This is a genomic window from Chryseobacterium indologenes (genome assembly GCF_001295265.1).
GTDB classification, from domain to species: Bacteria; Bacteroidota; Bacteroidia; order Flavobacteriales; family Weeksellaceae; genus Chryseobacterium; species Chryseobacterium indologenes_A.
In genome coordinates this window covers 1-104,740 of the sequence record NZ_LJOD01000018.1, presented here as the reverse complement: position 1 = coordinate 104,740, position 104,740 = coordinate 1, and the positions used below count along the sequence as shown (strand labels likewise).

The 104,740-nt window shown below is 37.6% G+C and carries 83 protein-coding genes and 6 tRNA genes; 26 read left to right on the top strand and 63 right to left on the bottom strand.

Translation table 11 applies throughout. The features are described from left to right. Window positions 1-15 precede the first annotated feature (15 nt). The 18 genes from AOB46_RS20130 to AOB46_RS20045 all read right to left on the bottom strand — a co-directional run bounded on the left by AOB46_RS20130 (window position 16) and on the right by AOB46_RS20045 (window position 15,721). Window positions 16-89 (bottom strand) — tRNA-Asp (locus AOB46_RS20130). 134 nt (window positions 90-223) lie between these two features. After that, window positions 224-541, bottom strand: coding sequence for a thioredoxin (gene trxA, locus AOB46_RS20125; RefSeq protein WP_040995543.1), 318 nt, complete (start codon window positions 539-541; stop codon window positions 224-226). Window positions 542-627: 86 nt separating this feature from the next. Then, on the bottom strand, window positions 628-1,803 hold the full coding sequence (locus tag AOB46_RS20120) for a cysteine desulfurase family protein (protein WP_062702751.1): 1,176 nt from the start codon (window positions 1,801-1,803) through the stop codon (window positions 628-630). 2 nt (window positions 1,804-1,805) lie between these two features. Beyond that, on the bottom strand, window positions 1,806-2,276 hold the full coding sequence (locus AOB46_RS20115; protein WP_062702767.1) for a hypothetical protein: 471 nt from the start codon (window positions 2,274-2,276) through the stop codon (window positions 1,806-1,808). 23 nt (window positions 2,277-2,299) lie between these two features. Further along, window positions 2,300-2,887, bottom strand: coding sequence for an HAD-IB family hydrolase (locus AOB46_RS20110; protein WP_062702749.1), 588 nt, complete (start codon window positions 2,885-2,887; stop codon window positions 2,300-2,302). Window positions 2,888-2,891: 4 nt separating this feature from the next. Then, window positions 2,892-3,617, bottom strand: coding sequence for an SDR family NAD(P)-dependent oxidoreductase (locus tag AOB46_RS20105; RefSeq protein ID WP_062702747.1), 726 nt, complete (start codon window positions 3,615-3,617; stop codon window positions 2,892-2,894). Further along, entirely contained in the window at window positions 3,618-4,937 is a 1,320-nt protein-coding gene (locus AOB46_RS20100) for an FAD-binding oxidoreductase (RefSeq protein ID WP_062702745.1), read from the bottom strand. Then, window positions 4,934-5,821 carry a decaprenyl-phosphate phosphoribosyltransferase gene (locus AOB46_RS20095; RefSeq protein WP_062702744.1) on the bottom strand — a complete coding sequence of 296 codons (888 nt, stop codon included), beginning with the start codon at window positions 5,819-5,821 and terminating at the stop codon, window positions 4,934-4,936. Before AOB46_RS20095 ends, AOB46_RS20100 begins: the two co-directional genes overlap by 4 nt. A gap of 107 nt (window positions 5,822-5,928) precedes the next feature. Then, window positions 5,929-6,618, bottom strand: coding sequence for an OmpA family protein (locus AOB46_RS20090; protein WP_062702742.1), 690 nt, complete (start codon window positions 6,616-6,618; stop codon window positions 5,929-5,931). A gap of 25 nt (window positions 6,619-6,643) precedes the next feature. Beyond that, window positions 6,644-7,135 (bottom strand): lipocalin family protein, encoded by a 492-nt coding sequence (locus AOB46_RS20085; protein ID WP_062702739.1) that lies wholly within the window; start codon window positions 7,133-7,135, stop codon window positions 6,644-6,646. 124 nt (window positions 7,136-7,259) lie between these two features. Beyond that, complete coding sequence (locus AOB46_RS20080; RefSeq protein ID WP_062702737.1) at window positions 7,260-8,936, bottom strand: S8 family serine peptidase; 1,677 nt, start codon at window positions 8,934-8,936, stop codon at window positions 7,260-7,262. Between the two features lie 63 nt (window positions 8,937-8,999). Beyond that, window positions 9,000-9,614 (bottom strand): WbqC family protein, encoded by a 615-nt coding sequence (locus AOB46_RS20075; protein ID WP_185113895.1) that lies wholly within the window; start codon window positions 9,612-9,614, stop codon window positions 9,000-9,002. A 56-nt stretch (window positions 9,615-9,670) separates the two neighbouring features. Beyond that, window positions 9,671-11,413 carry a signal peptidase I gene (gene lepB / locus AOB46_RS20070; protein ID WP_062702735.1) on the bottom strand — a complete coding sequence of 581 codons (1,743 nt, stop codon included), beginning with the start codon at window positions 11,411-11,413 and terminating at the stop codon, window positions 9,671-9,673. Between the two features lie 131 nt (window positions 11,414-11,544). After that, window positions 11,545-12,246, bottom strand: coding sequence for a 4-hydroxy-tetrahydrodipicolinate reductase (gene dapB, locus AOB46_RS20065; protein ID WP_062702733.1), 702 nt, complete (start codon window positions 12,244-12,246; stop codon window positions 11,545-11,547). A 68-nt stretch (window positions 12,247-12,314) separates the two neighbouring features. Further along, on the bottom strand, window positions 12,315-12,962 hold the full coding sequence (locus AOB46_RS20060; protein ID WP_062702731.1) for a DUF5683 domain-containing protein: 648 nt from the start codon (window positions 12,960-12,962) through the stop codon (window positions 12,315-12,317). Further along, entirely contained in the window at window positions 12,962-13,852 is an 891-nt protein-coding gene (locus tag AOB46_RS20055; protein ID WP_062702729.1) for a ParB/RepB/Spo0J family partition protein, read from the bottom strand. The genes AOB46_RS20060 and AOB46_RS20055 overlap by 1 nt, the downstream gene beginning before the upstream one ends. 69 nt (window positions 13,853-13,921) lie before the next feature. Then, window positions 13,922-14,695 (bottom strand): ParA family protein, encoded by a 774-nt coding sequence (locus AOB46_RS20050; RefSeq protein WP_062702727.1) that lies wholly within the window; start codon window positions 14,693-14,695, stop codon window positions 13,922-13,924. A gap of 168 nt (window positions 14,696-14,863) precedes the next feature. Continuing rightward, window positions 14,864-15,721 (bottom strand): hypothetical protein, encoded by an 858-nt coding sequence (locus AOB46_RS20045; RefSeq protein ID WP_062702725.1) that lies wholly within the window; start codon window positions 15,719-15,721, stop codon window positions 14,864-14,866. Between the two features lie 431 nt (window positions 15,722-16,152). Between AOB46_RS20045 and AOB46_RS20040 the strand changes: the two genes are divergently transcribed. Beyond that, window positions 16,153-16,947, top strand: coding sequence for an FkbM family methyltransferase (locus tag AOB46_RS20040; RefSeq protein ID WP_062702723.1), 795 nt, complete (start codon window positions 16,153-16,155; stop codon window positions 16,945-16,947). Window positions 16,948-16,956: 9 nt separating this feature from the next. Further along, window positions 16,957-18,456 (top strand): lipopolysaccharide biosynthesis protein, encoded by a 1,500-nt coding sequence (locus tag AOB46_RS20035; protein WP_062702721.1) that lies wholly within the window; start codon window positions 16,957-16,959, stop codon window positions 18,454-18,456. Here AOB46_RS20035 and AOB46_RS20030 read toward each other — a convergent pair. The 4 genes from AOB46_RS20030 to AOB46_RS20015 form a co-directional block, all read right to left on the bottom strand. Next, window positions 18,449-19,489 (bottom strand): hypothetical protein, encoded by a 1,041-nt coding sequence (locus AOB46_RS20030; protein WP_062702719.1) that lies wholly within the window; start codon window positions 19,487-19,489, stop codon window positions 18,449-18,451. The genes AOB46_RS20035 and AOB46_RS20030 overlap by 8 nt on opposite strands. 113 nt (window positions 19,490-19,602) lie before the next feature. Continuing rightward, complete coding sequence (locus AOB46_RS20025; RefSeq protein ID WP_062702717.1) at window positions 19,603-20,457, bottom strand: glycosyltransferase family 2 protein; 855 nt, start codon at window positions 20,455-20,457, stop codon at window positions 19,603-19,605. A 77-nt stretch (window positions 20,458-20,534) separates the two neighbouring features. Further along, on the bottom strand, window positions 20,535-21,935 hold the full coding sequence (gene aspA / locus AOB46_RS20020) for an aspartate ammonia-lyase (RefSeq protein WP_062702715.1): 1,401 nt from the start codon (window positions 21,933-21,935) through the stop codon (window positions 20,535-20,537). Between the two features lie 70 nt (window positions 21,936-22,005). Further along, window positions 22,006-23,031: an N-acetylmuramoyl-L-alanine amidase gene (locus AOB46_RS20015; RefSeq protein ID WP_062702713.1), complete on the bottom strand. Its 1,026-nt coding sequence runs from the start codon at window positions 23,029-23,031 to the stop codon at window positions 22,006-22,008. 135 nt (window positions 23,032-23,166) lie between these two features. On the opposite strand from AOB46_RS20015, the gene AOB46_RS20010 reads away from it, so the two are divergent. The 3 genes from AOB46_RS20010 (at window position 23,167) to AOB46_RS20000 (ending at window position 23,454) form a co-directional block, all read left to right on the top strand. Continuing rightward, window positions 23,167-23,251, top strand: a tRNA-Ser gene (locus AOB46_RS20010). Between the two features lie 14 nt (window positions 23,252-23,265). Then, window positions 23,266-23,340: transfer RNA gene (locus AOB46_RS20005), tRNA-Pro, on the top strand. Window positions 23,341-23,380: 40 nt separating this feature from the next. Continuing rightward, a tRNA-Arg gene (locus AOB46_RS20000) sits at window positions 23,381-23,454 on the top strand. 333 nt (window positions 23,455-23,787) lie between these two features. Here the strand turns inward: AOB46_RS20000 and AOB46_RS19995 are convergent. The 10 genes from AOB46_RS19995 to AOB46_RS19950 form a co-directional block, all read right to left on the bottom strand. Continuing rightward, window positions 23,788-24,483, bottom strand: coding sequence for a hypothetical protein (locus tag AOB46_RS19995; protein ID WP_062702711.1), 696 nt, complete (start codon window positions 24,481-24,483; stop codon window positions 23,788-23,790). A 147-nt stretch (window positions 24,484-24,630) separates the two neighbouring features. After that, window positions 24,631-28,542, bottom strand: a complete 3,912-nt coding sequence (locus tag AOB46_RS19990) for a response regulator (RefSeq protein ID WP_062702709.1) — start codon at window positions 28,540-28,542, stop codon at window positions 24,631-24,633. 569 nt (window positions 28,543-29,111) lie between these two features. Then, the gene (locus AOB46_RS19985; RefSeq protein WP_062702707.1) at window positions 29,112-30,224 is read right to left on the bottom strand and encodes an aspartyl protease family protein; all 1,113 of its coding nucleotides are present in this window, start codon (window positions 30,222-30,224) and stop codon (window positions 29,112-29,114) included. Window positions 30,225-30,302: 78 nt separating this feature from the next. After that, window positions 30,303-30,689 carry a hypothetical protein gene (locus AOB46_RS19980; protein ID WP_062702705.1) on the bottom strand — a complete coding sequence of 129 codons (387 nt, stop codon included), beginning with the start codon at window positions 30,687-30,689 and terminating at the stop codon, window positions 30,303-30,305. Window positions 30,690-31,070: 381 nt separating this feature from the next. Then, window positions 31,071-32,081, bottom strand: coding sequence for a trypsin-like serine peptidase (locus tag AOB46_RS19975; RefSeq protein WP_062702703.1), 1,011 nt, complete (start codon window positions 32,079-32,081; stop codon window positions 31,071-31,073). 67 nt (window positions 32,082-32,148) lie between these two features. Next, window positions 32,149-32,994 carry a caspase domain-containing protein gene (locus AOB46_RS19970; RefSeq protein ID WP_062702701.1) on the bottom strand — a complete coding sequence of 282 codons (846 nt, stop codon included), beginning with the start codon at window positions 32,992-32,994 and terminating at the stop codon, window positions 32,149-32,151. 374 nt (window positions 32,995-33,368) lie between these two features. Further along, window positions 33,369-34,013 carry a response regulator transcription factor gene (locus AOB46_RS19965; RefSeq protein ID WP_062702699.1) on the bottom strand — a complete coding sequence of 215 codons (645 nt, stop codon included), beginning with the start codon at window positions 34,011-34,013 and terminating at the stop codon, window positions 33,369-33,371. Continuing rightward, window positions 34,010-34,780, bottom strand: a complete 771-nt coding sequence (locus tag AOB46_RS19960; protein ID WP_062702697.1) for a sensor histidine kinase — start codon at window positions 34,778-34,780, stop codon at window positions 34,010-34,012. Before AOB46_RS19960 ends, AOB46_RS19965 begins: the two co-directional genes overlap by 4 nt. Window positions 34,781-34,789: 9 nt before the next feature. Beyond that, entirely contained in the window at window positions 34,790-35,440 is a 651-nt protein-coding gene (locus AOB46_RS19955) for a hypothetical protein (RefSeq protein WP_062702695.1), read from the bottom strand. 10 nt (window positions 35,441-35,450) lie between these two features. Beyond that, complete coding sequence (locus tag AOB46_RS19950) at window positions 35,451-35,987, bottom strand: hypothetical protein (RefSeq protein ID WP_062702693.1); 537 nt, start codon at window positions 35,985-35,987, stop codon at window positions 35,451-35,453. A 318-nt stretch (window positions 35,988-36,305) separates the two neighbouring features. On the opposite strand from AOB46_RS19950, the gene AOB46_RS19940 reads away from it, so the two are divergent. The 3 genes from AOB46_RS19940 to AOB46_RS19930 are packed head-to-tail and all read left to right on the top strand — an operon-like array spanning window position 36,306 to window position 39,257. Next, window positions 36,306-37,583 (top strand): erythromycin esterase family protein, encoded by a 1,278-nt coding sequence (locus tag AOB46_RS19940; RefSeq protein ID WP_062702689.1) that lies wholly within the window; start codon window positions 36,306-36,308, stop codon window positions 37,581-37,583. Continuing rightward, window positions 37,583-38,488, top strand: coding sequence for an ABC transporter ATP-binding protein (locus AOB46_RS19935; RefSeq protein ID WP_062702687.1), 906 nt, complete (start codon window positions 37,583-37,585; stop codon window positions 38,486-38,488). Before AOB46_RS19940 ends, AOB46_RS19935 begins: the two co-directional genes overlap by 1 nt. After that, window positions 38,481-39,257, top strand: coding sequence for an ABC transporter permease (locus AOB46_RS19930; protein ID WP_062702685.1), 777 nt, complete (start codon window positions 38,481-38,483; stop codon window positions 39,255-39,257). Before AOB46_RS19935 ends, AOB46_RS19930 begins: the two co-directional genes overlap by 8 nt. Window positions 39,258-39,337: 80 nt before the next feature. Here the strand turns inward: AOB46_RS19930 and AOB46_RS19925 are convergent, their stop codons facing one another. After that, window positions 39,338-39,823: a hypothetical protein gene (locus AOB46_RS19925; RefSeq protein WP_062702683.1), complete on the bottom strand. Its 486-nt coding sequence runs from the start codon at window positions 39,821-39,823 to the stop codon at window positions 39,338-39,340. A 77-nt stretch (window positions 39,824-39,900) separates the two neighbouring features. Here AOB46_RS19925 and AOB46_RS19920 point away from each other — a divergent pair, with 77 nt between their 5' ends. The 3 genes from AOB46_RS19920 (at window position 39,901) to AOB46_RS19910 (ending at window position 42,423) form a co-directional block, all read left to right on the top strand. Beyond that, window positions 39,901-41,937, top strand: coding sequence for a M43 family zinc metalloprotease (locus tag AOB46_RS19920; RefSeq protein WP_062702681.1), 2,037 nt, complete (start codon window positions 39,901-39,903; stop codon window positions 41,935-41,937). Window positions 41,938-42,257: 320 nt separating this feature from the next. Further along, window positions 42,258-42,332: transfer RNA gene (locus tag AOB46_RS19915), tRNA-Pro, on the top strand. Window positions 42,333-42,349: 17 nt separating this feature from the next. Then, window positions 42,350-42,423: transfer RNA gene (locus tag AOB46_RS19910), tRNA-Arg, on the top strand. Between the two features lie 41 nt (window positions 42,424-42,464). Here the strand turns inward: AOB46_RS19910 and AOB46_RS19905 are convergent. Further along, on the bottom strand, window positions 42,465-44,219 hold the full coding sequence (locus tag AOB46_RS19905) for a helix-turn-helix domain-containing protein (protein WP_062702680.1): 1,755 nt from the start codon (window positions 44,217-44,219) through the stop codon (window positions 42,465-42,467). Window positions 44,220-44,475: 256 nt separating this feature from the next. Here AOB46_RS19905 and AOB46_RS19900 point away from each other — a divergent pair, with 256 nt between their 5' ends. From AOB46_RS19900 to AOB46_RS19880, 6 genes are all read left to right on the top strand, one after another. After that, a complete protein-coding gene (locus tag AOB46_RS19900) occupies window positions 44,476-44,712 on the top strand; it encodes a hypothetical protein (protein WP_062702678.1) in 237 nt (78 codons plus the stop codon). A gap of 34 nt (window positions 44,713-44,746) precedes the next feature. Next, the gene (locus tag AOB46_RS19895) at window positions 44,747-47,194 is read left to right on the top strand and encodes a TonB-dependent receptor domain-containing protein (protein ID WP_117590594.1); all 2,448 of its coding nucleotides are present in this window, start codon (window positions 44,747-44,749) and stop codon (window positions 47,192-47,194) included. 139 nt (window positions 47,195-47,333) lie between these two features. Then, window positions 47,334-47,504 carry a hypothetical protein gene (locus AOB46_RS23485; RefSeq protein WP_157845088.1) on the top strand — a complete coding sequence of 57 codons (171 nt, stop codon included), beginning with the start codon at window positions 47,334-47,336 and terminating at the stop codon, window positions 47,502-47,504. A gap of 41 nt (window positions 47,505-47,545) precedes the next feature. Further along, window positions 47,546-48,757 carry a radical SAM protein gene (locus tag AOB46_RS19890; RefSeq protein WP_062702676.1) on the top strand — a complete coding sequence of 404 codons (1,212 nt, stop codon included), beginning with the start codon at window positions 47,546-47,548 and terminating at the stop codon, window positions 48,755-48,757. Between the two features lie 11 nt (window positions 48,758-48,768). Then, window positions 48,769-49,833 carry a hypothetical protein gene (locus AOB46_RS19885; protein ID WP_062702674.1) on the top strand — a complete coding sequence of 355 codons (1,065 nt, stop codon included), beginning with the start codon at window positions 48,769-48,771 and terminating at the stop codon, window positions 49,831-49,833. Next, the gene (locus AOB46_RS19880) at window positions 49,806-51,989 is read left to right on the top strand and encodes a peptidase domain-containing ABC transporter (RefSeq protein ID WP_062702672.1); all 2,184 of its coding nucleotides are present in this window, start codon (window positions 49,806-49,808) and stop codon (window positions 51,987-51,989) included. Before AOB46_RS19885 ends, AOB46_RS19880 begins: the two co-directional genes overlap by 28 nt. Window positions 51,990-52,316: 327 nt before the next feature. Here AOB46_RS19880 and AOB46_RS19875 read toward each other — a convergent pair whose 3' ends face one another. The 8 genes from AOB46_RS19875 to AOB46_RS19835 all read right to left on the bottom strand — a co-directional run bounded on the left by AOB46_RS19875 (window position 52,317) and on the right by AOB46_RS19835 (window position 65,618). Beyond that, a complete protein-coding gene (locus AOB46_RS19875; RefSeq protein ID WP_241489243.1) occupies window positions 52,317-53,162 on the bottom strand; it encodes an SH3 domain-containing protein in 846 nt (281 codons plus the stop codon). Between the two features lie 9 nt (window positions 53,163-53,171). Then, on the bottom strand, window positions 53,172-53,999 hold the full coding sequence (gene prmA, locus AOB46_RS19870; protein ID WP_062702670.1) for a 50S ribosomal protein L11 methyltransferase: 828 nt from the start codon (window positions 53,997-53,999) through the stop codon (window positions 53,172-53,174). 327 nt (window positions 54,000-54,326) lie between these two features. After that, the gene (locus AOB46_RS19865; RefSeq protein ID WP_062702758.1) at window positions 54,327-55,040 is read right to left on the bottom strand and encodes a 3-ketoacyl-ACP reductase; all 714 of its coding nucleotides are present in this window, start codon (window positions 55,038-55,040) and stop codon (window positions 54,327-54,329) included. Between the two features lie 247 nt (window positions 55,041-55,287). Next, complete coding sequence (locus tag AOB46_RS19860; RefSeq protein ID WP_410470277.1) at window positions 55,288-56,877, bottom strand: calcineurin-like phosphoesterase C-terminal domain-containing protein; 1,590 nt, start codon at window positions 56,875-56,877, stop codon at window positions 55,288-55,290. A 14-nt stretch (window positions 56,878-56,891) separates the two neighbouring features. Further along, the gene (locus AOB46_RS19855; protein WP_062702668.1) at window positions 56,892-58,340 is read right to left on the bottom strand and encodes a SusD/RagB family nutrient-binding outer membrane lipoprotein; all 1,449 of its coding nucleotides are present in this window, start codon (window positions 58,338-58,340) and stop codon (window positions 56,892-56,894) included. Between the two features lie 10 nt (window positions 58,341-58,350). Beyond that, window positions 58,351-61,308, bottom strand: coding sequence for a SusC/RagA family TonB-linked outer membrane protein (locus AOB46_RS19850; RefSeq protein ID WP_062702666.1), 2,958 nt, complete (start codon window positions 61,306-61,308; stop codon window positions 58,351-58,353). A 403-nt stretch (window positions 61,309-61,711) separates the two neighbouring features. After that, window positions 61,712-62,458: a glycerophosphodiester phosphodiesterase gene (locus tag AOB46_RS19840; RefSeq protein ID WP_062702662.1), complete on the bottom strand. Its 747-nt coding sequence runs from the start codon at window positions 62,456-62,458 to the stop codon at window positions 61,712-61,714. Window positions 62,459-62,519: 61 nt separating this feature from the next. After that, window positions 62,520-65,618, bottom strand: coding sequence for a TonB-dependent receptor (locus tag AOB46_RS19835; protein WP_062702660.1), 3,099 nt, complete (start codon window positions 65,616-65,618; stop codon window positions 62,520-62,522). A gap of 239 nt (window positions 65,619-65,857) precedes the next feature. Between AOB46_RS19835 and ligA the strand changes: the two genes are divergently transcribed. Beyond that, window positions 65,858-67,864, top strand: a complete 2,007-nt coding sequence (gene ligA / locus AOB46_RS19830) for an NAD-dependent DNA ligase LigA (protein WP_062702658.1) — start codon at window positions 65,858-65,860, stop codon at window positions 67,862-67,864. Window positions 67,865-67,965: 101 nt separating this feature from the next. Here the strand turns inward: ligA and AOB46_RS19825 are convergent, their stop codons facing one another. The 8 genes from AOB46_RS19825 to AOB46_RS19785 form a co-directional block, all read right to left on the bottom strand. Beyond that, entirely contained in the window at window positions 67,966-68,439 is a 474-nt protein-coding gene (locus tag AOB46_RS19825; protein ID WP_062702656.1) for a hypothetical protein, read from the bottom strand. A gap of 72 nt (window positions 68,440-68,511) precedes the next feature. Continuing rightward, the gene (locus AOB46_RS19820) at window positions 68,512-70,227 is read right to left on the bottom strand and encodes an ATP-binding protein (protein ID WP_062702654.1); all 1,716 of its coding nucleotides are present in this window, start codon (window positions 70,225-70,227) and stop codon (window positions 68,512-68,514) included. 5 nt (window positions 70,228-70,232) lie between these two features. Then, window positions 70,233-71,342, bottom strand: a complete 1,110-nt coding sequence (locus AOB46_RS19815) for a histidine kinase (protein WP_062702652.1) — start codon at window positions 71,340-71,342, stop codon at window positions 70,233-70,235. 169 nt (window positions 71,343-71,511) lie between these two features. Continuing rightward, entirely contained in the window at window positions 71,512-72,597 is a 1,086-nt protein-coding gene (locus AOB46_RS19810) for a porin (protein ID WP_082377301.1), read from the bottom strand. Window positions 72,598-72,608: 11 nt separating this feature from the next. Continuing rightward, complete coding sequence (gene kdpC, locus AOB46_RS19805) at window positions 72,609-73,166, bottom strand: potassium-transporting ATPase subunit KdpC (protein ID WP_062702650.1); 558 nt, start codon at window positions 73,164-73,166, stop codon at window positions 72,609-72,611. A gap of 12 nt (window positions 73,167-73,178) precedes the next feature. Continuing rightward, on the bottom strand, window positions 73,179-75,218 hold the full coding sequence (gene kdpB / locus AOB46_RS19800; protein WP_062702648.1) for a potassium-transporting ATPase subunit KdpB: 2,040 nt from the start codon (window positions 75,216-75,218) through the stop codon (window positions 73,179-73,181). Window positions 75,219-75,362: 144 nt separating this feature from the next. Further along, window positions 75,363-77,057 (bottom strand): potassium-transporting ATPase subunit KdpA, encoded by a 1,695-nt coding sequence (gene kdpA, locus AOB46_RS19795; protein WP_062702647.1) that lies wholly within the window; start codon window positions 77,055-77,057, stop codon window positions 75,363-75,365. 522 nt (window positions 77,058-77,579) lie between these two features. Continuing rightward, entirely contained in the window at window positions 77,580-78,905 is a 1,326-nt protein-coding gene (locus AOB46_RS19785) for a sigma-54-dependent transcriptional regulator (protein WP_062702637.1), read from the bottom strand. 384 nt (window positions 78,906-79,289) lie between these two features. Between AOB46_RS19785 and AOB46_RS19780 the strand changes: the two genes are divergently transcribed. Next, window positions 79,290-82,157 carry a M16 family metallopeptidase gene (locus AOB46_RS19780; RefSeq protein ID WP_062702635.1) on the top strand — a complete coding sequence of 956 codons (2,868 nt, stop codon included), beginning with the start codon at window positions 79,290-79,292 and terminating at the stop codon, window positions 82,155-82,157. Window positions 82,158-82,226: 69 nt separating this feature from the next. Here the strand turns inward: AOB46_RS19780 and AOB46_RS19775 are convergent, their stop codons facing one another. The 3 genes from AOB46_RS19775 to AOB46_RS19765 all read right to left on the bottom strand — a co-directional run bounded on the left by AOB46_RS19775 (window position 82,227) and on the right by AOB46_RS19765 (window position 86,507). Then, window positions 82,227-83,303, bottom strand: coding sequence for a GNAT family N-acetyltransferase (locus AOB46_RS19775; protein ID WP_062702633.1), 1,077 nt, complete (start codon window positions 83,301-83,303; stop codon window positions 82,227-82,229). After that, entirely contained in the window at window positions 83,300-84,298 is a 999-nt protein-coding gene (locus AOB46_RS19770; protein WP_062702631.1) for a polysaccharide deacetylase family protein, read from the bottom strand. Before AOB46_RS19770 ends, AOB46_RS19775 begins: the two co-directional genes overlap by 4 nt. Before the next feature lie 70 nt (window positions 84,299-84,368). Then, a complete protein-coding gene (locus AOB46_RS19765; protein WP_082377295.1) occupies window positions 84,369-86,507 on the bottom strand; it encodes a S46 family peptidase in 2,139 nt (712 codons plus the stop codon). Between the two features lie 273 nt (window positions 86,508-86,780). Between AOB46_RS19765 and AOB46_RS19760 the strand changes: the two genes are divergently transcribed. After that, the gene (locus AOB46_RS19760; protein ID WP_062702629.1) at window positions 86,781-87,266 is read left to right on the top strand and encodes a copper resistance protein NlpE; all 486 of its coding nucleotides are present in this window, start codon (window positions 86,781-86,783) and stop codon (window positions 87,264-87,266) included. A gap of 30 nt (window positions 87,267-87,296) precedes the next feature. Here the strand turns inward: AOB46_RS19760 and AOB46_RS19755 are convergent, their stop codons facing one another. After that, window positions 87,297-87,941: an MgtC/SapB family protein gene (locus AOB46_RS19755; protein ID WP_062702627.1), complete on the bottom strand. Its 645-nt coding sequence runs from the start codon at window positions 87,939-87,941 to the stop codon at window positions 87,297-87,299. Between the two features lie 240 nt (window positions 87,942-88,181). Here AOB46_RS19755 and AOB46_RS19750 point away from each other — a divergent pair, with 240 nt between their 5' ends. The 6 genes from AOB46_RS19750 (at window position 88,182) to AOB46_RS19725 (ending at window position 91,868) form a co-directional block, all read left to right on the top strand. After that, window positions 88,182-88,580, top strand: coding sequence for an immunity 22 family protein (locus AOB46_RS19750; RefSeq protein WP_062702625.1), 399 nt, complete (start codon window positions 88,182-88,184; stop codon window positions 88,578-88,580). Between the two features lie 5 nt (window positions 88,581-88,585). After that, window positions 88,586-89,146 (top strand): hypothetical protein, encoded by a 561-nt coding sequence (locus AOB46_RS19745; RefSeq protein ID WP_062702623.1) that lies wholly within the window; start codon window positions 88,586-88,588, stop codon window positions 89,144-89,146. A 222-nt stretch (window positions 89,147-89,368) separates the two neighbouring features. Further along, entirely contained in the window at window positions 89,369-90,004 is a 636-nt protein-coding gene (locus AOB46_RS19740; protein ID WP_062702621.1) for a hypothetical protein, read from the top strand. A gap of 18 nt (window positions 90,005-90,022) precedes the next feature. Further along, complete coding sequence (locus AOB46_RS19735) at window positions 90,023-90,334, top strand: hypothetical protein (RefSeq protein WP_062702619.1); 312 nt, start codon at window positions 90,023-90,025, stop codon at window positions 90,332-90,334. 19 nt (window positions 90,335-90,353) lie between these two features. Further along, the gene (locus tag AOB46_RS19730; protein WP_062702617.1) at window positions 90,354-91,085 is read left to right on the top strand and encodes a protein phosphatase 2C domain-containing protein; all 732 of its coding nucleotides are present in this window, start codon (window positions 90,354-90,356) and stop codon (window positions 91,083-91,085) included. Window positions 91,086-91,133: 48 nt separating this feature from the next. Beyond that, window positions 91,134-91,868 carry a hypothetical protein gene (locus AOB46_RS19725; protein WP_062702614.1) on the top strand — a complete coding sequence of 245 codons (735 nt, stop codon included), beginning with the start codon at window positions 91,134-91,136 and terminating at the stop codon, window positions 91,866-91,868. A gap of 434 nt (window positions 91,869-92,302) precedes the next feature. Here AOB46_RS19725 and polA read toward each other — a convergent pair whose 3' ends face one another. The 9 genes from polA to tssD (AOB46_RS19680) form a co-directional block, all read right to left on the bottom strand. After that, complete coding sequence (gene polA, locus AOB46_RS19720) at window positions 92,303-95,137, bottom strand: DNA polymerase I (protein WP_062702612.1); 2,835 nt, start codon at window positions 95,135-95,137, stop codon at window positions 92,303-92,305. Between the two features lie 227 nt (window positions 95,138-95,364). Then, the gene (locus AOB46_RS19715) at window positions 95,365-97,128 is read right to left on the bottom strand and encodes a hypothetical protein (protein ID WP_062702610.1); all 1,764 of its coding nucleotides are present in this window, start codon (window positions 97,126-97,128) and stop codon (window positions 95,365-95,367) included. 115 nt (window positions 97,129-97,243) lie between these two features. After that, entirely contained in the window at window positions 97,244-97,648 is a 405-nt protein-coding gene (gene tssD / locus AOB46_RS19710) for a type VI secretion system tube protein TssD (RefSeq protein ID WP_185113894.1), read from the bottom strand. 280 nt (window positions 97,649-97,928) lie between these two features. After that, window positions 97,929-98,360: a tetratricopeptide repeat protein gene (locus tag AOB46_RS19705; RefSeq protein WP_062702606.1), complete on the bottom strand. Its 432-nt coding sequence runs from the start codon at window positions 98,358-98,360 to the stop codon at window positions 97,929-97,931. 385 nt (window positions 98,361-98,745) lie between these two features. Next, window positions 98,746-100,062 (bottom strand): hypothetical protein, encoded by a 1,317-nt coding sequence (locus AOB46_RS19700; RefSeq protein ID WP_062702604.1) that lies wholly within the window; start codon window positions 100,060-100,062, stop codon window positions 98,746-98,748. 15 nt (window positions 100,063-100,077) lie between these two features. Beyond that, window positions 100,078-100,761, bottom strand: a complete 684-nt coding sequence (locus tag AOB46_RS19695; RefSeq protein WP_062702602.1) for a hypothetical protein — start codon at window positions 100,759-100,761, stop codon at window positions 100,078-100,080. A 4-nt stretch (window positions 100,762-100,765) separates the two neighbouring features. Next, window positions 100,766-101,830, bottom strand: a complete 1,065-nt coding sequence (locus tag AOB46_RS19690; RefSeq protein WP_062702600.1) for a LysM peptidoglycan-binding domain-containing protein — start codon at window positions 101,828-101,830, stop codon at window positions 100,766-100,768. A 2-nt stretch (window positions 101,831-101,832) separates the two neighbouring features. After that, entirely contained in the window at window positions 101,833-104,016 is a 2,184-nt protein-coding gene (locus tag AOB46_RS19685; protein WP_062702598.1) for a type VI secretion system Vgr family protein, read from the bottom strand. Window positions 104,017-104,223: 207 nt separating this feature from the next. Beyond that, window positions 104,224-104,637, bottom strand: a complete 414-nt coding sequence (tssD, locus tag AOB46_RS19680; protein WP_062702596.1) for a type VI secretion system tube protein TssD — start codon at window positions 104,635-104,637, stop codon at window positions 104,224-104,226. Window positions 104,638-104,740 lie beyond the last annotated feature (103 nt).

The following is a 104,740-nucleotide window of genomic DNA, read 5'->3' as shown; positions in this document are numbered from 1 at the left end:
TTTTAAAATTAGCTGCGATCCGGACGGGACTCGAACCCGCGACCTCCGCCGTGACAGGGCGGCATTCTAACCAGCTGAACTACCGGATCATTTTCTGTTGTGATAAAGAACGTTGTTTCTTTTTTGTGATTGCAAAATTACACCTTTTTTCATTACCTGCAAATTATTTTGAAAAAAAAAGCCTTCCAAAAACGGAAGGCATTCATTATCAAACTTATTTTTTTTATAAGTGTGCGCTTAATTTTTCAGCGATCACCTCTTTTGGAGCCACACCAACTAATTTATCAACCACTTCACCATTCTTAAAAATAAGAACTGTAGGGATATTTCTGATACCATACTGCATAGAAATTTCCTGGTTGTTGTCTACATCCACTTTTCCAACTACTGCTTTTCCTTCAAAATCTGATGCTACTTCTTCGATGATTGGTCCTAACGTTCTGCATGGTCCGCACCATACCGCCCAAAAGTCTACCAATACCGGCTTATCTGATTTTAAAACCGTTTCCTGAAATGAGCTGTCCGTAATTTCTAAAGCCATTTTTGTTTCTTGTATTTAAATTAATATTATTTTCTGTTCTAAATCCTTAATTGGATATCCAAAATTACACTTTTTGAGCAATAAGACTATCTATGCTCAACATTTGTTTTTTCTATAGTGTAGTCTTTTGAAATTTCTTTTAACGCCTCAACAAGCGCATCAATTTCTTCTTTGGTTGTCATATGACTGAAAGAGATCCTAAGCGGCGTGCAGTGGTCCATTTCATCCTCAGAAAGCACCATCATCATCACCATGGAAGGTTTGGATGCTCCGGAAGAACAGGCACTGCCCTGGGAAACTGCAATTCCTTTCATATCAAGCTGAAGGCCAATCAGGGGGTTTTTATAAGGTAATAACGCGCTTAAAACCGTATAAAGGCTGTTTTCCTTCTCAGCACTTCTTCCGTTGAATTTAATCCCCGGAATAGCGGCAGAAAGGCTTTCTTTCGCATAATCCTTGATTTCCTGCATATGAGCGGTGTATTCCTCCATATGGTTAAGAGAAAGCTCCAGCGCTTTTCCAAGCCCTACGATACCGCATACATTCTCAGTTCCGGCTCTTAAGCTTCTTTCCTGAGGTCCTCCGGTAATGATTCCTTTTAACCCGGATGACTTTCTGATAAAGGCAAAACCAACTCCTTTCGGGCCATGGAATTTATGGGCACTGCATGAAGCGAAATCCACCATGACATCGGAAAAATCAAGATTCATATGAGCCATAGTCTGAACCGTATCTGAATGGAATAACGCATTATTCTCTTTACACAGCTGTGCAATCTTTTTAATATCAGCAATATTTCCGATCTCATTATTGGCATGCATTAAACTTACCAGTGTTTTTTTATCGGATGCTTTTAGCAACTCTTCTAATTTATTAAGATCAATATCTCCCTTTTCATTAGGACGGATATAGTTTACCTCTACTCCTTTTCTGCTCTTCATATCCAGAATACTCTCTGAAACACATTTATGCTCCAATGGAGAACTGATGATTCTCTGCACTCCAAGATGTTCCACACTTGATTTGATAATCATGTTGTTAGATTCTGTTCCGCAAGAGGTAAATATGATCTCTGCAGGGGTTACATGAAGATAGTCTGCCACCTGTCTTCTCACGTTTTCAATCAGAATTTTGGCTTCCTGTCCGAAACTGTGAGTAGAAGAAGGGTTTCCGAAATTTATTTTCATGGTACCCACCATTGCATCGATTACTTCTTCTGAAAGAGGAGTCGTAGCAGCATTATCCAGATATATTTTATTCATTTTTATTTTGAGTATTTTAATTCTACGGAAGTAAACTGATAGTCTGAAGGTACAGCAAAGATAAACCACGGATTGGAAAGCACCTGAATTTCCATTCCTCCGGTCTCCTGATAAGGAACCTCAACATACAGAATGTTGTCTTTTACAGAAACACTTTTAATTGCTGTTACCGTACGATTTCCTGATCTGAAACTCCCCAGATTGTACAGGATCACTTTCTTATTTTTCGGAAATGCAGGATAGTTCGCAGACGGCTCTTTCCCTGATTCTACAACAACAAGGCCAGAATTTCCCTTGATGGCTTTCTGGTATTCCTGTTCGTTTTTAATCACCGAAAATCCCGGCCGGTCTGCACCACCCTGAGATTCGGAAACAAGCAATTCTCCGCTTTTCTGCATATCTGAAGATTTTTGAAATGATGTTCCTGCACAGCTCATCAGGATTGCGGTACATACAACAAGCAGTCTTTTCATTTTTACATTTTTACCCTTCAAAATTAATGAAAAAATTGGTAATGACCTTCATTTGCCCATTTTAGCATCTGGCGGTCTCCGGAAGTATCTCCGAAAGCGATTATTTTATCGTATTTAGAATCGTTTATTTCAGCTTTTATCCTCACCAGCTTTTCATTTCCGTTGCAGTTTTTGCCAATGAAATTTCCTGTAAAAACCCCATTTTTAAACTCTGCACGCGTAGAAACGAGCTGCATTTTAAGTTCTTCGGCAAAAGGCTTTACCCAGATGTCCAGCGAAGCGGTTACCAATAAACTCTGTGTATTATTTCTATCGATATTTTTAATAAAGTCAAGAGCATTTTCCCTTACAATTTTAGGATAATGCTGTTCAAAGAACTGCTTAGACTTCATTTCGATTTTTTCTTTGGTCTGACCTTTAAGAATGGAACCAATAAAGCTTTTCTTTACTTTTTCAGTTTCTGCCAGCTTCAGTTTCAGCAGAATAAAAAGCGGGACATGTCTTAAAAACTGTATGCGGAATTTGGTAGAATCATAGAATTTAAGATACATAAACATAGTATCTTTATACGTAAGGGTTCCGTCAAAATCAAAACAATACAATTTTCTCATGTCGCTAAAGCTTTAATTTTTTGAATATAAATTCAGGAATATTCCTGATAATCATCATAATAATACTCCAAACCGGCAAAACATAGGCTACATTTTTCTGTTTTTTAAAGGCTTTATAAATGCATGCAGCAGCCTGTTTGGGGGTTGCAGTAAGTTTAGGGTTCAGTGGCAGCCCTTCTGTCATTTTGGTCGCCATAAACCCGGGTTTTATGGTCAGAACATGTACTTTTTTATCAAACAGATAGTTTCTAAGCCCGCTTAAATAAGCTGTAAAAGCAGCCTTTGCACTTCCGTAGATAAAGTTACTCTGTCTACCGCGGTCTCCGGCTACGGATGAAAGCCCAATAATGGTTCCGGATCTCCTGCTCTCAAACTTATGGGCAAAATAGTTCATCACCGGAACCAGCCTTGCATAATTAATATCAATAATGCGTTCCGTATTTCTGTTATCATAAAGACCTTCCTCTGTTCCTTCTCCCAAATATCCTACGGCACAAAATAATACATTTGAATTGATATAATCAAATTTATTGTAATCGATTTCTTTCATCAGGTCAAGTTCCACAACTTCAGACTGCTGAAGAAATTTCACATCGATATGTCTTGCAAATCTCTCCGTAGTTTCTCTGCTTGAAGTGAAAAGATAGATCTTTTCAAATTTTTCTCCTTCCTGGAGGGCCTTTTCAACAAACGCCTGTGCTACTTCAGACGTACTTCCCAGAACTATCATTTATGAATTATTGTTTATGATTCTTTTGTGCTGTAAAGACACAAATTTAGGATTTTGAATATTTTTAAGGTAATTTGTCAATGACGAACGGCTCATGCTGTCTTTGGTCAGATAAATTCTTCCTCCAAACTCCTGAACAATGTCATCCAGCTTTTCTACCAGTTTTTTCAGTTTTGAATTCACCTTAAAGTCAAGAGCCAGCGTATAGCCTTCAAAAGGAAACGAGTTATAAGCCTCCGGATTATTCTTTCCGAACAGCTTTAAAACAGCCAGAAAAGAACCGTTTCCGCTTGCGGCTATCGTTTCAAGAATCTTCTTCATCCCTTCTTTACCGGCTTCTTTCGGAATGACCATCTGATACTGGATAAAGCCGGATTTTCCATAGATTTTGTTCCAGTCATTAATGGCATCCAACGGATAGAAGAACGTTTCGTAATCGATAAAGTTTTTAACTTCTTTCTTCGTCTGTTTTTTATAATACAAAAGATTAAAGATCTTCACGGTAAGAGCATTCAGAACAAATCCGGGGAAATAGAACGGAACGGTAGGCTGCAGCTTTGCTTTCAGTCTTAACGGTTTTTTTGCCAGATTTTGAGGAAGTTCGTGCTGAAAGGCATGCTCTCCTCTCATCAGAATACTTCTGCCTAAGTTTTTCCCTTTCTGCAGACAGTCTATCCAGGCTACTGTATACGTCCAGTTTTCGCTTTCCTCAAAAAGCCTGAAGATCTCATCCAGATTCTCTGCTTTAATACTTTCCTGGCGTATATAAGCTGATTCTATATTTTTAAGTTTGAATTTTGCAGTAAGAATAATCCCGGTAAGGCCCATTCCTCCGATTGTAGCCCAGAATTTATCCGGGTTTTCCTCTCTGGAGCAGGTAATGATCTCTCCGTTTTCCGTCATCAGTTTAAATTCAATAACATATTCAGAGAAACATCCTTCTGCATGATGGTTCTTGCCATGAACATCGGAAGCAATTGCTCCGCCCACAGATACAAACTTCGTTCCCGGGGTTACATATAAAAAATAGCCCTGTGGAACAGCGATCTCAAGTACATCCGAAAGCAGTACACCGGATTCACATTCTATAATCCCATTAAGGCGGTCAAAACTAATAAATTTATTGAGCTTTTTGGTTGAAAATATATTTTCCCCCAATGAAGCATCTCCGTAGCATCTTCCGTTTCCTCTTGCAATCACTTCATTATGTCCCAATACAAAATCTTTGATTTTCCGGAAGCTGTCTTCAGATCTCATTTCCTTTTCTACCACCGGGAAATTGCCCCAGTTTGTAACTTTCTGTGTGAAATTCGGCTTCATTTTTTAAAGTAGATTTGAATTAGAAATGCGGCTACCCAAAGCACTAAAGTAATTTGTATATAGCGGTCCCGGTAAACAATTTTTGTAGGAGACTCTGTTCTGTTATATACCAAAGTCTGCTGCAGATACCTCAGGAAAGCAAAAACAACAAATATTACAGTATAGAAAACCCTTTGATGAAACCTCCCCTGGACTTCAGGTGACAATGTAAACATCAGATAGCATACAATAGCCAGCGTTACAGAAATGGAAAGTGCAATATCAGCAAACTGTACATTATATCCATCCAGAGCCCGTCTTGTTTTTCCTGAAACCTGGGCATTAATGAGCTCTCCCCTCCTTTTTCCGATCGCCAGAACCAATGCCAGTACAAAAGTCAGCAGAGTAGCCCACTTCGAGATATTAATTTCTGTAATATAACCGCCTGCTAATACCCTGAATACAAAGCCCAGAGCAATAATAAAAATATCTATGATCGGAACATGCTTCAGCCTGAAGGTATAAGCCAGATTCATCACAAAATAACATGCAATAATAGCACTGAATTTCCATAAGGGTTCATGAAAGTAAAGCTGGGCCACAACGACCAGAACAATATCGATGATAATAAGTGCCGCGAGAATTCCCAGCGCTTTTGACTTTGAAATGATACCGCTTGCAAGGGGTCTCCTCCTTTTTTCCGGATGTTTACGATCTGCTTCAATGTCATTATAATCGTTCAGAATATACACTACACTCGCTGCGAACGAAAAAATGATGAACGCAAAAATACTTTTGCTTAGCAGATCTATATTGGTAATGTTTCCTGAAAAGAACAGAGGGACAAAAACAAACAGGTTTTTCACCCATTGCTCCACTCGGAGCAGCTTAAGGTATTTCTTCATTTATGCTATTTCAGATACAAAAATAATAAATTCAAAATTCATAGCATAAAAATACAAAAAAAACCGCCGAAGCGGTTTCTTACGAAAATATTTATATATTAAATTAATTATTGCCCTTGTTTGGCATCATTAATCATTTTTTCGTTAGCAGTGATAGCAAACTCCACTCTTCTGTTTTTAGCTCTTCCTTCATCTGTATCATTGCTTGCCACCGGCATTGCCTCTCCTTCTCCTTTAGTAAACATTCTGCTTGATGCAATTCCTTTTCCTGATAAATAAGCTTTTACAGCATCTGCTCTTCTCTGAGAAAGGGCTAAGTTGTAAGAATCAGATCCTTTGCTGTCTGTGTGCCCGTAGATATTGATGTTGGTATCCGGGTTATCAGCAAGAACTTTTGCTAATTTATCAAGGTTTCCCTGAGCAACAGAAGTAAGGTTTGAAGAATCAAAAGCGAAGTTCACGATGCTTTCATTCATCGTTACTTTAATACCATCTCCTACTCTTTCTACTTCAGCTCCCGGTAAAGTTTCCTTGATATCTTTAGCCTGCTTATCCATTTTATTACCGATTACGTTACCTGCAACGCCACCGATAATACCTCCTAATACTGCTCCTAAAGCACCATTTTTACCTTTTCCTACGTTATTTCCAAGGATACCCCCGATTACAGCCCCAGATGCAGCTCCTACGGCAGTACCTCTTTGCTGATGGTTAGAATTCTGAACTGCTTCACAACTTGTTAATAACAAAGCTGATGATAAGAAAAGTGCTCCTATATATGTTTTAGTAAATTTCATTTTTTTGATCTTTTATGTTTATAAATTATTTCATTCCTGTTCTCTGGAAGTTGTAGACAACTTTTACGGTATTTCCGTCAAAAGGAACATCCTGTACTAGAGAGAACTGATCTGCAGCCTGATTTGTGATGGTTAAAGAATATCCTGCAGTATTTTGCTTAGCTTTTGTTCCTGCAGCGATTTTTTTAAACATGAAAGTATCACCGTTTTTAACTTCAAATTTGATAGGTTGTGTCACTGCCGGGCATGCACCTCCTCCGTTTAAAGTATAAGCACCGCTGTAATTATTCGGGATCAGTCTCCAATGACTGCCTACAAAACACTGAGCATCCGCTCCTTCGTCAAAAGGCTTGATTTTGTATCCCTTTTCATAATCAACGCTTACAATCTGCCAGTCACCTTTCAACTTAAGGTATTCAGATCTTTGGTTTTGTGATGTTTCTGCTTTTTTCACTGAGGAACAAGACACTGCAAAAAGTGATGTTCCCAACATCCCTGCAAGTAGTAACTTTTTCATTTTGTTGTTTATTATTTTGTTAGTATAAAGTTACAAAAAACCGTGCCAAAATTGAAAAATAAAAATAAAAAAGTCCGAAAATTCCGGACTTTTTACGTTTTAACCTTATATACAGGCAGATATACTATTTTTTAACACCCTTTTTTACGGATTTCGCAGGCTTGCTGCCGGTTAATTTTTTTCCGTTGTAGAAGTTGGTATATGCATATTCTGCAGCTTTCTTTACATCAATTACGCCACCAGCCTGCGAATAGTCAGAAAACTGCCCTGCACTGTGGTTGCTGCTTTTCACCAATGACTCTATAATCTGGTAAGGTTTAAGATCGGGCATGTAAGCCAATAATACCGCTGCTGCCCCTGCTGCTACCGGGGATGCCATAGAAGTTCCCTGAAGGTATTTGTATTCATTCTTAGGAACTGTAGAATATATTTCTTCCCCCGGAGCAAAGACATTTACCATTTTCTTATTGTAATTGGAGAAGCTTGCTCTTAAAGCATCATTTTTATTAGTGCTTGCTCCTACTACCATTACATTGTTAACAAATGGTTTTTCATCTGTTACATTTTTAAAGTTGGTAGGGTATGCCAGATGTTCAGCAACATCTTCGTTTTCATTTCCAGCTGCCTTTACTAAAAGAACTCCTTTATCTTCAGCATATTTGAAAGCATCCCAGACTACATTTTTCCCTGGAGAAACAGGCTTTCCGAAGCTCATGTTCAGAATTTTAGCTCCGTTATCCACCGCATATCGTATTGCATTGGCAACATCTTTATCTCTTTCATCACCGTTTGGAACGGTTCTTACTGTCATGATTTTTGCTACTTTTGAAGCTATTCCGTACTGAATTACCTTACCCTGCGGAAGTCCTGCGATAATTCCCGCCACGTGTGTTCCGTGTTCTGCATCCGGTCCTTCATAGTGATTATTTCCGTAGCTTTTCTCGGAGTAATCATCATAATTATCTCCTACAATCTCTTTTCTGGGATCATAGCTTAAGTCGTATTGCTGGGCTTTTGGAGTATATTCATCTAGTGCTTCTTTCATCTGCTCTTTCATCAGCTTTTCAAATTCTGCTGAAGATTTCCCGTTGAAATCAGGACTTTGAGAAACCTGACCTAAAACCTGAAGCGCAATAGCATCTTTCTGGTCTGCCGGCTTAATAGCACTGATCGTTGCAGGCGTTACAGATTTACCCCCTAATAATCTTACCATATTAGGAATAAGATCATTGATCATGGTATACGTCTGGAAGTTTTGTCTGGCCTCAATGCTGTTTTTATTGAAAAGCTCTTTAGATTTCATATACAGTGCAAACTCTTCCGGCATTTTCGCCTGATTGGCTTTATTTTTAGAGGAATCGTTGCCTTCAAAAACAGGCTTATATTTAGCAACTACTCTTGTTACCTCCATATTGTCAATACCGATGTCTGCGTTTTTTCCACCGATGAAATTCCATCCGTGAACATCATCGATATAACCGTTTCCGTCATCATCTTTTCCGTTTCCGGGAACTTCATTGGGGTTTGTCCAGATATTTTTAACCAATCCCGGGTGGTCTACCTGAACTCCGCTGTCCAGAACTCCTACAACAACCGTTTTAGGCTTCAGCCCTTTCGATTCTAAATATTTGTATGCATTTTCAGTATTTACCCCGTATACTTTTGAAGAAGAAAAATCTTTATGATACCAGGTCATCAGATCTTTATCTTCATTGGGATCGATGTTTGCCGCTTTGGCTTCCTGTGCATAAGAATAACTGAATCCTGTTAAAAAAACAGCCGCTAATAATACCTTTTTCATATGTTGATATTTATTTTATTGAGGTCACAGGCAGTCGCTTTCTCTCTTACGACAACCCGCGAATTATTTGATATTTTTAATATACATTAATGATTCCGGGCCTTTGTTGCAGATAAGGTCCAGAACCGAAAGATCTTCTAAAAATCCGTATTTTTCGGAAAAAGTCTGATAATATTCTTCCATTCCGAATTCTGAAGGATGTTTTGCAGAGAATCTGTCTCTGAAATTCATCTCTTCCGGATTTTTGATATATTCTTTATTCAAAGAGTGTGCCTTTTCTGTTTTCAGTATCTGTTGGATGACTTCCAGGCCTTTAAGGTTAAAGTCAAAAAGAAATTTTTCTTTCATATCAAAGATCTTTCTGAATTTATCTTCATAATATTCGAAGTAAGGAGAACTCTGATAAGCTGTTTTAATAGATTTCCAATGAAGGTTTCTCCAGTCTTCCCTATAAGAGATCTCCATATCTTTAAATGCTCTGTTCCCGTTGTGGTTGATTGGGATAATGAGTGAAAGTTTTCCATTAGCCCCGTAGATATTGGCTCTGTTTCTATAGGTCTGCTTAGGAAAGTTTTCAAACTGTTCAAATATAATTTCGTTTTCAGGGTTTAAAAACACTGAGAACCATGAGATCGGAGGCATATAAAATACCGGGAGTAATACATTCGTCATATTCATAATGCAAAAATGAAGTATTTTTTCAAATACTTCATTCTATTTTGGGTTTAATTTAATTATAATTCGTCTTCTGTTTTTTTCTTTTTGAACAGCTTTACAAAATACTCCCATCCGAAGAATAAGATCAGGATCATGGCTGCAATCCACCAATACGAAGTTTTGTTGGCTTCTCCGGTGTTGGTTGCTTTAAACATTCTTTCCCAACGGATCTTAAACGGAGCCTGATAAGAAGAACTACCGTCTTTGAAAACTCCCTGAAGACTCATCCATGTAAACATTGGTTTTCCTACGATATTTTCTTCCGGAACGAAACCAAAGAATCTTGCATCCAATGAAGCATCTCTGTTATCCCCTACCATCATATAATAATCCTGTTTGATGGTATAGCTGGCTTCCGGCTTTCCGTTGATCAGAATCTGATCCCCATTTACAGATACGCTGTTATGTTCATATTCAGAAATGATCCATCGGTACATTGGAAGGGTTTCTTTGTTGATGGTTACCACATCACCTTTTTTAGGAATTCTCACCGGACCATACCAGTCCTGATTCCAAGGTTTATTGACAGGGAAGATAGACTGGGTAGTATCTATTTTTGTTCTTGCTTCATTTTTGTAGGCAATGGATGCTTCTCCTTTTGGCATTACATTCTCCTTCATATCAATCACCTGCGGAAGTTCTTTAATCTCTTTGGCAATTTTATCTGTCAGTCCCTGGAAACCATATACAAACCCAGTTTGTGTCTGCTGCTCCTGTACGGGAAGAAAACCGTAGGTATTATACAATGCAGGAATATCAAGCTGGCTTCCTGTAGTTACCAGGTAACCGTGCTGTACTTCCTGATCTCCAAGAACAGTTTCCGGCTTTCCATTGACAAAAAGTCTTCCGGCTCTCATTTCGAAGGTATCTCCTGCTGTAGCCACACATCTTTTAACGTAAGGATCTTTTCTGTCGATGGCTGTATGTACAGAATCCTGCGGGTAGTTAAATACTACCACATCATTTTTCTGAGGTTTGCTGAACTGTAAAATTCTGGTATAAGGAAGCTTTACGGCATCTACATAAGATTTTGGATCATCTTTCGGGTTATTTGGCTGCCCTGTATCCATAATGGTTCCCTGAAGGAAAGGAATAGCAACTGGACGCATCGGCATTCTGTATCCATAGCTCCATTTGTTGACGAACAGGAAGTCTCCTACTAAAAGGGTTCTTTCCATGGATCCGGTAGGAATCCCGAATGGCTGTGTTACGAAAACATGGATAATGGTTGCGAAAACTACGGCAAAGGTAACAGACCCAAGGAATGTATCTTTCTTTTTCCCTTCTTCTTCTTCTGAAGAAAAGTTAGGAACTCTTGAGGATACATTTGTTACAAATAAGTCAAAAATCTGCGCAGTTACATTCAGTATTTTCTCATGTTTTTCTTTACGGTTCTTCTGCTCTTCTGTCAAATATAGTTCATCTTCTATTTCAGTATCCTTAGAGTAATTTACTATTGCCATATACACAAAAGGAAGAAGGACAGTAAGAAGTTTATTCTGAATAAGATTTTTTCCAAATTTATCCATTAAATATAAATGGAATACTGTCATCATAATAGGACCTACAATTGGCAAGTATGATAAAACTACCCACCATTTTGGATGATCCGTTTCCTTTAGAATAACTAAATAGTTACAGAAAGGTATAAAAGCTAATAAAGGACTATACCCCATTTTTTTGAACAGCTTCCAGGTGGAAATCCCCATTAATACGGATAAAATGAGAACATATACTGTATAAGTCAGAAAATAATTCATAATTTTTTTGTGCCTATTCTGATAATATATAATTAATGATGAATAATAAATGATAACAGCTGTTGTGCTATTGACAATTCATTATTCATCATTTCTGTTATTGGTCTGCAATTTAAAGAATTTGTTACAAATTAAAGCCCCAAAACGTCTTTCATGGCAAAGTTTCCTTTCTTGTCTTTGATCCATTCTGCGGCAACTACAGCTCCCAATGCAAAGCCATTCCTGTTGAAAGCCGTATGTTTTATTTCAATTTCGTCTACTTCACTTCTGTAAAACACACTGTGAGTACCGGGAACTTCGTCTTCACGAACGGCAAAAATTCCCAATTCTTTGCCTTGGGTTTCTTCAAGTTTCCAAGCATCAAATTTCGGATTATTCCGGATAATTCCTTCAGCAATAGAGATTGCAGTTCCGCTTGGTGCATCTTTTTTATGAATGTGATGGATTTCTTCCAGCTGGCAGGAATACTCATCCACGTTTTTCATCAGATCAGCCAATTTTTCGTTCAGGGCAAAAAATAAATTTACTCCTAAACTAAAGTTGGATCCGTATAAGAATGCCGTATCGTTGTCTACTGCTAACTTTTCAATTTCGGCTTTTTTCTCAAGCCACCCTGTTGTTCCGCAGATAACCGGAATTTTATTTTCAAGGCAGGCTTTGATGTTATCGTATGCTGCTTCCGGCAGTGAAAATTCAATAACCACATCAGGATTATTCAGATTTTCAGTGGTTGGAGTTTCTTTCAGACGGGCTACTACTTCATGACCTCTTTTCTGAGCGATCTCATCAATAATTTTACCCATTTTACCGTATCCAACTAATGCTATTCTCATATGAAATTCTTTATTTGTAAGCCTTCCGAAACTTTTCAGTCTGAACAGGCTTTATTAAAATCTGGTTGTTAAAATCTGTAACTTAAAGTCAATCCTGTTTTAGGAGGTGAGAACCCATACTGATCCTGAATCACTGTAGGATTGAACGTAAGATCCGGATCATGACGGCTTTCGTAAAGGTGTGCATCTACTACGGCATCCATGATATTCAGAATATAGATCAGGCCGGTAATGGCTATGGCATAATCCCTCTGTCTTTTGGATCTGTCCTGAGCATTCGCCAGTGCTCTTTTATCCAATCCGGGATTGCTGTCTACGAATTCGTTTGGCGTTCCGTTAAGTTTTGCAATATAGTATTCTCTGTATTTTTTATACTGATTATCATTCCATATGGCAATTCCTACTCCGGCTCCTACCGCTCCCCAAACAACAGGAATTTTCCAATATTTCTTATTGTAATACTGCCCTAATCCCGGGAGCACAGCGGAGTAAAGTCCTGCTCTTGTCGGATTAAGTTTTATTGTTTTTTTGGTTGGGCCATTCGCCTGTTCCAGATCTGCTATTATTTTAGCTTCGGTTTTTGACGGCTTAACAGGTTTCACCGATATGATACTGTCTTTCGGGCGTTCCTGCATCCGGACCGTATCTATGGGAGCTACCTGTGCATAGGCCAGTGCTGTGATGCACAGAAAAAATGTGAAAAATATTTTCTTCATTATCTAATATGGGATAAAATATATTCCAGTTCTTCTTCGTTTTTGAAGTCCAGGACAATTTTACCTTTTTTACCGTTTCCTGTGGTTTTGATCTCCACTTTTACATCTAAAATATCAGCGATGGTTTTCTGAGCTTTTTTATAGTTATTGGAAAGCTCGGCACTTGCCTTTTTCGCTGCGGGTGATTTAGGGTTTTTCAGTGCCGTTGCAGCCTGTTCAGCCTGACGGACATTCAGTTTTTCCTTAATGATCAGATCAAATAAGACCTGCTGATGTTCTTCGCTTTCAAGACTGATGATTGCCCGTCCGTGTCCGGCAGAAATCTCACCGCTTCTGATGGCGTTCTGAATATCGGGATTCAGTCTCAGAAGCCTGATAGAATTGGTAATGGTACTTCTGTCTTTCCCTACTCTCTGGCTCAGGTTTTCCTGGGTAAGTCCTATCTCGTCCAAAAGCCTCTGATAAGTCAAAGCAATTTCAATAGCATCAAGATCTTCTCTCTGGATATTCTCCACAAGGGCCATTTCCAGAAGTTCCTGATCGTTTACCAGACGGATATAAGCAGGAATTGTGGGAAGCCCGGCAATTTTACTGGCGCGGTAACGTCTTTCCCCGGATATAATCTCGAATTTCTCGCCGTCTTTTCTTAAGGTAACCGGTTGAATTACGCCTAAGTTTTTAATGGACTGGGCAAGTTCGTTTAATGCTTTTTCGTCAAAATAAGTTCTCGGCTGGGTCGGATTCGGGTAGATATCTTCAAGGGCTACTTCTACAATATTCCCTACAAACTTATCTGCACCTTCATCGGTCGCAGAGTTGATCGTTGCTTTGGATTCGGCACTTAAAATAGCGCCCAAACCGCGTCCCATAGCTCTTTTTTTGTCCTTCATAGATATTCTTGATAAATGATGATTGATAAGTGGCAGTTAAATCCACCTGATGTTCATTTATTGATTAATTTAATTTTTTACTAAATTTTCGTTCTTCAGCAATACTTCTTCAGCAAGCTGAATATATTGTACTGCTCCTTTGCTTTCAGCATCATAGTTCAGGATACTTTCTCCGAAACTTGGAGCCTCGCTCAATCTCACGTTTCTGCTGATAATGGTTTCAAATACCATTTCCGGGAAGTGGGCATTTACTTCTTCCACTACCTGATTGGACAATCTTAAACGACTGTCATACATGGTTAAAAGAAGTCCTTCGATACCAAGGTCTTTATTGTGAATTTTCTGTACATTTTTAACGGTATTCAACAATTTCCCCAATCCTTCCAATGCAAAATATTCGCACTGGATCGGTATGATTACGGAATCTGCAGCGGTAAGCGCATTAACCGTAATAAGTCCTAAGCTTGGAGCACAATCGATGATAATATAATCGTAATCAGCTTTTACTTCTGCCAACGCTTTTTTCAGCATGTACTCACGGTCTTCCTTGTCAACCAGTTCAATTTCAGCTGCTACCAGGTCAATGTGAGACGGGATGATATCCAGATTCGGGGTTGCTGTTCTTTTGATGCATGATCTTGTATCTGCACTGTGTTCTAACAAGTTGTATGTAGAATACTGAACATCCTCCACACCAAGGCCTGAGGTTGCATTGGCCTGCGGATCTGCATCAATGATTAAGATTTTTTTTTCCAATACCCCTAATGCTGCGGCTAAATTTACAGCTGTTGTTGTTTTTCCAACTCCTCCTTTTTGATTAGCGATACCTATGATTTTTGCCATTATTCGAACTTTAGGTTTCAAAAATACACTTTTTTCTTTGCTCCCGATAAACGGTGAAATTTAAAATTGAGTTAAAATATTGTTAATAAGCAATTTAGCAATAAAAAAAATTATCCACAAAAAAAATTCTTTGTGGATAACTTTTTAATATCTGTTTATTCTGTCCTTTTACTCAAATTTCATTGAGATCGGGAACTTGAAATAACTTCTTACGGCCTCACCGTTTTTATTCAATCCGGGATTCCATTTTCCTTTGATACTTTTTATCGTTCTCAAAGCTTCTCTGTTGAAATCTGCATCTCCTCCTTCTGCTTTAATTCCGGAGATTGTTCCATTGGTCTCTACTACAAAGGTAACAACAGTTCTCATGGTCTCCCCGCTTCCATCAAATGAAGATCCATCAAAATTGCTGGTTACTTTATTTCTGAAAGCGTTAATCCCACCTTCAAATGTTGCTTCGGAGGCTAGCTCAGGACCTGTAACAATACGATTATCCGGACCTTTCGGAGCTGGCGGCCCTTGCGGAACATAAGGTAAAACGGGTCCTTTTCCTGTTCCTTCAAGGTTAATTGGCTCTGCTCCTCTTTTAATAGGTTCTGCTGTAAAGTCGTTTTTAAAACCTGCTACCGCATCATCCGGAATAGGTTCTTTTTTACTGGTATCATCCGGGGCTGTTGATGAAGGTTCAGGAACTGTACTGTCAAACTGTTTCACTCTTGCAGGAGGTGGTGTTACTGTTGGAGGCAATACCTGTGCAGGTGGCGTTGCAGGATCATCCGGGATAACAGGATCTACCAATGTAATCTCTACTCCATCCGGTCCTTTTGACGGTGCATCTGATTTAAATGCTGAAATGGCAAAAGGGGTTATTGAAACTGCGGCCAGTAAGCTTACTCCGATAAAAAGGGCTTTGGTTAATATTCTGTCTGATTCATTTCTTAAAACGTAGGCTCCGTATTCTTTGTTACGGTGCTCAAACAGGACTTCGTTAAAACGAAATTCCTGATTTTGATGTATATGTTTCATCACTATTAAATATTTAAACTGTTAGTACAATCAATTAATTGATTTATTAAATCTGTTAGCCTTATCGATAAGCAATGAGTTAATATCAAAACATTTGCCAAAATATTATCAAAACACCATAATTTTAAAAAATATTATGATAAAGGTTAAAGTTTAACATTTCAAATAAAATTAGCCGGATGGAAGCTGGAATAATAGAAAGAATGTTTATCGGGGACCTGAGACGGAATTATATTGTATTTTCAGATTTACATGACTAAAATATTTTTTTTAGCGGACAGGTTATCATAAAAGTCCAATCTTTTAAAATTCAATTTTTTATAAAAAGTAATTTTCAATTTATAAATTGATAATCAATTCGTTATATTTGTTATTTTTTAACATTAGTTTAACATTTTTGCTTATCTTTGCTTTTCGTCAAACAATTAAGGATGTCTTTATACCAGAGAATTGCAGAAAAACTACAATATATAAGCCCGGATTTTTATAAGAAAAGATATTTTAAGACCTTAAACAATCTTACTAAAGATAATTTTTCGGAGCGGAATGTAGAACCGGAATTGGTATGGATTAAAGAATACCTTTCCAAAAATGCCGTAATACTGGACATTGGTGCCAATGTCGGAACTTTTCTTTATCAGTTGGAGGATAAGCTGAATTCTGAAAACATTTATGCTTTTGAGCCGAACAGAAAGCTCTGGCGCCGTTTAAAAAGATTGTTTCCGACCATGCGGGTACTACCCCTGGCTCTTTCTGATGAAAATACTACCGCAGAATTTAAGGTTCCGGTCATCAATGGCAAAATGATTGCTTCCCGCGGAACATTAAATACATCTTATAAAGAAAAAGGCGAAGAGAAAAGCTACACTGAGAAAGTAAAGGTTCTGAAGCTGGACGACTGGGCTGCGATAGAACACTTCAACAGGCTGGATTTCATTAAAATAGATGTAGAAGGAAATGAAATGAGAACTCTTTCCGGAGCGAAGGAAATCATCCGGCAGTTTTACCCTACCCTGATGGTAGAAATGGAACAGAGACATCACGAAACTCCAATCTGGAATGATATTTCTGAAGTAAAAAGCTGGGGCTATGAAGCCCGGTACCTTAACAGGGATACCTTTCAGCTGGAAATTCTTACGGAAGAGATTCTGCTGCAAAATACCCATGATGAAAAAAACAAAACGAGCTATATCAACAATATTATTTTCATCCCTAAAAATCATTAATAAGACATTATGAGTGTAGTAGCGAGACAAGGCTTCAAATATTCCATCATAGGTTATATTGGTTTTTTACTGGGTACGGTATCTGCCATTTTCATTTTTCCGAGCGATTTTGAATTTTACGGAAAGCTACGCTACAGCATGCAGACTGCGGAGATGCTTGTTCCGTTTGTCGTTTTTGGAATTTCCTATGCGAATGTAAAGTACTTTAATTCTTTACAAAAAGACGGCAAAAACCAAAATATGCTGTCTTTATCCCTCGTTACAATATTGATTAATTTCCTTATTTTTTCTGTTGTATTTTTTGTCATCCCTTATTTTTATCCAAAATTTCTTCATTCGGAAGCCTGGAAAATCAAAGAAATTATCCTGCCTTTAATTCTGGTTTTATCCCTCTGTGCTATTTTCAATAAATATGTATCCAACTATAAGAGAATTGTAGTTTCCAATATTTTTGATAATCTTTTCCCGAAAATAGCGAATCTGGGAGCATTCCTTCTGTTTTCTTATTTTACCTATTTACAATACGGACAGGTTCTTTCGCAGCGGATTGCCTTTATATTCTTTTTCGGAATGTTTGCCTTAATGCTTCTAGGATACGTTTATTACACCAATAAGCTTGACAAGATACATTTTGATCTTGACACGAGCTATTTTAAGAAAGACAATTTCTGGAAAGAATTTCTCAATTATTGTTTTTTTGGCTTTTTAGGAACTTTTGGAAATTATCTGGCCATCAACAGCTTTATGATCGGAGAGTTTATGGGAATGGAGGAAAACGGAATTTATTCTGTTTTATATGCTTTAATTTCACTGATTTCTATTCCACAGCTGGGACTGTTTAACATTTCTGCCCCTATCATCAGTAAAAACCTTGCTGACGGTGATATGGAAGCTCTTGACAAATTCCATAAAAAAACGTCGCTTACATTGTATTTTCTTGGCGCTGTATTATTCTCCTGTATCATGGTAGGTTTTCCTTATCTGACACAATTTATGCCGAAAAACGGGACGATGCTGAGGGAATACGAACCGGTAGTATGGATCTGGGGATCTGCTGTTTTACTGGACCTCGCCACCGGCTTCAACGGGAACATTATTTCTCTTTCAAAGTATTACAGATTCAATATCCTGGTTATGCTTTTACTGGCCGGATTAACGATTGGACTGAATTATTATTTCATCAAATATACAGAGCTGAAACTTATCGGAATCGCCCTGTCTACAGCCATTTCCCTTACAACTTACAATGTTGTTAAAATCATTTTCAACTATATTGTATTCAAGGTTTCGCCGCTTAGCATTGAAATGATTTTTGTTTCTATTATTTGCACACTGGCTATTACAGTCGCTATTGTTCTTCCGAATTTCAGCAGTAATTTCATCAATCTGATTTATAAGCCTGCTGTTGTCCTGATTCTGATCTATATCGGAAATTATTTCACCAAAATTTTCCCGATCGAAGATTATCTGAATATGAAGTTCATTAAAAGTATTTTCAAGTTTAAATAAGGCTTTTCAGGACACTTTCTAATCTTTTAAGAACGGAATTTTTATTGTAGGTTTTCTGAAAGTCGAACTGAATATTTTTTATTTCTGTGAACCGGCTGATTATATCCTGCTTTTCCGGGATGATAAATTCAAGCCCTGAAGCGTAATTTTCCGGGAAAACAGCCATTTTCCCGTAGGTTATAGCGTCTCCCAGGTTTCCGGTCATTTTTGTTATTCCATAGATTTCTTCAATGCTGAAAAATTCTGTTTTCTGCTGAATCGGACACCATAAAACATCTGCTTTCTGCATCCATTTTTCAAAATCCTCATTGGAAACCCTGTCCGGAAAATACTGAACAGTAATATTTTCAGGAAGATTTCCAGATAATTTTTCAAGTTGTTTCAGTTCGTTATCCTGAGCTTTCCCAAGGAAAACAAATTCATATTTCTCCTGAACTTTCAGGTTCTGAATAACACTAAAAATATGGTTGTAATCTCTTCTTTTTTGAGAAACTCCTCCCGGAATTACGATGACTGCATGACTGTTATCTGTTTTTTCAGAAACTTCAGCATAAAAAAGAGGCAGGAACAGACGACAATCCGAGGACAGCTCTTCATCCAGAACCAACAGCTTTTTTGCTTTCTGATATACTTTTGAAGAGTTCAACAGTCCTTCCTTCCACCAAAGCTTTATCCTGTAAATAATATCTGCTTTGAAAATACTTTTCAACAAAGACCATTTTGAAGATTGTGAAAAGTTAATATTATGAACAATGGCCACAGCATTATATTTCTGAACTACCGCCTGAAAAGTATTAAAATACCGGTGAACCGTTCCGATCATAATGAGATCATATTTTTCTGAACCCAGCTGGTCCAGAATCATAGAGCTGTCTGACAAAAACACATTTTCACCATTCTCTTCAACCCTATTCCTGATTCTTTCTGAAAAATAATAATCTACTGCAAAATCTGATGAATCTCTCATGATGTTCATGAAAGCCTGCGCAATTTCCGCGTGGGTATCTATTTCAATGTAGGCTATTTTTTTCACTGGTATACAGAGGGGAGTTTTTGGCTAAAGCTGTTGGGTTTTTATTTTTGTTTTGAACGGATTAAAGTCCATTTCTACCGGATATATTAGGTATTAATTTCAAATTTTGGTTTCTACATTTTAAGCCATTTTTTCTTCAGCATTTTCCAACGCTGATTGTTGACTGCTTTTTTCTCTTCATTGGAAAGCTTGAGTTCAAGCTTCTGGGACCTGCAACTTTCATAGGCTCCGGTAATTTTGAAGAAAAAAGGAATGGATCGGCTTTTTACGGCTTCTTTAGAGGCAGCAATATAGGCAAGAAATCTGTTTAGTCCTAAAAAATAAAAATACCGGCCGTAATACTCTGCGGGCCTGATGGTGTAATCTGCTCCTTTTACTTTAATCAGTTTTACATGAAGCCCGGGCAGTACTACTTCTTTCCAGCCCAGGTTTTCCAGCAGGATAGAATCGATATTATCCCAGCCTAAAGTTTCTCTTAAGCCTCCCATCTGAAGAAAGCATTCTCTTCGATAGGCTTTCATTGGGCCTCTTACATGATGCTTATTGGAGTTTCCTTCATACACCCAGGTTCCTTCTTTTTCTATGTATAACAAACCTCCTACAAGCCCATATTCAGGATTTTCTCTGAAGGATTTTTCTACGGTTTCCAGATACTTTTCAGGAAGAATAATATCCGCATCAAATTTGCAGATGATCTCAAATTCTTCTGTATTCTGGGTCTGCAATCCGTTTTTAAAGGCATTAACAACTTTAGATCCGGGCTGATGGGCTGATTTCTGAAGGTTGATTGTCTGAAAGCGCGAATCGTTATCTGTATATTTTCTGATGATTTCCGGAGTACGGTCTACCGAACCGTCATTAACGATCACAACTTTAAAATCTTTAAAACTTTGCTGCTGTAAAGAATCCAGTGTAAAGGGAAGATTTTCTTCCTCGTTATGGGCAGGAATTATAATTAAAAACCTCAAGATGATATGATAAGTACTAAAAATAAGTGATAAATGATATAACCGGTGGCCATCATTTATCACTTATGGATTGTTTTTTATTTGTTATGCGGTTTCAGCATATTTTTAGGATCCAGGATTTCATCCAGTTTTTCCTGGGAAAGAATTCCTTTCTCTAAAACAAGGTTGTACACGCTTTTCCCTGTTTCCAGAGCTTCTTTAGCAATAGCTGTAGACTGTTTGTATCCGATGTATGGGTTAAGTGCAGTTACAATACCGATGCTGTGTTTTACCATATTGAGGCAGACTTCTTTATTGGCGGTAATTCCTACTACGCATTTTTCACGCAAGGTATCCAGTGCGTTACAAAGGAAGTGAATGTTTTCCATAATGGCGTGGGAAAGTACCGGCTCCATTACGTTAAGCTGCAATTGTCCGGCTTCTGCTGCAAAGGTTACTGTGAGGTCATTTCCTATTACTTTAAAGCATACCTGGTTTACGACTTCCGGAATAACAGGATTTACTTTACCCGGCATGATTGAAGATCCCGGCTGCATTGGAGGAAGATTAATCTCAAATAATCCGGCTCTCGGGCCTGAGGAAAGCAATCTCAAATCGTTACATATTTTGGACAGCTTTACTGCCAGACGCTTCATTGCAGAGGAATAAATTACATAGGAACCTGTATCAGGTGTTGCCTCAACAAGATCCGGTGCGGAAACAACAGGGAAACCTGTAATTCTGGCCAGATTTTTTGCACAAAGCGTAGCATAACCTACCGGAGCATTAAGTCCTGTTCCGATGGCAGTTGCCCCCATATTCACCTCTACGAAAAGTTCTGCATTGTTATTCAGCTTGGAAATATCTTCTTCCAAAGTTGCGGCAAAAGCCTCGAATTCCTGCCCTAAAGTCATAGGAACAGCATCCTGAAGCTGGGTACGGCCCATTTTGATAACATCCTGGAATTCTTTTCCTTTGGCGCGGAAAGCTTCCACGATCTTTTCAAGCCTGTTAACCAGACCTGCATTCATCTGAAGCAGTCCCATTTTAATTGCTGTAGGATAAGCATCATTGGTAGACTGAGAAAGGTTGATATGATCATTAGGAGAACAGAATTCGTATTCCCCTTTATTTCTACCCAGCTTTTCCAGCACAATATTCGCAATTACCTCATTGGCATTCATATTTACTGAAGTACCTGCACCTCCCTGGATCATATCTACAGGAAACTGTTCGTGGTATTTTCCTGCTATAATTTCATCACAGGCTTCTGCTATTCTGAAATACAGGTTTTCATCCAGCAGACCCAACTCGTAATTGGTTTTGGCTGCTGCTTTTTTCACGAAAGCCAATCCTTTGATAAAATCCGGATATGAAGACAGAAGTTGTCCTGAGATTTTGAAATTGTCAATTGCTCTTTGGGTCTGAACTCCATAATAAGCGTCTGCCGGCACGTTCAGTTCTCCCAGCAGGTCACTCTCTTTTCTGAAATTTTCCATTACAGATGTTTTAACTTTTTTAATTTTTAAATATAACAAAAACGCATCTAACCGATGCGCTTTATATACATTATTTTGTTGGATATTTTTGAATTAAAGCCTGAAGTATTGCCCATGTTTCGGCATCCATGATCCCGTCATAATTCTGCGGACGGAAATGGTACTGGAAGGCTTCTATTGTTTTTTTGGTAGCATCATCCCACTTTCCGCTGAATTCCAGTCCATACCCGAACTTCTGTAGGGCTGTCTGAATTCCAAAGATAAATGAAGCATCGTTATATTTAGCCGCCAGATCTGCCTGTGCCTGGGTAAGGAAATTCTGTTTTGCAGCTTCATCATACCACATTCCTATCTGATATTCATCATATAGTTTCTTCCATGGGAACATAGGCCCCGGATCCTGTTTTCTTGTAGGAGCAATATCTGCGTGTGCCAAAACATTTGTTGCCGGGATCTGATATCTCGTAACAATATCTTTAGCCAAAGCGGCTACTTTTTTTACCTGTTCATCACTGAAAGGAACAAATACTCTTTTACCTGTTGCGTCTGTAGTAAAGCCTGTATTAACAATTTCAATACCGATTGAAGTATCATTCAGATTCTTATCATTTCTCCATGCACTTACTCCGGCATGATAGGAACGTTTGTTTTCATCTACCAGCTGATAAATTTCATTATCCCCGGTATTGTTCACCAGATAATGGGAGCTTACTGCCTGTTGGGTAAGCACGGAAATAGACTTATCATCCGGAAGGGCTGTATAATGCAGAATAAGGTAACGTTGTCTGAAGTTTTGTGCAATAGCGGGAAAATATGTTTTTACAACTTTATATCCTGCAGGTTTTGCGGAAACAATGGAACCATAGCTGGCCGTATTATCATTTTTTGCCGGATCTGCTAAATTGGTTGTAAAAAACTCTACTCCGTGTTCGTTTGTAATTTTAGGTTTCGGAGGTTCTGGAGCCGGAGTTTTAACGGGCGGTTTTGCCTGTACTACGGGGGTTTTCGGCTGGTAAGAACTTTTTTTCACATTTTGCTGAGAAGTACATGAAAAAACAAAAGTGCTTAATCCGATGATATATAATGTTTTACGCATCAGTTTAGTTTTTTAATGATTTATTACCTCAAAAATACGTAAATTTTTCTTGAAAATTATTTGGTAAATAAAGAAATCTGTTCTATATTTGCACTCGCAATAACGGAACAGCGGTCATTAAAAAACAAACAAAAAGGAGGGTTGCCGGAGTGGTTAACGGAGCAGTTTGCTAAACTGTCGACGCGAAAGTGTCGCAAGGGTTCGAATCCCTTACCCTCCGCTCTTCTATATATTCGGGGCGTAGCGTAGTCCGGTCATCGCGCCTGGTTTGGGACCAGGAGGTCGCAGGTTCGAATCCTGCCGCCCCGACATTTAAAGCTTATTTTATTAGGCAGAAGGAATTTATTTAGGGTGCGTAGCTCAGCTGGATAGAGCATCTGCCTTCTAAGCAGACGGTCAAAGGTTCGAATCCTTTCGCGCTCACAAGAGACAACTATTTGATAGTTGTCTCTTTTTTTATGCCCAATATCTGGACAAAACTTTTACAATTGGGATATTCAGAGTTCTATTTTTGAAGCCAAAATTCTTCTATTATTTGTTTAAAATTATCTAGAAGAGCCTCAATATATCTCCTAGAGTCTTTTCGGAAATTCGAAATCTCCTTAGGGTTATAGTGTCTTTTTTCTGTTTTTTAATTTTTTTGATATGAGATACAGCAAGTCCAATGTAGCTGCTATTTCTTCATCATCAACTTTAATAGTATTGCCAGATAATAGTATATCATTTTTTTTCAATTTTGGAAATCTATTCATCTTCTCATTCCCATTCATCAGCGCAGTCTTCATCTTCATAAGAAGTATAAGACCAGTCAACATCAATACTATTTAAAATTGTATCAAAACGTTCCTGAGAACCTGTTCCAATAAATATAGCAGAGCAATTACCCTCATCGTCTAATGAAAGGCTTACGACGTCACAATATTCCCGTGTATACACTTTCTGCTTTTCGTAAGAAATCTCCTTTACTAAAGTCCAGTTTTCATTGATCAGTCGTATAATTTCCGGCTCAACTTCACCAAAATAGTTGGCATTATATTTTAAGCCGCCAAATGTTCCATTATAGACAGCCATAAGTAAAAAGAAATTTGTAGTAGTAGTTGCTTCTAAATACCAGTCAGGGTTTTCTTCCGTTCCCGAATTTCCCCAAACCGGGGGATTGTCTAATTTTAAATCATCCTCTTTTATTCCCCAGGAAACCACTGCCTGATTTTCTTCAAAAATCATTAAATACCTATCTTCTGAAAAACCGACTTCATTTGCAGGTTTTAAAAGCCTGTTATAGGAATAGTTGATGTTTTCATTTTCTCCTAAAGTCAGATAATAATTTTTGAGCTCTCCGGGCAATGCAGTGTGTAATTTTTCCTCAAGTATTGACACTTCTTTTTCAGAGAAACCAAAATATTCTTCTTCAGGTAAGCTGTATAATATTTTTATTTTCTGTAAATTATCCATAATGGGTTATGTTTTAAAGTTTCAATAGCTTCTTTGCCATTTCGGATAGGGATACCTCATGTCATTCTTTTAATAATTTGTGTTCTATCGTTTTTAGAATCAATTCATCGTCATCAGTGATCAGAATCAACATAGTTTTTGTTTTTTTTATTTTATTAAACCTTTTATTAAGTTTAATCCAATTGATATATCATCTGTTATTTCATATTGTAAGGGTGAGAAATCCGTAGTTTCGTCTACTTTATTTTCCCAATATAAAGCAGTTTCTGCGAGTTTTATCAGTCCGGATGTTCCGGCAGTCCCTTTCAGCTTGTGGAGAATTTTTTTCAAATCGGCTGCATTTTCTTCAGCGGCTGCCTTTTTTATATTGTTTTCGGCCTCGGAAAGCTGCTGCACAACCAGATTGAGAAACATGCTCCTAAAATCTTCATCATCATCCCCTATTTGATCATTAAGAAGTTTCAGATCAAGATGTTTTTCCGTTTTTACACTGTTTCTGCTTTCTACATTGCTGCCGGAGATATATTTCTTAAGCATTTCCAGAAGATCTAACTGTCTTAAGGGCTTCGGAAGAAAATCATTCATTCCGGACATGATGCATTTTTCCTTTTCACCAATTATATTTCCTGCTGTGACTCCAATAATCGGAATATCTCCATATCCAGGAAGCTGACGGATCTGCTTTGTGGCTTCTATACCGTCCATTACAGGCATTTGAACATCCATCAATACCATTGAAAAACGTTTATTTTCACATTGTTTCAAAGCTTCCAGTCCATTTACCGCCTCCGTAAGCTGTACATCAGGGATCAGGGATCTTATCATTTTATTGTTAAGAACCATATTCACAGGGTTATCATCAACAAGTAAAACATGAAGATCCGGCGGAAATACATAAGTTTCCCTTTCCTGCCCTGCAGCTGCAGCTACGGGAATTTCTTTTATATTATGCTGTACCGCACGTTTCAAAGTCTGATAAAGCTCTTTTGATTTTATCGGCTTTAAAAGAAAATATGAGTTTTCGTCCTGACAAAAAGAATTGATCACATCATGTTCTTCCGAAGAAGTATGAAGAATTACCAGCGGTGAAGTTTCATTTTTCTGATTGAACAGCTCCTTAATTTTTTCGATCGTTTCCAACCCGGAAATAACCGGCATATGATAGTCCATTAGAATAACATCAAAATGTTCTCCTGCCAATAAAATCTGTAGGGCTTCCATTCCGTTGGCGGCCAGTTTTGATTCAATGTTTTTATAAGCCAGCATGTGCTGAAGAATCACTCTGTTTGCCTCGTTATCATCAACAATAAGAACTTTCTCTATTGTCAGTTCTTCATCTTCACTAACCTGGGATATTTCATAAGGGACATCAATATCAAAGAAAAATACAGATCCTTCTCCGGGTGAGCTATTCAGCGAAAGATGGCTTCCCATATACCCTAAAATATTGTTCGATATCGTAAGCCCGAGGCCGGTTCCGCCATAGCGTTTGCTGATAGAGCTGTTTTCCTGTGTAAAAGCATCAAAAATATGCTGCTGCTTTTCAAACGGAATGCCAATTCCCGTATCTCTTACAGAAAATCGTAATGATATATTTTTATCGGTGATATTCCGTTTTTCTACCTTAAGCTCAATTTCACCCTGTTGCGTGAATTTCACGGCATTTCCCAAAAGATTGATAAGAATCTGCTTCAGCCTTGTCTCATCAAGCCAAAGTGTTTTCGGCAGGCCCTGTTCGATATTGAGCAGCAGTTCAACATTTTTTTTCTGTGACTGGTAAAGAATCACATTGATTACCTGGCTTACCACATCGTATACACTGGATCTTTCAATGAGAAGCTCCATTTTACCAGATTCTATTTTAGAAAAATCAAGAATATCATTAATAATCATAAGGAGGTTTTCTCCGGATTCATTGATATAATTAAGATATTGGGTCTGTATTTCATTAAGTGGGGTTTTTAGAAGAAGATCTGAAAATCCGATAACTCCATTCAGAGGTGTGCGGATTTCATGGCTCATGTTAGCAAGAAATTCTGACTTTGCTTTGCTTGCAATATCTGCCATTTTCTTTGCTTTTTTAAGCTCTTCATTAGTCTTTATAGAGTTGGTAATATTCTGTACGGAGACTATTATACCACCTATCACTCCATCAGAAAGATACCACGGTCCTACTTCCAGGTTGTAATGCTGGATACCTTCTTTATGTAAAACTTCAATGGCAAAGTCTTCATTTTTATAGATCTTACCCTGTAACGCGTTTTTGTAAATAGTTTTTCTTTCTTGAGGAACATTGGGAGAAACAGTAAAGATATTCTCTCCCAGCAACTTCATATTATTCATATTGAACTCTTCTTTCCAACTAGAACTTACTGAAAGATAGTTAAGATCCTTATCAAACATTGCCACAGCAACGGGAACATATGTTGCAAAAGACTGCATCATTGCTTCTTTCTTCGCAAGTTCCAGATAAATATTTTTGAAAGCATCTATATCCTGGATGATCCCAAAAACCCTTTTACAGGAACCGTTTTCAAACTCGGGAATACCTTTTACCCTTACCCAGATAGTGACCCCGTCATTGCGGACAAGCTGAAGCTCTTCATCGTAAGGGATACCTTCTGAAACGGCTCTGTTGAATAAAAATTCAACTTTTTGCCTGTCCTTCTCTTTGTAAAAGCCAAGCGCATTTTCAAAATCCGGCTGGAATTCCTGATCTATTTTATGAATTTCTTTTGTTGTTTTCGACCAGAATACAGAATTATTTTTAAGATTAATTTCCCAACCTCCTACTTGGGCAACTGAACTCGTCTGCTCAAGCATTTTCTTGGCATACAGAAGATCTCTTTCCAAAGTTATTCGTTCGGTAACGTTCAGAGCTGTACTAATTATATAAGGTTTTCCGTCCTTATTAATTTCCACAAGATTATGGTACATCCAGACCAGCTCTTCGCCTTCTTTTGATTTGAGGATCATTGTTCCGAAATCTTCCTTATTCCGGCTGATGCGCTGCAGATATTGCTCCAGCAAAGGCCAGTTTTGCTCAGGCACGAGATCTTTCAGATTCAGTCTGTTTACTTCTTCCGCAGAATAATGCAGAATTTCTCTTCCTTTTTCATTCACTTCAAGAATATTCCCTTCCATATCATGCATGCTCATCAAGCCGATAGCATTTTCAAAGAAGCTCCTGAAACGCCGCTCAGAGCTTTCCAGATGAAGTTTTTCTTCAATATGCTGGGTAATATTGATGCCAAAACAAAAAATTTCAGCATGATTCTGATTTTTTTTCAGGTACCATTCTACAATGACAGGAGCAGCATTTTCAATCTTTGTTGATGTCGTAAATGCCAATTCTTCATCAGTCTGCACAAAGTTTTTTAATTTGAGCTGCAATTCGGCATTCTGTTCTCCCAGAATCGTTAAAAAATTCTGACGAATCCCCTGTTTTTTAGGCACTCCAAAAATTCTTTCAAAGGCAGGATTCATTTCTTTAATGATAAATTCGCTATCGAGAACACAGATCAGATTATTGGAAATATCAAAGGTTTGCCGGAAGTATTCGGCCTGGATATTTTTCCTTTTGTTCATGAAAAATTTTGTAACAGCCTCTCCTATTTTTTTAAGAGTTACAATCTGGTTTTCTGAAATACTCTTGGGCTTATAATCAATAACACAAAGGGTTCCCAGTGTAAAACCCTCATCATCTGTCAGCGGTATACCGGCATAAAAACGGATTCCACTTTCGAGAATGATTGAATTGGAAGAAGATCTGCCATCCTTCAAAGTATCATTAATAACCACAACATCACCACTCGCAATGGAATACTGACAAAGCGTATTTTTCCGCTCTACGGTATCCAGAGATATTCCGATACAGCTCTGTACGGTCTGAACCTGGCTTTCCATTATAGCAACAAGCGAACTGGGACAATCTGCAACCAGGCAAGCAGTTTCTGCAAAAATATCCAATTGAGGATCCTTCGGCAGATTCAGAAGATCAAATTGTTCCAGTTTTTTAACTCTATCCTTTTCATTACCAGGAACTGGATAATTCCACATAGTATTTACCTATTATTTTGTTTTATGTTAAATATAGATAAAATTTTATTATAAAAAAATTATTCCGAATAACATCCCCAATAAATCCAATTAATAAACTCAATAATACGTTTATGATTAAAAAATATCAAATAATTACTAAATCAGCATAAATATTTCACATTACTAATTGCAACCGCAGTTCTCATCATTAAGAATAACAATAAGTTAGACGGATGCCGGAAACAATTGATCAAAAATATTCAATATTACGATTATGAAACCTCTCTGGAACCAAACTACCTTCAATAAAATTATATAATTGATAATCAAAAAACACCTTTAAAAACCCGATTAAAATCTGCATACAGAGCGTTCAATGAAAGTCCTTCAAAGTTCACAAAAAAACTCACAATTTTTACTTGTGAGGTCTTTTATTTATATTGGCTTAATGCGCTTCTGCTATATTCTTTATTCTGAATCATCAGATAAAATACCATTTGATTTTACTTTTAAATTTATTTTGAGGACGATAATGGTACATTCCTATATTGATGCCTGATCTATTCATATTTCACATAGACAGATTTCTAGTTTAGATACTGTAAAATATTTTTCTTTTCTAAAGTGAATTTTTTACGGGCTTCATTTTCTATTTTAATGGTTGGGCTGCTATCAAGGATTGTTTTTATTTTGCAGAAGTCTTCTTCATTTATTTTTGAAACATCAATATCATTCACTTTAACAATTTTTGTTGTTAAGTCTATATCATTCAGCTCGGGAATTTTTAATTTGTTAACCACAATAATTTCGTTATTTATTGGTGCAAAGGCAACCCCGAACGACGGATACTCAAGATTTCTGCCATTGGAATTAAGTATAATGTTATTATTGATAAAATCAATATCAACTAAATAGTTTTCAAGAAATCTAACGCCTATTAAATTAAGAATATCCGTGCTGCTGTCTACAATCTGATTTCCTAAATTGGCGGCACCGAATTCAACCTCCATCAGATCTACCTGTCTTTCGCCTTTGTTTATACTGTTTAAACCTTGTGAAAGCAACCCCTCGAATGTCAGAAATTTACTGTCCTTTATTGAATTATATAGATTATGGCTAAGGGTAATACCCATTCCTGAACCAGTATCAAATATAAATTCAATATTCTGATTTCTTATTTTACCTTTTACTCTAGGAACGTTGGTAAAATTCTCTTCAGAAAAAGGAATGACAACCGAACTGGCTGAATTGGCCATCGGTTGATCAAATACACTGATTGTTTTTGTTTTGAAATCAATGCGCCATATTTTACCTTTCATCATATTGGCCCCCAATATTCCACTGATCTTTTTACAAGCTCTGCCAGTCATCCAGCTTACGTCTGTAAATGAAAAATTTACATTTTTAAATTTCAAACCAGATACTTCCAGATCATTCGTAGAGAAAACATCCATTTTTGATTTTACACTATGTGCATCACTGGCCTCGAAAATGATATTACTTTTTTTTTCGCCTATTTTTCCTTTTAATTCTGAAGAAATAATAGTAAACGCACCTGTATCAAACAAAAAATAGTGTTTATTATTTTTGATATTTACAGTTACGAATATTTTTCCGTCAATTAATTCAAAAGGGATTGTTGCAGCGTTAAAGAAAAAAGGACATAACAGTAATAAAAGTATAAAAAATGGCTTTTTCATTTTATTTTATTTAAGGCGTAGACAAATATAGGATATAAAATTAAATGGCTGCCGGTGAGGCAGCCATTTTGATAACTATTACCAGGTCCATTTAACGATAATAGAACCGCCTAAGGTAGTTGCTCCCGTCTGAGGATTGGTTGAAGTATTGATGCTGGCTGAAACTTCCTTCTTCTTTTTCCCCCTGGCTGCAAACGCGGAAGGAGGGGTTGTATCCTGCATTTCAATAGGAATCTGCCCCAGCAGACCCGCTGCAATACTGAAACCCGTTACTCTTAAATCAACAAGCTCCAGTGACCTCAGGTATTCCTGCTGCTCTTCACTTAATTCAAAGTTTTCTGAAATAAAATCAATCGGATTATTAGCCGCATATAATGAAATTTCAAGTCTTTCATCAACTGATAAATTGCTGATTTCGTTTTGTCTCGCTTGTACCCCTTCCGGAGTGAATGGCATTCTTTCCATAATAAATAATAGTGTTAAGGTGAATTGATTGGTTAAAAAATGAATAACAGAGAGCGCTCTATCCTGTTGATTTCTAAAACAAAGATATCGCCCGGAAGCGACAGAACTCGTCGTGTTAAAAATATTTTTTTAAAGAATTTACCGAAAAATGATAGTATCATACCAGGTTGACAAAAGCCTCACAATTCTTAACTGTGAGGCTTCTTGTTTATATTATTTTCAGATTTTTCCGTTATATCCTTTATTCTGAATCATCGTATAAATCCTATATCAGATAAAAATATTGCATTTTCTCATATGAAGTAATTGGTTGTAGTAGAATAGCTCTGTATTTCTACAAAATAAAAGACTGCCTTAGCCAGGCAGTCTTTTTATTTTTAATTAAGGGTGTTCGTTTCTGGCTCTTTTGACAAGATCTACCAGATCTGAGCCTCCACTTGCAAAGTTATCACTTGGATTATGGGCACTTTGTGTGGCAACAGCATAAGGGGCTCCATCCCAGTATCCCCAGAACGGTCCGCCGCTTTGTCCAGGCCATATATCTGCCTTGTGGCTCATACTTTCATTGTCGTCAGCACTCCAGAAATCACCATCCAGGGCAATTCCGGTCTGATAAGTTGGTCTTTGGCTTCCCGTCAGGTCACCGGGATACCCTGCATGTGTCCAGTAAGCTCCTCCATCCCAAGAATCAGTATAGGACTTTGAGCCCATCCACCCTGTGCTGTTTCCAATCGGACGGTCTAATACGATAACAACGTAGTCATACTGAATTTCGGTGGAATCAACACTTGGTCCGGCTACTTTATATTTATAATAAGTGAGTACGCCCCATGCGCTTCCATAAGGAGCACTTCCGTTGTAGTACATCGGGGTAAATTTCAGCCATCCTGTATTGTTATTAGGCTGCCAGTCTACGATGTGCGAGCAGGTAAGCAGGTGTCTCGGTCCTATCATCACTCCGCTTCCTGTACCTAAAGGACTTTCTACTCTTCCTACACAACGCCACGGATAGGCTGTAGAATTGTATATTTTTCTCTGATCAGCACCAAATATTGTTCTGGCTCCTTCAACAGCCTCGAAAGTTTCTCTTTCAATAAATTTGGGTTTACGATTTTTTTTAGGTTCCAGCTTCGGTTGGTATTCCAAATCTGCATGAACCGGATAAAAATGATCGGTTTCAAGCTGCTTCTCACCAGACTTTTTCTCATCCATTGCCATTCCGACTGTTTTCATTCCTTTCGGATATGTACGGCCGTCAATTGTTTCCATTTCCGGTTTCTGATTTAAAAATTTCTCCGTGTCGGCTGATTTTTCAGCTGATTTTGCTTTTACAGATTTAAGTCTTGAAACTTCCTCTGCAGTCATTGGTTTTTTGTTTTCTGAATTAGACATGATTATTGGTTTTTAATCAGTTTATCCTTACTCTATTGATGGCTTTTCAGGTTACGCCTATGGTTGTTTATGAAAATATTTTTTGAGAAAATTCGGTAGAAATGCTCTCCGTCTGATTAATCTGGGCTGCCCCCATAGCTGCTAAAGCTACAGCAACCTGCCTGTCAAGTGTTCTTCTGATGACATTTCCATTGGTTGCTCTGAGTACTTTACAGAAATGATAGGTAAAATATCCTCTGATCTGCCCGCTGATGTTTCCTTCCATAGAAACCTGATTATCTTTACAGGCCGCCCATAAGGTATGATTCAGTCCGGTAACAGGCACCAAGGCTTTTGTGGTTATATCCGCTTTTTTAGAATTTCCTGATGCCTTTATTTCACTGGCATATGTCATGTAAAATTCATCTTCCAGCATTGGCGGAATGTAACGTGCCGTTTCAAAAGCAAGCTCCGATTCAATTCCCAGATCCATTTTTCGTGTTCCGGTTCCTGAGTAGCAGCAGTCAAAAATTACTTCCATATTTACTCCTGCCTTCAGCTTTTCGAGCACTGCTTTAAAATCATCATCACGGATAACTCCGGCAGTGGCATAATCATGCGGACAGATGGCTTCATCCAGACCGTCTATTTCCAGATCTGCTCCAATATTAGCCACCCTTGTTCCATGCCCTGAATAATAGAAAACCAGAGAGTCTCCTTTTGAGCTACTGCTGATCATTGCTTTTAGGTAATTTAAGATATTCGCCCTTGTAGCATTCTGATTGGTCAGAATTTTAATCTTTGAAGGATTAAAACCACAGATTACCAGTGTATTGGCCATATCTCTTGCATCATTAATACAGCCATTCAGGTCAGGACCTCCTGATCCTATAGGCGCATAATCATTGATTCCCACAATTAATGCTTTTTTCATTGTTTTAGTTTTTAAAATAGTCCCTACTCTGTTCAGGCTTTTCAGGTTCCGCCGCCAATTGTAATTTGACAGGTCAAAATTCCGTTATTTCTGACATCGGGAACAGAGGAAAAAGCACCATCTTACAGCAGGAAAAACACTTAATCTCGAGGCCGGACAAGGGTCAATAATCACCAAGACCTTTAGGATAAAGGCTCTTCACTTATCCTCTGAGTACAAAGGTTTTGCTAAGTTTACACACTCTGGTTTATCCTATATATTCATACAACAAAATCCGGCACAATCAATGATAATGCCGGACAAGAAGAGTATCCTGTCTAAAAAAACAGAATTGAAATAATGGTGAATAATAGATTACAGGATGATCAGGATGGTCACTCCAGCCCGTGTTTCAGGGCAAAAAGTACAAGGCCTACCCTGCTTTTTATTTCCAGTTTCAGAAAAACGGAATCTCTGTAGCCGTCAATGGTTTTGGGACTGAGAAACATTTTGTCTGCAATTTCTTTATAGGTTAGCTCACTGCATGCCCATTTTATAAATTCTCTTTCTCTGTCTTTAAGCTCTGAAAGAAGTGAAGCCGTTTTAGAATCTTCCGCTTTTACTTTCAGCAGCTTCTGGGCTACAAAATCTGTATAAAAGCAGCCTTTGTCAAATACCGTATCAATGGCCTGGAAAAGTATGGAAGGCTGCATATCTTTCAGCAGATACCCTTTTGCTCCTGCTTTCAGCATTTTAATGAGGACTTTTTCATCATCTTCCATGGTAAGGGCAATTACCTTAATATCAGGCTGATGTTCACTAAGCCACTCTGTTGTTTCAATTCCGTTTTTATAGGGCATATTAATATCCATCAGTACAACGGCAGGTAATTCGGAAGCCTGCTCCAGCGCAGCAATGAAATCTTCTCCGTTAGGGTGGTTCATAATTACGCTGTACTGCGGATTTTCCACGATCATATTCTCTAATGCTTTAGACATTAAAGTATGGTCATCAACAATTGCTATCGGAATGGTATTCATGGTATAGATTTGTAATAAGTTATTGAGGTTTGTGTTCCTTTATCCAGTTCTGAGCATATAGAAAACTCTGCATGAATAAGCTTTGCTCTAAGCTCCATATTTTTCAGTCCGGAGCCATCCTGCATATTCCGGGTATTAAATCCTTTCCCGTTGTCTGAAATATTAATGCGCAGTACTTCATCATTATCGTCCAGCTCTATTTTCAGATTTTTGGCCCGTGAATGTTTAAGAATATTGTTGATACTCTCCTGAATAATCCGGAAAAGAATCAGGGCATGTTTAGGAGAAATATCAATATCCTGTTTTTGAGTAATGAACTCAATTTTCAGTAATTTCAGTTTTCTTATCCGCTCCACTTCTCTTTCTATGGATTCGGTCAGTCCAAAATGAATAATCTGTTCCGTAATGAGGGTCTTGGATAGATTTCTTATATCCTGAATACATTCTCCCAGCAGCTCACTCAGCTCGTTTAATTCTTCTTTTTCTCCGTTTTTCAACTTGGCAATCAACTGGTTCTGCCGGAGCCTGACTACGGAAAGTTTCTGCCCCACATCGTCATGCAGCTCCTGACCGATATAATTCAGTATCTGTTCCTTTATTTCTACCTGCGATGTGGCCAGCTCTTTTTCAAACCGCATATCTTTTTCTTTCTGCTTTATCAGAAGGGTTGTTTTCTTTTTGATAAAAACCACATAAATGAATATCATCATTAATACAACAATGAGAAGGGTAATGGTAAAGGAAATCACTAAATTATTCTCTTCCATATTTCAAATTCAGGTTGATCTGGATTTGTCCTGTTGATGCCAGAGCAGCCCCAGTATAAATATTCCGTTACTGATCATATTCAGCATAAATAGTATAAAAAAGTAAATATTCTCTGAAACTGTAGTTCTGAAAAAGGAAATCGGAATACATCCAATAAAAAAGATCAGCAGAGCTACCGAGATCCAGAAAGGCAGATAGTTTTTAATCTCCAGTATTTTATCAGAATTAAAGGTTTGGTACAGAAATAAAATAATGGAAAACATCAGCAAAAGAATATTGATATAGAACATATTAAAAGAAAAATGTCCCAGCAGATTATCTTCTGTAAAAAACATGATCAGAATGTTCAGTACAAAAAGAACCAAAAGGCTTTTCTGTATCTTTTTAAGCAAAGGCAGATAAAGCAGCTGGTAATAATAGCAGAGGTACAGAAAAAAAACAATGATTAAAAATCCGACAGTATAAAATATATCCGTGGGGTTTTCTGTTACCCTGAAATAAAAATAGCAGAATATATCAATACAGGAAGACAGTACATATGCTGCCGCGAAAAATAAATTCACTTTTTCTATTTTACGGTATTTTACTGCCATCAGCATCATTACTGCTACTGAAACAGTCATGGTTATCTGTTTTCCTATTTCTATATTCCAGCTCATGGTTTTTCCGTTATTGCATTCCTGCTGAATATGCTTTAGGAGGAGGAGCCAGATTGGTCATATTCATGGCTTCTATATCCGGTATGTCTGCATTTTCATCCGATGTGGTTCTTGACATTACTTTCCTGCTATCATTTTCTGGCATTCTGGAAGTAGGAACCAGAAATATAGTCTGATAGCCTGCATATTCAGGTTTAGCCATTTTACTTTTAGGATGGTTTACCGGGTATTTACCCATATAAATCCTGATTCCTACATTTTCCTTATTCTGTTTTTTCGCTTCTTCCTTTACGTATTGAATGTAACCTTCCATTTCTTCCAGAGAAAACCAGTACCATCGTGAATCCGGTTCTCCGTTTCTGTATTTGGTAAGCACCATGTGATTGGTTTTGGTATACTCATCAAACAGCACCTGTCTTTCGTCGTAACTGATGAGCTTATTTTTATAGCTGTCATCTACTGGCGGTGTGCAGTTTATCATACAAAAACCTAATATAAGCAGCATGAAAAGCATGCTTAAATTTTTAGATAAAGAAGTAGTTTTCATTTCCTGTGGTTTATAATTTATCTAACAAAATTACTCATCTTCTGATCCAAAAAAAAGGGGAAAAACACTATTTATTTAAATATAAATTAAAAAAAACAGATAATATATTAATGAAAACTGAAATTTTACCGGCCTGCACTCTGTTTTTCATTATTTCGCCTGCACATGACAATTCGTCTTTATTTTACCAAATGGCATTATTTTCGACCGAGAGCCTCATAATTCCTCATTGAAAAACGTAATTTATTATAAATAAGTAACTAAGAGATCAAAACCTATACATATACAGCAACTATAGCAACCTGTAATTTTTAATTAATGAAGAAAATACTATATACTTTTATCATTCTTACAGCATCTGTGTTAATCCTGAACACATTAGTCTATAAAAAGCTCCCTGAAAAAGAAAAAGCAGAGCTTCTATCCGAAGTTAAACGCTATCAGCTTCCCATCAAAAGTATTTCTATCGAGAACAGCGATGATAGCGATCTGAAAATATTTGACACGATCCTTAAAGATAACAAAATCGTTCTGCTTGGTGAAAATACCCATTACGACGGTGCTACATTCGAGGCAAAAAGCCGGATGATCAAATATCTCCATAAGAATTTAGGGTATAATGTAGTTTTATATGAAGCCGGGCAGTATGATACGTGGCTCATGAATGAGGAAATGAAGAATCACCAGCTGAAAGTTCCTTCCGATTCTATCGGTGGTCTTGGTCTCTTTGGATTCTGGTGGATGAATAAGGAAAGCCAGCCTCTTATACAGTATTATCAGAAAACGAAAGCTTCTGCCTCTCCTATTGAAGTGGGAGGATTTGACATCCAGCTTTCGGGAGATGCTTTAATGAGCAGACGTGTAAAGCTGATCAATAACTTCCTGAGCAGAAATAATATTGATATCAAAAAATTTCCTCTCTTCAGTAAACATGCCGGTGAAATGAATTACTTTATCTATGAAGGGTATACGAATAAGGTTCTGAAAGGCAACGATAAAAGCAGACTCATCAGTGAAGTCGGAAAGCTTGAAGAGGCTGTTCTGAAACTGGACAAAACCTCAGAAAATACGATATATGCCCGGTATTTCAATGATATGAAGAATAATTTAACTAAAATCTGGAAATACAAATCCGGATCTATGTCAAGTATGAATTTCAGGGACTCTCTGATGGCCAAAAACCTCATCTATCAAATCGATTCGGTGTATAAAGATCAGAAAATCATTGTATGGTGTGCCAACATCCACACTTTTGCATCACGGTACACGAAAGATTATCTTCCTTTGGGAGCCCATATCAAAAATAAATATGGAAAAGCATCCTATATGATTGATTTTTCATCATATGGCAAACCAAACAAAGCGGGAAATATTATCAACAAACCCGGAAAATTTGCGATTGAAAATACATTTCATGAAACAAAAACTCCTTATTTCTTTATCAATCTGAGAAATATCCCCGGCAACTCATTCTTAAAACAGGAATTTGTGTCTACCATTAATCAGGGAATGGACGAAAAAAGGGTATGGAGCCGTTTTTGCGACGGAATTTTTTATATTGATATTAACAAAGCTGTAACCCCACTCAAAAAATAATGGAAAGCATTACAACTAAAGGCTTAAACTATACATTAGGCGGCAAAACTATTTTAAACAATATCAGCCTTAGCGTCCCGGAAGGCAGCATTTATGGATATCTGGGGAGAAACGGGGCAGGAAAATCCACCACAATAAAGTTGCTTTTGGGGCTTCTGGAAGAAACGGAAGATAAGATCTTCATACAAAACAAAAGCCTCAGACACCATCGTACCGAAATCCTGTCCAAAACCGGCAACCTCATTGAATCCCCTTGCTTTTATACAAAACTTAGTGTTTTTGAAAATCTGAAGTATCTTGATATTATTTATGGTAAAGGAACAAAAAGGATTGATGAGGTGCTGGAGCTGGTGGATCTTCACCGTGAAAAAAAGAAGAAAGCCAGTGCCCTTTCTATGGGAATGAAACAACGCCTCGGAATTGCTATGGCTATATTTCACGATCCTAAGCTGCTGATCCTGGATGAACCTCTTAACGGGCTTGATCCACAGGGTATTTTTGAGATGAGAAAGCTTTTTCAGTTTCTGAATGACCAGGGAAAAACGATTTTCCTTTCCAGCCACATTCTTAGTGAGCTGGAAAAGACAGCCACTCATATCGGTATTATTGAAGGCGGACAGATGATTTTTCAGGGAACAAAAGATGAATTGCTGAGCCAGGTTGAAAGAGAGATCCTCTTAAAAATAAATAACCCTGAAAATGCACTCTCTGTCCTTCAGGGAACAGCTTTTTCTGCCTCTCTGAATAGCCCGGATAAAATTTCAGTTAAAATCAACGATGACAAAGCGTTTCATACTCTTTTAAAAACTTTGATTGAAAACGGGATTGAGATTTATGAAATCGATTCTCAAAGTGCTAATCTTGAACAGATCTTCATTAACCTAATCTCTAAAAACCATGACTAATACATTCTATAAGGCTTTCTCCTCTGAACAGTATAAACTATCTAAAAACAGAGAGATATTCGGGGTTCTTTTAGTTCCGGCACTCATCATTTTCGCTATTGATCTTTACATAGCTTATGATGTCATCAGCTCCGGAATCGGAACGGGAGGCGGCACGGAAAATCCGTGGAAAATGTCACTGGGAAGAATGGTATTCATGTTTTTCTACATGCTGTATCCTATTCTGGTCTCTCTTTTTGTGCATGCCTGCTGTGATGTGGAATATAAGAACAATAATTATAAGATTCTTTTCACCATCCCTGTCTCAAAATCAAAGATTTTCATTTCAAAAGCATTATTTATCCTGATTACAATCCTGTTATCTGTTCTGCTCTCTTACTTTACACTTCTGCTGAGCGGTTATCTTTTCAGCATCGTTTTCCCGGAGTTGGGTTTCCAGAACTATGATTTCAGGGAAGTTATCTTTTATACTTTTTTAAAATTTACGATTACTCTCTCCGCCATAGCCATGATTCAGCTGGCTCTCAGCCTTGTTTTCAAAAATTTCATCTATCCTATCGGGATCAGTATGTTTATGCTGATTTTCTCCGGATTAGTTAATGAAAAAAAGTTTTCCGATTTTCTGGTTTACACCGGAGGATATAAATCTTATGGGAATTTTATGTCTGAAAATATTTCCTTTGAAAGACTGGATTACAGCAATATTGCCGCAATTTTCGTTTTTGCTGTCATAAGTTTTTATTTATTCGTAAGAAAAAAAGGCGGATAAAAATAAAAATTCCCCGAAATATTCAATTTCGGGGAATTTTTATTTTCTGATTTTCTGTATTCTGAATATACTCAACAAGATCAGCGAACGTCTCGTTTAGGAAGTTTAGATTTTGGTGAATTCCTGTCAACAAGAAGCTTGTATAAGCCTTCCAGTTCTTTTGGCGGTATTCCTGCATCGAAGCTTGACGATGTAAACGTTTCTTTGCTTGTTGTAATTATTATGGCGGAAGCAAGTGCCCTGTCTGTTGCCCTTCCTTCAGTGGGTGATTCTAATGTTGAAATCTTAGGCAGATCAATCATTTCGGCCTGCTTTACTATATTGCCCCAATCTGCTGCAGATAATACAGTAACTGATTCCGAACCATTCACAGATGTTATTTTAGACCCCGGGATAAACGTAATAATCCTGTTGGTTCCTCTTGTCTGTTCTGTAACTTCTATTTTTTTAACCTCAAATCTTTGCTGTGCTCTATTCAATTGTACCTCAGAGTTTTTCTGTTGAGAATTACAACCTATATTAAACAGTAAAAGTGGAGTTAATATGATGAGCAGCTGAATTTTCATTTTAATTATTTATCAATTAATAATAAAAAAAAATATATAAAAAACATATATTTGTAAAATTAATTAAAAATAACCAAATGAAAGGTAAAACTACTTTTAAATTACCATTTTTACTACTCTTAATCCTTACCTGCTGGGTTTTTGGTCAAAAAAAGAATACCAATACTCAGGATAAAATCGTTTTTGGACGAACTTATACTTTGGAGGAATTAAGAAAGACAGATGGGTTTGTAAGATGTGCTTCTTCAGAATATGAAGCGATGCTGCAGAAGCAGAATCCAAGCAGAATGACAGAAAAAGAATTTGAAGACTGGATTGGTCCTTTAATTGCCAATGCACAGTTCAACAAATCTCAAAACGGAGGGATTATTACCATTCCGGTTGTAGTACACGTTATTCACAGTGGAGAAACATTAGGTACTGCTCCCAATATTACTGATGCTCAGGTTCAGTCCCAGATTACCGTAATGAACAATGATTACCGAAAGCTGAGCGGAACTCCGGGATTCAATACGAATCCTGCAGGTGCAGATACAATGATACAATTTGCCCTGGCAAAAGTTGACCCGAACGGAAATCCTACCAACGGAATAGATCGTATCAATCTCTGTCAGGCATCATGGTCTACAGCTGCTATTGACAGTTATGTAAAGCCTACAACAATATGGGATCCTACAAAATATATGAACATGTGGAGTGTAAATTTCTCCGATTCTGACCTTCTTGGTTATGCACAATTCCCATCTGCCTCTACCCTTCCTGGCCTGGCATCTGATGGTGGCTATGCAGATACTGACGGGGTTGTAGCCAATTATTCAACTTTCGGAAGCATTGCCTATAACGATGGTACATTCATGCTTAATGCTCCTTACAACAGGGGAAGAACGATGACCCACGAGGTAGGACATTTCTTAGGATTAAGACATATCTGGGGAGACTCCAACTGTGGAAACGACTACTGTGCTGATACACCTATCCATAAAACATCCAACGGAGGATGCCCATCACACCCAAGATCAAATACCTGTGGTACTGCAGATGAAATGTTTGAGAACTATATGGACTATACCAATGATTCATGTATGAACATTTTCACGATCAACCAGAAGGACAGGATGACAACCGTGATGAACAATTCTCCAAGAAGAATGGAATTAAAAACATCAACAGCTGATCTTCCTATTCCGTTATTCGCCAACGATGCTGAATTAAAAGGTGAGAGAAACTGCGATCAGACGGCCTGTGGAGATTCTCCTGCTCCTGTTATTGCTAAATTCTCATTATATAACAGAGGAACAAGCCCGCTTACTTCTGCAGTAATTACTTATTCCGTAAATGGAGGTGCCCAGCAGACCACCAACTGGACCGGAAATCTTGCCCAGGATAAATATGCCATCATTAATATTCCTACCGGAGCAGGGTTTGGTATTGTTTCCGCCAAGATATCTTCTGTAAACGGAACTACTGATCAAAGAAGCACTAATAACTCAGCTTCCGTTGCTTTAGCTAATTCTGCACCGGTATCCAATACAAATTTCACTTTAGAATTACAATTAGATTATTTTGGATCAGAAACAACCTGGACTTTACAAAACAGTACAGGGACTACGTTATATCAGGGTGGACCTTACACTGATGTTGTTAATCCGACGGTCAATCCAATTCCAGACCTTTATACTGAAAACTGGGTACTTCCTCTAAATGAATGCTATACCTTCACCATTAATGACAGTGAAGCAGATGGTATCTATGAGTATGGAGGTTTTTACAGAATTAAAAATTCAGCGGGGAATATTGTTGCTGCTGGTGATGATCTGTTTGCAGATACTCAAAGCAGACAATTTAAAGTAGTAGGAAATTTCCTGGCAACTAATGAAGTGACAAAAGCCAAAAATACAGTGGGTATCTATCCGAACCCTGTAGGTGATGTTCTGAATGTAACCAATATTTCAGATAAAACGAAATATGAAATTCATAACGCAGTAGGTCAGATCATCAAAACCGGAGTTATTGAAGATCAGAAAATTCATGTATCTGAGCTGACAAAAGGAGTTTACTTCATCAGCTTCAAAAATGAAAAACAACAGGAAAATATAAAATTCATCAAAAAATAAATTATTTTCCCCTATTATAATCAAAGCCCTTAGATTTTGTCTAGGGGCTTTTTTAACAGCAATTTCAGCTGTATTTTTCGCTTAAAATAAAAAAAATAACGAATTAAGCTTTATTCAACTGTAAGTCAGTGAAATAAATTTCAAAAGTGAAAAATATTTATTTTTTGGTAATTTTCAACGTACAGAAAAACAATGAAATAGTATTTCCGGCTTTTAACGCCTAAAAATCTTTTTTCACAAATTGTTTTTATTATTCAAAAAAAGTTTCTATCTTTGCACTCGCAAAAACGAAGTAAAATTTGTTTAAGATGACTACCAATCGGGGCGTAGCGTAGTCCGGTCATCGCGCCTGGTTTGGGACCAGGAGGTCGCAGGTTCGAATCCTGCCGCCCCGACTTATTTTCAAAAACAAGGGTGCGTAGCTCAGCTGGATAGAGCATCTGCCTTCTAAGCAGACGGTCAAAGGTTCGAATCCTTTCGCGCTCACAAAAGCCTTACAATTATTATTGTGAGGTTTTTTGTTGATATTAGTCTTTATTCTGAATTGTTTCCCTTTTTTTATTAAATACAGAAAAGTTCTGTTCTTTTCCCAAATCCTGATTTCTTTTTTTTATAAAATCTGTAGGACGTATCCCATTGATTTCCTGAAAAAGATTAGAAAAATTGGTCCTGGAGGCTATTCCGCATTTTTCTGCTAAGGTTTCTATTTTATAATTAAGATATTTTTTATCATTATACAGCTTATTTGTAATATAATTAATACGCAATTCACTTAAATATCTGTTGAAATTTGTCCCTTTGCATTCATTAACAACCTGAGAGAGGTAATTGGAGTTTGTATTAAACTTAGCTGCCAGTTTATTAAGGGTTAATCCATTTTCTGTAAACTTGTTTTTTTCTTCAAAATCTTTAAGTTTAGCCAGCAGGTCATCAATTATTCTGGAATCAAGTTCGAGCTTATTATCATTCTTTGGCTTCACAGGAATTTCCTGGTAATCATCGTTATTTTTGTTCAGGATCTTTTTTTCCAATAGCCTGTAATTCACTCTTATTTCTTTTTCTTTTTTATATCGTATAATGAGTATTATTATTAAAATAACGACAATAAAAACCAGACCGGCAATGACACGGGTATTCCATGAGGCTTCTTTTTCCAACCTGGCTTTCTCCCCTTCCAGCGTTTTTGTATCATATTCTTTGTGGATTCTGGAAGCGAGATAAGTAAAATCTTTTGAAATAACACTATCCACTTTTAGCAGCTGGTTGGTATAGTATAATTCCTGTTCGGTATTTTTTTCTTCTTTATTGTATTTAACCAGCAGTTCATAATTTTCCCTTAATTCAGGAAGAATAAAACTATGCTTTTGAAATACTGAATCTACCTTCTGAAAATAAGAAATACCATTCTTTGAATCACCAATTCCCAGATAGGATTTTCCAATATAAAAATAATCAACTGTAGCCCAGGCAAAATCATTAATATTAAGAAGAGGTTTCAGCGATTGATCCAGCGTATGGATTGCTTTCTGATATTCTTTTCTGCGGTATTCCCCAATACCGCGTTCTTTGAGAAAATACCCGTTTTCCTGTCTAAAATCTTTAGTGTTTAATGTTTTGGATAATCCAATACTGATCAGTGAGTCTGCGGCCTTATAATGATGTGTATTTCTATAACATATAATCATCTGATGCAGACTGTTAAAATAGCCCTTTCTGTTATTGAAAATAATATTAGGATGATTCTTTTCTTTGGATTTTTTTTCAAAAAAGGCCACAGTTTCTTTAAAATGAACTGCAGCCTCATCATAATATCCCAGATAACTTTTTACAACTCCAAGATGGTAGAGTATCTTATATCTCAGATAATCATTTTTTGTATTTAATGAATATTCATATGCTTTTAAATACTCATCTAATGCCGGTTTGTATTTTTTATAATTGAAATAGTATATAATACCTTTTCCAAGATAGGCATCACTAATGGCATCTTTATCCTCCAGTAACTTTGCAGCTATGATGGTACTGTCCGCATATTTTAATTTATTTTCCTCTGAATATGAATAAAATACGGCATCCTTATATCCCTGAACCAGCTGCGCATATTTTTTTTCCCTTTTAGCTTTATTGATATAAGAATTTATATAGGGAAAAGCCCTTTTATCATTTTCCGGGTAGTTTTCATATTCTCTTTTAAGCTTATAATAATCACTATAGACTTCCTGTGAAAGTAAAATCGCAGAGAGTAAATGAAATACTATGAAGCAACTTTTTTTGATCAGCATTTGTATTGTGGTTAAAGTTTTTCTAAAATAATTAAAATATATCAATAATGTATGAAAAAAACAAATGTTATCCCTTCGATAAAACGAAATTCAAACAACAATATAAAACAATGAAAATCAATATGTTAAATACGTGCCAATTCATCAATTAGCACGTACTTATTTTGAAATAGATACATCAATTGGTTTCTAAGCTGATTTTAGACTGATAAATTCGGTAAAAATAATTCGATAAACTTTAAATATTCACCAGACCATGAAAAAGATTATCTCAGTATTTCTAGTAATAGTATCAGTTTCTTCCTGTGTGCCTCAGAATCAGGATGATGATCTGGAAGTAAAGCCCTCAACCTACAATGGTGATGAACTTAAGCTAAATAACCAAAAAGACTCATCAGATAATTTTAAGATGGGAAATGATACCATAAAAAATGAAACCTCTAAAGATGATCCGCCTCCAAAAGATGGACATCAATGGAAAAATCAACCTTAATCAGTAAGGCAGAAATCTACATTCAGAGGATCATATGTTAAAAATTACAGTAATAAAGGACAATTCAATTAAAAGAATAGGAAGCAATACGGACGCTATAGGAAAAAACATTCTATCAACGGTATTGCTGCTATTATCCGGTCTTTTATTCTCACAACAATTCCAGATAACAGGAAAAATTATTAATGAGAAAAATGATCCTGTTGAATTTACTGAAGTAATTCTTTTAACCCAGGACTCTGTTGCCATTACAAGTGAGCTTTCAGATGCTCAGGGATTCTTTACGATAAAGAGAGCTCATGGAAAATACATTTTGCAGGTAAAATATTTAAAAGATATTGTTTTCTATAAAGACATTGATTTACAGGCAAACATGGATTTAGGAAACATTAAAACAGATAAAATACAGGAAATAAAAGAAGTAGTTCTGGAAAGAAAAAAGAAGTTTATTGAACGAAAAGTAGACAGGCTGGTTTTCAATGTTGAAAACTCTATTTCTTCTCTCGGAGGAGATGCCTTAGATGCCCTGAAAGTTACCCCTAATATAAATATTCAGAATGATCAGATTTATATGATTGGTAAAAGTGGAATGTCTGTAATGATTGACGACAGATTAATACAGCTTTCAGGAGATGATTTAATCAGTTTCCTGAAAAATATAAAATCGGACGATATAAAAAGTATAGAAGTGATTACCAATCCACCTGCAAAATATGATGCAGCAGGAAATAGCGGAATCATAAATATCAAAATGAAAAAAGCTAAGAAGAACAGTATAAGCGGGAATCTGAAGACTTCATATACACAAGCAACTTATCCTTTAGGCAGCTTAGGAGGAGGGCTGAATTATCAGAAAAATAAATTGACCATTAATTCAAATATTAATTACAGCAATGGAAGTATTGCTCCTTATCAGGAATATACAATAAGTTATCCCAATTATACCTGGTTTGAAACCAATACGGCAAGAAGCCTTCAAAATAATTGGAGCGGAAATATTTCCTTGGATTATCAGATAAGCCCAAAAACAACCATCGGAATACAGTACTCCGGGGCATCGGGGCAATCCATCCGGAAAGGTATTAATACATCAAGTATCATGAACAATAATTTGATTACAGATTCTCTGGTTATAACTCCTTCCCGTTTAGAAATGAATAGAAAAACACATTCTTTGAATATTCATTCCGTAACAAAAATGAATAATGAAGGTGCTCTGTTTTCAATGGATATAGATTATTTTAAATACACTCTGCACATGAACAATAACTTTAATACCAATACTTTTCTGCCAGACAGAACAGAAGTTCCTGACAGATACAGTGCGGCCAATAATTTAAATAATCAGGATATTGATATTTATTCTGCAAAAGCTGATTTTGAAACTCCCTTGAAATGGATGAAATTTTCATTTGGAGGAAAAGTATCATTCATTAATAATGACAGTAATGTTTCTTATTTTAACACAACAAGTGCCTCCCCGGATTTTGATCCGTCCAGAAGCAATGTTTTTAATTATAAAGAAAACATACAGGCTGTTTATATTTCCGGTAACAAAGAATTGTCTCAGAAATGGATTCTTCAGTTAGGCTTAAGGTTGGAAAATACACAAACAAAAGGCTATTCCGAGACCCTTAGTCAAACAACTAAAAATAATTATTTAAAACTTTTTCCAACCTTTTACCTAACCTACAAATTATCTGAGGAAAGTACATTGGGACTTAATTATAACAGAAGAATTGACAGGCCTTCCTTTTCAAAGTTAAACCCATTCAGGTTCTATACTTCTTCTTTTAATTATTCTGAAGGAAATCCGTTTTTACAGCCTTATTTCACTGATAATATAGAATTATCCCATACTTATAAAAATCTTTACAGTTCTGTTTATGCCTATAACTTAACCAATGGCTTTGATGAGGTAATGAATGTCTCGGCAGGCTCTGCTATTCAGATTGTAAAACCAATTAACTTTTATACAGAAAAAAGTATCGGATGGGTGGAGAGCTATACTTTTAATCAATGGAAATGGTGGGAAAGTAATAATCAATTCAATCTTTACTATTCACAAACAACCTCTAAAACCCCCAATGTAGTTTCAAACATTGACGGCTGGACTTTTTCATTGAAATCCAATAATGTTTTCAACCTCAATAAAGCTAAAACAATCCGATCAGAATTAAATTTTTTCTATAAGTCTTCTTCCGTTGCCGGGAGCTTTAAGGTATCTGATTTTTACTATTTTGATGCGGGCTTCAATTTTTTATTCCTTAAAAATAAACTTCAGACTGCCGTTAATTTTATGGATGTATTCAGAACACAAAAAAGGACATTTATTCAATACGTGAATGGCATAAAACAAGAAAATTTTGATTATCGCGACACACAAAAAATCAGGCTATCACTGACGTGGAATTTTGGAAAATCAATAAAAGGACAAAATAAAAAGTTCAGCAATGATGAAGAAAAAAAGCGGGTGAATTAATGTAGTCACTAAATACCAATACTAATCATTTTGTACTGTTTTTTACCGCACAGAATGTCAAAATATATTTGCAAATATACACCAATTCGAATCCAATGTGTTAAAACTTTGATTAATTAAAATCATAAAAATTTTTATCATGAAAAAGACTAAATTTTCAAAAAAAGACCAAGAAGTGTTAACAAAATCTTTATCATTATTTCAAAATAACAAATTGAAAGATATTGTAGATCCATCAGGAGCAAAAGGTGTTCCTTCATTTTCCAGATCTACCTGGGAAAGATCAGTAGAAACACCAATTTTAACTTAATTGTCCGGAGGGAGCTAAAAACTCCCTCCTTTTCTAAAATTATGGCACATACCACTGAAAATCTAAAATGCCGCTTTGCAGTAGTTAAAGTGGCAAGCAGATGCAATTTGAATTGTACATATTGTTATGTTTACAATCAAGGAGATAAATCTTATCTGACCCAGCCTAAAGTGATGAGCCCGGATGTTGTTAAATCTCTTATATACAGGATAAAAGAACACTGTTTACAACACAACATTAAGACCTTTACATTCATCATTCATGGAGGGGAACCATTACTGGCACCTCAAAAATTTTATGAACATCTGGTTGAAGTATCCAGACAGATTTTGGAAGCTACCGACATTAAGTTAAGGTTTACGATGCAGACTAATGGGGTTCTTCTTACTAAAGAATGGTGCGATTTATTCAATAAGCTGAACATTAGCATCGGAGTAAGTATTGACGGCCCGGAAGAGTATAATGACATGTACCGTATATACCACTCTGGTAAGGGATCTTATAAGGATATTGTAAAAGGAATTAAACTGGCCAATGACTATTCAAACCGGTCTATAGGAGTACTTTCGGTTGTTAATATAGATATTCAGCCTGAAGTGCTTTATGACATGTATCTTTCTCTGAAGGTATCTTCTGTTGATATTTTGTTACCAGATGGAAATTATGAAAATATCCCCGAAAAACTCGCTGAAGATATAGAAAACAATACTACTTTACACGCCGATTGGATGATAAGGCTCTTTGATTTATGGTATAATGATGATACAAATAATTTAAAAATCGGGTATTTTGAAAGAATTATGCTGAATATTTTAGGTTATGACGTGTCTTCCGACAGTATGGGTAACAAAAATACAGATGTACTTGTTATTGAAACCAATGGTGATATAGAATCTCTGGATGTATTAAAAATATGCGGAGATGGCTTTACCAAAGGAAACGCTAATGTAAATACTACGAGTTTTGATGATGCCTTACAAACCCCTTTAGCAAAGACGTATCAGTTAAGCCATAAAATTTTATCCCAGACATGCAAAAAATGCAGGGTTAAGGAAATATGTGGCGGAGGGTATCTCCCCCATCGTTTTTCACATGATAAACATTTTGACAATCCCAGTATCTACTGCTCTAATCTTATGAAACTCATCATTCATATCCAAAACAGAATTGTATCAAGCTTACCTGAAGAAGTAATCCAGGACACTATGATTACAAAACTGGAATATGAAAATGAAATGGAAAATAATCTATAAAAACTAATACAATGGAAGATCAATCATTAAACATATCTCTTGCCCGTCATGCATTACTATTTTCTGATGAAAGCTGTCCTATTTTCACAACTGTAGAAAACACATTTAACCATTTTATTAATAATCTTTTCCTGGCTTTTATTAAAGAAAATAAAATTGAAGAACATTATGAGGAACTGGGTTCAAAACAAAAAAAGAGTTTGCTGCGAACTCCTGAGGTTATCAATAGGCTGTTATGGCAGAATGATTTTGATCAGAACCAGTTAAAGTTGTTTTTTTTGTACGCAATAGAGATGGAAAAAGCAAAATTGAAAAAAGCATTTGATTATGCAGAATATTCGGACAGCTCCTGGGCATTGGATGGATCATTCTTCATCAATCACACAGGAAATAACAATTTTGAAACTTTCTCTACCCCTTATTTGTCTGATACAAAAATACCTATTGATTGTTTCAGCGCATATAACAGGGTTGATGAGGAGCATATGCCTAAAGAATGGCTGTCAACAACCTATGATTATTCTGAGGCTGAGGAGATGACAGATAATTTAACAAGGGTTTATGAGATGTTCGATCCTATTGTAAAATGTTTAATTCAAAAGCATATCTATACCCTGTTATTGAGAAAAATTCCAGGAAAGGAAACTCTTTTTACTTCAGGGTCAGATGGAGGCTATATCGGGAGGGTTCTGATCTGTAACGGACATACGGTTGAGGACAGTGTCATTGTAGATGCATTGGTTCATGAAGCAATTCACGGGTTATTATACATGATTGATGAGCTTAATGTCTGGCAGCCCAGCAGAGAAGTATCTAATGAAATGGGAAGAACTGTAATCTCTCCGTGGTCAAATAATTCAATAACGATCCGGAATCTGGTTCAGGCTATTTATGTCTGGTACGGTTTATATAATTTCTGGGAGAAATATGGAAATGCAATATCCGCCACCTATAGAAACGATAGATTAAAATTAATTAGTAAAGGTTTTTTGTTGCTTGATCTTGCGCCTTATAAAGAAATTTTAAATGAAAAAACATTTGCAGAATTATGTTTAATAAAAAATGGTTTCGCTTAAAAAAAACTCCGTTTTATTATCAACTTTCCAGCACAGACTGCGGATTTGTCTGTTTGCGAATGATTAGTGATTACTACAATAAAACCTATACTGATGAGTATTTTACTGATGAGCTTCAATACAATGGAATATCAATCAAAAAACTGGAAGCTTTTGCTTCGTCTCTTGGGTTTGAGACCCTCATTGCGAAAACAGATTATGATTCTTTAGTAAACAACGCCCCTGTTCCTTTTATTGCATTTTGGAATCAAAATCATTTTATCGTAGTATATACTATTACAAAGGATAAGGTTATGATAGCCGACCCCGAATTTGGAAAAGCCACATATTCAAAAGACCAATTCTTAAAAGGATGGTCACAAAATCAGGAGGAAGGAATTGTTTTACTTATGGAGCCTGCTAACAATAACGAGGAAAAAAAAACTCTTAAAAAAAAACCTAAACGGGGAAATTTACAATACGTCATCCAATATTTAAGAAAATATAAAAAGCAGTTATTTTTTATTGCGCTCACCTTATTAATATCTTCATGTATAGAGCTTATTTTTCCCTTCTTTTCACAAAAAATTATTGATAAAGGGGTCGCTCAGAAAAACATATCCCTGATCTACTTAATTCTAATCGCTCAGATCACTTTATTTATCAGTAAGGTAGGTCTGGAATTTTACAGATCCTGGCTTTTTATTCATATCAGCAGCAGAATCAGCCTGTCTATTATTTCTGATTTTCTGGTGAAATTAATGAAACTTCCGCTCAAATTTTTCAACAGTAAAAACATAGGAGATTTAACGCAGCGGATTAATGATCACAGAAGAATTGAAGCGTTCCTGTCTAAAGACCTTATTCAGGCTGTTTTTTCTATTTTTACCATTATCATTTATTCCTTTGTACTGCTATATTTTAATTTAACCATTTTCCTGATTATCTGTATTTGTACCGCTGTTGAACTAGGATGGATCTTCAGTTTTTTTAAGAAGGTCAAGGTTCTGGATAAAAAAACATTTTCCCTTAATGCAAAGGACCAAAACAAGATTTATGAGCTGATTAATTCAATGCATGAAATCAAATTAAATAATTTAGAGGAAAACAAGCGAAATGAATGGCAGAAAATACAGACCAATGTTTATTTGAATAACATTGACAAGCTTAAAATTAATCAACAATATGAAAGCTACAGGTTTATCAGCTTTTTTCAGAACATATTGGTTGTATTTGTTTCGGCAATTGCTGTCATGAATGGAACACTCACCATAGGGAGCATGCTTGCAGTTATGTATATAATCGGAGGATTAAATGTGCCCATCAGTCAATTAATCAACTTTGTCATGCAGTATCAGCTGGTAAAAGTGAGTTTTGAAAGACTTAATGAAATTCATAATAAACCGGATGAAGAAAATATAAGCAAAGTTTCAAAACTCAATGAAATTCAGGACATCAATATTGAAAATATAAACTTTTCTTATGATCATTCCAATGATATTCTTAAAAACATATCTCTAAAAATTCCTAAAGGCAAAACCACTGCTATTGTTGGAGTAAGCGGAAGCGGTAAAACCACCCTTTTAAAGCTGATTCTTAAGTTTTATAAACCCCAGCAGGGTAATTTACTACTGGATGAAACACCTCTGGAAGACATTGAAAATACTTTATGGAGAAATAAATGCGGAGTAATTCTGCAGGATAGTTTTATATTTTCAGATACAATTTCCTACAATATTTCTTTAGAAGAAAATGCCGATCCGGAAAAATTATTAAATGCTGTTAAGCTGGCCAATATTGATGATTTTATTGATAAATTACCTCTTAAATTACATACTTTAATAGGCACAGAAGGAATAGGCATAAGCCACGGGCAAAAACAGCGGATATTAATTGCCAGAGCTATTTATAAAAATCCTGATTATTTATTTTTTGATGAAGCTACCAATTCTTTAGATGCAAAAAATGAAAGAATTATCGTCGAAAATATTGATCGTTATTTCAAAAATAAAACAATGATTATCGTAGCTCACAGGCTGTCTACTGTAAAAAATGCAGATCAGATTATCGTCCTGGATAACGGAGAAATTATTGAGAAAGGCAGCCATGATGAGTTAATCAGGAACAAAGGAAAGTATTTCGAATTAATACAGAATCAACTAGAATTAGGCTTATAATTATGAAAAAAAATAATGAAACGGATTTAATGGGAAAAATACCCATTCTTTTTTCTTTTTTAGGCGTTATTTTATCAATCCTAAGCATACTGGCAATTGTTTTTGCATGCAAAGTACTATTTTTTTAATGCTGCTTAAGGTATTTCATACGTATCACGGGCAAAGTCAGAAATAAGTTTCAATACCATATTTTTGTACCTTTAGCCTTAGCCAGAACAAAAATTTGTTGATCATTCCGGCAAAGATGATCTGAATATTTTTGAGCCTCCATAAAAACAAAAACCACTGCATCAGATACAGCGGTTGAATTTTCTTTTATTCTGAGTTTTATTTCAGCTTATAGGAACTTCCATTCCAGAGATAGGTTTTGGAAAACTGTGTTTTCTTTTCCCGGTCTTTGTCATCCAGTTCCATATCTTTTGTTTTCAGGATGAAGGCATTGGGAATACCACCTTTGTCATTCGGGAATATAAATTCTTCTGAATGATAAAATACCCCGGCATCACTTACACTCATCAGACGGGGAAGGGTAACCAGCTTTTTATCCTTAAAAAATACATATTGATCGTAGCTGGCAATTGTACAGGCATCTCCTGAAGTAGAAACCTTTAATGTAAATTCTACATTCTGCAGCTTGTGATTGCTTTCTATATTGAATGTGGCAGACCTCAGTTCTTCTCCCCTTCCGGCATCAAAATACACTTCATCAATTAATGTATTTCCTTCTATGATTTTAATTCCGGCAATATTCTGCTTTTCCATCTGATTATACTGATTTTTCCTGTCAATGGTCTTTGCCAGTCCGAAAAGGAAATCATACCCGTTCCTGTTGCGGTAGCCCACACAAAGATTAGCCCCCCAGACATATCCTTCAGAAGCAAAATCTCCCTTTTGATAAGAAACTTTATACCAGTTAGCAGCTCTCTCTCCAAGCTTCAGGACGGCATCTTCCTTTTTCAGGATCATCACCTGATGGTTGGTTGGAAGCGAATCCAGTATCTGGGATTTCACATCGGGATCTTTCCGGATCCTTGTCCAGTCGGTAAAAATTTTCTGGGGTTTATTTTCTGTAAAATCAAAGATAGTGTCAGGATATATTTCGTCAACTGTCTGTGCTGAAAAACAATGAAAAATCAGCAGTAATATCCCCGTCATTAAAAACCTCATATTCATCTTGTATTATTATTTTTCTAAAAGCAGGCTTACCCACTCTTCACGCTGCAGCTGTTTTTTCAGTTCCAGACCGTTTTCTTTGCATACTTCAAGAATGTCAGCCACATCAAAGAAGCACAATCCCGAAAGAAGAAGCTTTCCTCCTTTATTCAAAACAGAAACATAGGCAGGAATATCAGAGATCAGGATATTTCTGTTGATATTGGCTAAAATAATATCATAATGCTCTTTTCCTAAATTCTCCGCGGTTCCCTGTTCAATATCCAGTTCAACTCCATTTCTGGCTGCATTTTCCTTTGAATTCTCTACCGACCATTCATCAATATCAATTGCTTTGGTTTCTCCTGCTCCCAGCTGTTTGGCGTAAATAGCAAGTACTGAAGTACCACAACCCATATCCAGAACCTTTTTCCCGTTAAAATCAATCTCCATCATCTGCTGGATCATCAGGTGGGTGGTAGGGTGATGTCCGGTTCCGAAAGACATTTTAGGCTGGATAATAATTTCATGCATCCCTGGTACCGGTTCATGGAACTCTGCTCTGATTAAGACCTTATCATCAATATTGATTGGAGAAAAGTTTTTTTCCCATTCTTCATTCCAGTTGATATTTGGCATTTCTTCAAAAGAATAGCTGATCTGTACATTTTCGTTTTCGAAAATAGGAAGGGCTTTCAACTCTTCTTCGTTGAACAATTCCGTCTGAATATATCCTAAAATTCCGTCAATCTCTTCGGTAAAGCTGTCAAAGCCTATTTCTATAAGCTCTGCCATTAATATCTCATTCCATGGTTGTAGCGGAGTGATCTTGAAATTGAATTCTAAATAATTTTGCATGTGAATAATTTGCTGCAAAAATACTAATGTTATTACGGTTAAAAAAATGGAAAGGGTAAGTTTTGGCTAAAGCCGGAGGATTTTATATTTTGTTGATTGTTAAACATTAAAGCTGTTTAAACTTTTTATTAAACTACAAAAGTTTTTATTTTAAACACTTTAGTGATTTTATTCTTCTGAAACTTTTATAATATCATCTATGCAAAAAGTTTAAACAAGTTTATTGAATATGGATGTTATAACAAGTTTAAAGAATCAGATAGGTATCAGCCATACACAAATAAAGCGGACTAAAGCCCGCTTCTATTACGCTAAATTATTAAAACCTTATGGATTCGTAGAGAAAATGGAACCGTTGGCAATCAATGCTCTTCTGTTCATTTTCAGAATATCCCTTACCCATTCTGCGAAGTCTTCAGGCTGAAGCACCTTATCCGGATTTCCGTCTGTGAGACCTCCCTGGATGCTCATATCAGAAGCAATTGTACTAGGAGTTAATGTAATTACACGGATGTTCTGCTTTCTCCATTCTGCCATCATCGATTGGGATAAGGAAACCACGGCTGCTTTTGAAGCGGCATAGGCTGACATATTCGGACCTCCTTTTAATCCGGCTGTAGACGCTACGTTTACAATGTCTCCCTCTCCTCTTTCTTTCAGGAAAGGATGGGCTGCTTTTGCGGCATAATATACTCCGAATAAATTGGTTTTAATGACCTGCTCCCAGGTTTCGGAAGGCATTTCTTCAATTGTTCCGAAATCTCCGATCCCCGCATTATTGATCAGAATGTCAATTCCCCCTAATTTTTCCGCCAGGGATTCAATGCCTGCTTTTACCTCAGCTTCGTTATCAATACTGAACACGGCATATTCTGCTTTTACGCCAAGATTTTGGATCTCTTCAACCGTATTTTTAAGATTTTCTTCATTTCTGCCCGTTACAGCAATGTTTACTCCTTCATTGGCCAGTGCTAAAGCCACCGCTTTTCCAAGGCCTCTTCCGCCGCCGGTTACCACGGCATTTTTTCCGCTTATATTCATAATGGTATTTTTACTGTAAACAAAGTTACGAAAGATCATTTTCATGAAAGCTGAAGAAAGCATATTTAATGGAATTTTAATAGCTGTTTTATTGGTTTCCGAATAAAAATATCCCACAGACCTGCCAGTATTTGCGTTATTATTCTAAAACAGTATAAGTTGAATAAGTACATTTTCAAAAAATAATAAAACCGGCTTCTAAAAAACCGGTTTTTCAATCTGAAAGTATAGTAAAAAAATGAAAAGCTTATGGAATAATAACAGGATTCTGAACCTCGAACTCCCCGGAAGCTGTAAACTGGTTTCCATACATATCAGAAGCTCTCACCTCAATAGTATGTTTTCCCAAGGTTAATTTTTTAGGAAAACCAATGGTCCAGATATGTTTTGACAACTCCGGATTGGAAGGTCTTCTGCCCGGGAAAAGGTTTTGGGTGCTGTCCCACTTGAAAACGGAAAGAGCAAAATTGGGATCTACGGTTTCATCGTATTCCATTGCTTCCCAGTTCCCGTTGTCTATCCTGTATTCAACCTTATCTTTTTTACTGCCCATAAAGAAGTTGGCCAGAACTTTAGCTGATGTTTTTGAAGGATAAGGAATTACTTTAGGTACATACAACTGAATCTGGTAGTTTTCAGGCTTTCCGGCAGTTTTGTATTTAACCTTATACTGATTATCATTGAAGCTGATGAATGAATACCCTTTAGCAGTACCATCCCTCATAGTTGATGTCGGAAGTCCGGAGTCGTCAGGAGTTCCGGAATACCAGTCTCCGCAGGTGGTTCCTACATTGTATTCATGAAGTTCTTTTATCCCGGCCCAGCCTGCTTTTTTACCATAGAAAATCTGCTGCTGGATGTGGGTATGTGCCGATAACAGCAATACGTTTTCAAAAGGCTGCAGGAAATCAAAAAGTTTCTGGCGGTCAGCATTTCTGAAGTTATCCTCGTTATGATGTTCCAGTGGAATATGGAAAGAAACTACGATCAGCTTATTCTTATCAACCAGCTTCAGATCATTTTCGATGAACTTCAGCTGGTCTTCACGAAATCCGCCCCAGTATCCTTTACCATCTCTCGGATCAGGATATAGAATATCATCCAAAATAATAAAATGGACATTCCCGTAGTTGAAGGAATAATTGGCAGGTCCGAAATTCGCTTCAAAGGTTTCGTCTGAAAGGTGATCTTCTTTCGCATCATAGTTCATATCATGATTTCCCATAACATTATACCATGGAAGACCTATTTCTCTCATCACATCTGCATAAGGCTTCTGAAGGCTTAAATTATCCCCTACCAGATCCCCGAGACTGATTCCCAACACCGCATTTTTCTTCGTATTTTTTACTTCGTTTACGATTCCTCTTTTGAAGTAATCCAGTTCTTTTTCTGTATAAGGCTGAGGATCCCCGAAAACCAGAATATCGAAATTTTTGCTTTCATTCTGCTTATAAAGCGGGAAATTCAGTTCTTTGGGAAGTTCTCCTGTGGGTGCAGATCCTTTGTATTTAAAATCGGCGGGTGAACCTTTGGGCTTATGGTGATAGTAAAACTGAGGCAGATTATTGCTGTTGAATGCAGTCTGATATCCGGATGGTTTAATCACAAAAAGGGTCTGCCCATCCTCAACAGGAAGGCTGTATCTTCCGTTTTTATCCGTAAGCACTACCTGTGCTCCGTTGGAAACAGAAACTCCTTCCAGCCCTTTTTCACGGTTTTCTTTCTTCTGGTTCTTATTGATATCCTCATATACATAACCGGAAACGGATGTCTGGGAAAATGCCATTGCTGAAACCAGCAGAGAAGGCATTAAAAATTTTATTCTAATATTCATAATATTGGTTCTTTTTATTTATTCCACCACATTTTCACATTGATATTATCTCCTCCCATGGATTGTACTGCTGCATTATAATTTTCTGCATTCATTACTTTGGTGGTTGTAGGATACATAAATCTTACCGGCATTATTCCGCCATTCAGCAGTCCTCCGTTGTTGGGAAGCACAGGCAGCTTCGTACGTCGGTATTCATACCATTGCTGGTGATCTACAAAAAACAATGAGATATATTTCTGCATCATAATCCTTTGCAGAGAGCCGTTATAAGCCACGTTGCTGTTATTGAAGTAATCCGCAGGAACCGTTGCTCCCCATTGTTCAATAATCGATTTTACTCCTGTTTCATAGAACGTCTGCTGATTTCCGGTAATAATTCCTTTATTAACAAGTTCGGCAAGGATAAACTGCACTTCAGAATACGTCATAATCAGGACTTTTAAAGGAGCTTTGGCCAGATTCTGATTAAGATTGGAAGGCTGGTAATCAAAAGAGCTTCCCAGCGCATATCCGGAAGGTGCGCCTTTATATCCAAGATCAGCCCCAGACAGGCTTTTAGCTTTTGTAAAAAACATACTTAGCCTCGGGTCATTATTATCTTTCATCGCATTTATGAAAAATTCTCCGGCAGCCCTGTATGCGGTGAAATCCTGAGGGCGTGCAATAGGCGGCAGATAAGGCGATATCCCAGAAAGAGGAAGAACCGCACTGTCATTATTATTCTGGAAAACCGGATAAGTGGCAGGATTATTAACAATTTCCCGGATTCTTTCATAAACATTCACTTCTCCGTTTCTGCTCAGGATTCTGGTCAGAAGCCTTAGTGAAAGTGAATTACAGAATTTTTTCCATCCCAGAATACCGGTCTGACTGTTGGTATTGGCATTATAAAACAGATCTGTTTCCGTTAAAGTTTTTGTAGGATCAAATAAAGTATTGGCGGTTTTCAGATCATTCAGAAGCTGGACATAAATATCCTTCTGCTTATCGAATTTCGGTTTCATTATTCCTTCTTCCAGCTTTACGGCTTCAGTAAACGGAACATCTCCGAACGCATCTGTAAGATTGGCCGTAATCCAGGCATTGAGGACCATGGATATGGCCAGATAGTTGTTATTCTGTTCCTTAATGGCATATTTTTTAAGATCATTGACCTGTTTCAGCCATCTGTATGACGTATTCCAGTATCCGTTCCCACTTTTTTCATCCATATAATACCTGCTGTAGGTATTTCCTTCATTCGGAAAATCCAAAGCGTTCTGCATGATATCAAAGGTAAAATCATCTGCCCTGTTGTAACCGTAGCTTCCCATTTCATACTGAATAGGTGCCAGAAGGCTTCCTACAGACGGATCTTTGATCCTGCCGGTATCGGTATTGATTTCTTCAAAAGTTCTGTCACAGGAATTAAGGGCGAAGACTGAAACCGCTAATGCCAGATGTATGAATATTTTTTTCATTGTTTTGGATTTAGAATTTAAGATTTAACTGAAACCCGATGGTTCTTGCTGAAGGAAGCTGCCCCATTTCAACTCCGGGTGTAATGGTAGAATTATTAAGGGTTGCCACTTCAGGGTCGAACATTGGAAATTTGGTCCACATCCACAGGTTTTTTCCGAACACAGCTAGGGTAAGATCTTCCAGCCCTAGAGATCTGATGGTTTCTCTTGGGAAAGAATACGCTATCCTGGCATCTCTAAGCTTTATAAAATCTGTACTGAAGCTGTTGGTTTCCACATTAGCTCTTCTGTAATAGTCTCCATAATAAGCAGAGATATTCACCGCTTTTGTATTCGGGCTGTAAGTTCCGTCTGCATTCATTACAACACCTTCTCCTACAATCATCCCGGTTTCCCTTCCTGCCAGTGTAGAGGTAAGCTTTCCCTGTTCAGACATTTTGTGATGGGACTGGGAATAGGCAATTCCTCCGTACTGTCCGTCAAATGAGAAACTGATGGTGAAATTCCTGATCTTAAAGTCATTCTGAAGGCCGGCTCTCCATTTCGGAAACGCATTGCCTACTTTTTCTATATCCGCAGGTCTTCCAGGAAGTCCGTTATCTCCATAAATCACCTGTCCGTCAGGAGTTCTTAATAATTTAAAACCATACATATCTCCCAGCGAGCCTCCTACTTCCATTTTATAGAATACCACATCTCCCACACCGGAAATAATCCCGTCAAATCCTTCAGGAAGGGTCATCACCCTGTTTTCATTGACAGACCAGTTTCCACCTACTTTCCATGAGAAGTTTTTTATCTTTACCGGATAAATATCTGCTGAAAATTCAAATCCCCTGTTACGGATTTTCCCTGCATTGATCACTCTTTTGGAATATCCGCTTTCATAAGGAAGGGATACAGGAATAATCTGGTCTTCACTCACGTTCCGATAGGCGGTAAAGTTAAGATTCAGTCTGTTTTTGAAGAGGCTGAAATCCATACCGGCTTCTATATTGGTGTTTTTTTCCGGCCTCAGGTTAGGATTATTGAAAGTCATAGGTGCCACAACACTTCCTGTAATATTGCTTGCGGAATAATAGTTATCCAGCAGATACGGGTCACTGTCTATACCTACTTTGGCCCATGATCCTCTCAGTTTCCAGAAATTAATGATATTGCTTTTCAGATTAAAAATATCCGAAAGAATAAAGCTGGTGCTTACTGATGGATAAAAGAAAGATCTGTTCTGCTTCGGAAGTGTGGAACTCCAGTCGTTTCTTCCCGTAACATCCACAAAAACCTTATTGTCATATCCCAGCGTTAACAATCCATAGACACTGTCTACCTGTTTATCAGCAGGGGTAGGATATTTTACCGGGATAGAAAGGGCATTGGTAAGAATATATTGCCCGGCTGTTTTCAGTCCGATGGCCTGATAATCCGTCATTATGTATTCATTATATCGGATACTACCTCCTGCAGAGGCAGAAAGGCTGAATTTATTAAGGTCTGTTTTATAAGAGAATAAAAGATCGTTATTATATTCATGATTTTTAATATACTGTTCCCTGTAGAAGCCGTTCAGATAGTTGGCAGAGCTCCATGGTCTTCTGGTTGTTCTTGTTTCATTCAGAATTTCCACTCCTGATCTCAGCATCAGACTGAAATTATTGTTGAACTGATAATCTGCCGTAATATTTCCGGTAATATTTTTCTTTCTGACCCCATTCAGCATCTCATAGGCAATGAGGTAAGGGTTATCAATATAGGAGCTGAAAGGATGGATCTGATCTACCTGTTCCTGACCGTATTTCCAGATCGGTTTATACCACCCGAGATCCACATTCGGATTCTGGAAGATCATAAAATAAGAAATTGACTGGTTGTTGTATCCTGTTGCCGGAAGGTTATCACTTTTTGTTGTGTTGTATGCGAATTTGGTAGAGATTTTTAATTTTTTAGTAAGCTGATGCGCAAAAGATAAGGCAAAATTAAAACGGTCAAAACCGGTATTAGGCATCATCCATTCATTATTCAGATAGGTAAGTGAGGACCTGAAACTTGTTTTCTCGTTTGAACTTTCCACAGCAATACTGTTGGAATAGGTAGAACCAGGTCTCCAGAAACCTTTAATATTATCTTTATAAGCCCTCCATTCTTTTCTTTCCAGGCTCTGGCCCTGTACCGTAGGATCATACTGAAAATAGTACTGCCCTGCAAATTTTGGTCCGAAGGCGCTGCTCGTTCCGCCTGTGCTGGCTCCATCCGGAGAAAGCCCGTAAGAATAATAAAACTGTCCCGCAGCATTTTTGGCAAGGGTTCCCTGTCCGTATTCATACTGCCAGTCCGGCCATTTCAGTACGGTATCAAAACTTGAAGATGAATTGAAGGTTACTCTCAGTTTTCCGTCTTTGGTTTTTCCGGATTTCGTCGTGATCATTAAAGCACCATTTGCCGCACGTGAACCGTACAAAGCAGCTGCAGAGGCTCCTTTCAGAACCGTTACTGATTCAATATCATCCGGATTGATGCTGTTTAATCCGTTTCCTAAATCAATGGGAACATCTCCTCCGGAACCTGCTCCGTAAGCCGGAGTTCCGGAACCTGTGGTAGAATTTCCCAACGGAACACCGTCAACAACAATCAGAGCATAGTTATGGTCCATAATCATGGATTTTTCTCCTCTTAAGGTAATCCGGGAAGTTCCCAGTGGTCCTGCTCCGGCGGTCTGGATCTTTAATCCGGCCACTTTTCCTTCCATTGACTGTGCCCAGTTGTTATTCTGTGTTTCCTCAAAAACTGCCGAGCCTACTTTTTCTGCAACATATCCTAAAGCCTTATCGTGCCTTTTGATTCCTAAAGCAGTAACTACCACTTCATCAATGCCTTTAATCGTATCTTTTTTTACTTTCTGCTGAGCTGTCAGATTAACGCTGACTAATCCCAGCAGCGATAAAACCAACAGTTTCTGTGTCTCTTTACGCATATCCTTTTTGTTTGCGCAAAATTAAAACGACATTATGACTATGATTTTAATACGGTTTTAACATTTTTTAAATATTTATTAAACAAAATGTTAATTTATTATTGTTAACATTAAATACAATCCTAATAAACAAGTGTTTAACAAATTAAGGATTTTTAATACTATTTCCCGGGAGCGTTTGCCTATCTTTATTGTCTTTTTCAGGGAGAATAAAAACAAAACTGGTTTAAACATTGATAAACAATAGCTTAAAAATAAAACAGCTTAATTTTTCCGGATTTATTTCTCTAGCTGATGCAGATTTTATTAATACATGTATATCTTTTATTGAAACTCATGTTCAAATAAAAACCTGCCTCTTTTTAGGGAGACAGGCTGTAATCTTTAATTCTTTCAGCAGAATTTATTTATTTTTAAGCTGATCGGGAATGTTTGTGGTTATAAAACCGATTCCCTGCTTTTTCAGCTCTTCATAGATTAAAGGATCATTCACGGTCCAGGAATTGGTAATCAATCCTAATGTTTTCGCTTCAGCAATCCATGATGGATTTTTCTGGAACACGCTGTAATGGTAATCCATCCCGTCCAGACCTTCTTTTTTGATCTGTTCAGGAGACAGCTCACCATTCAGATACTGTACTTTGAATGCCGGTTCCAGTCTTTTGATCTCTTTGCAGATATTCAGACTGAAAGAAATAAATTCGCTCTGATTTTCCAGCTTCATTTCTTTGATCATTTTAATGGTTTTCCGGGTGATCTCATTTTCCTTTTCCGGGGTTTTATCCGGCTTGATCTCAACGATAAGTTTCATAGACGGATCTTTTTTACCCTGCTTAAGATAATCTTTCAGGGTCGGGAATTTTTCTCCGTTCGATAATTTTAATGTTTCCAGTTCTTTGAAAGAAGTTTCTGAGATTTCCATCTTACCGTGGTGCTCATCATGATTTACGACCAGTACACCGTCTTTCGTCATTCTTACATCAAATTCGGATCCGTATATTTTTAATTTCTGAGCATTTTCCAATGACTTAATGGAATTTTCTGTGGTCGCAGGCTGAGACTGGAAATAGCCTCTGTGTGCAATGATCTGGGTTTGTGCCTTCATGAGAACTGTACTTAAAACTGCTAACCCTAAGATAAAATTTTTCATAATATAATCTGATAATTAATTAAAAGTCTGATTAACTTTTGATAAAGATACGTTTAAATTGTTAAAAGCTGTATTTCGCTCCAATCTGAATCTGGTATGGATTTCCCGAAAGCGGAGCCAAACCGTTTGCGTTTTTAATATATTCAAACTGTCTTGTTGCCTGATTGAATGTTTTTATTCTGTACAGGGCCACATTTCCGTACGATTTGTTAACACCCCATTCTTTGTTAAGCAGGTTAGCTACGTTGAAAATATCCACGGAAAGCTCAAACGCGCCAATTTTGTTAAATTTAATTTTCTTTGCTACACGTACATCCCAAACACCATAAAAGCCGTTCTTCCCTGCATTACGCTCAGCAATTTTGTTGTTATATTCGCTGATATAGTCTTTCAGGGCTTTTCCCACAGCCGGATCATCAAGAAGCGGTTTGGTAATATCCGGGAAAATATAGGCTAAGTCATTTGAATCTACGAAGTCTCCGTTCACGTTTCCTCCTGCCGTTAATGAAAAACGTGTCCCTCCGATGCCTGAATACCTTATTCCAAGCGTAAATCCGGCAATCGTTGGTGAGTTACCATACAGCACAATTTTATTTCTGAACTGGTTATCAGAATAGCTCATCCTCAGATCTCGGGGATCACTCTGGATCAGGGTAGACAGGGTTGCAGAATTGGCTACGTTTCCGTTGTATGAAGTATTGTCTTTAATATCAGACCATGTATAACTTGCTGTAATCTCTCCGTCTTTCCAGTAACGGTAGCTGGTGTCCACTACAAAAGAAAACTGGTTGACTTTACCATCGCTGACCAGCTCCAGCACTCTTCCGAAATTATTGTTAATCCTTCCTTTTTTCCAGTCTGTTCTTCCCAGCTCATCAATGGATGAAGCAGGCACAAATACACCTCTTCCACCTTCATTGGCCAATGTAAATTCCGGATTGGCCTTCATGTTTCTGTCATAGTAGAAATAATTATTCCTTCCTAAAGCCATATATCCTGCAATTCCCGCTCTGAATCTTTCATTAAAGAAATGGGTATAAGAGATGTTTGCTTTATAAACAATCGGAACTCTTGCATTTTCACCTGTATAATTGATGGTAGGAATCTGATACTGAGCAAGTGAAGGAACAGTGCTGTAATCTCTTCTATAGCTGTAGAAATCCGGAACAAGACCTACTGCCATAGGATCTACATCCACCGTTGCCAAATGTTTCCCGTCGAAAACCAGGTTATTGATCACCATGTAATTGTTGATATCTGAAGAGAAGATTCCGGCACCGAATTTTAAGAAGTCTTTGTTCTGTTCATTGATATTCCATTCAAACTGGAATCTGGGCTGGATCACAAATGATTTGATTTTATGATCTGTTCTGATTCCCATTTCATCATACAGTTTCTGGTTCAGCTCCGCTTTCGGGTACCCTCCGTAATCTAATCTGAGCCCCGCCATCAAATCGAGGCCTTCTGCAATTTTGGTCTGGAACTGACCATATACTCCAATATTCCAGATATTGGATCTTACGGACGGATCATCCATTAAAGGAACTTCCCTGTAAAACCTGTAAGGCCTGAAGTTTTCAAAGTTGTAAAGATTGGACGGATATTTTTTATCATCTTCTTTAAAATGGAATCTTCCGTTCACCTCACTTCCGTACACTGATTTTGCGGTAGTAAACATCAGATCAGCTCCAAAAGTATATTTAACTTTATCGGTATTGTAATACAAATTGTCTACAAGCTGGAATACATTGTTTTTAAAACTTTCCTGGGCAAAACGATGACCTCCGATCTGAATATTGGTTGCCCCTACTCCCGGAGAAACAATATTTTCAACAATAGCTCTCGGTACAGGGCCTCCCAGCTGGCTGTTCTGATAACTGTCCTGGAAAGTATAGAGATACTGTGCTTTAAGCTCATTGGTCAGGTTAGGCTTTAAATTCGATCTTAACGTCAGGAGTAAGCTGTTATCAAAGTTCTTATCGTTTCCGTAGGATTCAAAGAAGTTGATGCTGGTATTATCACCCAGGCCGTTTTTATTCAGATCATATGTAAAGTTATTTCTTAATGTCAGTAAATGTTTGGGACTGATCTGCCAGTCAAGACGTAAAAAGGCAGCATCAGAGTTTCTCACCTTATCGAAGGTACCGAACTGCGGTGAATTTCCTACCCCATAGTTTGATCTTGCAATATTCAGGAACTGATTCAGGGTTTCTGTTGTGGTATTGAATCTTTTTTCGTCATCTTTCGATCTGATATCTGCGATAGTTAACGGTCTGGAATCCAGCTGATGATCCCATGCTACAAAGAAGTGAAGTTTATTTTTAATAACCGGCCCACCTAATGAAAACCCGAACTGTGAAGTAGAAAAGTCATTATCTCTTTTATTTCCCCTGATGTCGTAAGGGCTGGAAAGCCAGTTTGTTCTTAAATATTCCCAGGCACTTCCGGAAAATGTATTGGTTCCCGATTTGGTAACGGCACTTACGGTTCCTCCTCCGCTTCTGCCCAGGGTAACATCATACTGGTTGGTGGTGATTTTAAATTCACGTACCGCTTCTATGGAAATAGAAAACGGCGCACCGCTTCTGCTCGTTGTGGATCCTGCTGAGGTTGGGTTTTTAGCTGTCATCCCGTCAATGGTAAAATTGGTGGAAGATCCCAGCTGCCCGGACAGGTTTCCGCCTTTACCGCTTAAAGGTGACAGCTCTGTAAGGTTGGTAAAGTTTCTCCCATTCACAGGAAGCATACTGATGTTTTTGGCAGAAATGGCTGTAGCAGCCCCCAGATTTCCGATCTTATTTTTCAGATTTCCGGTAACAATTACTTCATCCAGTACTTTTTCTCCGGTTCCTATAGTCATATTCACAGTAACCTGATCTCCGAAGTTAACATTGTAGCCTTCTTTCTTCTCATCATCAACAATCACTGTATAAGGTCCCCCCAAAGGTATTTCCTTAAAAATATACTCTCCTTTTGAGTTGGTCTCTGTCTCCGTCCTGAACCCTGTAGACTCGTTCACGATCGTTACTTTCACTTTTTCCTGAGCAGCCCGGCCCAATCCTGTTATTTTTCCCACAATGGAAGCCTGCGTAGTCTGCGCATATGCTAAAGTTCCAAATCCCAGAAACAATAATCCCAGTACAATCTTTACTTTTCTCATCTTTACAAATTAGATGTGCAAAGGTATTTTGACTTACGGCAGCTTCTGTTTAAGAGAGTTTTAACAAATTTTCAATAAAACTATAACGTTATGTTAAATTATAATGAACACTTATTCTAAAATTAACACAACCAACATCTTGACTGATATTAAGGTTTTTTAATTTTCCTGTACTATTTGATTCTGTTATTTTTTAAATGAAATTAGTTTAGTTATTTTTGCTCAAAAGATAGAAAGGAATGTCTGAAAATATACAGCAAAAGATTGAACAGCTCAGGAAAGAGCTTCATCAGCATAACGAAAATTATTACCTTCTGGATACCCCTACCATATCGGATTATGAATTTGATATGTTACTGGAACAGCTTCAGGATCTTGAAGCCCGGCATCCTGAATTTTATGATGAAAACTCACCTACCGTACGTGTAGGAGGCGGAATTACAAAGGTTTTCCCAACCATTCAACACAAATTCAGAATGTATTCTCTGGATAACTCTTATGATTTTGATGATCTTGAAGACTGGGAGAAACGAATTATAAAAACCATCAATGATCCTGTAGAATTTGTTGCGGAACTTAAATATGACGGCGCTTCTATTTCCATCCTTTATGAAAACGGAAAGCTGGTACAGGCTGTAACCCGTGGTGACGGTTTCCAGGGAGACGAAATTACCCCGAATGTCCGTACGATCTCCGATATTCCATTAACCCTGAAAGGTGATTTTCCTCCTCATTTTTTTATGAGAGGTGAAATTTATTTAACCCGAAAGAATTTTGACAAGATCAATAAGCTGCGTGAAGAAGAAGGTCTTGATCCTTTTATGAATCCACGAAATACCGCTAGCGGAAGCTTAAAAATGCAGGACAGCGCAGAGGTAAGAAAACGCGGGCTTTCATCGGTGCTTTACCAGTTTATTTCCGAGGATTTCCCTACAGACACCCACTGGGAACTGCTTCAGAAAGCACAAAGCTGGGGTTTCAAAACATCCCAGCAGGCAAAACTGTGCAGAACTCTGGATGAGGTGAAGGAGTTCATCAGCTTCTGGGATACGGAACGTCATAATCTTCCTTTTGAGATTGACGGAATTGTGTTGAAAGTAAATTCTCTACAGCAGCAGCGTCAATTAGGTTATACCGCCAAATCTCCACGATGGGCGATGGCTTATAAATTCAAAGCGGAAAAAGTAGAGACAGAATTACAAAGCGTATCCTACCAGGTGGGAAGAACGGGAGCGATTACTCCGGTTGCCAATCTGAAGCCTGTTTTACTGGCCGGAACGATCGTGAAAAGAGCTTCTCTACACAATGAGGATATCATCAAAAAGCTGGATCTGCACGAACAGGATTTTGTGTATGTGGAAAAAGGCGGAGAGATTATTCCGAAGATTGTAGGCGTGAATACGGAAAAAAGAACGGACGAAAGCCGCGAAATAGAATACATCAAACATTGTCCGGAATGCGGAACGGAGCTGGTAAAAATTGAAGATCAGGCCATCCATTTCTGTCCGAATGAGCTTCACTGCCCGCCTCAGGTGGTCGGAAGAATGATTCATTATGTTTCCCGAAAGGCCCTGAATATTGAAAACCTGGGAAGTGAAACGATTGAGCAGCTGTACAGGGAAAAACTGATTGAAAATCCGGCTGATTTCTATGTTCTCACGAAAGAACAGCTTCTTCCGCTGGAAAGAATGGCTGAAAAATCTGCCCAGAACATCATTTCAGGAATTGAAAAATCCAAAGAAATCCCGTTTGAAAAAGTTCTGTACGGAATCGGAATTAAACATGTGGGTGAAACGGTTGCCAAAAAGCTGGTGAAAAATTTCCCTACAATAGAAGAGCTGAAGAATGCTTCTGTAGAAGAGCTCTGCCAGGTAGAAGACATCGGAACCAAGATTGCGGTAAGCATTGAAGAGTTCTTTAAAAATTCTGAAAACCTCCTGATGATCGAACGTTTAAAATCGTACGGTGTACAACTTGAAAAGGGAGAAAGCACTAATGAAGTTCTATCTAACGTGCTGGAAGGAAAAACATTCCTTTTCACCGGAAAACTGTCACTTTTCACCAGAGAACAGGCAGAAGAAATGGTAGAAAAGCATGGCGGGAAAAATATTTCTGCCGTTTCCAAGAATCTGAATTATCTTGTGGTAGGTGAAAAAGCCGGAAGCAAGCTGAAAAAAGCACAGGACATCGGAACGATTACCATTTATGATGAGCAACAATTTTTAGATCTGATTGAAAAACAGTAGCCAGCTAAATAATTATTACATAAAAGGCTGCCTCGCATTGAGGCAGCCTCTTTATTATTTTTCCTTTTCCTGCTTCGCTTCCGATATGAATAATAGTAAAATTATGTCTGCTTATTCAAAGCTTTCTGAAAAAGTAAAATCTGTTCTTCATTCAGACCATTTAAAGAAATGGTACGTTTTGCATTGATCATATAATCAGGATAATAGATCAACTCAACAGAACTCGCATTGATTTTAAACTCCCTGAGAACCGTTGGATTTCTTGTATTCTTTACATCAGATTTAAATCTCAGATTAATGCATCCTCTCGGAATGATATAAAAATTACGACGGAACAAAAACATAGAATTCTGATTCATAAGAATCTCAAAACTACACCATTGAAAGCTTTTATTATAACTCAGAGAACTTTTAATGACAGTCGACATAGTTCCATTGATGTTTTTTAATATCACTGCATCCGGCTGCTTATACTTTTCTATAATTTTATCTTTCTGTATAAAAAAGAAAATTCCTGAAACCACAAAGAATGCGGGAATTGCATAAAAAAAATAAACAAAAGGATCTGTCGGCATTAAGAGATAAGATTAGAAGTTTTTAATGAGAATAAATTTAATATTCCCTGTTCAAATATATGGCAATAATCCTTATGAAACCAGCAGTCTGAAGAAGAAAGTACTTCCCTGATTCGGGGAGCTTTGCACTCCAATTTCGCCGTTCTGTTTTTCAATAAAGTTTTTGGAAATAGCGAGCCCAAGTCCTGTTCCGTTCTGGTGTTCTCCTGGAACCTGGAAATAACGGTCGAAAATCTGGCGGTGGTATTTTTCATCAATACCGCTTCCTGTATCGGTAATGCTGAACTGAATGAAAGTGTCCCGTTTTTCTACCAGAATCTGAATGGTTTCATCCTGGAACGAGTGCTTCAGTGCATTGGTGAGGAAATTATTCATTACCCAGACCGTTTTATCGAAATCGGCTGCGACAAAATCATCATCAGCAATAAGATATTCTGTGGTAATGGAAATATTTTTCTGTTCCGCCAGCTTTTCAACATTTTTCACAGCAGTCTGTACTATTTCTTTTGGTGAGCACTTTTCGACAGTCAGACGGATATTTCCGGTTTCCACCTGTGAAAGGTTCAGCAATTCTCCCGTAATATCCAGCAGGCGCTGTCCGTCTTCGTTAATGCTTTTCAATAATTCTTTCTGCTGTTCATTCAATTCCCCGAATTTCTGGTTACCGAGCAGCTGGACTCCCATTTTTATAGCTGAAATAGGTGTTTTCAGTTCATGGGAAATGGTTGCTATAAAATTGGTTTTAGCAAAATCAAGCTCTTTGAAAGGGGTAATATTCCGCAACAGGATCACTTTTCCGATATATTTTTTCTCTTTCTCCCCAGTTTTGGCAATGTTGATAGGAATAATATCCTGTTCAAAATAATTTTCCTTGTTATCCCGGACGATCTTGATAGGTTCGGTAACCGGATGTTCGATATTTTTAAGCAGTTCACGCATCAGATCGTTATTCACAGCCACTTCATGAGCCGTTTTTCCGATAATTTCCTCTTTGTTAAGATTTGTAATTTTCAGCGCTTCATCATTAATCATGTAGATAAAATGATTTTCATCCAGTCCTATTACGGCATCATGCATATTGTTAACCAGGGTTTCAATCCGTTTCTTATCCATCAGCTGTTTGGAAAGACTGCTGCTTTCGTATTCCTGAAGCTTTTCCGCCATGATGTTAAAAGATTCTGCCAGGCTGCTGAATTCCTCACTTCCTTTGAAATGAACCCTTTCGCTGTAATTTTTATCTGCAATCTGCCGGATACTGAAGGTTAGCTGGTTAATCGGTTCTGCAATAGTCTGGGGAAGATTAAAAAGCAGAATAAAAGCGATCAGAAAACAGACTGTTCCCAGACTTACAATCCAGAATGTAGCATTTTCAGCGGTAATGATGGCAATATCACTTTTGCGCTCAATACCTTTCATATTCAGGGACATAATCCTGGACAGATCTTCACGGATCAGTTTTTCCTTATCGGAAGAAGGCTGTTTCAGATAGCTTTGAAAGTGAAGATTAAGATTCTGGGTAGCTTCTCTCTCTCCGAATTCCGTAAGGTTCTTTTCCTGAAGCTTATTGTTTTTCTGAAAATCGGTTACGGCAACAGCACTGTCTATACTGATCTTATCTAAGGCCAGCAGCATATTTTTGGAAAATTCCAGGCTGTTATAGTTGGCAGTAAGAATCTTTTCCGTATCTGATTTCAGCTTGTTGATATACACGGAGCCAATTACCGAAAGCAGAACAATCAGCAAAAATAAAAGACCTACGCCTAAAGTGAGTTTTGTTTTAAGTTTCATTACTTCTACGATAAAATAATAATATCTACCTGCCTTTCATTCAGTCTGTTCATGAGCGTGTAAATCCAGCTGTAACCGGAAAGGCGTTGCCATAGGCTTGAGTGAGGCTTCCCGATACATACTGTGGTCATATTATGGGCAATAACATATTCCAGAATACCTTTATGTACACTGCTTTCTTTTATCCGCACCACTTTCGCACCCAATTCCTGTGCTAAATTAAAATTATTAATCAAATACCGTTGCTTGTCGAGGGCAATTTTTTCAGGATTTTCAGAGGGTTTCTGAACATATAAAACGGTCCATGGGCTGTTGTAATAACTTGCCAGACGGGCTGTTTTCCGGATGATATTCTTCGCAATCCTTTCATTGCTGCTGATACAGGCCAGAAATTTTATAGGCTTGAAATTTTCAGTTTTAATTTCTGTTTCCACCTTCCGTTCCACATGGGTTGCCACTTCCTTTAAAGCCAGCTCACGAAGCTGTAAAATATGTCCGCTCTGAAAAAAGTTACTGAGCGCTGTCTGGATTTTTTCTTTTTTATAGATCTTTCCTTCTTTCAGGCGGGTCAGAAGCTCATCGGCAGTAAGGTCAATATTCACCACCTCATCAGCAAGAGCCAGGATCTTATCAGGAACACGCTCTGCTACTTCTATTCCCGTAATTTTTTTCACTTCCTCATTAAGACTTTCAATATGCTGGATATTCATCGCACTGATGACGTTAATTCCGTTGTCAAGGATTTCCAGCACATCCTGCCACCTTTTTTTATTTTTAGAACCTTCTACATTGGTATGCGCCAGCTCATCCACCAGAACCACTTCAGGATGTTCATTGATGATCGTCTGGAGATCCATCTCCTCCAGGTTTTTGCCTTTATAGAAGACCGATCTTCTCGCTATTTCCGGAATTCCTTCCGTAAGGGCTTCTGTCTCTTCCCGGCCATGGGTTTCTATATACCCGATCTTTACATCAATACCGTTTCTCAATAGTGCATGTGCCTCCTGAAGCATGCGGAAAGTCTTTCCTACGCCTGCACTCATCCCGATGTAGATTTTAAATTTTCCTTTCCGGGATTTCTGGATCAGTTCTAAAAAATGTTTGGCTGATGACATGGGTTGTTTTTGCTATGAATTTGAAATAATTATGTTTTGATGTTCTTCTGATCTTTATAACTAGCTTCTGTTCAGGGAAAAATATTTGATTGATATAGGCTGAAAGAGGAAAAATAACCGAAAGTAACTTCCAGTATCCTTCTTCCGGCTTTCACCCTTTTTCCTCTCCTTAAAACCAGGCAGCCAGACTTGTAGTAATAAAGAAATTGCCCTGTTTCATCTGATCATTCTTTGCAAAAATGGCATCTTTAGAGGTAAAACTTCTCGCCTCCGTACGGAATACTACGTTTTTCAGAATCGCATAATCCACATTCAGGGAATAACCGAAGGTCTGAAAACCATTGGGGGTATCTGTACTGATGATTACTCCATTCTTATCGTTGTAATACTCCAGCCTTCCTGCTAATGCCCATTTAGAATCCAATTGGTATTTCATCAGGACATTGGGAGTATACCAGATATTATAGCTGTTACTTCCTTTCGTTTTCTGTTCGGCTCCGATATCAAAACCCAAAACCGCTGAAAATTGGTCCGTCAGCTGGAAACTTCCATACAAATCATGAAAATAGCGCATTCTTTTCTCTTCTTTTGCTTTATCATTTCCGATAAACGAACTGCTGTTCAGAGTTATTTTATCATTGGGCTTATAGGTCACCTGATGTCCGAAAGAAAGACTTTGATTTCCTTCAGCTTTTGCAATTCTCTGCCATCCATTCAGGACCAATCCGCTCAGAAACCATTTTCCATTATCTGAGGTATAGGAAATTTTAGCACCGGTTTCAAAATAGGGGGAATTCTCAGCAGCAAGGCTTCTGGTGAGGTTAATGTTATCTTTTCCAACAGCACTCTCCCACCCGATATGGGAAGGCATAACCCCTGCATCCACCCACAGATTTTTAGTTTTGGAAATTCTGACTCCTACGTTGGCTTCATTTACATAACGCAGGGCATCCTGTTCTGCCACCATATTGTCCTGAGCATAAGTTCCTCCCATCAGGGCAACATTGGCGCGCAGCGTTTCACTTTGATAGTTGGCTTTTATCAGCCCTAAATTAAGATTCATCTCATTGTGCCTGTTGTAAGAATACAGGAAATTCTGTCTCAAATGGCTTGCAGGTTCATTAAAATCATACGTATAAAAAAGTTCCGCATAGGCAGAAAACGTTATTTTATTTTCTATTTTCAATGAATCTGAAGCTTGTGCTTTCGGGAAGAAAATTCCGGCTAAAATTCCGGCCACGATATATCTTTTCATAATATTGTACATTATTTTAACTGGTCTAAAGCAATATTAAGCTTCAGCACATTTACTTTTGCAGGTCCGAAAAGACCCAGCCATGGTTTTTCAGTTTGATTTTTAATTAAATTATTTACTTCTTCTTCAGAAAGATTCCTCTCCTTAGCAATTCTTTTTGCCTGATACAGAGCTCCGTTTGGAGAAATGTCAGGATCGAGCCCGCTTCCGCTTGCCGTTACCAGCTCCACAGGAACCTCAGCTTCCCGCATTCCCGGGTTCTGCATTTTCAAGGCATCTATTCTTTTCTGTATGGTTTCCAGATATTCTTCATTACCGGGTCCTTTATTGCTTCCTCCACTTCCCGCAGCGTTATAATCCACTGCTGAAGGACGTCCGTGAAAGTATTTTGCAGAACTGAAATTCTGTCCGATATTCGCATAATATTTCTGTCCGTTCCGGGTAATGATTTCTGCATTTCCTTTTGTAGGAAGTACTTTTGAGCCTCCATACACCAGAAGCAGGTAAATTCCTATAACCGCCAGCATAACCAAAGTTAGTCTGAATGCTGATATAATATGATTTTTCATTTTTAAAAATTTTTAATAAAATAAACTGATCACGACATCAATAATTTTGATCCCGATAAACGGAACGATAACTCCGCCCAAACCATAAATCAGAAGGTTTCTTCTGAGCAGTGCGCTGGCACCAATTGGTTTATAAGCTACTCCTTTTAGTGCCAATGGAATCAGGAACGGAATAATCACTGCGTTGAAAATAACCGCAGAAAGAATGGCTGTTTCCGGGCTGTGAAGATTCATAATGTTCAGTTTCTGAAGTGAAGGAATGAAGGTGATAAAAAGAGCCGGGATAATTGCAAAATATTTGGCTACATCATTCGCAATACTGAAGGTCGTCAGTGTTCCGCGGGTCATCAGCAGCTGCTTTCCAATTTCCACGATCTCAATCAGCTTGGTAGGGTCGTTATCAAGATCCACCATGTTTCCGGCTTCTTTTGCAGCCTGGGTCCCGCTGTTCATGGCTACACCTACATCTGCCTGGGCAAGAGCCGGAGCATCATTGGTTCCGTCCCCCATCATCGCTACCAGTTTTCCTTCCTGCTGTTCTTTTTTGATGTAATTCATTTTATCTTCGGGTTTGGCCTCTGCAATAAAATCATCCACACCTGCTTTTTCAGCAATGAATTTAGCTGTTAAAGGATTATCTCCTGTAACCATCACCGTTTTCACGCCCATTTTTCTCAGCCTCTGGAAACGTTCCTGGATTCCGGTTTTAATAATATCCTGAAGTTCGATAACTCCCCAGACTTTTTCATTAACGATTACGACAAGCGGTGTTCCTCCATTTTCAGAAATTAGGGTTACGGCCTTCTGTGTTTCTTCGGGGAAGGTATTGCCGGCTTTTTCAGTCAGTTTTTTTATTGTGTCATAGGCTCCTTTCCTGATTCGTGTATCTTCAAAATCAATTCCTGATGTTCTTGTTTCCGCTGTAAAATCTATGTAGACAGGATTGGGAACAAGCAGATCTTCCGGTTTCAGCTGGCTTAATTCTATGATGGATTTCCCTTCCGGAGTTTCATCAGCTACAGAACTTAGGGCGGAAGCTTTGATAAAATCTTCAGTCTTTATTCCGTTTGCAGGATGGAATTGGGTTGCTTTACGGTTACCGATGGTAATGGTTCCTGTTTTATCCAGAAGCAGAACATCAATATCTCCGGCGGTTTCTACAGCTTTTCCGCTTTTGGTGATTACATTGGCCCTTAATGCACGGTCCATTCCCGCGATACCGATTGCAGAAAGCAGACCTCCGATTGTTGTTGGAATGAGACAAACGAAAAGTGAAATAAATGCCGCAATCGTAATCGGTGTCTGCGCATAGTCTGCAAAAGGCTTTAAAGTGAGTGTAACGATAATAAAGGTCAGGGTAAATCCTGCCAGGAGTATGGTTAATGCGATTTCGTTAGGTGTTTTCTGCCTTGAAGCTCCTTCTACCAGGGCAATCATCTTATCAAGAAAGGATTCTCCCGGTTTGGTGGTTACTTTTACCTTGATTCTGTCTGACAGAACTTTTGTTCCTCCGGTTACTGAACTTTTGTCTCCACCGGCTTCACGGATTACGGGAGCACTTTCCCCGGTAATGGCAGACTCATCAATTGTTGCCAGACCTTCTATAATTTCTCCGTCCATCGGGATCTGGTCTCCGGCTTCACAAAGGAAAATATCTCCTAATTTCATTTCGGCAGACATTTTTAAAGCAGTTTCTACCTGGAATCCCGGTTTATTGCTGACCACCAGCTTAGCAGGAGTTTCTTCACGGGTTTTTCTAAGCGTATCCGCCTGGGCTTTTCCTCTGGCTTCTGCAATCGCTTCTGCGAAATTGGCAAACAACACCGTAAAAAACAAGATCATGAATACTGAAAAATTATAAGAGAAGCTTCCCTGTGTTTTATCACCTGTAAGGCTGAACATACTGACAATAAACATGACAAGGGTTCCTATTTCCACCAGAAACATCACCGGGTTTTTAAACATGATTTTAGGATTCAGTTTAACGAAAGATTGCTTAATGGCTTCGTTCACCAAATCTCTCTGAAACAATGTCTGTGACTGATTTTTCATTGTTTTTATATTTTTTGATTAAGAAATTCAAAAAGGTCAGAAAGTCTCAGACCTATCTTCCTTATCTTTCTTACTATTTTTAATAGGTTGATAGACAGGCTCAGCTGGTAATAATTAAGTTTCCTGATTTCTGAGCCTTTCATTTTATTTAGTGAAATATTGAATTTGTTCTGCAATAGGGCCTAAAGTCAGTGCGGGGAAGAAAGACAGTGCTGCAATCAGTACTATAACCGCCAGGGTCATAAATCCGAAAGTCGCCGTATCCGTTTTTAATGTCCCTGAGCTTTCAGGAATGAATTTTTTCTGCGCCAGCAACCCTGCAATAGCTACCGGGCCTATGATCGGGATAAATCTGGACAGCAGCAGAACAATTCCTGTTGAAATATTCCACCATGGGGTATTATCACCCAGTCCTTCAAATCCTGACCCGTTATTGGCTGATGAAGAAGTAAACTCATACAGCATTTCGCTGAAGCCATGGAAACCGGGATTATTTAATGTTTCCGCCCCAAATTCTGGCAAATAAGCTGTCAAAGCTGTGCCTACAAGAATCAGGAATGGATGGAAAAGGGCTACGATCATGGCTATTTTCATTTCTTTAGCCTCAATTTTCTTACCCATAAATTCAGGGGTACGACCCACCATCAGTCCGCTGATGAAAACAGCGAGAATAATGAAGATAAAGTAATTCAGAATTCCTACGCCGCATCCGCCGTAAAAGCAATTGATCATCATGGCCAGAAGCTCATTCATTCCGGAAAGGGGCATTGTGCTGTCATGCATGGCATTTACCGAACCTGTTGAAATTACTGTGGTAGCAATGCTCCAATATCCTGACGCTGCACTTCCGAAGCGGATTTCCTTACCTTCCATGGCTCCCAGGCTGCTGTCTGCTCCCATTTGTGTAATCAGGGGATTTCCGTTGGTTTCATTGATGATATTCGGGACGGCCAGAGCCAGAAACCCGGCTGTCATTACAGTAAAAATCACCCACGAAAGCTTTCTTTTATTCAGATAGAATCCTAAAGCGAAGACCAGTGCAAAAGGAATAATCATCTGGGTGACCATTTCGGTCATATTGGTGATATAATTCGGGTTTTCAAGCGGATGGGCTGAATTGGCCCCGAAGAACCCTCCTCCGTTTGTTCCCAGATGCTTGATCGCAACGAATGCGGCAACAGGCCCTCTTGAAACATCGGCTTTCTGCCCCTCCAGAGTGATGATATGATCTTTACCCTCGAAAGTCATCGGACTTCCGTTCGCTGAAAGGATTAAAGCTACCAGAAGACTTATCGGAACGAGTATTCTTATGACGGATTTAATGAAATAATCATAAAAATTTCCCAGTTCTGTCGTTGTTTTTTCTTTAAAAGCTTTGAAAAGTACAGCCATCGCTGCCATTCCAGTTGCTGCCGTTACAAATTGCAGGAACATTAAATACAGCTGACTTAAATAGCTTACTCCTGTTTCTCCCGAATAATGCTGGAGATTGCAGTTGACCAGGAATGAAATCGCTGTATTAAAAGCTAAATCCGGAGACATATTGGGATTTCCGTCAGGATTTAAAGGAAGCCAGGACTGGTTGAGCAGGATCAGGAATCCTATAATAAACCATATCAGATTGATGGTCAGCATGGCATACATATTCTGTTTCCAGTTCATCTGACGGGCCGGATTAATCCCGGAAACTCTATAAATTAATTTTTCAACGGGCTTAAAAACAGGATCTAAAAAGGTCTTTCTGTACCCATAAACATTGGCAATATATTTACCTAAAAATATTCCGATTACCAACGTGATAACAAACATGGCAATAATGCCTAAAATTTCTGTATTCATGACCTTTTAAAATTTTTCTGGTTTCATCAAAACATAACAGATGTACACAAAAGCCAGTATTGAAAGGAAAAATAAACTCCACATACCTTTATATTCTATCAAAAAATTCAACGGATTTATATAAGAGCCAAAACATAACTGCACACAGCAGTACCCAACCTAAAAACATCATATTTTTATTATTAAGATTAAAAGAGTGAGCATTACATACGAGACCATCAGCAGGCTTAAAAAAGCATACTGCCGTTTTTTGAACGTTTTTCCTGAAATTGTCATTTTTAAATATTTTATTCATAGGCCATATGCCAAAAGAAAGTCCAAATTCAGAAAAAAGAACACAACACATTGTATATCAAAATATTATATTAAAACACACAGCTATACAGAAATACAAAAGCCTATCAAAATGATAGGCCCGTTATTGAAATGATAGGATTTAGCACTTGGCTATTGGCTATTGGCTATTGGCTATTGGCTATTGGCTATTGGCTATTGGCAAAATTACTCATTATCCGTTATTTATTATCGAAGTCCGTATTCTTCCAGTTTGCGGTATAGCGTGGCAATACCTATTTCAAGCAGTCTTGCAGCTTCTGCTTTGTTTCCTTTGGTGTATTGAATAACTTTCAGGATATGTATCTTTTCCAGGGAGCGCATACTCATGGAATCATTTTCGGAAATATTTTTTTCAGAATAATTCGGAAGACAGTCAGCGGTCAGGGTGTGATCATCCATTAAGATCAGACTCCGTTCTATAGTATTTCTAAGCTCACGGATATTCCCTTTCCAGTCGTTTTTTTCCAGGGCTTTATAGTATCCGGGATCTACCTGCACCGGTGAGAGATGTAATTTATGAGTAAATATATCGATGAAATTTTTAGCTAATATTTTCAGGTCTTCTTTTCTTTCCCTCAACGGTGGAAGGCTGATCTCGAAGACGTTGAGCCTGAAATACAGATCTTCCCTGAAATTTCCCTGCCTGATTTCCTCTTCCAGGTTCCTGTTAGTAGCTGCGATCAGTCTGAAATCTGATTTTGAGACTTTAGTCTCACCCATTTTGATAAATTCTCCGGTTTCCAGAACACGAAGTAGCTTAGCCTGAAGCTCTATAGGCATCTCCCCTATTTCGTCTAAAAACAGGGTTCCGCCATTTGCTTCTTCTACCAAACCTTTCTTATCTTTCACTGCTCCGGTAAAAGCCCCCTGCTTATGACCGAAAAGTTCACTTTCCAGAATTTCTTTGCTGAATGCAGAACAGTTGATGGCTACGAAATTATTTTTCTTCCTTCCGCTTCCTTCATGAATGGCATTGGCAAAGACTTCTTTTCCGGTTCCTGTTTCTCCCGTCAGAAAAACTGCTGCATCCGTTAAAGCCACCCTTTCTGCAAGTTTTTTCGCCTGAAGAATCAAGGGAGAGTTTCCTACAATCTGTCCGAATCCTTTTGAACCGGCTGATTTCTGTACAATTCCGGCCCTGTTGTCTTTCACTTTTTCCAACGCTTTATAGACCAGAGGAATGATCTTTTCATTATCGTCACCTTTCACCAGATAATCATACGCTCCGTTTTTCATGGACTGTACCGCATCTGTTATATTTCCGAAAGCCGTCATCAGGATGAGTTCAAGATGCGGATATTTGGTTTTAATAGATTTTACAAGTTCTACCCCGAATGCATCCGGGAGCCTTACATCACTCAGCACCACATCAAAATCATACTGTTCCAGCATCGTCATGGCAGAGCGTGCGGTGGAAGCTTCTTTTACATTAAAATTCTCCTGGGAAAGAATCATCCCCAATAATCTGAGGAGCTTGATCTCGTCATCGATGATCAGAATGTTTCCGGACATAGTCGTTATTTTTGGAAAACCTGATGCAAACTTATTGAATTTTCCCCGAGTGAAAAAAGGAATTTTCTGAAAGAAGGAAAAGGAGGAATGCCCAACCCTCCTTTTAGCAGTACTCCATCAGCCTTACAGGCATAATGATAACATAGGAGTTTGGATTTAAGAAAGCTAAGATTAAAGGATGGAAGACGGGAGAAAGGGTGCCAGGAAATTAATTAAAAGAGGAGCATACTAATGAAATCAACAGTGTTAATCATAAAATCAAAACCTGCCTAAACCAGAAATTCTTATCCCGAACTGACGTTAATAAGAAAAAACAACGCCATTTTTATCCGATTCCTTACATTTGTAATACATTCGGTTTTAAGGAATGAAATGAATTGATCTATGATTGACAAAAAATATACGGAAACAGTCCATACGGATATCAATAATTACGAATATATTACCATAACGCATGACGAAAATAAAGTAAGAATTTACACCCTGAAGAACGGTCTGAAGGTTTTTCTTGCCCAGAATTTCGATGCACCCAGAATACAGACTTTTATTCCCGTAAGAACAGGAAGCAATAATGATCCTTCTGATAATACCGGCCTTGCCCATTATCTGGAGCATATGATGTTTAAAGGAACTTCAAGACTTGGTACCCAGGACTGGGAAAAGGAAAAGGAACTTCTGGACCAGATCTCAGAACTGTATGAACAACATAAAGCAGAGCAGGATCCTGACAAGAAAAAGGAGATCTATAAGAAAATAGATGAAATTTCTCAGGAAGCCAGCCAATACGCTATCGCCAACGAATATGACAAAGCTATTTCGTCACTGGGAGCCAGCGGAACAAATGCCCATACCTGGTTTGATGAAACAGTTTACAAAAATAATATACCGAACAATGAACTTGAAAAGTGGCTGAAAATTGAAAAGGAAAGGTTTTCCGAAATGGTTCTCCGCCTTTTCCATACGGAGCTGGAGTCGGTGTATGAAGAATTTAACAGGGCGCAGGATAATGACAGCAGACTGGTAAGTTATGAGCTGATGGATGCTTTATTTCCCACCCATCCCAATGGGCAGCAGACTACCCTGGGAAAACCTGAACACTTGAAGAACCCTTCTATGAAGGCCATTCATAAGTATTTTGACGAGTATTACGTTCCGAATAATTATGCCATGGTTCTGGTTGGAGACCTTAATTTTGAAGAAACCATCCAGTTGATTGATCAGTATTTCGGAGCTATTCCTTACAAAGAGCTGCCGAAAAAAACTCCGGTTGTTGAACAGCCTATCACTGAAATAGTAAAAAGAACAGTCAAAAGTCCTACAACACCGAGAGTACAGATTGCATGGAGAACGGACAGCTATGGTACAAGGGAAGCCATGCTTGCTGACATTACCGCTAATATCCTGAGCAACAGAGGGGAAGCCGGACTTCTTGACCTGAACATCAACCAAACCCAGAAAATGCTTTGGGCACAGGCTTTTTCATTAGGTTTAAAAGAATATGGCTATTTTTCTGCAGTAGCTGTTCCCAAGGAATCGCAAACGCTTGATGAAGCGATACAAATGGTTCTCGAGCAGATCGAGCTGATTAAAAAAGGGGATTTCCCGGACTGGATGCTTCCGGCAATCATCAGCGATTTCAGGCTGCAGAGGATGAAAAGCCTGGAAACAGCAGAAGGCCTGGCCACAAATCTTTATGATACCTACATCAGAGGCAGATCATGGGAACAGGAACTAAACGAGATGGATGAATATGCCGCTTTTACCAAAGAAGAAGTTGTTGAATTTGCCAATAACTTTTTTAAGAATAATTACGTTGCCATTTACAAGGAAAAAGGAATCAATGACAAGCTTCTGAGAGTGGAAAACCCCGGAATAACACCTATTAAGATCAACCGTGATGCGCAATCTGAATTCCTTCAGGAAATTTTAGCAGAGAAAACGGAAGATATACAGCCAGAATTCATTGATTATCAGAAAGAAATTATTACGAATTCCGTAAAAGATAAAAAATTAAGCTTCGTAAGGAACAAATACAATGATATAGCACAGGTTCATTTCATTTTTCCTTTCGGGAGTGATAATGATAGGGATCTGGGAATTTCAACACAGTTGCTTCAGTATCTGGGAACGGATCAGTTTTCACCTGAAGACCTTAAAAAAGAGTTCTTCAAAATCGGTATTACGAATGATTTCAAAACAACCAATGATCAGCTGCTGATCTCACTGAATGGCCTGGAAGAAAATATTGAAAAAGGAATTGCCCTTCTTCAGCACTGGATGTACAATGCTTTTCCTGATGAGGAGATCTACCGCCAGTTTGTAGGAACCGTTCTGGAAAACCGCCAGGCCACCAAGAATGATAAAAACCGTATTATGACGGCGCTTACCACGTATACTAAATTGGGAAGTTTCTCCCGTTTTACGGATGTTATTTCCAAAGAAGAGCTTGAAAACAGCCATCCGCAAGTGTTTACCGAGCGCATGAAAAACCTTTTCAGATTCCCTTACCAGATCTTCTTTTACGGAAAAAATTTTGAGGCTTTCAGAGGGTATATTGGTCAATATACCGAAGTTGTGAGCCTGCAGATTCCTGAAGCTAAATCCTATCCGGAACCTGAGACCGGCGGCAATGTATACTTTATCAATTACGATATGGTTCAGATGGAAATGAGTAAAATAGGAAGAGGACATCTGGTGAATACTTCCAATTTCGGAAAGATCAATGTATTTAATGAGTATTTTGGAAGAGGCCTTTCCTCCATCGTTTTTCAGGAGATCCGTGAAAGTAAAAGCTTAGCCTATTCTGCTTATGTTTCTTATGCTGCCAATTCGGAGCTGGGACATCACGACTATATTACCACTTATATCGGTACCCAGCCTGATAAGCTACAAATTGCCGTAGATACGATGACTGAACTGATGACAGAGCTTCCTGAAGTACCTGTTCAGTTTGAAAACGCAAGAAATGCAGCCCTGAAGCAGATTGCTTCAACAAGAATCACCCGAAATAATATATTCTTCAATACTTTGAGACTGAAAAAGCTGGGGATTTTCCACGATTTCCGAAAAGATATTTATGAACAGATCGGAAGCCTGAAGTTTGAAGATGTGAAACAATTTTACGAAACAGAAATTAAACCGGTCCATTTTAATACTGCCATTATCGGTAAGAAGGAAAACCTGGATATGGATGCCGTAAAACAGATGGGAACTTTTACGGAAGTCAGCCTGAGGGATATTTTCGGGCATTAAAATATGTAGGACCGCTCAGTATTGGGCGGTCTTTTTTATAAAGACGGAGAGATGAGGAATGTCCTTCAATTACGTCATCATACAGTCGCCATCGCCGTCCTGGTAGAGGGGATCAAATCCTTCGGGAAGGGTCTGTAAAAGTTGTTGATGGAAAAGATATTCGCGTTTAAAACTGCGTTCATGAATTTTAGGAAATATGTCTGAATCTTTTATTTTATCATTGAGTGCCGACTGATAGCTGGTGAATCCTTTGATTTTATTTTCAGCAATAAAATAGCCCAGAAATCGTACAACATGGTTAAGGTCAGCATCTGAAAACAAATAAGGTATTTTTAAGTATCCGTCGCGGAGCTGCAACAGGAAACAGGAAGAAAGTCTGTTGTTTTCGTCGTATATTTTTACCCAGGAATATTTAAAAACCTCAGCAAAGCTTGAAAAAAGATACCGCGGATCCTTCTTTCCTTCCAGAATCCATGGATGATCTATAAAAACATTGATTTCTTCAGCATTGCGCCGGCTTGAAAACTTATTGATGAAAGCAGTACTTTGTGCATCAATCCGGTTAAGGACTTCATACCGGAAGTCAGGCTTTTTCACCATTATATTTTTAACTGAAAGTATAGAATTGGTGATGGCATCCAAAACCTGAAAAAGCGGCTTCAAAGCCTTTGTTTCCGGCTTTTTATCGGGGATAATACCTGCCGCATCTGCTCTGAAGTAATATTTTTTGCCTTCTTTCGGAAAAATATACTCGAAAACTCCCATGATCGTATATAAAGCTTCGGCTTCAGCGGTGAATTCTGTTATGGCAATCCGCCCGTCATACTCTTCACATGCTTTTTTCAATAATTTTTTTGCCACTCTTTTTTTTCTGAATTCCGGGTGTACATATAAGGTGCTCAGCCATGCATAGGGAATTACTTTTTCTCCTGTTACAAAGCTGTCCGGAAAACACCCAGCATACCCTGCCAGCTGATCTTGATGAAAGGCCAGAATAAGAAGGATCTGCTCATCTGAGGCTTTCGGGTTTCTGATCTGTGATTCTGCGCGATGTCTGGTAACCGGAAGAAAATCATATTGCTGAAAACTTCCTGAAGAAATAAAATCCTCAAGCTCCTTTCTGTTAAATGTTTTCAGTTCTATCATTTTCTTACAATTATATTTTTATGAATCAGCTTTTTCATTTTAAAATAAGCAGTTTCACCTTTCAGAATTTTTTCAGCTCCGTTTCCTGTTTCCATGGGAATTCTCTGAAAATTTCGCACCTCACTGTCCAGCTTTATTCCTGCACAACCGAAACTGCAGAATACCTCCTCGTTTTTGAAAAGCTCCTCAAAGAAGTTTTTACTTACGCCAAAATCAGTAAAGGGAAATGCAAAGCTTTCATATAAAAAGCAGTTCTCTTTAAGATAATTGAACGTACGTCTCGTTGTTTCCAACTGATCACCTAAAGCAAGCTTGTGGTATAAAGGATGATCCCAGCTATGAGAGGAGATCCCGAAACCTTTTTGCGTCAGTATTTTCAATTGTTCTGTGCGCAGATAAGGCTGATGTTCCTTTAAATACTCCGTAAAATCTATTTCAAGCTTTTCAGCCAGTTGATTGAGTACTTCTCTTTCGTTATATTGTATTTTTAATACCTGCTGTTTTACGGCTTCTCTTTCCAGCTCTTCCAGTGAAAGCAGCGGATATATTTCAGGATTCAGCGTTTTCTTTTTTTCAACGGTATCTACTATCAGGCTGGCTTTACATCTGAACATCAGATCCTTGTTATCAATAAAAGCAGGATTGATAAAATTGCAGGCATATATTCCCTTTCTTTCCAGTATGGGGACTACCGTTTCATAAAAATCCCTGAACCCGTCATCAAACGTAAGCAGCGCAATCTTTTTCTTTGGTTTGAAATTTCCTTTTACAAAGTCTTTAAATTCTGACCAATCCACAAACTGAAAATTCTTTGAAAGAAAATCCAGATCTTCTTCAAACTGCCGGGTATTTTTATATCTGATAATATGCTTAACATGAGGCAGGACTTCATCAGAAATGCAATGATAGACAGGCAGACAGTATTCCAGCGGAAATGATTTTCCAAGGTTTCCAGATTCAAAGGCTGCCAATAGATTGATGATCTTGTCTTTCATCCTGTAAAAATAAAAAGAATCTATTCAAAATTAAATTCAAATAGATTCTTAAGGGTATATTTTTTAAAAATTATTTTATCACTTTCATTTCATCGATAAGCCATTTGGAATCGGCAAATTTTTCAATGATGAAAAGGATGTATTTGGTATCTACCATAATGTTTCTGCTGAAGCGAGGGTCATAGTTGATGTCGCTCATTGTTCCTTCCCACTGTCTGTCGAAGTTCAAACCAACAAGGTTACCATAAGCATCAAGTGCAGGGCTTCCTGAGTTTCCTCCGGTGGTGTGATTAGTAGCAGTGAATCCTACGGGTACATCTCCTGTTTTATCTTTATAAATTCCGTAATCTTTCTTATTGTAAAGATCAATCAGCTTTTTAGGGACATCAAATTCGTAATCTCCCGGAATATATTTTTCAATAACTCCTGCTAAATGGGTCTGATATGCATAAGAAACGGCATCTCTAGGGTTAGAGCCTTTTACTTTTCCGTAGGTTACACGAAGCGTAGAGTTCGCATCCGGGAAGAATTTTCTTTCTTTATCCGTTTGCATCTGCTGGGCCATAAATGTTTTCTGAAGAACATCAATTTTCCCCTGAAGAGAGGTATATTGAGGATCAGCAGTTTTCATATACGTTTCTCTCATGGTAACATACAACTGGAAAACCGGATCTTTTTTCAGGGTTTTGATCAGCTTGTCCGGATTGGAGAATGCCTTATCAATATCTGTACTCAGAGCAGCACCGTTTACCTGTGCTCTTCCTGTAATGATTGAATTTTTCGACATTTCTTCAATCACCGGCATGTTCTGGTTTTCATCTTTATATTTACTGAATCCTGCAGGGAGGAACTGCGGAGCTGTTTTATTCACATACAACGCCAGTAACTTTGCTGTTACCTTGGCATCTAGCTCTGCGCTGTAATCTTTGTAGAATGAAGTCAGTTTTGCCTTTAATTTAGCCAGATCTTTTTCATCCATTCTTCCTGCTTCCACGGAGGCTATATAATCAAAATAATCACTGGCAAGCTTCAGGGTCTCTGCATTTCTCACTACTTCGGTGTAGTACGCATTGTTCAGTGCATAAGGAGCCTGATCATTATATAGTTTATTCAGCTGGTCAAGAGTTGTTTTAATCTCATGATTCTTGGCAACCAGAGAGCCTTCATACATTACTTTTTTCTCTACTGCACCAGACTTCTTCAATCCCTCTACTTCCCCTATCCATTTTTTCCAGTAATTGGCTACTGATGCATATTTTGAAGAATACTTGATACGGGTTTCGTTATCTGTACGCATTTTTTCATCAAGTGTCTTCAGAGCAACTTCACGTACAGCAATTCTTGCCGGATCAATATCTTTCATGATCTTCTCTACTGCAACAGCCGGAAGATATTCCGTTGTCTTTCCCGGGAACCCGAAAACGAAGGTGAAATCATTCTCGTTTTTATCTTTTATAGAAACCGGAAGATAATGTTTAGGAACGTAAGGAACGTTGTCTGCCGAATATTCTGCCGGTTTATTGTCCTTACCTGCATAAATTCTGAAGATGGAGAAATCTCCGGTATGTCTTGGCCAAACCCAGTTGTCCGTATCGCTTCCGAATTTTCCGATGCTTTGAGGCGGAGCTCCTACCAAACGGATATCTTTATAGGTTTCAATAGTATAAGCATAATATTTGTTGCCGTAGTACATCGGCTTTACAGAAATCGACTGGTACGATTCTATTTTCTGAGAGTTTTTATAGATCTCAATATTTTTGGCAATTTTTTTAGCCAGTTCAGCTTCCACAAGGTTATCTGTACCTTCCAGAATCTGATCTGTCACTTCTTTGATATCAACAATGAAATCTACTTTTACCCCTGGATTCGGAAGTTCTCCCTGGGTATCTTTTGCCCAGAAACCATTGGATAAAAGATCATTCTGAACGGTTGAATGCGCCTGAATCTGACCATACCCGCAATGGTGATTAGTTAATAACAATCCTTTAGGTGAAATGATTTCTGCGGTACATCCGCCGTTGAACTGCACTACTGCATCTTTTATGCTGGGCTTTTGTGTATTGAAAATATCTTTGGCAGAGATTTTCATTCCCAGGTCCTTCATTTCCTTCTCATTCAATTCTGTAGGAATCCACATTCCTCCATATTGTTGTGCAAATGCCATTGCAGCCGGCAAAATAAATACGGATAAAAGTATCTTTTTTGTCATAATCAAAATTTTGCCCAATTTACGAAGAAAATTAAGAATACTGCCATTAAAAGGCTGTGAAAATTCGCTTTTGTGTGGTTTTAAGCGGAATGGGATACTTTGACTGATGGTCAATAGGTGAATGCCCAATCTGGCATATTTTACACTAAAAAAGCCTCTATTTCCATATAAAAGGCTTTACAGACTTGCATCTTAAGCTTTCCTGTGTTTCCTATGGCGTAATTTTTGTTGACTAAGAGTAAGCTTAATATTAATATATTTAAATTACTTATCATGTTAAAAAGCAAAATGTTAATCCTTGGAATTGCATCTGCTGCATTTCTGGCGTCATGTACAAAAGAAAAAACTACTGAAACAACAGCTCCCGTAACGGATTCCTCTGCTGTTCAGACGACTCCTTCAGACAGCATTACTAAAGCTACACCTTCTGCACCGGGAGATACTTCAGAAAATGCTCTTGACTGGCCGGGAACTTATGATGCAGTAGTTCCATGCGCAGACTGCCCGGGTATCAGAACTTCGTTAACTCTCAACAACGACAAAACATTCAGCATTACTGAAGAATATATTGACAGAAAGTCAAAATTTGATGACAAAGGTTCTTTTGAATGGGATTCAACAGGAAGTATAATCACGTTAAAAGGTAAAACGGCTAAGTACAAATATAAAGTAGGTGAAAATATGCTTATCCAGCTGGATATGGACGGTAAAGAAATAGACGGGCCTAACAAGGATCTGTATGTTTTCAAGAAAAAATAAAGGCTCAAGCCTTTATTTTTTTGTCTTATTTTAAAATTGGTAAGCGATTATTTTAGGGTCATTAATCATGCTCTGAATGATCTTGTCGTGGTCTTTATTATCTCCTGTCAGCTTCCAGGTAACGGCAAGGTTATCCCTGGTGTACTGAAGCTTAATCAGAAGGTGTTTTAAATGATGATCTTCAAATACTTTTTCACAATACTTAATATCTTCCTGACCTGAAACAACTATTCTGTATTCCCTGATTTTGTGACGGTTATCTATAAACTCCTGAAGATAGATTAATGCGCTTAAAATAAGCAGTACTAAAGCTGTTCCCACTAAAGAAAGGTAAACATAACCGGATCCCACAGCCATTCCTATGGAAGCGGTTGCCCAGATGGTTGTTGCAGTGGTAATCCCGTCAATCTTATTGTCTCCTTTAAAGATTACCCCTGCCCCTAAGAAACCTATTCCAGTAATAATATTGGCAGCCAGCCGGTCCGGGTTTTCTACGCCGATACGAATAGAAAGTATTGTAAACAAACAGGATCCGAAACATACCAGAATAAAAGTCCGCAATCCTGCTGACTTATTCCGGTACTCCCGTTCTGCTCCAATCATGAGACCAAGGATAACGGAGATCAGTATCAGCAGCAGTTCATTCTGGACGGAATGGTCCTGTAAAAATTCCATGTCTATAAATTTAGCCAGAATAAAATTACGATAAAAAAAACTTACTGCATTATTTTGGATGCACAGATTTCCGCTGCTTTTAGCAATATCCGATTTAATTGAATATTTTTGTATCCGGAGAGTTTTATGAGTGGGGAATCTGTCCCCTGATTAATGTAAAAACGAGAAACTGGATTTTGTACACCATTATTGTACGCCGGAATCCGGTGCGATTAAAATATTGTAATAAAAAAAGAATTTATGGATACGGAAATTTCACACTTCTGGCTGGGGTACTTTAGAAGCGAAGAGGAGTTTTATAATTTTGTGGAAGAAGATGACGATTATTATATCGGGGAAGAATCTGATGACCAGTATGTTTCGAAATTTGCAGAATCACAGCATATCAACTGGTTTGACTATGATTTTTTAGAATATGGCTTTGAAGATGAACGACTGGGAATCTATGAAAAGTTTTCAGAATATTCTTATGCGGATGAATGGCTTCCGGTTATAGAGCGTAAAATTAATGAACTCGGTATGGATACACCTGTCAATGCCATTATTTTTGCCAGCAGATTTGCCATTCCGAAACCGCTTTCAGTGGAAACGGATGATTATTCCCTGCATTATATGGGGGAAATTGAATTCTCCGTTTAGTTCCGATGAACAGAAAATCAATAAAGGATCATGAAAATCTGCTTCATGTTTTCATGATTCTTCTTGATCATGGGGTAATTAAAACCTCTGTTATTTCTTTATGGGCTGATTCCGTTTTGGCGTCTGAGGATGAATCTGAATATGCATTCATTGAGCTTTCTACCATCAGAAACGGACATGATATGATGCAGTTATTACGTAAAAATTCCGAAACTGCAGATCCTGAAATTGTTTCCAGGGCCGTTCTTGGAATACTATATCATGAACTTTTAAAAGGAAAAACATCCCCAAAAAAAGCAGCTGATATTGCTACCCATATTTCTTATGAAGAAAACCTTACTTCTGACGAGCAGTTTTTACTTTACCGTTATTACGACTACAGCGAAATCAAGCTTAATGAAACTGATGAAGCGTGGAAACTCTACCAATCCCATTTCCTTACTCTGCTTGAAATTTATCAGGAATTTCATCTGGGAAATGATGAAAAATGGGCTGAGGTTAATGAAAAATTAAAGAAGGATCTTGAAGCAAAACTTGAAATTATTAAACAACAGTACCCTTACTGAAATTGATATCGTTTCCATTAAAATTTTAATTATCTTAGTCTGAATTAATTAACCATGAAAAAACTGTTGTCTCTTTTTCTGATCCTTCAGGCGATGTGGCTGTCTGCTCAACCCGGAAAACCGTTTCAAACATGATTTTACCCGTGATGAAATTATATATGAAAGAATAAGCAGATAAGAAATCGTTCACTCTGAAACCTGTCCTAATACCTGAATATTGCCATGAATAAAAAAATCATTATCCTTAATGTAATCACAATACTACTGGTTACTGCTGGTTATATTTTCGGGATCTATTGCATTAATTATCCCATGAAATTTGATATTCTTCGGATGATCAAAGACAGTGAAATCCAATATCTGCCTGTTATTTTTGCTGCCACAGCTTTGGTAACTTATCTGATCAGCAGCCTAGATATTAAAAATTTAAGTTTCAAAAATAAGTTTCTGAGGATATTTCCTGTTCTGAATCTACCGGTCCTTTCTTTTTTCATGTATATGGCTATAACGGGATTTACAGAAAATAAAAGAGAGCTCATTAAAAGAGAAAATTATTATATTCAGAAGGCCGGAAAAGATATTAAAAACGATCAGGTAAGCAGGGAGTATGGCAATGGATTTTTCATTCCAATGTATGATCAAAAAACGATGAGCAACATTGATAGTATCCGGAAAAAATATGGTATCATGTCTAAAACTTCCAGTTGTGTTTTTGATGATATGGACCATAAAGCACGGGAAAAATACAGCGAGCTTACAGAATCTTATCTGAAAAAGAGGAATGGAAAAGGCTGGGAAGAAAGAATGAACCAAGAGATTGAGGGTTTGAAGAAAGCCAAAAATTCAGAAAATAAATAATTTATTGAAAAAAAATATATGGCTATAGCAAAAAAAGGCCTCCGCAAAATTGTTGTGGATGACAAAATTTTTTACTGGAAAATAAGAAAAGCCGTTTCACATAGGGAAAGCCATGATTCGGATTATGGAATTCCTGTACAGCATGAAAGCGAAGGACATCTTCTTCTGATCTATACAGGTTTCTGCAGATCCGGATATTATGGAAGAATACCTATGAAAATCACTCCACACCTGATCCGATCCAAAATAAAAGAAGCTATCAAACAGGGTTGGAAGTATGACCAGCCAGGAAAAGCTGTAGAACTGGCTGACGGAAAACTCATCATATAACAGCAATTTAATAGTATTTATGAACATTTATTCTGCTATACAAATCGGAGAGTATCATACTAACCAATGTGAGGACCATCTGATGATTAAAAAAATAGGTTCTGATAAAATCATCTGTGCCGTTATGGACGGATGTTCCACGGCTTTAGACAGTCATTTCGCCTCTGTTCTGATTGGAAAAATATTACGGAAAGCTACTATTGAAAAGGGATATAGAGATTTATACGAAACATCTCCTGAAAGTATAGACGAAGAGCTTAAAGATATTATGCGAACTGTCTTCAGAGAGCTGTCTGTTGTAAAAAAACAACTGATGCTGGACGAAAAAGAGTTGCTGGCTACATTAATCATTCTGTTTTACAATATAAAAGAAGATAAAGGTATTGTTTTAACCATTGGGGATGGTATTATCTGCATTAATGGTGAAATAACGGAATATGACAGAGATAATAAACCTGATTATTTAGCTTATCACCTTAATGAGGATTTTGATGACTGGTATTCCCGGCAACAGCAAAAGGTTTCTTTCGAAAATCCGAAAGATATCTCCATTGCCACAGACGGAATACTTACTTTTACCCGGATTAAAAAAGCGAATACTGAGGATATAATCAATTTTGCCCAATACCTGATGACTGATCTTACCTATAATGAGACTGAAGAAATGCTTAACAGAAAACTTAAACATCTGGAACAGCATTACGGTGTAAAACCTACGGATGACCTCGCCATAGTCAGAATGAGCCTATGATGAATTTCTGGCAATTAACGAAATAAAAACCAGACAAAATAAATACTCTTGAAAAAAATCTTTCCCATACTGGCTTTCTGCCTTCTGTTCTTCTACTCATGCCGTAAAAATGAAAAACAGGCAGCTTCACATTCCAAAACGGATTCTGTTAAAGCAATTAAAAAAGATACTGCTATTGCTGATCCCGAAGTTTCAACTGAATCTTTCAAAACCGCTGTTAAAGCTGAAGATCTGGTGCCCAACGGTTATGAAATACAATATGATACGGAAGGTGATCTCAATCAGGATGGTCTTTTGGATAAGGCAATGGTCCTAAGAAAAAAAGATGACTCGCTAAGTGAAAGAAAAATGATCATCCTGCTGAGAAATGCAGACAAGACCTACAGGCTGGACAAAACATCAGACAAGGTTTTTCCTGCGGAATACAATGAATATGGATATAAAATGCATGATCCGGAAGACATCAGCATTACGAAAGGAGAACTGCATATCAATTTATACGACATCGGGCCCAACGGAAACCTATTCAGTAAATTCAAATACCTGAACGGCGCTCTGATCCTTACTTATGTGGAAACGTATAATATGGGAGCAGGCTCTCACTCTGCATTATACTACGAGCCTATGAAAGGAAAAGTAATTCATGAAACAGTGAATACTATGGAAGAAGATATGCCTTCCCAATCGAAAACCATTCTTCTAAAAAAAGAACAGTATCTCTTTGAAAAAACCTCACCGGAAGAAGTGGTTATCAAAGTTTACAATATGATTGATCATGAATAGCAGATGCTGTGCAGAATCAATTTCACTTTCTTTTTATTTTAATGTGTACCCATTAAGGTTATAGTAATAAGATTAAAATTACCACAAAAGGGGGATTTTACAGCTTATGAATACTTTATACCTTTAGACTGTGTTTTACATCAGAACTCTTATGATTCTAAAATGCATAGGTACACCTTAAAAAAACAAGAAGGTAAGACCACCGGATGAAAAAATAATGACCACAGGAAAACTGTAAAAAATGAGAAGAAGGCTTGGATGAAGTCTTCTTTTTTATCAATATCAAACCTTCGTTGATAAAAAAACTTCCGTTTTATGAACGGAAGTTTTTTTATTGTATCTTTTTAAAAGGACTTGATAAGATGCCATTCTTCGTTGAAAAACCCAAAACGGGAAGAATCAGAAAAATAAATAAAGCTTTTCATGTCTGTTTATTAATGGGCTTCCAACCAGTTATTCCCCACTCCTACTTCTACCAGTAAAGGAACCTGTGTTTCCAGGGCGCTTTCCATTTCTTTTTTAATGAGTTGTGAAGCGGATTCAATTTCCTCAACAGGAGCTTCAAACACCAATTCGTCATGAACCTGAAGGAGCATTTTGGTTTTTAGTTTCTGTGCTTCCAGCTCTTTATCGATTTTAATCATCGCGAGTTTTACAACATCTGCCGCGCTTCCCTGAACCGGAGCATTTACAGCATTTCTTTCTGCATGACCTCTTACGACGAAATTATTGGAGTTAATGTCTTTTAAATGTCTCTTTCTTCCTAAAATAGTTTCTACATAGCCTACCTGACGTGCTTTATTTACCTGTTCTGCCATATATTCCTTTAATTTCGGATAGGTTTCAAAATAAGCCTCGATCATTTGTTTGGCTTCGGTTCTGGATAATCCGGTCTGCTCTGCCAAAGCAAATGCTCCCTGTCCGTAAATAATTCCGAAGTTCACTGTTTTTGCCTGGCTTCTCTGCGTTTTTGAAACTTCTTCCAAAGGAATTTTAAAGAGCTTGGCAGCGGTAGATGCGTGAATATCTTCTCCGTTCTGGAAAGCTTTGATCATATTTTCTTCTCCTGAAATTTCGGCGATCAGACGAAGCTCAATCTGCGAGTAGTCGGCAGAGATGATTTTTTTCCCTTCTCCGGAAACGAAAGCTCCCCTGATCTGCTGCCCGCGAAGTGTTCTGATCGGAATATTCTGAAGGTTCGGGTTTACACTTGCCAGACGGCCCGTTGCTGCTGTTGTCTGGGAGAAATTGGTATGTACTCTCTGATCTTCTTTATCAATCTGCGAAGGCAGCGCGTCTACATAAGTCGATTTCAATTTCTGGTAGGTTCTGTATTCCAGAATGTGTTTGATAATTTCATGTTTTGAAGCCAGTTTCTGAAGGACGTCTTCAGAAGTCGCATACTGCCCGGTTTTGGTTTTTTTCGCTTTCGGATCAAGCTGCATTTTTTCAAACAGGATTTCCCCCAGTTGTCTTGGTGAATTCATGTTGAATTCTTCTCCTGACAGTTCAAAAATTTTATTTTCAAGCTGCTTCAGGTCGTTTTCAAGGTCTACGCTTTCCTGTGCCAGCCATTTTTCATCAAGTGAAATTCCGGCGAGTTCCATTTTAGCCAGAACTTCCATCAACGGCATTTCTATTTTGAAGAAAAGTTCTTCTAAGTTTTCTTTTTTAAGCTGCGGAGCGAAAAGCTCGTAAAGCTGGAATGTCACATCGGCATCTTCTGCGGCATAATCGGTCTGGGTTCTCAGATCTGCATCTCTGAAATTCCCCTGCTTTTTACCTTTTTTTCCGATGATCGTTTCAATGGAAACGGGTTTATAGTTCAGATATACTTCCGAAAGATAGTCCATTCCGTGTCTTCCGTCCGGGTTTAGCAGGTAATGGGCAATCATGGTATCAAACATGGCCCCTTTTACCGTAATATCGTATTGTTTTAAGATTTTGTAATCGAATTTCAGGTTGTGGGCAATTTTCAGCAGATCTTCTTTTTCAAAAAACGGTCTGAAAATTTCCAGGGTCTGTAATGCTTCACCTCTGTCTTCGGATAAAGGAACATAGTAAGCAAGGCCTTTTTTATAGGAGAAGCTCATTCCTACCAGTTCGGCTTCCAGCTCGTTCAGGGAGGTGGTTTCTGTATCGAAGCAGACAGCTCTCTGTTTTAATAAATTATCAACCAGTATTTTCTGGGCTTTCGGATTGTTCACAAACTGATACAGGTGATCATTCTGTTCAATGGTTGATTTGGAAGAAGTGGCTTGTTCCAGCTCCTCGAAATTGGCAAAAAGGTCAAGCTGCATCACCTGTCCTTTTACTTCAGTGCCTGAAGCTGTCTGCTTTACCTCAACCTCACTTACAATTACGGTTTCAGCTGCTGCCGGAGCAAATGCCCTGTACAGGTTTTCATATAATCTTCTGAATTCTATTTCGTCAAATACCTCTTTTACTTTCTCGAAATCAGGGGTTTCAAGATCATACTGTTCCTGATGAAATTCTACAGGAGCATCACAGATAATGGTTGCCAGCTTTTTGGATAAGATTCCGCGTTCTGCCGAAGCTTCTACTTTTTCTTTGAGTTTTCCTTTCAGCTGGTCTGTGTTGGCCAATAGGTTTTCAATACTTCCGTATTCTTTAAGGAATTTCATGGCTGTTTTTTCTCCAACACCGTCAAGACCAGGAATATTGTCTACAGCATCTCCCATCATTGCCAGATAATCAATCACCTGCTTTGGATCTTCAATCTCGTATTTTGCTTTTACTTCATCAACACCCAGAATTTCTATATCACCACCTTTTAATCCCGGTTTATAGATTTTAATTTTATCGGTAACCAACTGGGCAAAATCTTTATCCGGAGTTACCATAAATGTCGTATAGCCTTCTTTTTCTGCTTTGCAGGCAATTGTTCCGATGACGTCATCTGCTTCATAACCTTCTACTCCCAATATCGGAATATGCATTGCTTCCAGAATTCTGTGGATGTATGGAACGGCAATTTTAATCGCTTCAGGAGTTTCACTTCTGTTGGCTTTATAATCTGAAAAATCTTCGGTTCTTACACTGGCCTGGCCTACGTCAAAAACAACGGCAAGGTGGGTAGGCTTTTCCCTTCTGATCAATTCGATCAGAGAGTTGGTAAACCCGAAAATAGCAGAAGTATCTAATCCTTTGCTGGTTAATCTAGGATTCCTGATCAGTGCGTAATATCCTCTGAAGATCATCGCATAGGCATCGATGAGAAAGAGTCTTTTATCTTGTGTTGCGTCCATATTATCTATAATGAACAAATATAAGAAAATAGGGGTATAAGTTGGTAGGTCTGCCAGATTTCCGGGGCAGGTTTTAGGTGACAGCTCTGTAACTCCGGTCGTAAAAACCGGATTTTGATTTATTTTTCTATTATTGAATGAATTATCCTCTGTCCGAATATCTATTATCTATCCGTCTACTATCTATTGTCTTTTCTCTTTGTTCTCTATTCTTTTCTCTATCCTCATTAAAGCATATTTCCCGCCACTTCCAGCGAAAACAGTTCATAGCTTTCAATTTCCGGCAGAGGAGAAATCTTTTTTATTCCTTCTTTTTTGTAGGATTTCGGAAGCTGGGGATCTGATTCAGAGTTTTCAAATTCAGCAATATATTTTCCTGTACTGAGATTATAGTCTATACCTGAATAGTGGGAAGCATCCCCTGAGCGGAATTCTGCGCCAATCAGATAAAATCCGTTGTTCTGGTATCTGTATTTATGTACTGCACCGCCTCTCAGGAAATCGTGATTAATGATTAACAGTCCTTTTTTGATTTCTATTCCGGAAAAAAACACATTATTCATGTTTTCACCGGCTACGGCACCGCTGCTTTCTGCAGTCATTATGTATTGTCCGTCCGGCTGTTTTAAAAGGATTCTGAGGATTCGCTTTTCATTTCGTTCATGCTTAAGAAGCTTTTCGTTTTCATACACCAAGACCACATCTTCCAGCCCGTCTTTATTAAGATCTCCTGTGGCCATGGTATCCAGCTTTTGCTTTGAGGGTAAGAAGTCCTGCCATTTTGCAGATCTCAGCTTCCTGTAGTCTGTTGTTTCGGGCTGTGCTTCATTTTTCTGTTTCCGGGCTGAAAGGTAGTCTTTGTAGAGGGTTTCGGCGGTTGGCTTATATTGCCGGAGCAATGTGAGATTTTCTTTATAAATGGCTGATGTAAGGCTGTTTTTAGTATTTTCATCATCTGATGTATAGTAAACAAAATGGCGCTTAATGGTTCTTCCGGATCCGTCTTCATATATTTCTTTACGGCTTACCCAGTTATTCTGCCCATCATATTTATATTCTCTACGGATCACAAATGGTTTAGCTTTTTCTACCTGTATTTCCTGTGTGCAGTCACCCTTTTCATTATATTGGTACACTTTCCGCTGCATAAAATCATCGGGCATTTTACTGAAATAGCCATAATGATCAGAAATCAGCAGGCCTTTGCTATTGTAGGTATAACGGTGTCCGAAGTCAGAAAGTTCTGATGCGCTGTATATGTACCGTTCTTCTGTTAATTTCCCGTTCTCGTATCTGTACCAGGTTCCTCTTCCCGGATCATAAACATCATTTCCATGATAATAAAAGCTTACTTTATTTTCCGGATTTCCTTTCTGTACAAATTCAAAGGTAAGATCGTGATTATCGTCGTTATCAGAGAACGTTTTCTTTTTAACATCCGTTCCTTTGGAAAGTTTTCTGTCCCATTCAAAAGGTACAAATCCTTCAGGAATCCTGAATTTTTCAAGGTCTATGGATTCCCGAGTCTCCCGGTGGTATATTTCCTCATCTGCAAACCATCTGATTTCATTGATTTTGTTGCTGTAGTCATAAATATAATAGTATGACCATTTCCCGTTTTCAAGATCACCACTGAGAATTTTTCTTCCATTGGAATCCAGATCTTCCAGGCTTATTCTTAATTCTTTATTATCTTGTTTATTGTAAATTCTGGTAAGAACCGGGTTTTCAGCATCCTGATCCTGGTAATAATATTCGCTCCCCGTACTGTAAGGCGATACTTCCCTGATCTTCCGTCCTTTTCTATCGTATTCAAAATAGGATTTCAGTTCTTTTTTTTCTTCAGAGTAATCCTGTTTGGAGACTGACATGGTTTTTACCGGGCCGTGAAAAATATACTCAGGATCGGTTGCTGTTTTCTGACCAAAAAGATCAGTTGGGAGTATAAAAACAACAAAAGTAAGGGTTGTGATTAAGGTATGCGTTTTCAAAGTTATTTCTGATTGTATAATGGACAAAGCTACAAAGATTTACTCAAGGGATAAAAAAGCAGGATAGTGAATGTACTACCCTGCTTCGTTGTTATTTTAATAAAAGACTGTGGACTTATTTACCCGGCCATAATCCTTCGTATTTGGAACCTCCAAAGCCGATGATTTCTGCGCTTACTACAAAACTGATTAACATACTGTTGCTGTCTACAGCGTCGAAATCTACTTCATGCTGAATTACATATCCGTTTTCCCAGTTCAAAGTGATAAGAGTTCCTTCTTCGTGAGATTTGTTGAAAGTAACTTCTCCGGTTGTCGGCTTATATTTTCCGTTTAATAAGCTTTCAAGAATGTCTGATTTTTCAGTTGCTTCCACTGTTATTTTGATCAGTGCATTAGAAGGATCTGAAGCTACACGTCCTGAAACATCTGTAGATCTTGATACACTGTAGTTCAGCTTTAATAATTTCTGACCTTCTCCTCCATTAAATTTTAAGATTCCTCTTGAATTTGCTGCCATGATTGGTGAATTTTAAGTGTTTATATATTGTGAATAGTGATTGATTACAGGGCAAAGATAGCCCGCCTCCCTTCAAGGAAAAAGTTTTAGAATACAAATCTGAAAAATTGTAGTAATACTACGATTTGGTGTCGTAATTCTACGACTTTTGATTTAACATAATGGATCAATGGCTGCGGGGAAAGGCTTTATCCGTTATTTTTAGAATTCTAGATTTCAGGTTTTATTTTAATTAGAACTCATATTTCAAGTATTCTCCCAAGCATGTATTGAAACAATGTTATTTCATTTTTGTCTCAAGTTCTTTCAGATTATCTGAACTCGTTATATTCCCCAATTCTGCTGCCTTTTTCCAATATTTTTTTGCATTTTCTATATCATTGAGCTTAAAATAAGCAACTCCTAAATCATTTAATGCAAACTTAACATCCTCACTTTCAAGATCAAGTATTTGAAGATATTTTTTAAACTTGGGAATGGCTTTTTGTGGTTCGCCGGATTCTAAATAAATGGTTCCGGAATATTTTAATGCTTCAACATTGTCTAATTGTTCAGCTTTTTCAAAATAAAATAGGGCTTCATTGTATTGTTTCTGGTTATAATATTGCACTCCTTGATCAAAAAATTTTTCATTATCATTCTTAAACAAAAAAAGATAAGCCATTCCCGCTAGTAAGATAACCACTCCCAATAGTGCAATTAGTTTTTTCATAATATTAAAAATATCCTCAATATAAAGGGTTTATATAACTTTTAATAATGAGCTCTTACTTGCTTCGGATATGTTCTAAAGAATCCAAAATCTGAAGATTTCTTTTACTATCCGGATTTCCTAGTTTCTGCGCTTCCTGTAAATACAATTTTGATTTGTTCAGGTCTCCTTTTTGCATATAACATATTCCAAGAGAATTGTACCCTATATCACAAGCAGATAGGTGAAGTAGAAAATTATTGATTGTCACGTTCTTTTATTTAGGAGGCATTAACAAGCCTTAGTTTTATTGATCTTATTTGCTCATACGTAATTTCAGAAAAATCCTGTGATATCCAGCTCAGTCTCATTAGTAAAAATAATTCTAAATTCGCAAACCAGATTATTATGCATCTTTTGCATTAACTTTAATTGAACTAGTATCTTCATTAGCAAACATATCTGCGGCAACCCGAATTGCACGTTCAGCAAAATAGTTGCCTATAAATGGAGCAATTAGAGTTAAAATGCCTCCAGTTGCAGTTGCAGATTTTATACTAGCTGATTTAATATTTTCTCTAATAGCTGCATTAGAATTTTGATTATGTGTTTCTTTAACAGAGTTCATGTTCTTTTCATTAATCATGCCCCGTGAATTCCCGCTCTTATTAGTAACCCTATCCTGTAACTCAGGACCAAACTCACCTGCTTTCATTCTGTTTATCATTTCTCTTAATTCAGGATTATTTTTTAATGAGTAAGTTCCTTGTCTTTCTGCTTCGGCAATTCCTGCTTCAAACTTATTAATGTCGGCCTGACTTGCATTATTTTTACCTAATAACTTTGTGACCTCTATCCCATCCTTTACTGGTGAAACTGGATCCCAACTGTCGGCGGGCTGAGGAAGTGGAGTGGTTGAGATAGAAGCGTCCTTTACAGTATCATAGTTTTCATTGCTATTGAGCAATCCTCCTGTTGCGGAAGCTAAAGGGTTGATTATAAAGTAGCCAACCGGAATCCAAGCTCCAAAAATTGCAGTTTGTTTAAGAACAAACAGAGTTCTTGCACCACCTAAAAAACCACCTATAGGTAAAGTAGTTCCCAAACTGAACCCGAACAAAACTCCTGCTAAGGCTCCTGAACCTATATTTACCCATTTTTCAGTATTATTATTAGATGCAATACTCTCAGCAGCATTATTTGCTGCTGTTTCTGTAATGAATGGTAACAGAACTCCTCCTTCTTTACAAGCAAGTAATGAATTTTTTGTTAGCGCAAGAAAAAGATCAACTTTATTTCCATTGCTATCAAAATAAACTGTAGTATGATGTTTTTTCCATTGACTTTCCTGAAAACCAATCATTTCACTACAAGTAGGAGTTTGCATCATTTGCCATATTCCATATCCAATTGCTGCAATAGCTATTAATCCGCCCACAACCCAACCTGCAACTGGTACTGTTGCAGAGGTAGCAGCTACTAATAACATACCTCCTACAACACCACCACCAAAAGCAACTGTTCCCAAGCCGGAACTCCACCCACTTTTACAATTAAAATCTTCTGAAAGTTTTTTATCCAGCTTAATTAAAAAAGTTCTTTGTTGAGATCCTAATTTTACAGTCTTTTTCGGTCTCTTATCACTCAATTCAAATTTTTTAGGATCAGAATTTAATTGATTAGTACAAACTGCAAATACTTTTTCAGGTAAATAAACTGCCATCTTTAAATTTTTTTATTATTTAAAAAAAATAGACTCCATTACGTTTACAAATATTATCATTATTAATGCCCCAATTCCCAATATAAATACAAAGACTTGCCATGGTTCCATCTTATTGATAATTGAATATTTTATTTTATCCCCTTTTAAAACATACACCCCAAAATTTGGGAAAACATTAGTGTTTATAATGTTTTTCAGTTCCTTTTGGTTGAAATTCTCTCGAATGTAGGGCATTAAATATTTCACAAATTCATCCAACTGTTCGATATCTTTTTCTGAAGAAAACGGCGTTAAGCCTGTGTTACCCACTCTAATTTTAATATTATCTTTATTTGTTATAATTGTTAAATAACGAAAGCCTGCATTCCCTAAATTTTTAATCATCTTAATATCAGCCAAATTAAAAATATATTGTAGGTTTTGAAATTTTATAGTAAGATTTTCATTATTTATTACAACCCTCCACTCTTTTGCCTGTATACGTTTTGCAAGCTGTTTCAAAATAAGCATACATACAGCAAGCGTTAAGAAAGCGGCAAAAAGCAATGGATATAAAAAATAAACTTTTGGAAACAACATATTTGTTAATATAAGGGTTCCAATCATTACAACTAATCCTGGAAAAATTAGATTTAATGCTAATTTAAGTTCCGTTTTTGCGTCTAATCCTTCAAATCTAAATTCTTTATTTTCCATTAAATTATGGGGTAAAATTTTCTAATTTTTTAATTGTATAAATACATTCGTTTTCAACATTGTCTGAAACCTCTTCTTTTAAAACTACTTTTCCACTTAAGATAAGACCACTATTTATATCTATTTCTATTGTGGATCTAAAAATAATTTTATATTCTGTAAACTCATATTTTACAATATTTTTATGAAGCTCATTATATCTATCTTTCATTGCCTTTTTTAGAGATTCTGAAATATCAACTTCAGCTATTTTTCGAACAGTTAAAATTCCTTTTTTCTCTTCTACCTTATCATATCTAATCTTCAAAGGCAATATCAATGGTGGGAGGACGGTAGATATAAAATCGAAATCAATAATCTCGAATTTATCTTTATTATATAAATATTGGTCAAAACATGAAAAATAAAAAAAATTCCTCCAATATTCCTCTTCATTTGAAGTATTTTCGGAAAACTGATTATCACCCATCATTATTAATTCATCTACAGCTTTTGGATTGTTTTTCTGCAAACTTTGAATAAAGGGCATTTCAAAAAATTTTGTTTCTCGGAATTTTTTCCAATCTTTTTGAATTCTTTTTTTGTTAAGAATTTTTTGAATTTTCCCAAATTTATCTAAAGAAAAAAAGACATTATTTTTTATTTTTTCGGTTTCTTCAATGAAATCAAAAATTTCCTCTGATATTTTAGGAGAAGATTCTTTGCTGTAATCTTCTAATTTAACAAAACCTATTTCTTCTTTTAAATTCAATTTCAATAAATATTGAAATCTTTGGTTAAAATAATGGACTAAATTATTATTAAACTTGGATGTATTTATTTGCTCACAACGATATCTTGCTTTCTGTTGAAAGTCTATCTGTTCAAACGGTTTATTTTTTGTTTCTTCTTTTTTAACAGGGATGAACAATTCTTTAATATGGACAGGAATATGGGTGCTAAAAATTTGTTGCGTCAAAATAGCATGAGAATTATGAAAGTCTAACAATTCATTTATTGTTAATCCAGATTCTTTAGCTATCGTAACAAGCGTATCTCCTTTTTTTATTTCGTATTGTGTAAATTCCATATCTAATTAATATCAACTTGAGTAGCTCTTACAGTAACAGCAGTTCCTCCAGTTATGTCTACTTTACCTTCACCACTTGAACCTACAGTAGCTAGTCTTGTACCTCCGAGCAAAACATCCTCACCTACAATACTGATTTTTTTGCCATTAATCTCTATAGTCCCATCTTCTTTCATCGTAATAGAACTTTCACCTGTTTCCAATTTTATTTCCGTTGCACTATTAATACCAATTTTCCCGGCATTATCCATCGTAATTTTGGATTTTCCTTTCCCGACATCAATTGTAGTATTGGTTGCAACATTTATTGTAAGATTATTGCCAATAAACTCTTCACTATCATTACTTACCTCTGTCTTAATATTCCCGGTTCCGCTTAATGTAACATGATTTCCGTTCCGGTCTTTGATCTCAATTCCGCATCCGTCATGAAACTGGATAATATTACCACTCTTGCTGCTTAAACTCATGATATTATTTCCTTCGCCACCGCCAGCTCCGATACTTCCATGAAACATTCCTCCCATCACAAACGGACGGTCCGGGTGCTGGTGTACAAAATTGGTAATCACCTGGTCCCCAACTTCAGGAATGGACATGAAGCCACGATTTTTACTGACTTTATCACTGCTTCCGGCATCAGGAGACATAACACGGATAAATTCTGTGGTATCCGGTCCGTTTTGCCAGTCAAACTGTACTTTTACTCTTCCCTGATTTAAGGGGTCTGTATTGGAGATCACCTTAGCAAACTGAGGTTCTGCTTTTGGAGTATGGAATTCCGGGCGCGGAATAAATCCGGTATCTGCTGCAATGGCTTCAAAATGCCCGTCATAATACCCTCTTGCATCAACTTCATGGACTACTCCGGTAATCATTAATTTGGTGAAATAAGCGGTATCATTGGTATCCGTCTTACGCATTTCAATGTCTGCTGTACATCCGGGATAGAGGAACGGAACGGTTGTTGTTCCCGATGTGATGAACACTTCTGAAGCAGAGCTTCCCGCAGTTCCTTTCTGTGAAGCGTCAATATCCATGAAAGAGGCTGCTTTAATAGGTGCTACTCTTAAAGATGGAGTGGTAAACGTTCTCTCTGATATTTCATAAGCACGTTTGGCAATATCTGAAGTGTGGGTGATCTTTGGGCTGCCTCCGGTAAGTTTTTCATTTTTACTGCTGTTATAACCATAAAAGCTCGGGCTTACATGCTGGGCTTTCATTTTGATCGCAATATCGCTTACACTGCTTCCGTAGGTAAGCTTTACAGGTTTTTCCTGAGGTGGAAGTTTCCCGAAATGAAGCACTTCTCCATCATAATAAAACTGTTCACCATAAGCTTCGGCTATTCTCGCCAGATAATTATAGTGGGTTTCTTCGTACTGCGAGCTGTAAGAAACATTTCCGTACTGAGCATCAACCCTGAAATCAAACTTATTCTGTCCCAACCCTTCTCTTATTACCTGATCAGCAATACTGTTTAAGCTGACTGGCTGTGCCCCGCCAAAACTCTGGATGTGAGGGGCTGCATCCAGAAGTACTGTGGGACTGTATCCTGTAAGCACGATATTTCCCAGACTTCCTTTTTCCTGGCTGAATCCCACTTCTGTGATCACGCCAACAAAGTTACGTTCAGGTCCCTGTTCAACATCTTTATATTTAAAAACTACTGTGATTCTCTTTCCTAAAAAACTCTGGGCTTCCTGCAGATTATGATTTTCTGCACTTTCCAAAGTATCATGAGCTAATGTGATACTGAATTCATGATGTCTGGAAGCACTCTGTATGAGTTTAAAGTGCTTGAAATGTTTAATGATCTGTCCTTCGATCACAATATCAAGCTTAACAACACGGTTGATGCCCGCAATATAATTTTCAACAATACCTTCAATATTATGTATCTTGGATGTAGGCTGTTTAGTCCATACTTTATTTTCAACAATGGAAGGGTCGTTCGGCACCAGTGTCTGATTCATAAACATATTTGTTCCCTGTACCGTATTTGAGTAAGCCTGAGAGGTTTTCTGAATATTTTTCTGAGCTGCTTTTCCAACGCCGTCCAGCTTTTGTTCTGCCTTTTTTACAACATTATCTTTTACAGCACCTGTGAGTTGTTCTTCTCCCGGCAAATCATTCATCGTATTGTTCGGGTTCTGTACTTTTATTGATTGATCATCCTTAAACATAATGTGTGTGTTTTTTTGTTAAAATGAATTACGAAAGAGCCTTATATTTCTCTTTTTTGGGTCAATTATTATTTACAAAACACTGATTATCAGATAACAAAAACCAATGCTTGCATTTTAGTTTCTTTAAATGGAAAAACAGAATAGCTTATTCTCTCGAATATACTATTCTGTACCAATTTATTTTTACTAAGATGATGTTCGGGTTTATCTGCTTCCGTCTGAAGGCCACATTCCACTATACTTAGAGTTACCATAATCAATTGTTTCTGCACTCACTACGAAACTGATCAGCATGCTGTTTTCATCAATTGCATCGAACTCTACCTGATGCTGGATCACATATCCGTTCTCCCAGTTCAAAGTAATAAGAGTTCCTTCTTCGTGAGATTTGTTGAAAGTAATTTCTCCGGTTGTCGGCTTATATTTTCCGTTTAATAAGCTTTCAAGGATGTCTGATTTTTCAGTAGCTTCTACTGTAACTTTGATTAGCGCGTTAGAAGGATCTGATGCTACACGTCCTGAAACGTCTGTAGTTCTTGATACGCTGTAGTTCAGCTTTAATAGTTTCTGACCTTCTCCTCCGTTGAATTTTAAGATTCCTCTTGAATTTGCTGCCATGATTAGTAAATTTTAATCGTTAATATTTTGTGATTTGGTGATTGATTGTTGAGCAAATATAGAACGACCTTTTTTTAAAAAAAAGCTTTTCACTGTAAATCTG

Excerpts from the sequence above, each read along its gene's own strand:
- AOB46_RS19815 (WP_062702652.1), bottom strand. The coding sequence starts at position 71,342 with ATGTCATCAGCCAAACATTTTTTAGAACTGATCCAGAAATCCCGGAAA.
- kdpB (WP_062702648.1), bottom strand. The coding sequence starts at position 75,218 with ATGAAAAATCAGTCACAGACATTGTTTCAGAGAGATTTGGTGAACGAA.
- AOB46_RS19700 (WP_062702604.1), bottom strand. The coding sequence starts at position 100,062 with ATGGCAGTTTATTTACCTGAAAAAGTATTTGCAGTTTGTACTAATCAA.
- AOB46_RS19930 (WP_062702685.1), top strand. The coding sequence starts at position 38,481 with ATGACTAATACATTCTATAAGGCTTTCTCCTCTGAACAGTATAAACTA.
- AOB46_RS20050 (WP_062702727.1), bottom strand. The coding sequence starts at position 14,695 with ATGGCAAAAATCATAGGTATCGCTAATCAAAAAGGAGGAGTTGGAAAA.
- AOB46_RS19970 (WP_062702701.1), bottom strand. The coding sequence starts at position 32,994 with ATGAAAAAAGCATTAATTGTGGGAATCAATGATTATGCGCCTATAGGA.
- kdpC (WP_062702650.1), bottom strand. The coding sequence starts at position 73,166 with ATGAAAAATCATATTATATCAGCATTCAGACTAACTTTGGTTATGCTG.
- AOB46_RS19825 (WP_062702656.1), bottom strand. The coding sequence starts at position 68,439 with ATGCCGACAGATCCTTTTGTTTATTTTTTTTATGCAATTCCCGCATTC.
- AOB46_RS19865 (WP_062702758.1), bottom strand. The coding sequence starts at position 55,040 with ATGAATATAAGCGGAAAAAATGCCGTGGTAACCGGCGGCGGAAGAGGC.
- AOB46_RS20090 (WP_062702742.1), bottom strand. The coding sequence starts at position 6,618 with ATGAAATTTACTAAAACATATATAGGAGCACTTTTCTTATCATCAGCT.
- AOB46_RS19760 (WP_062702629.1), top strand. The coding sequence starts at position 86,781 with ATGTTAAAAAGCAAAATGTTAATCCTTGGAATTGCATCTGCTGCATTT.
- AOB46_RS19765 (WP_082377295.1), bottom strand. The coding sequence starts at position 86,507 with ATGACAAAAAAGATACTTTTATCCGTATTTATTTTGCCGGCTGCAATG.
- dapB (WP_062702733.1), bottom strand. The coding sequence starts at position 12,246 with ATGAGAATAGCATTAGTTGGATACGGTAAAATGGGTAAAATTATTGAT.
- AOB46_RS19965 (WP_062702699.1), bottom strand. The coding sequence starts at position 34,013 with ATGAATACCATTCCGATAGCAATTGTTGATGACCATACTTTAATGTCT.
- AOB46_RS19905 (WP_062702680.1), bottom strand. The coding sequence starts at position 44,219 with ATGCTGATCAAAAAAAGTTGCTTCATAGTATTTCATTTACTCTCTGCG.
- ligA (WP_062702658.1), top strand. The coding sequence starts at position 65,858 with ATGTCTGAAAATATACAGCAAAAGATTGAACAGCTCAGGAAAGAGCTT.
- aspA (WP_062702715.1), bottom strand. The coding sequence starts at position 21,935 with ATGGAAAATTTCAGAAAAGAGAGTGACCTGCTGGGAGAACTGAACGTG.
- AOB46_RS19995 (WP_062702711.1), bottom strand. The coding sequence starts at position 24,483 with ATGGATAATTTACAGAAAATAAAAATATTATACAGCTTACCTGAAGAA.
- AOB46_RS19810 (WP_082377301.1), bottom strand. The coding sequence starts at position 72,597 with ATGAAAAGATATATCGTGGCCGGAATTTTAGCCGGAATTTTCTTCCCG.
- AOB46_RS19820 (WP_062702654.1), bottom strand. The coding sequence starts at position 70,227 with ATGAAACTTAAAACAAAACTCACTTTAGGCGTAGGTCTTTTATTTTTG.
- AOB46_RS19735 (WP_062702619.1), top strand. The coding sequence starts at position 90,023 with ATGGCTATAGCAAAAAAAGGCCTCCGCAAAATTGTTGTGGATGACAAA.
- AOB46_RS20100 (WP_062702745.1), bottom strand. The coding sequence starts at position 4,937 with ATGAAGCCGAATTTCACACAGAAAGTTACAAACTGGGGCAATTTCCCG.
- AOB46_RS20045 (WP_062702725.1), bottom strand. The coding sequence starts at position 15,721 with ATGAAACATATACATCAAAATCAGGAATTTCGTTTTAACGAAGTCCTG.
- AOB46_RS19885 (WP_062702674.1), top strand. The coding sequence starts at position 48,769 with ATGGAAGATCAATCATTAAACATATCTCTTGCCCGTCATGCATTACTA.
- AOB46_RS19690 (WP_062702600.1), bottom strand. The coding sequence starts at position 101,830 with ATGGAATTTACACAATACGAAATAAAAAAAGGAGATACGCTTGTTACG.
- AOB46_RS19780 (WP_062702635.1), top strand. The coding sequence starts at position 79,290 with ATGATTGACAAAAAATATACGGAAACAGTCCATACGGATATCAATAAT.
- AOB46_RS19900 (WP_062702678.1), top strand. The coding sequence starts at position 44,476 with ATGAAAAAGATTATCTCAGTATTTCTAGTAATAGTATCAGTTTCTTCC.
- AOB46_RS19990 (WP_062702709.1), bottom strand. The coding sequence starts at position 28,542 with ATGTGGAATTATCCAGTTCCTGGTAATGAAAAGGATAGAGTTAAAAAA.
- AOB46_RS20015 (WP_062702713.1), bottom strand. The coding sequence starts at position 23,031 with ATGCGTAAAACATTATATATCATCGGATTAAGCACTTTTGTTTTTTCA.
- AOB46_RS20075 (WP_185113895.1), bottom strand. The coding sequence starts at position 9,614 with ATGAATATGACGAATGTATTACTCCCGGTATTTTATATGCCTCCGATC.
- AOB46_RS20080 (WP_062702737.1), bottom strand. The coding sequence starts at position 8,936 with ATGAAAAAGGTATTATTAGCGGCTGTTTTTTTAACAGGATTCAGTTAT.
- AOB46_RS19925 (WP_062702683.1), bottom strand. The coding sequence starts at position 39,823 with ATGAAAATTCAGCTGCTCATCATATTAACTCCACTTTTACTGTTTAAT.
- AOB46_RS20110 (WP_062702749.1), bottom strand. The coding sequence starts at position 2,887 with ATGAGAAAATTGTATTGTTTTGATTTTGACGGAACCCTTACGTATAAA.
- AOB46_RS19940 (WP_062702689.1), top strand. The coding sequence starts at position 36,306 with ATGAAGAAAATACTATATACTTTTATCATTCTTACAGCATCTGTGTTA.
- AOB46_RS19880 (WP_062702672.1), top strand. The coding sequence starts at position 49,806 with ATGTTTAATAAAAAATGGTTTCGCTTAAAAAAAACTCCGTTTTATTAT.
- AOB46_RS19920 (WP_062702681.1), top strand. The coding sequence starts at position 39,901 with ATGAAAGGTAAAACTACTTTTAAATTACCATTTTTACTACTCTTAATC.
- AOB46_RS19770 (WP_062702631.1), bottom strand. The coding sequence starts at position 84,298 with ATGAAAGACAAGATCATCAATCTATTGGCAGCCTTTGAATCTGGAAAC.
- AOB46_RS20040 (WP_062702723.1), top strand. The coding sequence starts at position 16,153 with ATGTCTTTATACCAGAGAATTGCAGAAAAACTACAATATATAAGCCCG.
- lepB (WP_062702735.1), bottom strand. The coding sequence starts at position 11,413 with ATGAATTATTTTCTGACTTATACAGTATATGTTCTCATTTTATCCGTA.
- AOB46_RS20060 (WP_062702731.1), bottom strand. The coding sequence starts at position 12,962 with ATGAAGAAAATATTTTTCACATTTTTTCTGTGCATCACAGCACTGGCC.
- AOB46_RS19935 (WP_062702687.1), top strand. The coding sequence starts at position 37,583 with ATGGAAAGCATTACAACTAAAGGCTTAAACTATACATTAGGCGGCAAA.
- AOB46_RS20120 (WP_062702751.1), bottom strand. The coding sequence starts at position 1,803 with ATGAATAAAATATATCTGGATAATGCTGCTACGACTCCTCTTTCAGAA.
- prmA (WP_062702670.1), bottom strand. The coding sequence starts at position 53,999 with ATGCAAAATTATTTAGAATTCAATTTCAAGATCACTCCGCTACAACCA.
- AOB46_RS19860 (WP_410470277.1), bottom strand. The coding sequence starts at position 56,877 with ATGAATATTAGAATAAAATTTTTAATGCCTTCTCTGCTGGTTTCAGCA.
- AOB46_RS20105 (WP_062702747.1), bottom strand. The coding sequence starts at position 3,617 with ATGATAGTTCTGGGAAGTACGTCTGAAGTAGCACAGGCGTTTGTTGAA.
- AOB46_RS19775 (WP_062702633.1), bottom strand. The coding sequence starts at position 83,303 with ATGATAGAACTGAAAACATTTAACAGAAAGGAGCTTGAGGATTTTATT.
- AOB46_RS19975 (WP_062702703.1), bottom strand. The coding sequence starts at position 32,081 with ATGTCTAATTCAGAAAACAAAAAACCAATGACTGCAGAGGAAGTTTCA.
- AOB46_RS19835 (WP_062702660.1), bottom strand. The coding sequence starts at position 65,618 with ATGAGAAAAGTAAAGATTGTACTGGGATTATTGTTTCTGGGATTTGGA.
- AOB46_RS19730 (WP_062702617.1), top strand. The coding sequence starts at position 90,354 with ATGAACATTTATTCTGCTATACAAATCGGAGAGTATCATACTAACCAA.
- AOB46_RS19755 (WP_062702627.1), bottom strand. The coding sequence starts at position 87,941 with ATGGAATTTTTACAGGACCATTCCGTCCAGAATGAACTGCTGCTGATA.
- polA (WP_062702612.1), bottom strand. The coding sequence starts at position 95,137 with ATGGACGCAACACAAGATAAAAGACTCTTTCTCATCGATGCCTATGCG.
- AOB46_RS23485 (WP_157845088.1), top strand. The coding sequence starts at position 47,334 with ATGAAAAAGACTAAATTTTCAAAAAAAGACCAAGAAGTGTTAACAAAA.
- tssD (WP_062702596.1), bottom strand. The coding sequence starts at position 104,637 with ATGGCAGCAAATTCAAGAGGAATCTTAAAATTCAACGGAGGAGAAGGT.
- AOB46_RS20055 (WP_062702729.1), bottom strand. The coding sequence starts at position 13,852 with ATGAAGGACAAAAAAAGAGCTATGGGACGCGGTTTGGGCGCTATTTTA.
- AOB46_RS20095 (WP_062702744.1), bottom strand. The coding sequence starts at position 5,821 with ATGAAGAAATACCTTAAGCTGCTCCGAGTGGAGCAATGGGTGAAAAAC.
- tssD (WP_185113894.1), bottom strand. The coding sequence starts at position 97,648 with ATGGCAGCAAATTCAAGAGGAATCTTAAAATTTAATGGAGGAGAAGGT.
- AOB46_RS19705 (WP_062702606.1), bottom strand. The coding sequence starts at position 98,360 with ATGAAAAAACTAATTGCACTATTGGGAGTGGTTATCTTACTAGCGGGA.
- trxA (WP_040995543.1), bottom strand. The coding sequence starts at position 541 with ATGGCTTTAGAAATTACGGACAGCTCATTTCAGGAAACGGTTTTAAAA.
- AOB46_RS19840 (WP_062702662.1), bottom strand. The coding sequence starts at position 62,458 with ATGAAAAATTTTATCTTAGGGTTAGCAGTTTTAAGTACAGTTCTCATG.
- AOB46_RS20115 (WP_062702767.1), bottom strand. The coding sequence starts at position 2,276 with ATGAAAAGACTGCTTGTTGTATGTACCGCAATCCTGATGAGCTGTGCA.
- AOB46_RS19875 (WP_241489243.1), bottom strand. The coding sequence starts at position 53,162 with ATGAATATGAGGTTTTTAATGACGGGGATATTACTGCTGATTTTTCAT.
- AOB46_RS19850 (WP_062702666.1), bottom strand. The coding sequence starts at position 61,308 with ATGCGTAAAGAGACACAGAAACTGTTGGTTTTATCGCTGCTGGGATTA.
- AOB46_RS19890 (WP_062702676.1), top strand. The coding sequence starts at position 47,546 with ATGGCACATACCACTGAAAATCTAAAATGCCGCTTTGCAGTAGTTAAA.
- AOB46_RS20085 (WP_062702739.1), bottom strand. The coding sequence starts at position 7,135 with ATGAAAAAGTTACTACTTGCAGGGATGTTGGGAACATCACTTTTTGCA.
- AOB46_RS19695 (WP_062702602.1), bottom strand. The coding sequence starts at position 100,761 with ATGGAAAATAAAGAATTTAGATTTGAAGGATTAGACGCAAAAACGGAA.
- AOB46_RS19855 (WP_062702668.1), bottom strand. The coding sequence starts at position 58,340 with ATGAAAAAAATATTCATACATCTGGCATTAGCGGTTTCAGTCTTCGCC.
- kdpA (WP_062702647.1), bottom strand. The coding sequence starts at position 77,057 with ATGAATACAGAAATTTTAGGCATTATTGCCATGTTTGTTATCACGTTG.
- AOB46_RS19740 (WP_062702621.1), top strand. The coding sequence starts at position 89,369 with ATGAATAAAAAAATCATTATCCTTAATGTAATCACAATACTACTGGTT.
- AOB46_RS20035 (WP_062702721.1), top strand. The coding sequence starts at position 16,957 with ATGAGTGTAGTAGCGAGACAAGGCTTCAAATATTCCATCATAGGTTAT.
- AOB46_RS19750 (WP_062702625.1), top strand. The coding sequence starts at position 88,182 with ATGGATACGGAAATTTCACACTTCTGGCTGGGGTACTTTAGAAGCGAA.
- AOB46_RS19985 (WP_062702707.1), bottom strand. The coding sequence starts at position 30,224 with ATGAAAAAGCCATTTTTTATACTTTTATTACTGTTATGTCCTTTTTTC.
- AOB46_RS19960 (WP_062702697.1), bottom strand. The coding sequence starts at position 34,780 with ATGGAAGAGAATAATTTAGTGATTTCCTTTACCATTACCCTTCTCATT.
- AOB46_RS19955 (WP_062702695.1), bottom strand. The coding sequence starts at position 35,440 with ATGAGCTGGAATATAGAAATAGGAAAACAGATAACCATGACTGTTTCA.
- AOB46_RS19685 (WP_062702598.1), bottom strand. The coding sequence starts at position 104,016 with ATGTTTAAGGATGATCAATCAATAAAAGTACAGAACCCGAACAATACG.
- AOB46_RS19745 (WP_062702623.1), top strand. The coding sequence starts at position 88,586 with ATGAACAGAAAATCAATAAAGGATCATGAAAATCTGCTTCATGTTTTC.
- AOB46_RS19785 (WP_062702637.1), bottom strand. The coding sequence starts at position 78,905 with ATGTCCGGAAACATTCTGATCATCGATGACGAGATCAAGCTCCTCAGA.
- AOB46_RS19895 (WP_117590594.1), top strand. The coding sequence starts at position 44,747 with ATGTTAAAAATTACAGTAATAAAGGACAATTCAATTAAAAGAATAGGA.
- AOB46_RS19950 (WP_062702693.1), bottom strand. The coding sequence starts at position 35,987 with ATGAAAACTACTTCTTTATCTAAAAATTTAAGCATGCTTTTCATGCTG.
- AOB46_RS19980 (WP_062702705.1), bottom strand. The coding sequence starts at position 30,689 with ATGGAAAGAATGCCATTCACTCCGGAAGGGGTACAAGCGAGACAAAAC.